At 34.2% G+C, this 115,343-nt stretch carries 110 protein-coding genes and 3 pseudogenes (1 of these 113 running past the window's edge); 92 read left to right on the top strand and 21 right to left on the bottom strand.

The features are described 5' to 3' along the window. The 6 genes from ACTDJC_RS16535 to ACTDJC_RS16510 all read left to right on the top strand — a co-directional run. Positions 1–256: the end of a class I SAM-dependent methyltransferase gene (locus ACTDJC_RS16535; protein ID WP_440604091.1), read on the top strand. Its footprint begins 530 nt before the window's first position; 256 of the gene's 786 nt are visible here — the last part of the coding sequence; the start codon falls outside the window, past its left edge; its stop codon occupies positions 254–256. A 72-nt stretch (positions 257–328) separates the two neighbouring features. Then, positions 329–514 (top strand): DUF3970 family protein, encoded by a 186-nt coding sequence (locus ACTDJC_RS16530; RefSeq protein ID WP_098308589.1) that lies wholly within the window; start codon positions 329–331, stop codon positions 512–514. A 523-nt stretch (positions 515–1,037) separates the two neighbouring features. Continuing rightward, on the top strand, positions 1,038–2,204 hold the full coding sequence (locus ACTDJC_RS16525) for a DUF418 domain-containing protein (RefSeq protein WP_440604090.1): 1,167 nt from the start codon (positions 1,038–1,040) through the stop codon (positions 2,202–2,204). Between the two features lie 429 nt (positions 2,205–2,633). Continuing rightward, positions 2,634–3,989 carry an FAD-binding oxidoreductase gene (locus ACTDJC_RS16520; protein WP_440604089.1) on the top strand — a complete coding sequence of 452 codons (1,356 nt, stop codon included), beginning with the start codon at positions 2,634–2,636 and terminating at the stop codon, positions 3,987–3,989. A 189-nt stretch (positions 3,990–4,178) separates the two neighbouring features. Next, the gene (locus tag ACTDJC_RS16515) at positions 4,179–4,427 is read left to right on the top strand and encodes a GlsB/YeaQ/YmgE family stress response membrane protein (protein ID WP_098311375.1); all 249 of its coding nucleotides are present in this window, start codon (positions 4,179–4,181) and stop codon (positions 4,425–4,427) included. 102 nt (positions 4,428–4,529) lie between these two features. Then, positions 4,530–4,925: a cytosolic protein gene (locus tag ACTDJC_RS16510; RefSeq protein WP_098311374.1), complete on the top strand. Its 396-nt coding sequence runs from the start codon at positions 4,530–4,532 to the stop codon at positions 4,923–4,925. 21 nt (positions 4,926–4,946) lie between these two features. Here the strand turns inward: ACTDJC_RS16510 and ACTDJC_RS16505 are convergent, their stop codons facing one another. Beyond that, positions 4,947–6,158, bottom strand: a complete 1,212-nt coding sequence (locus ACTDJC_RS16505; RefSeq protein WP_440604088.1) for an MDR family MFS transporter — start codon at positions 6,156–6,158, stop codon at positions 4,947–4,949. 100 nt (positions 6,159–6,258) lie between these two features. Here ACTDJC_RS16505 and ACTDJC_RS16500 point away from each other — a divergent pair, with 100 nt between their 5' ends. The 4 genes from ACTDJC_RS16500 (at position 6,259) to ACTDJC_RS16485 (ending at position 10,314) form a co-directional block, all read left to right on the top strand. After that, positions 6,259–8,034: an ABC transporter substrate-binding protein gene (locus ACTDJC_RS16500; protein WP_440604087.1), complete on the top strand. Its 1,776-nt coding sequence runs from the start codon at positions 6,259–6,261 to the stop codon at positions 8,032–8,034. A gap of 198 nt (positions 8,035–8,232) precedes the next feature. Beyond that, a complete protein-coding gene (locus ACTDJC_RS16495; protein ID WP_440604086.1) occupies positions 8,233–8,856 on the top strand; it encodes a YhbD family protein in 624 nt (207 codons plus the stop codon). A gap of 13 nt (positions 8,857–8,869) precedes the next feature. Further along, complete coding sequence (locus ACTDJC_RS16490) at positions 8,870–9,580, top strand: polymer-forming cytoskeletal protein (RefSeq protein WP_098311370.1); 711 nt, start codon at positions 8,870–8,872, stop codon at positions 9,578–9,580. 26 nt (positions 9,581–9,606) lie between these two features. Then, positions 9,607–10,314 carry a cytoplasmic protein gene (locus tag ACTDJC_RS16485; protein WP_440604085.1) on the top strand — a complete coding sequence of 236 codons (708 nt, stop codon included), beginning with the start codon at positions 9,607–9,609 and terminating at the stop codon, positions 10,312–10,314. 148 nt (positions 10,315–10,462) lie between these two features. Here ACTDJC_RS16485 and ACTDJC_RS16480 read toward each other — a convergent pair whose 3' ends face one another. Continuing rightward, positions 10,463–10,783 (bottom strand): hypothetical protein, encoded by a 321-nt coding sequence (locus ACTDJC_RS16480; RefSeq protein WP_440604084.1) that lies wholly within the window; start codon positions 10,781–10,783, stop codon positions 10,463–10,465. 274 nt (positions 10,784–11,057) lie between these two features. On the opposite strand from ACTDJC_RS16480, the gene ACTDJC_RS16475 reads away from it, so the two are divergent. After that, complete coding sequence (locus ACTDJC_RS16475) at positions 11,058–11,915, top strand: DegV family protein (RefSeq protein ID WP_098311367.1); 858 nt, start codon at positions 11,058–11,060, stop codon at positions 11,913–11,915. A 538-nt stretch (positions 11,916–12,453) separates the two neighbouring features. Then, a complete protein-coding gene (locus ACTDJC_RS16470; RefSeq protein ID WP_098311366.1) occupies positions 12,454–12,684 on the top strand; it encodes a hypothetical protein in 231 nt (76 codons plus the stop codon). A gap of 62 nt (positions 12,685–12,746) precedes the next feature. Here ACTDJC_RS16470 and ACTDJC_RS16465 read toward each other — a convergent pair whose 3' ends face one another. Then, complete coding sequence (locus ACTDJC_RS16465; RefSeq protein ID WP_440604083.1) at positions 12,747–13,907, bottom strand: tyrosine-type recombinase/integrase; 1,161 nt, start codon at positions 13,905–13,907, stop codon at positions 12,747–12,749. Positions 13,908–14,258: 351 nt separating this feature from the next. Here ACTDJC_RS16465 and ACTDJC_RS16460 point away from each other — a divergent pair, with 351 nt between their 5' ends. After that, positions 14,259–15,242: a DNA-binding protein gene (locus ACTDJC_RS16460; RefSeq protein ID WP_098310342.1), complete on the top strand. Its 984-nt coding sequence runs from the start codon at positions 14,259–14,261 to the stop codon at positions 15,240–15,242. A gap of 221 nt (positions 15,243–15,463) precedes the next feature. On the opposite strand, the gene ACTDJC_RS16455 is transcribed toward ACTDJC_RS16460, so the two are convergent. Further along, a complete protein-coding gene (locus ACTDJC_RS16455; RefSeq protein ID WP_440604082.1) occupies positions 15,464–16,027 on the bottom strand; it encodes a hypothetical protein in 564 nt (187 codons plus the stop codon). Positions 16,028–16,255: 228 nt separating this feature from the next. Here ACTDJC_RS16455 and ACTDJC_RS16450 point away from each other — a divergent pair, with 228 nt between their 5' ends. From ACTDJC_RS16450 to ACTDJC_RS16440, 3 genes are all read left to right on the top strand, one after another. Continuing rightward, entirely contained in the window at positions 16,256–16,858 is a 603-nt protein-coding gene (locus ACTDJC_RS16450) for a DJ-1/PfpI family protein (protein ID WP_440604081.1), read from the top strand. A gap of 143 nt (positions 16,859–17,001) precedes the next feature. Beyond that, the gene (locus ACTDJC_RS16445; RefSeq protein ID WP_440604080.1) at positions 17,002–18,438 is read left to right on the top strand and encodes an FAD-binding oxidoreductase; all 1,437 of its coding nucleotides are present in this window, start codon (positions 17,002–17,004) and stop codon (positions 18,436–18,438) included. After that, a complete protein-coding gene (locus tag ACTDJC_RS16440; protein ID WP_253629654.1) occupies positions 18,435–18,986 on the top strand; it encodes an MFS transporter in 552 nt (183 codons plus the stop codon). The genes ACTDJC_RS16445 and ACTDJC_RS16440 overlap by 4 nt, the downstream gene beginning before the upstream one ends. Positions 18,987–19,021: 35 nt before the next feature. Here ACTDJC_RS16440 and ACTDJC_RS16435 read toward each other — a convergent pair whose 3' ends face one another. Further along, the gene (locus tag ACTDJC_RS16435) at positions 19,022–19,783 is read right to left on the bottom strand and encodes a DUF1836 domain-containing protein (protein ID WP_440604079.1); all 762 of its coding nucleotides are present in this window, start codon (positions 19,781–19,783) and stop codon (positions 19,022–19,024) included. A gap of 264 nt (positions 19,784–20,047) precedes the next feature. On the opposite strand from ACTDJC_RS16435, the gene ACTDJC_RS16430 reads away from it, so the two are divergent. From ACTDJC_RS16430 to ACTDJC_RS16420, 3 genes are all read left to right on the top strand, one after another. Continuing rightward, positions 20,048–20,500, top strand: coding sequence for a hypothetical protein (locus tag ACTDJC_RS16430; protein ID WP_440604078.1), 453 nt, complete (start codon positions 20,048–20,050; stop codon positions 20,498–20,500). After that, complete coding sequence (locus tag ACTDJC_RS16425; protein ID WP_429710700.1) at positions 20,488–20,796, top strand: YxcD family protein; 309 nt, start codon at positions 20,488–20,490, stop codon at positions 20,794–20,796. The genes ACTDJC_RS16430 and ACTDJC_RS16425 overlap by 13 nt, the downstream gene beginning before the upstream one ends. A gap of 156 nt (positions 20,797–20,952) precedes the next feature. Beyond that, positions 20,953–21,318 carry a carboxymuconolactone decarboxylase family protein gene (locus ACTDJC_RS16420; protein WP_440604077.1) on the top strand — a complete coding sequence of 122 codons (366 nt, stop codon included), beginning with the start codon at positions 20,953–20,955 and terminating at the stop codon, positions 21,316–21,318. Positions 21,319–21,390: 72 nt separating this feature from the next. Here ACTDJC_RS16420 and ACTDJC_RS16415 read toward each other — a convergent pair whose 3' ends face one another. Further along, positions 21,391–22,212: an alpha/beta fold hydrolase gene (locus ACTDJC_RS16415; protein WP_440604076.1), complete on the bottom strand. Its 822-nt coding sequence runs from the start codon at positions 22,210–22,212 to the stop codon at positions 21,391–21,393. Between the two features lie 257 nt (positions 22,213–22,469). Between ACTDJC_RS16415 and ppaC the strand changes: the two genes are divergently transcribed. Beyond that, the gene (ppaC, locus tag ACTDJC_RS16410) at positions 22,470–23,402 is read left to right on the top strand and encodes a manganese-dependent inorganic pyrophosphatase (protein WP_440604075.1); all 933 of its coding nucleotides are present in this window, start codon (positions 22,470–22,472) and stop codon (positions 23,400–23,402) included. A 273-nt stretch (positions 23,403–23,675) separates the two neighbouring features. Next, complete coding sequence (locus tag ACTDJC_RS16405; protein WP_098310331.1) at positions 23,676–24,128, top strand: DUF6884 domain-containing protein; 453 nt, start codon at positions 23,676–23,678, stop codon at positions 24,126–24,128. 114 nt (positions 24,129–24,242) lie between these two features. On the opposite strand, the gene ACTDJC_RS16400 is transcribed toward ACTDJC_RS16405, so the two are convergent. Continuing rightward, entirely contained in the window at positions 24,243–24,602 is a 360-nt protein-coding gene (locus tag ACTDJC_RS16400) for a cytoplasmic protein (protein WP_440604074.1), read from the bottom strand. Between the two features lie 415 nt (positions 24,603–25,017). Between ACTDJC_RS16400 and recQ the strand changes: the two genes are divergently transcribed. The 5 genes from recQ (at position 25,018) to ACTDJC_RS16375 (ending at position 30,954) form a co-directional block, all read left to right on the top strand. Continuing rightward, complete coding sequence (gene recQ / locus ACTDJC_RS16395; protein WP_440604073.1) at positions 25,018–27,135, top strand: DNA helicase RecQ; 2,118 nt, start codon at positions 25,018–25,020, stop codon at positions 27,133–27,135. Between the two features lie 25 nt (positions 27,136–27,160). Further along, positions 27,161–27,556 carry a gamma-glutamylcyclotransferase family protein gene (locus ACTDJC_RS16390; protein ID WP_440604072.1) on the top strand — a complete coding sequence of 132 codons (396 nt, stop codon included), beginning with the start codon at positions 27,161–27,163 and terminating at the stop codon, positions 27,554–27,556. Positions 27,557–27,872: 316 nt separating this feature from the next. Further along, positions 27,873–28,343, top strand: coding sequence for a DinB family protein (locus ACTDJC_RS16385; RefSeq protein ID WP_253629647.1), 471 nt, complete (start codon positions 27,873–27,875; stop codon positions 28,341–28,343). Between the two features lie 182 nt (positions 28,344–28,525). After that, a complete protein-coding gene (locus ACTDJC_RS16380; RefSeq protein WP_440604071.1) occupies positions 28,526–28,741 on the top strand; it encodes a hypothetical protein in 216 nt (71 codons plus the stop codon). A gap of 104 nt (positions 28,742–28,845) precedes the next feature. Further along, complete coding sequence (locus ACTDJC_RS16375; RefSeq protein WP_440604070.1) at positions 28,846–30,954, top strand: HelD family protein; 2,109 nt, start codon at positions 28,846–28,848, stop codon at positions 30,952–30,954. Between the two features lie 71 nt (positions 30,955–31,025). Here ACTDJC_RS16375 and rpiA read toward each other — a convergent pair whose 3' ends face one another. Together rpiA and ACTDJC_RS16365 are read right to left on the bottom strand one after the other, a co-directional pair. Continuing rightward, the gene (gene rpiA, locus ACTDJC_RS16370; RefSeq protein ID WP_440604195.1) at positions 31,026–31,706 is read right to left on the bottom strand and encodes a ribose 5-phosphate isomerase A; all 681 of its coding nucleotides are present in this window, start codon (positions 31,704–31,706) and stop codon (positions 31,026–31,028) included. 24 nt (positions 31,707–31,730) lie between these two features. Continuing rightward, entirely contained in the window at positions 31,731–32,051 is a 321-nt protein-coding gene (locus ACTDJC_RS16365) for a 2Fe-2S iron-sulfur cluster-binding protein (protein ID WP_440604069.1), read from the bottom strand. A gap of 182 nt (positions 32,052–32,233) precedes the next feature. Between ACTDJC_RS16365 and ACTDJC_RS16360 the strand changes: the two genes are divergently transcribed. The 6 genes from ACTDJC_RS16360 (at position 32,234) to ACTDJC_RS16335 (ending at position 37,334) form a co-directional block, all read left to right on the top strand. Beyond that, entirely contained in the window at positions 32,234–32,929 is a 696-nt protein-coding gene (locus tag ACTDJC_RS16360) for an RNA polymerase subunit sigma-70 (protein ID WP_440604068.1), read from the top strand. Between the two features lie 9 nt (positions 32,930–32,938). Continuing rightward, a complete protein-coding gene (gene clpP / locus ACTDJC_RS16355) occupies positions 32,939–33,529 on the top strand; it encodes an ATP-dependent Clp endopeptidase proteolytic subunit ClpP (RefSeq protein WP_098310351.1) in 591 nt (196 codons plus the stop codon). A 140-nt stretch (positions 33,530–33,669) separates the two neighbouring features. Next, on the top strand, positions 33,670–34,719 hold the full coding sequence (locus tag ACTDJC_RS16350) for a P1 family peptidase (protein WP_440604067.1): 1,050 nt from the start codon (positions 33,670–33,672) through the stop codon (positions 34,717–34,719). A 119-nt stretch (positions 34,720–34,838) separates the two neighbouring features. Further along, entirely contained in the window at positions 34,839–35,405 is a 567-nt protein-coding gene (locus ACTDJC_RS16345; protein ID WP_440604066.1) for a GNAT family N-acetyltransferase, read from the top strand. 368 nt (positions 35,406–35,773) lie between these two features. Beyond that, positions 35,774–36,964: a DUF2515 domain-containing protein gene (locus tag ACTDJC_RS16340; RefSeq protein ID WP_440604065.1), complete on the top strand. Its 1,191-nt coding sequence runs from the start codon at positions 35,774–35,776 to the stop codon at positions 36,962–36,964. Continuing rightward, positions 36,861–37,334: a CBO0543 family protein gene (locus ACTDJC_RS16335; protein ID WP_440604064.1), complete on the top strand. Its 474-nt coding sequence runs from the start codon at positions 36,861–36,863 to the stop codon at positions 37,332–37,334. Before ACTDJC_RS16340 ends, ACTDJC_RS16335 begins: the two co-directional genes overlap by 104 nt. Before the next feature lie 243 nt (positions 37,335–37,577). Here ACTDJC_RS16335 and ACTDJC_RS16330 read toward each other — a convergent pair whose 3' ends face one another. Next, a complete protein-coding gene (locus tag ACTDJC_RS16330; RefSeq protein WP_098310320.1) occupies positions 37,578–38,057 on the bottom strand; it encodes a YmaF family protein in 480 nt (159 codons plus the stop codon). A gap of 263 nt (positions 38,058–38,320) precedes the next feature. Here ACTDJC_RS16330 and ACTDJC_RS16325 point away from each other — a divergent pair, with 263 nt between their 5' ends. Then, positions 38,321–38,953, top strand: coding sequence for a LysE family translocator (locus ACTDJC_RS16325; RefSeq protein WP_440604063.1), 633 nt, complete (start codon positions 38,321–38,323; stop codon positions 38,951–38,953). 165 nt (positions 38,954–39,118) lie between these two features. On the opposite strand, the gene ACTDJC_RS16320 is transcribed toward ACTDJC_RS16325, so the two are convergent. Further along, entirely contained in the window at positions 39,119–39,844 is a 726-nt protein-coding gene (locus ACTDJC_RS16320; RefSeq protein ID WP_440604062.1) for an MBL fold metallo-hydrolase, read from the bottom strand. Positions 39,845–40,074: 230 nt separating this feature from the next. Here ACTDJC_RS16320 and ACTDJC_RS16315 point away from each other — a divergent pair, with 230 nt between their 5' ends. The 5 genes from ACTDJC_RS16315 (at position 40,075) to ACTDJC_RS16295 (ending at position 44,391) form a co-directional block, all read left to right on the top strand. Beyond that, the gene (locus ACTDJC_RS16315; RefSeq protein ID WP_098310317.1) at positions 40,075–40,881 is read left to right on the top strand and encodes an HAD family hydrolase; all 807 of its coding nucleotides are present in this window, start codon (positions 40,075–40,077) and stop codon (positions 40,879–40,881) included. Between the two features lie 234 nt (positions 40,882–41,115). Beyond that, positions 41,116–41,787, top strand: coding sequence for a TetR/AcrR family transcriptional regulator (locus ACTDJC_RS16310; protein WP_440604061.1), 672 nt, complete (start codon positions 41,116–41,118; stop codon positions 41,785–41,787). Positions 41,788–41,859: 72 nt separating this feature from the next. Then, a complete protein-coding gene (locus ACTDJC_RS16305; RefSeq protein WP_429710722.1) occupies positions 41,860–42,744 on the top strand; it encodes an ABC transporter ATP-binding protein in 885 nt (294 codons plus the stop codon). A 6-nt stretch (positions 42,745–42,750) separates the two neighbouring features. Next, a complete protein-coding gene (locus tag ACTDJC_RS16300) occupies positions 42,751–43,548 on the top strand; it encodes an ABC transporter permease subunit (RefSeq protein ID WP_440604060.1) in 798 nt (265 codons plus the stop codon). Between the two features lie 45 nt (positions 43,549–43,593). Then, positions 43,594–44,391 (top strand): ABC transporter permease subunit, encoded by a 798-nt coding sequence (locus ACTDJC_RS16295; protein ID WP_440604059.1) that lies wholly within the window; start codon positions 43,594–43,596, stop codon positions 44,389–44,391. 118 nt (positions 44,392–44,509) lie between these two features. Here the strand turns inward: ACTDJC_RS16295 and ACTDJC_RS16290 are convergent, their stop codons facing one another. Then, entirely contained in the window at positions 44,510–45,349 is an 840-nt protein-coding gene (locus tag ACTDJC_RS16290) for an oxidoreductase (protein WP_440604058.1), read from the bottom strand. A 232-nt stretch (positions 45,350–45,581) separates the two neighbouring features. Further along, on the bottom strand, positions 45,582–46,193 hold the full coding sequence (locus tag ACTDJC_RS16285) for a TetR/AcrR family transcriptional regulator (protein ID WP_440604057.1): 612 nt from the start codon (positions 46,191–46,193) through the stop codon (positions 45,582–45,584). 161 nt (positions 46,194–46,354) lie between these two features. On the opposite strand from ACTDJC_RS16285, the gene kynU reads away from it, so the two are divergent. From kynU to ACTDJC_RS16260, 5 genes are all read left to right on the top strand, one after another. Beyond that, entirely contained in the window at positions 46,355–47,641 is a 1,287-nt protein-coding gene (gene kynU, locus ACTDJC_RS16280) for a kynureninase (protein WP_440604056.1), read from the top strand. 2 nt (positions 47,642–47,643) lie between these two features. After that, positions 47,644–48,273, top strand: a complete 630-nt coding sequence (kynB, locus tag ACTDJC_RS16275) for an arylformamidase (RefSeq protein ID WP_429710730.1) — start codon at positions 47,644–47,646, stop codon at positions 48,271–48,273. Positions 48,274–48,308: 35 nt separating this feature from the next. Beyond that, positions 48,309–49,148, top strand: coding sequence for a tryptophan 2,3-dioxygenase (kynA, locus tag ACTDJC_RS16270; RefSeq protein WP_429719403.1), 840 nt, complete (start codon positions 48,309–48,311; stop codon positions 49,146–49,148). Between the two features lie 104 nt (positions 49,149–49,252). Continuing rightward, a complete protein-coding gene (locus tag ACTDJC_RS16265; RefSeq protein ID WP_253629629.1) occupies positions 49,253–50,161 on the top strand; it encodes a serine hydrolase domain-containing protein in 909 nt (302 codons plus the stop codon). A 51-nt stretch (positions 50,162–50,212) separates the two neighbouring features. After that, positions 50,213–50,764, top strand: a complete 552-nt coding sequence (locus ACTDJC_RS16260; RefSeq protein ID WP_440604055.1) for a GNAT family N-acetyltransferase — start codon at positions 50,213–50,215, stop codon at positions 50,762–50,764. A 450-nt stretch (positions 50,765–51,214) separates the two neighbouring features. Here ACTDJC_RS16260 and ACTDJC_RS16255 read toward each other — a convergent pair whose 3' ends face one another. Then, positions 51,215–51,550, bottom strand: a complete 336-nt coding sequence (locus ACTDJC_RS16255; protein WP_098310307.1) for a DUF3889 domain-containing protein — start codon at positions 51,548–51,550, stop codon at positions 51,215–51,217. A gap of 296 nt (positions 51,551–51,846) precedes the next feature. Between ACTDJC_RS16255 and sleB the strand changes: the two genes are divergently transcribed. The 20 genes from sleB to ACTDJC_RS16155 all read left to right on the top strand — a co-directional run bounded on the left by sleB (position 51,847) and on the right by ACTDJC_RS16155 (position 72,325). Then, complete coding sequence (gene sleB, locus ACTDJC_RS16250; protein WP_440604054.1) at positions 51,847–52,596, top strand: spore cortex-lytic enzyme; 750 nt, start codon at positions 51,847–51,849, stop codon at positions 52,594–52,596. A gap of 14 nt (positions 52,597–52,610) precedes the next feature. After that, positions 52,611–53,951 (top strand): germination protein YpeB, encoded by a 1,341-nt coding sequence (ypeB, locus tag ACTDJC_RS16245; protein WP_098310305.1) that lies wholly within the window; start codon positions 52,611–52,613, stop codon positions 53,949–53,951. 18 nt (positions 53,952–53,969) lie between these two features. Further along, entirely contained in the window at positions 53,970–54,581 is a 612-nt protein-coding gene (locus ACTDJC_RS16240; protein ID WP_429710736.1) for a YhcN/YlaJ family sporulation lipoprotein, read from the top strand. Positions 54,582–54,713: 132 nt separating this feature from the next. Beyond that, complete coding sequence (locus tag ACTDJC_RS16235) at positions 54,714–55,226, top strand: GNAT family N-acetyltransferase (RefSeq protein WP_440604053.1); 513 nt, start codon at positions 54,714–54,716, stop codon at positions 55,224–55,226. Between the two features lie 121 nt (positions 55,227–55,347). Next, complete coding sequence (locus ACTDJC_RS16230) at positions 55,348–56,370, top strand: homoserine dehydrogenase (RefSeq protein WP_440604194.1); 1,023 nt, start codon at positions 55,348–55,350, stop codon at positions 56,368–56,370. Positions 56,371–56,609: 239 nt separating this feature from the next. Further along, positions 56,610–57,374, top strand: coding sequence for a DUF3959 family protein (locus ACTDJC_RS16225; RefSeq protein WP_440604052.1), 765 nt, complete (start codon positions 56,610–56,612; stop codon positions 57,372–57,374). Between the two features lie 208 nt (positions 57,375–57,582). Next, positions 57,583–58,614, top strand: coding sequence for a DUF1835 domain-containing protein (locus ACTDJC_RS16220; RefSeq protein ID WP_440604051.1), 1,032 nt, complete (start codon positions 57,583–57,585; stop codon positions 58,612–58,614). A gap of 507 nt (positions 58,615–59,121) precedes the next feature. Further along, positions 59,122–59,916 (top strand): DUF817 domain-containing protein, encoded by a 795-nt coding sequence (locus ACTDJC_RS16215; RefSeq protein ID WP_440604050.1) that lies wholly within the window; start codon positions 59,122–59,124, stop codon positions 59,914–59,916. Between the two features lie 38 nt (positions 59,917–59,954). Beyond that, entirely contained in the window at positions 59,955–60,308 is a 354-nt protein-coding gene (locus ACTDJC_RS16210) for a hypothetical protein (RefSeq protein ID WP_098310298.1), read from the top strand. Between the two features lie 173 nt (positions 60,309–60,481). Beyond that, positions 60,482–61,705 (top strand): cytochrome P450 family protein, encoded by a 1,224-nt coding sequence (locus tag ACTDJC_RS16205; RefSeq protein WP_098310297.1) that lies wholly within the window; start codon positions 60,482–60,484, stop codon positions 61,703–61,705. A 70-nt stretch (positions 61,706–61,775) separates the two neighbouring features. Then, positions 61,776–61,931: a DUF1540 domain-containing protein gene (locus tag ACTDJC_RS16200; RefSeq protein ID WP_154712237.1), complete on the top strand. Its 156-nt coding sequence runs from the start codon at positions 61,776–61,778 to the stop codon at positions 61,929–61,931. A 454-nt stretch (positions 61,932–62,385) separates the two neighbouring features. After that, a complete protein-coding gene (locus ACTDJC_RS16195) occupies positions 62,386–63,252 on the top strand; it encodes a Cof-type HAD-IIB family hydrolase (protein ID WP_098310295.1) in 867 nt (288 codons plus the stop codon). Positions 63,253–63,488: 236 nt separating this feature from the next. Then, positions 63,489–65,213: an ATP-binding protein gene (locus ACTDJC_RS16190; RefSeq protein ID WP_440604049.1), complete on the top strand. Its 1,725-nt coding sequence runs from the start codon at positions 63,489–63,491 to the stop codon at positions 65,211–65,213. 492 nt (positions 65,214–65,705) lie between these two features. Beyond that, entirely contained in the window at positions 65,706–67,025 is a 1,320-nt protein-coding gene (locus ACTDJC_RS16185) for a glycosyltransferase family 2 protein (protein WP_440604048.1), read from the top strand. 77 nt (positions 67,026–67,102) lie between these two features. Next, complete coding sequence (locus tag ACTDJC_RS16180) at positions 67,103–67,798, top strand: glycosyltransferase (RefSeq protein ID WP_440604047.1); 696 nt, start codon at positions 67,103–67,105, stop codon at positions 67,796–67,798. A gap of 500 nt (positions 67,799–68,298) precedes the next feature. Continuing rightward, positions 68,299–68,829 (top strand): hypothetical protein, encoded by a 531-nt coding sequence (locus ACTDJC_RS16175; protein ID WP_440604046.1) that lies wholly within the window; start codon positions 68,299–68,301, stop codon positions 68,827–68,829. Positions 68,830–68,840: 11 nt separating this feature from the next. After that, positions 68,841–69,515 (top strand): response regulator transcription factor, encoded by a 675-nt coding sequence (locus ACTDJC_RS16170; protein ID WP_098310290.1) that lies wholly within the window; start codon positions 68,841–68,843, stop codon positions 69,513–69,515. After that, positions 69,512–70,930 (top strand): HAMP domain-containing histidine kinase, encoded by a 1,419-nt coding sequence (locus tag ACTDJC_RS16165; RefSeq protein WP_098310289.1) that lies wholly within the window; start codon positions 69,512–69,514, stop codon positions 70,928–70,930. Before ACTDJC_RS16170 ends, ACTDJC_RS16165 begins: the two co-directional genes overlap by 4 nt. A 187-nt stretch (positions 70,931–71,117) precedes the next feature. After that, positions 71,118–71,717 (top strand): undecaprenyl-diphosphatase, encoded by a 600-nt coding sequence (locus tag ACTDJC_RS16160; protein WP_253629610.1) that lies wholly within the window; start codon positions 71,118–71,120, stop codon positions 71,715–71,717. Positions 71,718–71,818: 101 nt separating this feature from the next. Further along, on the top strand, positions 71,819–72,325 hold the full coding sequence (locus tag ACTDJC_RS16155) for a DUF3189 family protein (protein WP_098310287.1): 507 nt from the start codon (positions 71,819–71,821) through the stop codon (positions 72,323–72,325). Between the two features lie 46 nt (positions 72,326–72,371). On the opposite strand, the gene ACTDJC_RS16150 is transcribed toward ACTDJC_RS16155, so the two are convergent. Continuing rightward, positions 72,372–73,076 carry a hypothetical protein gene (locus ACTDJC_RS16150; protein WP_440604045.1) on the bottom strand — a complete coding sequence of 235 codons (705 nt, stop codon included), beginning with the start codon at positions 73,074–73,076 and terminating at the stop codon, positions 72,372–72,374. 724 nt (positions 73,077–73,800) lie between these two features. Here ACTDJC_RS16150 and ACTDJC_RS16145 point away from each other — a divergent pair. The 9 genes from ACTDJC_RS16145 to ACTDJC_RS16105 all read left to right on the top strand — a co-directional run bounded on the left by ACTDJC_RS16145 (position 73,801) and on the right by ACTDJC_RS16105 (position 88,845). Beyond that, positions 73,801–75,024, top strand: a complete 1,224-nt coding sequence (locus ACTDJC_RS16145; RefSeq protein WP_440604044.1) for an MFS transporter — start codon at positions 73,801–73,803, stop codon at positions 75,022–75,024. A 174-nt stretch (positions 75,025–75,198) separates the two neighbouring features. Further along, positions 75,199–75,630, top strand: coding sequence for a GNAT family N-acetyltransferase (locus ACTDJC_RS16140; protein WP_440604043.1), 432 nt, complete (start codon positions 75,199–75,201; stop codon positions 75,628–75,630). A 346-nt stretch (positions 75,631–75,976) separates the two neighbouring features. After that, positions 75,977–76,288 (top strand): heterocycloanthracin/sonorensin family bacteriocin, encoded by a 312-nt coding sequence (locus tag ACTDJC_RS16135; RefSeq protein WP_440604042.1) that lies wholly within the window; start codon positions 75,977–75,979, stop codon positions 76,286–76,288. 523 nt (positions 76,289–76,811) lie between these two features. Next, the gene (locus ACTDJC_RS16130; RefSeq protein WP_440604041.1) at positions 76,812–77,147 is read left to right on the top strand and encodes a heterocycloanthracin/sonorensin family bacteriocin; all 336 of its coding nucleotides are present in this window, start codon (positions 76,812–76,814) and stop codon (positions 77,145–77,147) included. A gap of 537 nt (positions 77,148–77,684) precedes the next feature. After that, a complete protein-coding gene (locus ACTDJC_RS16125) occupies positions 77,685–77,945 on the top strand; it encodes a heterocycloanthracin/sonorensin family bacteriocin (protein ID WP_440604040.1) in 261 nt (86 codons plus the stop codon). A 187-nt stretch (positions 77,946–78,132) separates the two neighbouring features. Next, positions 78,133–80,091, top strand: a complete 1,959-nt coding sequence (locus tag ACTDJC_RS16120; RefSeq protein ID WP_440604039.1) for a putative thiazole-containing bacteriocin maturation protein — start codon at positions 78,133–78,135, stop codon at positions 80,089–80,091. Further along, positions 80,088–82,031 carry a TOMM precursor leader peptide-binding protein gene (locus ACTDJC_RS16115; protein ID WP_440604038.1) on the top strand — a complete coding sequence of 648 codons (1,944 nt, stop codon included), beginning with the start codon at positions 80,088–80,090 and terminating at the stop codon, positions 82,029–82,031. The genes ACTDJC_RS16120 and ACTDJC_RS16115 overlap by 4 nt, the downstream gene beginning before the upstream one ends. A gap of 22 nt (positions 82,032–82,053) precedes the next feature. After that, complete coding sequence (locus ACTDJC_RS16110; RefSeq protein WP_440604037.1) at positions 82,054–83,625, top strand: SagB family peptide dehydrogenase; 1,572 nt, start codon at positions 82,054–82,056, stop codon at positions 83,623–83,625. 738 nt (positions 83,626–84,363) lie between these two features. Next, on the top strand, positions 84,364–88,845 hold the full coding sequence (locus tag ACTDJC_RS16105; protein WP_440604036.1) for a phosphodiester glycosidase family protein: 4,482 nt from the start codon (positions 84,364–84,366) through the stop codon (positions 88,843–88,845). Positions 88,846–89,070: 225 nt separating this feature from the next. Here the strand turns inward: ACTDJC_RS16105 and ACTDJC_RS16100 are convergent, their stop codons facing one another. Further along, complete coding sequence (locus ACTDJC_RS16100; protein WP_440604035.1) at positions 89,071–92,193, bottom strand: efflux RND transporter permease subunit; 3,123 nt, start codon at positions 92,191–92,193, stop codon at positions 89,071–89,073. Positions 92,194–92,312: 119 nt separating this feature from the next. Next, positions 92,313–92,915, bottom strand: a complete 603-nt coding sequence (locus ACTDJC_RS16095; RefSeq protein WP_440604034.1) for an undecaprenyl-diphosphatase — start codon at positions 92,913–92,915, stop codon at positions 92,313–92,315. 222 nt (positions 92,916–93,137) lie between these two features. Between ACTDJC_RS16095 and ACTDJC_RS16090 the strand changes: the two genes are divergently transcribed. The 6 genes from ACTDJC_RS16090 (at position 93,138) to ACTDJC_RS16065 (ending at position 98,890) form a co-directional block, all read left to right on the top strand. Continuing rightward, positions 93,138–94,427, top strand: a complete 1,290-nt coding sequence (locus ACTDJC_RS16090; protein ID WP_098310275.1) for a VTT domain-containing protein — start codon at positions 93,138–93,140, stop codon at positions 94,425–94,427. Between the two features lie 55 nt (positions 94,428–94,482). Beyond that, entirely contained in the window at positions 94,483–95,184 is a 702-nt protein-coding gene (locus ACTDJC_RS16085) for a response regulator transcription factor (RefSeq protein ID WP_440604033.1), read from the top strand. A gap of 1 nt (position 95,185) precedes the next feature. After that, the gene (locus tag ACTDJC_RS16080; protein ID WP_440604032.1) at positions 95,186–96,544 is read left to right on the top strand and encodes a HAMP domain-containing sensor histidine kinase; all 1,359 of its coding nucleotides are present in this window, start codon (positions 95,186–95,188) and stop codon (positions 96,542–96,544) included. A 215-nt stretch (positions 96,545–96,759) separates the two neighbouring features. Continuing rightward, positions 96,760–97,413, top strand: coding sequence for a phosphatase PAP2 family protein (locus ACTDJC_RS16075; RefSeq protein WP_098310272.1), 654 nt, complete (start codon positions 96,760–96,762; stop codon positions 97,411–97,413). Between the two features lie 223 nt (positions 97,414–97,636). Next, a complete protein-coding gene (locus ACTDJC_RS16070) occupies positions 97,637–97,780 on the top strand; it encodes a hypothetical protein (RefSeq protein ID WP_098310271.1) in 144 nt (47 codons plus the stop codon). 294 nt (positions 97,781–98,074) lie between these two features. Then, positions 98,075–98,890, top strand: coding sequence for an MBL fold metallo-hydrolase (locus ACTDJC_RS16065; protein WP_440604031.1), 816 nt, complete (start codon positions 98,075–98,077; stop codon positions 98,888–98,890). Between the two features lie 284 nt (positions 98,891–99,174). Here the strand turns inward: ACTDJC_RS16065 and ACTDJC_RS16060 are convergent, their stop codons facing one another. Continuing rightward, entirely contained in the window at positions 99,175–99,402 is a 228-nt protein-coding gene (locus tag ACTDJC_RS16060; protein WP_098310269.1) for a hypothetical protein, read from the bottom strand. 473 nt (positions 99,403–99,875) lie between these two features. Here ACTDJC_RS16060 and ACTDJC_RS16055 point away from each other — a divergent pair, with 473 nt between their 5' ends. After that, positions 99,876–101,345: a S8 family serine peptidase gene (locus tag ACTDJC_RS16055; protein ID WP_440604030.1), complete on the top strand. Its 1,470-nt coding sequence runs from the start codon at positions 99,876–99,878 to the stop codon at positions 101,343–101,345. A gap of 163 nt (positions 101,346–101,508) precedes the next feature. Here ACTDJC_RS16055 and ACTDJC_RS16050 read toward each other — a convergent pair whose 3' ends face one another. Then, a complete protein-coding gene (locus ACTDJC_RS16050; RefSeq protein ID WP_429710838.1) occupies positions 101,509–101,832 on the bottom strand; it encodes a hypothetical protein in 324 nt (107 codons plus the stop codon). Positions 101,833–101,837: 5 nt separating this feature from the next. Further along, positions 101,838–101,990, bottom strand: coding sequence for a hypothetical protein (locus ACTDJC_RS16045; protein ID WP_176524671.1), 153 nt, complete (start codon positions 101,988–101,990; stop codon positions 101,838–101,840). A gap of 200 nt (positions 101,991–102,190) precedes the next feature. Between ACTDJC_RS16045 and ACTDJC_RS16040 the strand changes: the two genes are divergently transcribed. The 13 genes and pseudogenes from ACTDJC_RS16040 to ACTDJC_RS15980 form a co-directional block, all read left to right on the top strand. Next, on the top strand, positions 102,191–102,316 hold the full coding sequence (locus ACTDJC_RS16040; RefSeq protein ID WP_255258154.1) for a hypothetical protein: 126 nt from the start codon (positions 102,191–102,193) through the stop codon (positions 102,314–102,316). A 228-nt stretch (positions 102,317–102,544) separates the two neighbouring features. Next, positions 102,545–103,381 (top strand): adenosylmethionine decarboxylase, encoded by an 837-nt coding sequence (gene speD, locus ACTDJC_RS16035; RefSeq protein ID WP_440604029.1) that lies wholly within the window; start codon positions 102,545–102,547, stop codon positions 103,379–103,381. A 174-nt stretch (positions 103,382–103,555) separates the two neighbouring features. Then, positions 103,556–104,560 (top strand): serine hydrolase domain-containing protein, encoded by a 1,005-nt coding sequence (locus ACTDJC_RS16030; protein ID WP_440604028.1) that lies wholly within the window; start codon positions 103,556–103,558, stop codon positions 104,558–104,560. 282 nt (positions 104,561–104,842) lie between these two features. Then, the gene (locus ACTDJC_RS16025) at positions 104,843–106,045 is read left to right on the top strand and encodes an L-lactate MFS transporter (RefSeq protein ID WP_440604027.1); all 1,203 of its coding nucleotides are present in this window, start codon (positions 104,843–104,845) and stop codon (positions 106,043–106,045) included. 611 nt (positions 106,046–106,656) lie between these two features. After that, positions 106,657–106,758: pseudogene (locus ACTDJC_RS16020) on the top strand (MarR family transcriptional regulator); the annotation flags it as partial. Between the two features lie 183 nt (positions 106,759–106,941). After that, positions 106,942–107,880, top strand: a complete 939-nt coding sequence (locus ACTDJC_RS16015) for a ring-cleaving dioxygenase (RefSeq protein ID WP_440604026.1) — start codon at positions 106,942–106,944, stop codon at positions 107,878–107,880. Positions 107,881–107,885: 5 nt separating this feature from the next. Further along, positions 107,886–108,101 (top strand): annotated as a pseudogene (locus tag ACTDJC_RS16010) (flavin reductase family protein); the annotation flags it as partial. Positions 108,102–108,138: 37 nt separating this feature from the next. Further along, positions 108,139–109,086 carry a ring-cleaving dioxygenase gene (locus ACTDJC_RS16005; protein ID WP_440604025.1) on the top strand — a complete coding sequence of 316 codons (948 nt, stop codon included), beginning with the start codon at positions 108,139–108,141 and terminating at the stop codon, positions 109,084–109,086. After that, positions 109,083–109,697: an alpha/beta hydrolase gene (locus ACTDJC_RS16000; RefSeq protein WP_440604193.1), complete on the top strand. Its 615-nt coding sequence runs from the start codon at positions 109,083–109,085 to the stop codon at positions 109,695–109,697. Before ACTDJC_RS16005 ends, ACTDJC_RS16000 begins: the two co-directional genes overlap by 4 nt. 110 nt (positions 109,698–109,807) lie before the next feature. Further along, positions 109,808–110,419 carry an NAD(P)H:quinone oxidoreductase gene (wrbA, locus tag ACTDJC_RS15995; RefSeq protein WP_440604024.1) on the top strand — a complete coding sequence of 204 codons (612 nt, stop codon included), beginning with the start codon at positions 109,808–109,810 and terminating at the stop codon, positions 110,417–110,419. Between the two features lie 584 nt (positions 110,420–111,003). Continuing rightward, positions 111,004–111,828 (top strand): DUF2785 domain-containing protein, encoded by an 825-nt coding sequence (locus ACTDJC_RS15990; protein ID WP_098310264.1) that lies wholly within the window; start codon positions 111,004–111,006, stop codon positions 111,826–111,828. 224 nt (positions 111,829–112,052) lie between these two features. Continuing rightward, positions 112,053–112,877, top strand: a complete 825-nt coding sequence (locus ACTDJC_RS15985; RefSeq protein WP_440604023.1) for a hypothetical protein — start codon at positions 112,053–112,055, stop codon at positions 112,875–112,877. 432 nt (positions 112,878–113,309) lie between these two features. Then, a pseudogene (locus ACTDJC_RS15980) lies at positions 113,310–113,702 on the top strand (IS4 family transposase); the annotation flags it as partial. A gap of 398 nt (positions 113,703–114,100) precedes the next feature. Here ACTDJC_RS15980 and ACTDJC_RS15975 read toward each other — a convergent pair. Continuing rightward, complete coding sequence (locus tag ACTDJC_RS15975) at positions 114,101–115,237, bottom strand: YheC/YheD family endospore coat-associated protein (protein ID WP_440604022.1); 1,137 nt, start codon at positions 115,235–115,237, stop codon at positions 114,101–114,103. Positions 115,238–115,343 lie beyond the last annotated feature (106 nt).

Here is a 115,343-nt window from a genome sequence, read left to right as displayed (position 1 = left end):
GATATCGTTATTAGAAAGAAATGGTTTACAAGTACAATCATATACCACTTTTGATAAAGAATTTAAGTTTGAATGGTGGTGTGATATGATGAATGTTCCTAAAAATGAAAGAGATGAATTAACACACTATATGATAAAAGCTCCTAAAGAAATACAAGAATGGTTTCATATCACGATAGAAAAAAATGAAATACAGTCTTTTTATACAGAAATGACTTTGTTCGTTGCTAGAAAATCATCTACCTTAAAAAGATAATTCATACTTGCGGGATTTGTAGTAGTCGATATACTTGGTAGAGTAAAACATATATAGTAAGGAGCAACAATGATGATTCGTGTACGTATTGAAGGAACAGAAGCTGAAGTTATGCAATTTTTAAAAGATATGCCTGAGGTACCTGGATATGAAAAAACACATTCTCGTGAACCACGGAAAGGAAATAATCCGAAGTATACAAATAGCAAGAGTGTTTTAGCGTATTTAACATATAAGCAAAAAGAACAAATAAAATAATAGATTACAAAATAACCAAGCCAATTTAGGATTGGTTATTTTATTTTGCATGAGAAAGAGAAAAACTACACTTATAGCTTATTAACTTGATGAATAGCCCATGAGAGCATGAATGCAACATGTTCATGTGTAAATACTGACCTGTTATAAAAATGTTTTAGACTGAGCATCGTTGGTCTAATTAGATTTCCCTATTTTTTTATTAAAATAAAGTACTAGACTAAATAGTAGATATACGATTTTTATACGGGGAAAAAGGACGATTGAACTTACAAAGAACCACCTATAAGCTTGATTATGTGAACAAGAACCCCCCTCCAGACCGCTTAGCTGGAGGGCATTTTTATAAGCTTCTAGTTACATTGACTGCCGATAACTCATGTTATGCCAACTTCACATGTAGACGTTATACAAATAAAATCTTTAATTGCTTCTTATGCAATTATGGTATATATGGTATTTTTTCCAAATAAAGTAAATGTGTGATTAATAATGAAAAAATTAAGAAAGCGGAGAGTGAAACATGAAAAGCAGTAAACGAATTCGAAGTCTAGATATTTTACGAGGATTAGCAATTTTAGGGACCTTAGGAACAAATATTTGGATTTTTGCACATTTAGGGGATTTGAATTATATATTTACCTTTACTCATAACAAGTGGTGGTTATCGGGCGACGCCTTTTTACGAACTTTATTTTTAGCTTTAATTAATGGCAAATTACTTGGCTTATTAACCATCATGTTTGGCGTTGGATTGGAATTAAAATACCAGCAATCGCAACGGTTGAGCCGTCCTTGGCCAGGAATATACATATGGATCTCCTTAATTCTACTTCTCGAAGGGTTTCTGCACTTTACCTTGGTGCTGGAGTACGACATTTTGATGTCTTATGCAATGACCGCGATTATTGTCTCTCTTATCGTCAAAGTAGGAGAAAAAACGATGCGAATAACGATGATCAGTACTGCAGTGATTCATGCCTTCTTTATATTAATTGTTTGCTTAGGTGTACTGGGACATCAAGTAAATAGTGAGTCATTTGCAGCACCTCAAGAAGTCACTAAGCTTTATCAAAGTGGATCTTGGTTGGAACAGGTTCAATATCGACTTAGCCATTTTTGGAATTTGCGGACAGAAGCAATCTTTGTTATTCCCTTTAATATTTTTCTATTTTTAACAGGTGTTCTGCTGATGAGGAAAGGAGCTTTTGCGAACGATGATAATGGACGGAACATTCGCAAAAAGATGATGAAGATCGGACTGTCTCTTGGTTTACCTCTAAACTTATTGCTGTTTATTCCCGGAGGTTATTTTGATTTTCCAGTAAGGTATGTATTTGCTCCGATTCTGTCGATTGGATACATGGGGGCAATCAGCTTGTTGGTTGAAAAATTCCATTCCTTTTCATTATGGAGCTTTCTAGAAAGAGCAGGTAAGATGTCCTTGAGCTGCTATGTATTACAAAATATTTTGTGTTCAGTTCTGTTTTATGGTTGGGGCTTGGGGTTTGGTGGAAACCCCAACTCGTTTACGGTCATTTCTGTTTGGATATTAATCTGTTTGCTGCAGTTACTCTTTGCTACTTTATGGTTAGGTTACTTTACCATGGGACCGATGGAAACAGCACGCAAGCATCTAGTTAACTTACTAATAAGGGAAAAAACATCGAAAAAAGATTTGCAGGCATAAGTGTTCTTTTTAAAAAATGTTTTAGACTAAATATCGTTGGTCTAATTAGATTTCTCGATTCTTGTTTTTCTAATTTAATAAAATAAAGATATAGACTAATTGCTAAATGAGCCACTTGTATTTTTGCCATGTGTAATTTCCTAGCGAGAAGTCACTACAAATAACGCTGATTATGTGAATGGAAAGTTCCTTCATTACTTCTGAAGGGACTTTTAAAGGTTTTACGATACTTTATACTAGCAAAAAGTGCTTTCATGTACAGACAACACCTTTTCAGTCTACAACTATTTTTTAGCAGCCTAATACTTTTTCTATAGTTTAAAACATTTTTTTAATGAAACAAATACAACGAACACAGAATGCATAAAAGACATATATTATTTTGAAAAGAAAACAACTTCTGTTTGGAATAGGTAAAGGATGTTTATCATGCTTGAAATGAGTTACCAAGGGTTAACAGGTGAAGTAATTACAAGATATGATCGAGAATATGAAGAAGCTAGACAAGAATGGAATCAAGCAATTCAAAAATTCCCTTTAGTTATTGTGTATTGTTATACAAAATGGGATGTGAGTAATGCGATTATTTGGGCAAGAAAAAATTGCATAGAAATCCGGATTCGATCAGGTGGACATCATTATGAAGGATATTCTATTGGAAATCGTGTTCTTGTTATTGATATAAGTAGAATGCATCGCATGCAATTGAATGAGAATAAGCATACGTTAAAAGTGCAAGGCGGAGTAAAGAATAAGCAAGTCTATGATTTTATTTCTGCGAAAGGGTATCCATTTCCTGGGGGGACTTGTCCGACTGTAGGGATAAGTGGGTACACATTAGGAGGCGGATGGGGATATTTGAGCAGATACCTTGGACTTGGATGTGATAGTTTACTAGAACTGGAATTAATAGATTATACAGGGAGATTGATTATTGCAAACGAAAAGTCTCATAAAGATTTATTTTGGGCAGGCTGCGGAGCTGGTGGTGGGAACTTTGGTGTTGTTGTATCCATGACATTTAAACTCCCAGCAAAAATAGATAAGGTGACTTTAGTTGAAATATATTGGCCAGATGCTTTATTAGAAACACACAGAGAATTTCTGTATAAATGGCAAGAGTGGATAATTAATCTAGATAACAGAATTACGCTTGGTGCCAGTATATATAATTCAGAAACTGAGGAAATGGCGATTTATGGACGAGGAATATTTTATGGTAAGCCAGAAGAAGCAGAAGAAATTTTACAAATGTTAATCAACATAGACGGCATAAGAATGAATTTAGAATATATAACATTTTTTGAAGCTATTACAAAGTTACAATCATCTTATCCGGAATCAGAGATGTTTAAATCTACAGGAAGATTTGTGTATCAGGATTATGATGAACAGGAGATTAATGCCATTGTTGACCTCATTCAAGAGAGAGCAGCAGGAAGTATTTTTGCAGCAGTAAGTCTATATGCACTTGGTGGAAAAGTAAAAGAGGTGCCTAAAGAAGCAACAGCATTTTATTATCGAGATGCCAAGTATATAATGGGGATTCAAACTATATGGGAGGATGCAAAATTTGCAAAAGACAATATCAAATGGATGGAACAGAGTTTTAAATATATAGAATCAATAACAGAAGGATCATTTGTGAACTTCCCTTATAGCGGTTTGAAAAATTATGAAGAAGCTTACTATGGCAGCAATGCTAAGAAATTACGGAAAGTGAAAGAGAAATATGATCCATTAAATGTATTCTCGTTTCCACAGGGAGTAACGGAATGTCATTAATAATGATTTAAAACAGAGTTTTCGTTCCAAAAAGTATGTTCAAAAGTCAATATACTAACTATGTAATTTCGTAAAGAAATAGCGACTTCAGTGCATAGTTCTATAAGAATGTAGCATAACTAATGATAAATAATTCCGCATTTGTATCATGTATAACTATATTTACTGTTATAAGGAGGAAATAACTTCATGTCATTCATATGGTCATTAATTGTTGGTGGCATTTTAGGATGGTTTGGTGGCTTACTGATTGGAAAGGATATCCCTGGTGGTATTATTGGTAATATAATTGCCGGCATCATCGGCTCTTGGATTGGTACAGCTTTATTTGGAAAATTTGGTCCAGTTATTGGTGGTTTTTACATTGTACCAGCTTTAATTGGTGCCCTTATACTGATCTTTATCGCTAGCTTTATACTTCGCATGATAAAAAAATAAAACAATAGGATTGTTTACTTTCGTAAACAGTCCTTTTTCGTTAATTTTGTGTAATGTTAATAAATCTGTTATGCTAGGGATATACCATTTGGAGGTGTCAACATGAAAAAATTTACAGTTAATTTTCATCAAGAAGATAATGCACAAGCAACAACTGTTTATAAGTTAAATGAAGATGACTTTAACAAAGCAACAGAAGGCGGAACTCGTCATCTGTTTGATTTAGATACAAATGTTGGCTTTTTTGTATTCTTTGATGCAGAAGATGCAGAAGGTAATGAGCAATATTTAACGCTCCAATATGAAGGTGATCAAGAAGAACCAATCGCTTGCTACGGTTTCGATTTAAAGCTATTTTATGAATTTGTAGCACTGTATTTAAATGATCTTGAATTCCAAGGTGAAACAGATGAAGAAGAGGAAGAATACGGTCCAATTCATCATTTAGCGCACTTGCTGTATCATATTGTAGAAGATGGAAAAGAGATTGAAGCTTAATTACATAACAAAGGCTGTTCCTTATGCGGACAGCCTTTTTGTTTTGTCTTGTTTAAGAATATAATTTATAAAGAAATATTGGCCGATGCCACCAATAATAAGAAATACGGCACAAATATTAAATAAGAAACTCCCGCTAAAATGTTGTAATAATAATGCTCCAGCTACGGGACCAAGCATTCGTGAAATATCCCAATGCGTACCGTAAATAGAGAAATAAATCCCTCGCATATGTTCCGGTGCTAATTCTGAAACAAAACGTAGTAAGTGATTTAATGCGATACTCTCTCCGATTGTTAAAATTAATAGTGTGAAAAACAGTAGCCATAATGTATTGGAATAGCCGTAACCAATCGCGGCAATCGTATAGCAAATATAAGAAATAACAATAATTTTTTGCATAGAAAATTTCTCTGCCCATTTTACGATTCCCACTTGCAAAACAATCTCCATAATTCCTTTACATGTAGCCATAAATGTAAATACAAACATAAAATTTGTGAATAATTCCTTTTCAGCATAAAGTCGATAATTCGTTTCCATTTGTGCGTAGAAAAAACTAATCGGCAGCATAAAAATCATAAGTCCAAATACGCTATAATGTTCTAAGAGAAAATGCTTCCATTTCGTAGGCGTAGTTTTTTGTTCATCATGTTGTTGAAGTGGAGCAGTCTCTGGGAGCTGCGTCCATACAAGAACAGAATAGAGAAATAGAGCAGCAGCTTCTAAGATAAAAAGAATGGTCGGATCATCTTTGTAGAAGAGATATCCAGTCGCTGGACCAATGATGGTTCCAACGGCTCCAGCTGTTTGAATGAGAGCGAATACTTCAGCTTGCTTTTCTTTCTCTGTTACATCAGCAATTTGCGCTCGTTGTGCAGGGATATAAAGAGAACGTCCCAGACCATTCATAATGTAGAAGAGAGCGAATGGTATAACGGATTCCGCGAAAATGAAACCAGTCATAGCACTTGCCTGTAAGAGTAATCCAATTAAAATAATTGATTTTCTGCCAAAGCGATCAGTAATACTGCCCCCAAAAAGTGTAAAGACAATTTCGCTAAGCGGTTGTAATCCGAAAAGTAACATGGTAAACAAGGCGTTTCCGTTTAATGCTTTGTTTACATATATGATAAAAATAAGTGCGAGCATTGCTCCAGTTGTACTCGTTAGCAGTTCTCCAAATAACCGAATCCATATAGGCTTGCTATAACGTTTTCCAAATATCATCATTTCATTCTCTCCTTTCTATATGGAAATTCTATGATGGAAAGGAAAGAGGAAAAAGAGTAGAATGAAGCAAAGAAATTTTTCATCTTTTAGGGGGACATGTATGATAATTTTGGATCATTACATACGGCTTTGGCTGCAGCATGCCAAAGGAAAAGAACTTGGTGAAAGCATAGAAATATCGCTGCAAGACATTTCAAAATCATTATATTGTACAGATCGAAATAGTAAATTCACAATAAAAAAACTAGAAGAAATGCAATGGATTAGTTGGTCTCCAGGACGCGGAAGGGGAAATCGGTCTAAGCTTGCTTTTCTACAAGAACCTGCCGCACTTATTTACGAAAGAGGAAAAAAGCTTGTAAAACAAGGAGAAGTTAAAAATGGAAAAGCCTTCATTCAAACATATGCAGAGTATTTTCCGTACATATTAGAACAATTTCAAGCATGGATTGACACACTTTTTGGATACCATATTGAACAGTCACCTAAAGGAAGAATAGATGTTTTACGATTAAACATGCGTATAAACCCAATTACATGTCTAGATCCTATGTATGTTACGCTTCGCTCTGAATGTCATATTGTTAAGCACGTCTGTGATACGCTCGTTCATTACAATGAAATGACAAATGAAATAGAACCTCGTCTCGCTTTTTATTGGGAATACAATCATATACATAAAATATGGACATTTTATCTTCGTAAAGGAGTGCATTTTCATAATCAAAAACCGTTTACTGCACACGATGTCAAGTATACGTTCAAACGTTTTTTTAGTACAAAAGACAACCCTCATCTCTGGATGTTGCAAGATATTGAAAAAATACATATTGTTGATGAATATACAATTGAAATTCATTTACAAACAGAAAATGAATTATTTTTACATATTTTAGGTGGAGAACATTGTTCTATTATTCCTGAATTACAGGAGAAGGAGAATGATCAATACATATTAAACGGAACAGGTCCATTCAAGCTTCTTAAAAATGATGATGCATTACTTATTTTAGAAGTAAATCATTTGTATTTTCGCGAGCGCCCATTTCTTGATCGTATTGAACTTTGGTATTTCCAAGATATAAGTAGTCATAGTGGTTATGAAGTATTGTTAGGTTCTTTACACCATGATAGAAAGAGCGTTAAAAAAGAAACGTCTCAATTAGAAGCGAACGTAACATACATTACACTCAATACAAAAAAGCAAGGTCCAATGCAACATATAGCCTTTCGGCAAGCTTTAAAACAAATCATCAACGGCATGCAAATATTAAATAATTTAAAAGGTGAACGTGGAGAAGTAGCAATGAATCTGTTATTAGGAAAAACAATCGAAATAAATAAAGAAAGTTCAACTAAAGAGTTACTAGGAATTAGTGGGTACAAAGGAGAAACATTATATTTATATACCTTTCAGGATCAAGATCATGTTGAGGATTCACATTGGATTCAAAGGGAATGTGCCAAGTATGGAATTAAGATAGAACTATCTTTTTTAGATGCACATGAACTTCTTACACTTCGAACAATACAAGAAGCTGATTTGATTCATGATAGTGCTACGATGAGCGAACACGCTGAATTAAGTTATCTATATTTACTGCTAACGACAAATAGTTTTCTTCATCAGCATAGTTCTTTCAATTTAAATGAGAAATTGAAACGTGTATTTAAGGAACAAAATCGGAGTGTGCGTATGCAATTGTTAGAGGAAACAGAACAGGAGCTGTTAGAGAATATTCATATCATTCCTTTGTATCGAAATTATATGACGATACATACGCATGAAACCATACAAAATGTAGCAATTAATTCCCAGGGCTGGATTAATTTTTATCATATATGGTTTAAGCATACACATAACGTAACAAAGTAGTAAAACAACGTGCACATACCCATCATTTCTTCGACCTTCATGCGATGAAATGATGGGTTTATTCTTTAGATAGAAAACGGATAAAGCTATATGGAGCATAGTGATAATCTTAGTCTATTTTTATAAAAATGGGAAAATGTATATTTACAGCGTAACAATGTTATGTTACATTGAATAAAAAGAAGGGAGAGCAAAATTTTGAGTCAGGACTTAATTTCGAAAAAAGACTTGTTAGAACTTACTGGAATCTCCTATGGTCAGCTATATAGGTGGAAAAGAAAAAACTTAATACCAGAAGATTGGTTTGTGCGAAAATCAACGTTTACAGGGCAGGAGACGTTTTTTCCTAAGGAAAAGATTTTAGATAGAATCGAAAAAATTCAGACGATGAAAGAAAATTTGTCTCTTGATGATTTGGCGGACATGTTCTCACCAAATGTGAATGAGATTTGTTTAACAAAGGAAGACATTGTACAACGTGGGATTGCTTCAGAATCCGTTGTACGTTTTTTTATAGAGCAAAATCAAGAAATGACTAAATTTCGTTTTGCAAAAATCCTTTTTATTTATATTTTGGAAAAGGTACTTCAGTCTGGAGAGATAAGTCTTGAAGAAGGAAAATTGATGTTACATGTTTTAAATGAGCACTATGAAACGATGAAGAACAAACATGGTGAACTTATTTTTATTCGAAAGTTAGGTATTTCAACATGTTTCTTACTTTCGAGTGTAGAGGATTTATATTTTGATCAGGGTACTAAAATTGTTATACGTTTACCTTTAGTGATTTGTGCAGAAGAATTAAAAACAAAGTTGTTGTGATGGAGGGAAAGTAGTGAAAACTGATGACTTATTAATTAATGGACATGGAATGTCGAACGGAGGGCAGTTTCGCAATGTACAATTAAACGGAAGAGGGACTGTAAATGGGGATTTAGAATGTGTGGATTTCGAATGTAACGGTTCTGGTCATGTAAATGGAGATATAAAAGCTGAGACAGTAAAAATAAGTGGTTCCGGAAAGATAAATGGAAAAGTAGATGCTCTACAAATGAGCATTGAAGGCAGCGGCAGTATACAACAGGCAGCGGTTGTAAAGAAAATAAAAATTTCCGGTAAAGGAACAGTCGGAGGAAATGTATTTGGTGAGGACATGAATATTCACGGTAAAGCAATCATTGATGGGAATTGTGAAGTAGATACATTCAAATCAGAAGGACAATTTATCGTGGGTGGCTTATTGAGTGCAGATGATATTTTTATTGATATGCACGGTGAATGTAAAGCAAAAGAAATAGGCGGTCAAACGATTAACATAAAATATAGGAAATCCGCTTTAAGTTGGCTCTTCGAAACAATGTTTACTACTCGAATGGAAACAGAGTTAATAGAAGGGGACAATATTATAGTTGAGTATACAAACACGAACACAATTCGAGGTAACAATGTTACGGTTGGACCAAATTGTAAAATTAATCTTATTGAATATACAGGGGTTTGTCAAATCGATAAAAACGCTAACGTAAAAGAAAGTCGAAAAATTTAAATTTTTAACAGAAAGGGAAAGATAGCATGAAAGAACAGTATAACCTTAGTTTAAATGGTTCTGGTAATTCATCAGGTGGTATCTACAAAAATGTCAAAATTCGCGGAGAAGGAACGATTTTGGATGATATTGATTGCGATGTGTTTAAGACGTATGGAACGAGTGAAGTGCAAGGAAATGTAAAAGCACACATGATTACTGTGTTTGGAGAAACGAAAATTCGTGGAGATTTGGATTCAGAAAATGTGAAAGTTAACGGTAATCTTGAAGTTGGTGGCCCGACAGAAGTGAAACGTACAAAAGTACGAGGGATGTTTGACATTGGTGAAAATTTTACTGGTGAAGAGGTCGATGTAACGGGTGGAATAAATGTGAAAGGTAACTTAGAAACAGAGAATTTCATATTAAATGGAGGTTTTACAATTACAGGTATGCTGAATGCTGGAAATATTGATATCACTATAAGATATGAGCACAGCAATGTAAAAGAAATAGGAGGCGAGAAAATTACAGTTCGAAAAAAATCATCGTTCTTTCCTTTCTCGAAACACGGAGGATATCTTCATGCCAATATAATCGAGGGAGATGAAATTTATCTTGAATATACAAAAGCTGATGTTGTTCGAGGTAACAATGTTACGATTGGTCCAAAGTGTGAAATCAGTGTGGTAGAATATCACGAAAGTTACAAAAATGCAGATCGATCAATTGTGAAAGAATATAAACAAATATAGTGGTACATTGAAAAACTTGATTTAAGAGCTATTTTTTTTCGCGTCTTACCTCAAGATTTAAAGGGAATTTTAATGAAATTGATGAAAAGCACTCCCTTCATATGAAGAGAGTGCTTTTATTTTAATGATTCAGTAACCTAAACTGAAATTATTCTTCAATAATCTCGTATTCTTCATCTGCTAATAATAAAATTTGTAACTTCTTACCTTTATTATGTACTTCGATTACATCATATGTTCCTAAATTTTTCACTTTATTTGCTGAAGCATTTACCATTCCTTCAACAGAGTCGATTAAAATATCTTCTTCAATGTAGGTTTCAGGTAAAGACATATCTTCAGTTTCTAATACACATGCATATAAATTTTGTAAATCAGTAGCTGTTGGGTTTAATTCCTCAACATCAATTATAGTTTTTACTGCATCTACATGCTCTTCTCTTGGTTGATATACTTTAATTTTTGCCATGTTTTATTCTCCTTTATTTCTTAATCTAAGAGGCTATATATTATTATAACGTTTTTTATGAAAAACATGAAATAGTAATATGGCCATAAATGAAAAAACGTTTTTTTTATTTATATTAGAAAAAATTCATTGCTGTTTTTCTTCATGAATACAATATAACAGAAATGTTTTATATAAGATTTTTCGCTTTCTTAATCCATGTATTGCATATATAATTTAAGAGGGACTAATCGAATTTATGTATATTTATAAAAGAATTGAGGTTTAACGAACAATGACAATAAAAATCATTACAGATAGTGCGGCAGATTTACCAAAAGAGTTGCTTCATACTTATGATATAGAGGTAATTCCGCTTCGTGTATATGATGAACAAGAGAATGAATTTTTAGATGGAGTAACACTAGATCCAATAGACTTGCTTCGAAATATGAAAGAAGGGAAAGTATATAGAACATCCTTACCTTCTTTAGAAACAATTCAAGAAGTATTCACTACATACGCAAAACAAGATGTAACATGCATTTATTTAGCTTTTACTTCTGAACTTTCTGGTACGTATCAATCTTCTGTTCTTGTAGGAGAAGAAGTAAAAGAAGCCTATCCTAATTTTTCTTTAGACATTATTGATACAAAATGTGCGTCAACTGGCCAAGGACTTGTAGTATTAGAAGCAGCAAAAATGGCACAAAACGGAGCAACAAAAGAGGAAATTTTAAACCGTATCGATTTCATGACGGAACATATGGAACACATATTTACTGTTGCAGACTTACAATATTTAGTTCGTGGTGGACGATTAAGCAAAGTAGCAGGATTTATAGGTGGCTTGTTAAATATTAAACCTATTTTAAATGTAGAAGATGGAAAACTCATTCCACTTGAAAAAATACGTGGCCGGAAGAAAGTGTTTCAGCGTATAGTAGATATTATGGAAACAAGAGGGAAAGATCTTAAAAATCAAACAATTGGAATTTCACACGGTGATGATTTAGAAAGTGTAAACATACTAACAGAAATGATTACTCAAAAATTTGGATGTAAAGTATTTGTAGTAAATTCAATTGGTGCAGCTGTTGGAGCTCATGCTGGTCCGGGAACATTAGCTATATTTTTCTTAAATGAAGTGTAAAAAAGAAAATGTCTCTTAAAATAAGAGGCATTTTCTTTTTTATTATGAAAAATTACTAATTTCCAAACTCTTATATGCTAATTATATTTTATGTGAGGATGGGAAAATCTTGAAAATTTTTTCATGGTATGTGCCGTGATGTTTTTACTTATTTCCAATTTGCTGCAAACAATCGAGCTAATAATGAAGGTTGATACTACTTATTCGTTGAGAACGAATAGTTCTATTCTTTTTCTTTAAAAAGGAAATCAACTTATTAAAGAAATGAACACATTCTGTTTACAGCAAGAAAAAGGGAACATAAGTAGAATTAATAATCGTGGATTTGATGTATTGCACCCAAAGAGCACAAAATCAGTAGAATGCACATATAAAAATACAAAATAAAATATTATAATTATTCCATTAAAAAATAATTATAACCAAATCATCTACTAAACAATAATTATCACGACAAAACATTGAATTTATTATATAATTTTAACATAATAAATATTAATATAATAACGTTTAAATTTTATTTTAAGGGTGTATGTTCATGAAAAATATTGATTTTATTCTTGAAAGCGATGAGGCATTAAAACCATCAGAACGACTTATTTTATTACTATTAGAAAAACATAGAATATTATATACGAATGATTTACTTGTTTTGTCGAATTTATCATATAAAACATTAGTAGACTCTTTAACAACACTTGTTAGGAAATCTTATATAATCAAAGAGAGTGGAAAAGGGCGTAAACAAAATAGATATAGTTTAATATAAAAAGATTATTGTAAACTAAAAAACAGGAAGTGCTCACAAAATATGCTCTTCCTGTTTTATAGTTAAAACTCATCCTCATGAATTAAATTCCCTGCATCATGGTCTTTCATTAATCTCTGCTTCAAATAATTTTCTTTTGTTGTACGATCATCTTTATGACCAACAGCTGCTGCAATGATATGTGGTGGTACTTGTTTATAATCATATAAATATTGAACATAAAAATGTCGAAAGAAATGAGGAGTTATTTTTTCATTTTTTGTAAATGATAAATTAGTTTCTTTTATGATTTTGGTGATATATTGAGACAAATAATTTTCTTTATATGCTGTATGATTTTTTGTTTGAAAAATGGTACCACCATGCTTAATACCTAACTCAGTTGGCAAACGGCGACGGATTCGAAAAGCGATTATCCGTTCAAATACAACTTTGTTAATTGGTACAATTCGTTCAGAATCACCTTTCGTATTTACATATAAATAATAACGATTACGCAATGTATCATACTCTAAATCTTCCCACTTCGCATGTGCAACTTCCGCAATACGTAGTCCAGTTGTTGCTAATATTGAAAGCAGAGCATAATTGATAGGATTATTTTTATAATATGACAGCAATTGTTTTACTTCTTCATAAGATAATTCTCTTCTTGGTTTATGTTTTTTCGTTATCGTTGTACTTAGTATGTCAATATATAGAGGCTCTTTAATGTATTCAATTTCATATAACCATTTTAAGAAGGACCGAGTAATTCGTAGTTTTCGACTTATCGTTGCTGGTTTATATGCTTCGTTAGATTGATAGGAGATTGCATCTTCAGCAAGCCACTTTTGATAATTACGAATATGTCGTTTTCTTAAATTTATCCATACTTTACCCACATTGAAATTCTCCACATCCATTTGTAAAAATTCTATATGTTCTCGAATAAAAAAATAAAACTGTGATAAATCTCTAGAATAGAGAAGACGAGATGTGTCTTTTACTCGTTTATTTTTATCAAAATGTGTTTGTCGATTCAAATAATAATATAAAATTTCTTCATCAGAAAAACCCGCATATGAATATGTATGTTCACGTTCATTCTGCTCTTTTCGATCCTCAGCTTGTTTTAAAAAATCTTCATTCCATATTGCAATCGTATTTCCGAATTTTTCTTTACTATTTTTATTGTGTAATAACGAATTATAATTATAAATTGGTAATAAATTAAATTTCATGTCATATCAAATCCTTATGTATTTCTTATGTAGTTTTAATGAAACAAATTAAAGTGTACCTATAATTTATTTTAAAGTGCATTTATATAAAACACAATATTAATTGTAAACTATAGAAAATCACACATTTTCTATGATTTAAAATTGATTTATAAATTTTATTTTTCGTGAGTTGAATTAAAACAATACACATCTTATTTTTAAAATTAAAAGAAATTATATTTGTTTATAATATAATTATAATTTTTTATTTAGCTATGTTATAATGAAATTACATTTTATTTCGTTATTATTTTAAATTATATTTTTATATAAAATATAATTAGATTTAAATAGAAAGGATTTATTTGCATGTACGAGCATACATATGAACAATATATGGATACAAATGAGGTAAAAGAGTATTTACGTATTACAAATTTCACATTTAAAAAATTAATGAAAGAAAATAAATTAACTCCAATTAATAAAGATACTTGGCGATTAGATGGGAGTTTTTTGTTTCAAAGAGAAGAGGTTACTGTATTACAATCACATTTACATACAGAAGGAATCACATTAAACCAAGCAAGTAAACAGTTTCATGTTAGTATGTATCAATTATGTAAATGGATCGAAGAAGGGGAGTTATCCTATACAATTCAAATACATCGAAATAAAGAAACAAAATTTGTACAAGAGGAAGAGGTAAAACAATTAGCTGAAAGATTAGATGACGCCAATGCTCTTTATACATATTCTCGAAAATATAATGTTGTTTTATTTCAAAAATTTATACAAGGAAATACAATTGCTCGTATAACGTCTATTCCTAAAAGAGGAAATATTATAGTAACAGATGAATTTGGAAATGATATGACACTGCAAGAGGCGAAAGAAAGTGGCTTTTTTCCAGCATATCAATTATCAGATAAACCGAGGAGTCATCATCAAAAATTTGTAAAGTTTCGTTTTCTAAAAACACATCATTTACGAAGTGATATTTTTCAGCGAATGGATTACTTATTGCAATATGTATCTCCACGAAATCTTCGAATTTCCGAAGAACACAATTTTTGGATCGTTGAAATTCGCCAATCACTCATTCAAGTTCCTATGCAGTTTCAACAAGAGTGGATTGACTCTCTTATGCCATATATAATAGAAGGAAAATTAGCAAAACGTCTAAATAATAGTATTTACTTAGACAGCAATAGTGTTACGAAAAGCATAGTATTATCTTCATCTGAGTATCAGTCTATCTCAAATATTGTAAATGAAGAAAAGATTTCAATAGAAGAGTTTATTACTTCAGCAATTCGAGAAAAATTGGATCGGCATATAATGAAATATTAAAAGACTTATCATGTAGATAAGTCTTTTAATATACAAAAATTTTTAAGGTATCTAAAAAACGGCCTTTCAGATTCCTTTTTTAGAGGGTTTTATATAAGTGGTAATGATATTATACCTATAATATATGAAATTCTATACAGAGGCTCAAAGAATCCTTAGATTCATTTGGATATATTTAGGTCCTATTTTCCCACATATAGTTTACATAATAATTTTATGTGTTAGAATTTTGAGTGAAAAAGAAAAGGATGTCTTTCTGTAATTTCGTGATATTGTTTAATTTCATTTGTGATTCTTTGTCTTCCTTTTTCACTTGTGTGCCAAGTATCGCGATTAATTTGTCGTTGATCTTGCAGTGGAAGAACATCTAAGATTTTATCTTCCGCAGCATATAGTGAGGCAAGTAATAAAAATCTTCGACAGAAAAAACTTTTTCCAGCAAGTAATACATTCCTTATTTCTTGATTATTGATTATGTTAAACGCACTTTTTATTACACTTTCTACATTAGAAAAATCTCCTGTAATCGGTTGGATTTTCTCATGAGGAACTCCTAGTTGAATTAATAATTCTCTATGATACTCAAATTCATTTGCTTGTAGAAATATATTAAAAATAGAAGGAATGAAAATATGTTTTACAATTTCTTGAGAGCAATGCTTTGCAACAAGTTCATTTAATTCTAGGAAATGACCGGGATGATACAGCATAATGTCTGTTTCTGTAAACAAGTGCTTGCGATCTATAAAAACTAAATCACTAATTATAGAAAAATAGTTCATCATGATAGATTCCTCCTAACAAAAATAAAGCCCTTTAGAAATTCAATATTGATTGACTAAAATCCTGTATGAAGGTCCGACAAAAATAGTTAATCGCTGTTGTTACAAATCTTTGCGGTAAAAGAGTAAATAACATTTTTTTATAAACATTGATAAAGAAAACATTATGTTATTATTCTGTTAACTCATTTAATATATATTGTGCAGATGCTTACAGTTAGGGGGCAAACGATGAATATTCAAATTGTATTATTTGATGGTTTTGATGAACTAGATGCCATAGGACCATATGAGGTATTAAAACGTGCTAATGAGTTCGGAGCAAATTTCGATGTGAAAATGGTTACATTAAATTTGAATTCGGTGACTGGGTTTTATGGCCTAACAGTCGAAGTGAATGATTTTCTTAGTGAAGACAATTGTCCAGATATTTTAATTGTACCTGGTGGTGGGTGGAATCATCGAGGAGAAAAGGGAGCAAAAATAGAAGCGGATAAAGGTATATTACCTGAATTCATCGCTAAATTTTATCAGCAAGGGGCTGTTATCGCTGGTGTCTGTACGGGCGGAATGTTGATGGCTGTTTCAGGAATTACAGCAGGACGGAAAACTACTATGCATCATCTTGCTAAAAACGAAATGGCATCATACGGATGTGAAGTGCTAAGTGCCAGAATTGTTGATGATCATGATATTATTACAGCAAGAGGAGTAACTTCAGGTGTCGATTTAGCTATATGGCTCATTGAACGCTTTGTAAATTCTGAAGCAGCTTATTCAGTCGAAAGAAGACTAGAGTATGAAAAAAGAGGGACAGTATGGAAAAGGATTTAAATCCTTGAATAAAGAATTGAATTTTTAGGAAAAATCAGCACTTTATAATAAAGCACTGATTTTTTTATTTATAATCTTGAAATCAAATGGTATAATCTCAATTAAAGTGTAATATTACACTTTAATTGAAGGGAGAGGATAAATTGAAAAGAGGTAAAATAATAATTTCTTTAGCCATATACACTACCTTACTAACTGTATCAGTACATACGTATAAGCAACAACTTACTCAGCCTGTTATAACAGATTCAGGACGATTACTTCCGACAAAGGTTAAACGAATAGAGAGTGTTGACGATGAAAAAAAGCTGCAACAATTGGTTCGAGATGCAAATACTTCAAATGAAAAACTCTCTATTGCTGGGATGCAGCATAGTCAAGGTGGTCATACATATTATCCAAATGGCACTGTTTTAGATATGAAAAGTTATAATAAAATATTGGAGTTCAATCCGAAGCAAAAAAGAATAAGAGTGCAGAGCGGCGCAACGTGGAATGACATTCAAAAAATTATTAATCCATACGGCCTTGCCATTCAAGTTATGCAATCACAAAATATCTTCACCATCGGTGGTTCTTTAAGTGCAAATGTACACGGAAGGGATATTCGGCATGATGCACTTATAGATACAGTTGATTCATTTCGTTTATTAATGGCAGACGGCGTAATTAAAAATGTAAGTAGAAATGAAAATGCAGAACTATTCTCTTTAGTAATAGGTGGATACGGTCTATTTGGAGTCATTCTAGATGTAACACTAAAGTTAGCAGAAGATGAACTGTACCAAATACGAACTAAAACGTTAGATTATCACCAATATACTTCTTATTTCAAGGAGCATGTTGAGGGTGATGAACAAGTGAGGATGCATTTAGCTCGTATTTCTGTCGCGCCAGATTCATTTTTACGTGAGATGTATGTGACAAATTACGTTCTCGCTACGAATCAAGAGAATCGAGAACAATATATTACTTTAAAAGAAGAAACAAATGTTGCACTTCCAAAGTTTTTTCTTGGATTATCTAGGTACAGCGACTGGGGAAAAACGATGTTTTGGAATATCCAAAAAAAATATTTTGAACGTACGGATGGATCTTATGAAACTCGTAATAATGTAATGCGATCAGATAGTGTATTCATGGAATATGAAAATCCGAATCATACAGAAATTTTACAAGAGTACTTTATTCCTGTTAATCACTTTTCTTCGTATATAGATGACCTCAGAAAAGTATTAGAACAAGAAGAATTAAATCTTCTTAATGTTACTATTCGATATGTGACAAAAAATGATAGTGCAGTTTTGTCATACGCGAAAGAGGATATGTTTGCTCTTGTACTTCTTATCAATCAGGGACGATCTGAAGAAGAAATAGAAAAAACAAAAAAAGTGATACAGAAAATGGTGAATGTTACTTTGCAACATGATGGAAGCTACTATTTGCCATATTATCCTTATACAGAAAAACAACAATTGCAAAAAGCTTACTCACTTACAAACGAATTTTTTCAAAAAAAGAGGGAATACGACCCACAAGAACGGTTTGTTAATCTATTTTACAAGGAGTATGGTCAATGACATATACAAGATTTGTAGTTTCACAAAGTCTCATTATGATGGCAGGAAGTATGGTGTTTCCTTTTTATGTATTACTACTAAGAAACGTTGGCAACAGTTTTTCACAATTTGGCTGGGCATACGGTTTATTTGCGTTAACATCAGCTCTTGTGTACCCTCTGATTGGTAGAATCTCCGATCGATTCGGTGATAGAAAGCTCTTAATCATATATTCTTGGTCAATGGCTGTTTTGATGCTATGTTTTCCAATTGCTACAGATGTTTGGCATGTATATATTTTGCAAATTATGATGGGGTGTTTAGGAGCTGTGCAGAAAAATACAGAAAAAACATCGCTTGTACGAAAGGTAGAACGTCAAGATGCTGGTTATGAAATTGGAAAATATCACATATGGACATCCTTAGGAGCAGCAATAGCTATTATTTTAACAGGATACTTAGTTGATTTTTTAACCATTGGAACTATTTTTTATGTCGCTTCAATTCTATATATGATAAGCGGTATCGTAATTTGGCGGACAAATAATCAAACCACATATAACCGATAACATATGTTATCGGTTATATGTGGTTACATAAAAGTTTAATTTACATTTAAATGCTGTAAAAACAAAGTAGCTGATACGTAGCGCTTCGCTAATCTTTGTACATAAGCAGTATGGACAGATAATGTTGCAATTATAATTGCATTTCGAATTGCTTCGCGTTGTTCTTTGTTTATATGTTCAATTTTAGCTGCTAACTGATCAGCTTTTTCTTTAATCGTTTGTTCAATAGTACGAATCGTATTCGTTGTATTGAATTGAACGTAACCTTTTTGATTCAGCTCTTCAAATAAAGAAGAGTAAAAAACATATAATTGAATAGGGTTAATTAAATCATCAGTGCGATCTGCAGGATCATTCACGATAAGCTTTAACAATTTTCGAATGGACTCAAAATCGAGTGCTGTTTTTAAATCTTCTACAATAAATAATAAGGCCGCTTGTTCAATTGAATATTTTTTTCCTTTTTGCGGAGAGCCAATCATCTCTTTTATATCGCGTTTCACCCAGTTTTGCAGTGCCGTAATAGAAAAATTAGTATTTTCAATTTGATTTCCAAGTGCAACGATTTCATTCAAAGAGAATCCAATATCAATTTCTTCTATTTTAATAAGCTTTTCAAAAATAGGTGCTAGTGCAGTTGTAAGAAAGGCCGTAACACTTTGACCACTCTCAATATCTTCTTTATGCGACTTTCTCCAAGCTTCTTGTAAAATTGCAAGAGGCTTTTTTGTATTCCATCCTCTAAGAGAAAGGAGGAGCATTGCCATTTCGTTTCGTGTGAGATGAAATGTTTCCATCTTTTCACCTCCGATAATATAAAAGTTCTTATGAACTTATATTATGTATTGTTTTATATAAAGTCAATTGTATTCTTATGATTTTTTCTGTAGTCAAATAAGTTAATAATCATAAGAAATAACTCTTGATTATTTTTATAAAAGTTCATATAATAAGTTCATAAGAACTTTTCTATTAACTTTAAAATTTATCTATCTTTTTCATAGTTTAAGAGAAGGATAGATAATTATATATACTTATAGTAGAAGGAGAATGAATATTATATGTTAAAGAAAATCGTTACACTATTGACTGCATTTATGTTTGTCTTCGCCGCTAGTAGTTTCATTTCAGTAGATAGTGCTTATGCAAAAACTTACAAATCTGGTAAAAAATCTTATACTCCAAGTTCAGGCCAAACACAAAAATCAACAGTGGATTTAAAGAAAAAAGATTCTAATGTAAATGCAAATAAAACGACAGATTCCAAAACAAAAGCAACAAATACAGCACCAAAAAGTAATAAAGGAAGCTTTATGAAAGGTCTTTTAGTTGGTGGTATTGGTGGTTTATTAATGGGTAGCTTATTTGCTAACATGGGAGCTCTTGGTTCTGTATTAGCATTTATGATTAATATGTTCGTAATGGCTGGTATTGTAATGTTAGCGGTTCGCGCATTCAAATATTTTAAAAATCAACGTAAGAAACAGGTGGAAGAAGCAGCATGGAAACGATAAAAATTTCCGAACAAGAGTTGATCAATGCACTCTGTGTATATATTGCACAAAAACGTCAAGTTGTTCCGGAACAAGTACTTGTGGAACTGATGTACGATGACGATTACGGCTTCTCAGCTGAAGTAGAAGTAAATGGGCGTCAACAAATTTTAATTCAGGCAAATTTAATCGAGGCACTTCGCCTATGGCTTGATATGGAATATCATATTAATCCGTTTGCAGCAAGATTACAGCTTGAATTACATGATGAAGAAGGCATTATCGCTTTGGCGAATTTAAATCATTCATATGAGTAATATAAAAATAGCTGTTGAGATGTAACTATTCTCAGCAGCTATTTTTTATGCTTGCAAGAGAAAATATACATTATAAATTGCTGTTAATTTAGGATACTACCGTTTTTCTCGTACATACTAAATCATAGTACATATTGAAAAAATGGAGGGAATAAAATGGATTTTCAGCAACAAGGTTCAACATATCAATCATTACAACATTATAAAGAAGGATTAGGAAAGTTTACGCAGCAAATCCCAGAAATCGCTGAAACTTACAACGCTTTTACACAAGCTTGCTTCCAAGAAGGAACCTTAACAAAACGAGAAAAGCAGTTAATTGCATTAGGCATCAGTTTAGCTATGCAAGATGAATATTGTACAATTTATCATACAAAAGGTTGTATGGATCAAGAATGCTCTGATAAGGAAGTGCTAGAAGCGTGCGGCGTTGCAGCGGCATTTGCTGGCGGGGCTGCAATGAGTCAAGCTGTTACACTTGTGCAGGAATGTATGGAAGAATTACACCGACAGAAGCATTGAAAGATAAAAAACTCCTTCATCATAAAGGAGTTTTTTATTCATTCATTAAAATGAATTATAGGAACATGTTAATTATGGTGCATTATTGTCATCTAACGACTGAATGAAATCATCTACTACTTTATTAAAACCGTCTGCTTCTTCTAAAAAAGGGCAATGACAGCTATCTTCAAAAATTATAAGCTGAGAGTTTTGAATATACTCGTGTAAATGTTCGCCTGCTGCAACAGGAATAAGTTTTTCTTCTCTTCCGAAACAAAGTAAAGTAGGAATAGTAATTTGATCTAAGTAGTCTCGATAGTCCACAACAGATTGGTCAAATAAAACAGCGCTTGCTATAGACTCCGGGATAGTTGTCACTTCTTTTAACATCCACTCAAAATCTTCTTCAGAAAGAGGATTTTTGAACATTAATGGTATAAATCCTTTCAGAAAGTCAATTCGATTGATTTGAATTTCTCGCATTATATGAATAAGAGCAGAGAAATCGAATGCTCCAATTGAAAAATCAGGCCATTTAAAATCTGAAGCTAGTTCATCTACGATAACAGAAGCTTTCACATTACTTTCTCCAAATTGTTTCAAATATTCCCAAACAACAAATGCTCCCATAGACCAGCCGACTAATACAACGTTCTCAAGAGATAACTTTTCTATAAAAGCATGTAAATCACGAGCATAGTTTGCAACGGTATGCCCAGATTGAACGTGAGAAGAACGGCCATGACTTCGCAAGTCCAGTGAAATCGCCCGGTAGTTTTCACTAAAGTAAGGAAGTTGTTTATGGAAAAAGCGACTACTCATCCAAACCCCATGTACGAATATAATCGGCGTTCCTTGACCTTGATCTTCATAATATATATTCACATCATTATCAAGTTTTATATAGGGCATGTACATAAACCTCCTTTTCACAGAAAAAATAAGTTTATATATTCAAAAATATGCTTTATTTCAGTTATGTATTCAAATCTTCTTATGATAATTCAATATCATCTTTGGTATTTGAACAGAATAATTTTACACATTGGCACAGAAATCTTGAATTTACATGTAAATTCAAAAGAAAGCTTGATTATTTATAAAAAAATTCGCCTAAAATATTGTCATATTCTGTCCTTTAAGATATCCTTTTGTAGAGAGGTGAAATCATGGAAAAAGTACTTATTTTCGGGCATAAAAACCCAGATACAGATGCAATTTGTTCTGCAATTGCATATGCAGAACTAAAAAAAGAATTAGGAATGAATGTTGAGCCTGTTCGTTTAGGCGAAATTAGCGGTGAAACACAATTTGCTTTAGATCATTTTAAAGTAGAAGGACCACGTTTTGTTGAGACAGTAGCAAACGAAGTGGACAACGTTATTTTAGTTGACCATAACGAGCGTCAACAAAGTGCTAATGATATCGAATCTGTTCGTGTATTAGAAGTAATCGACCATCATCGTATTGCTAACTTTGAAACAAGCGATCCTTTATACTACCGTTGCGAGCCAGTTGGTTGTACAGCTACAATTTTAAATAAAATGTACAAAGAAAACGGCGTTGCAATTCGTAAGGAAGTTGCAGGATTAATGTTATCTGCAATCATTTCAGATTCTTTATTATTTAAATCTCCAACTTGCACAGATCAAGACGTAGCAGCAGCTCGTGAACTAGCAGAAATCGCTGGTGTAGATGCAGAAAGCTATGGCTTAGAAATGTTAAAAGCGGGTGCAGATTTAAGCGGTAAAACAATGGAGCAATTAATTTCCCTTGATGCAAAAGAATTCCAAATGGGAGATGCAAAAGTTGAAATTGCACAAGTAAACGCTGTTGATACAAACGATGTTCTTGTACACCAAGCAGAATTAGAAAAAGTAATCTCTGCAGTAGTAGAAGAAAAAGGTTTAGACCTATTCTTATTCGTTGTTACTGACATCTTAACAAATGATTCTGTTGGCCTTGCAATTGGTAAAGCAGCACAAGTTGTTGAGAAAGCATATAACGTAACATTAGAAAACAACACAGCTACTTTAAAAGGTGTTGTTTCACGTAAAAAACAAATCGTTCCTGTTTTAACAGAAACATTCCAAACTCTATAAGAGAAGCTTTGGACGAAAAGGAAAGAACAAGCTGATATACAGTCTGCTTGTTCTTTTTTTGTTTTTAGGAAGCATAAAATTTCGGATATTAAGGTCTGTTACTTTAACTTTTCATATAGGAAAGATGAAAATTGGGTAGGAAGAAAAGAAAAACCTGATGTTTTTATCTGCGAATGAAAAATGTTATGATTTTATTACAAATTACTATTTCATATTTTAAAAAATGAAGCAGGTTATATAGGATTGAAAGAGAAAAGAGGTAAGAAGGTAACAATGAAAAGATTATGCATAATTCCATGTGGGAAAAAGAAGATTTGGGATAAGTACCCTGATGAGGGGCCGACAGAAGCAAGAGAAGTGTACATTAGTCCATTCGGAAAAGCGTGCCAAGCGTATGCTTCTCAATTTTTTACACACTGGGTTATTTTATCCGCAAAGCATGGATTTTTACTGCCAACCGATATAGTAAAAGAAAACTATGATCTTGCTTTTAATTCGAAAAGTAGTGAGATTATTAATATAGAACAACTAAAAAAACAGATGATGGATAAAGACTTGCTAGACTTTGATGAAATTGTTCTGCTTGCAGGCAAGAAGCATAAAAAAGTAGTGACAAAGCTATATCCAGAAGAGATTATTTCTTATCCATTAGAAGGCTGTAAGGGGATTGGATATATGTTGCAGAGGCTCAAGAAGGCGGTTGAAAATCATAACGAGATTCAGTAACAGTTAAAAGAATTTGATTTATGAGGGAGATTAATAATTAGTTATTGAAAAATAAAGGGGCATTAGGGATCCCCTTTATTTTAAAGATAATTTTCATTAAGATCATACTAAATGTTAGTTATAGTTTATTGCTTGCTTCATAAGATTTCTTATCTCTTTAACCGGTGGTTTTTTATCGTATATATCAATACGTGAAAAATAATAATTTAAATTTCTAACAAGACCTTTTCCGATTTTTTCCTTTAGGAAAGGAAATACTTGTCCAGTGTAGTCTTCGAGAGATTTACAATAGTATTTTTCATCCAAATAAATGCTATATTTACATGTTAGCTCTACTAGTGGATTACCTTCAGAATCATATACATCTTTAGATTCAATAATGTCTATTAGTGCAAATCTATCATTAAGATAAACTTTTTTCTTCTTTTTAGGCTTATTAGAAAGAATAAAAGCGATACCTATTGCGTTAATCAAGATGTTGCCTCCTATAAATATAAAGTGAAACTTTAATCAGCCCTCATTACGGGCAGCACATCTCCCAACTAATTTCTTTGCCTTTGCTGAATTTTGAGGTGGGGGTCTTACTGCCTATTAATACGGTATAAAAAAAGATACTAATAAAATATATCGATATGTGTTAAATGTAAAGGGATAAGGTGGATTTAGATAACAATGGAAATAATCATATCAAATAGCGAATGATAATTTTGATATTAGTCATTTTTTTATTAATATTATTGCTAAAAATGGTTTTCTCTAGCTTTACATGAGTTGTTAATAATTATTCGTAAGCATGCGAAGTGTTGGAGAGAAGTAGAGAGTACAATGACTTTTGACTAATGGTATAATACTAATAAATGAAAGACTAAGAAAAGCAGGTGAATTTTTTTTGTTTACAAAAGCACAAGAACTTTTAGCTTCCTATTTTGGCTACTCGTCATTCCGTAGAGGGCAGGATGAAACAATTAAAAATATATTGGATGGAAAAGATACCGTTTGTATTATGCCAACAGGCGGTGGTAAATCTATATGTTACCAAATTCCAGCACTCGTATTAGAGGGCACAACATTAGTTATTTCTCCGCTTATTTCACTGATGAAAGATCAGGTTGATACTTTAACGCAAAATGGAATTCCCGCTACATATATTAATAGCTCTATTTCAATCACTGAAGCCAATCAACGCATTCAACTAGCAAAACAAGGGCATTATAAATTGTTATATATTGCGCCGGAGCGTCTTGATTCTATTGATTTTGTTGATCAACTAATTGATATGAAAATCCCGTTACTGGCAATTGATGAGGCACACTGTATTTCACAGTGGGGGCATGATTTTCGCCCAAGTTATTTACATATTCAGCGTGTACTTGATTATCTTCCAACGCAGCCAATCGTACTCGCATTGACGGCAACGGCAACGCCGCAAGTACGACAAGATATTTGCAGTACTTTAGGAATAGCAGAACATAATACGATTATGACGACTTTTGAACGAGAAAATTTATCGTTTTCCGTTGTAAAAGGACAAGACCGTGATGACTTTTTGTCAGGATATATTCGTCAAAATAAAAAAGAAGCGGGTATTATTTATGCAGCGACACGTAAAGTTGTCGATCAACTTTATGAAAAACTAAATAAAGAAGACGTTTCTGTAGCACGTTATCATGCTGGTATGAATGATAACGATCGTAATGAACAGCAAGAACGTTTTTTACGAGATGAAGTAAATGTAATGATTGCAACATCTGCATTTGGAATGGGAATTGATAAATCTAATATTCGATACGTGATTCATTATCAACTTCCGAAAAACATGGAAAGTTACTATCAAGAAGCTGGACGTGCTGGACGTGATGGCTTAGATAGTGAATGTATCCTACTTTATTCTCCGCAAGATGTGCAAGTACAGCGATATTTAATTGACCAGTCAACAGGAGCTTCTCGATTTTCTAATGAACTAGAGAAACTGCAACATATGACAGATTACTGCCATACAGAAAATTGTTTGCAATCATTTATTTTACAATATTTTGGCGAAGAGCCAAAACAAGATTGCGGTCGCTGCGGCAATTGTACAGACGATCGAAATAGTATCGATGTTACAAAAGAAGCACAAATGGTACTATCATGCATGATTCGAACAAATCAACGTTTCGGTAAGCAAATGATTGCGCAAGTATTAACAGGGTCAAAAAATAAAAAGGTAATTGAATTTAATTTTCATACGTTACCGACGTATGGATTGCTATCAAATCAAAGCGTGAAAGAAGTTAGTGAGTTCATTGAGTTTTTAATCTCTGAGGAGCTCATTGCAGTTGAGCATGGGACGTATCCGACATTAAAAGTAACAGCAAAAGGGAAAGAGGTTCTAGTTGGTAACCAGTCTATTTTCCAAAAAGAAAGAGTAGAAACAAAGAAAATTGTAAAAGATCATCCACTATTTGAAGAATTGCGTCATGTGCGTAAAGAAATTGCACAAGGAGAAGGAGTGCCACCGTTTGTTATTTTCTCTGATCAAACATTGCAAGATATGTGTGCAAAATTACCAAAAACTACTGGGGAAATGCTGCAAGTAAAAGGAATAGGTGAACATAAGTTGGAGAAATACGGTAATATATTTTTACAAATTATCGTAAACTTTCTTGAACAGCATCCTGATATAGATGCGATGATTACGAAAGAAGTTATAACAGAACGAAAGCAATCGAAAAAGGCAGTGAAAAATTCTCATCATGTTACATATGAAATGTATAAACAGGGAGATAAACTTTCTCATATCGCTGAAGTACGCGAGCTGTCCATGCAAACTGTAGAAAATCATTTAATTCGTTGTTTTGAAGAAGGAATGGAAGTGGATTGGTCAAGCTTTGTTCCGAAAAAATATGAATCTATGATTGCATCCGCAATAGAGCAAGCTGAAGGTGGATTGAAAGCTATTAAAGAACATCTTCCTGATTATATTAGTTATTTTATGATTCGTGCTTATATACAAATGGATAAATAACAGAGTGACAGCGAGGGATGAGAATATGCATTATGTTTTTGTATATGGAACGCTGCGAAAAAATGAAGCAAACGCTCATTTTTTACAAGATTCCATATGTATTGCAAAAGAAGCTTGGACATATGGTTCATTATTTGATACGAATGAAGGGTATCCAGCGATGACTCATTCAAAGGATAAGAAAGTATATGGGGAAGTATATAGAGTAACAGATGCTGTATTAAGCGATTTGGATAAGTTAGAAGAATATGCAGGGGACTCTGAACAAGATCTATACAACCGAATTACACAAGCTATCTATATAAACGAAAAGATACTAGAAGCTTATGTATATATAGCACAAAAGCAAGATATGCTGCAGCATCAGATTGTAGAAGGTGATTGGGTATCCTATCGCAAATTATTATTTAAGGATAGATAATAGAAGGAGAGGGAGAACCCTCTCCTTTTTTCATAAATATATACAGAAAGACAGAGAAACCATGCCGATGATTCAATCAGAACAGCTTAAAAAAACAAATGCCTTCACCAGAATGGATTAAACAGTTAGTGTAGTTATTTTATGATTCGTGCTTAACTTGTATGAAGTCATTCCGCTTTACATGATATGAATGATTCGTATAGAATATAATCGATCTTTATTTCATGTCACTTCTAATTTATCCAGATTTTTAATACGCTAATGAATGAGAGGGATTTGAAAGGGATTTGAAAGGGATTTGAAAGGGGCGTAAGGTATGAATAAACTAATATTTAAACAATTTGCGATGACAAGAAGTTATTTTATTAAAAACGTAGAATCACTTTCGAAGGAAATAGTAAATGTGCAGCCAGACGGTTTTAACAATACGATCCAATGGCATATTGGCCATGTATTAACGGTTACTGAACAGTTTATGCTCGGCTTTCCACATAAAACGACGCATCTTCCTGCAAATTATATCGAATTATTTGGAAACGGTACAAAGCCAGCTGATTGGAAGGGAGATGTACCTACCGTAGATAAACTCATTGTTGAGTTGAAAGATCAATTAGTTCGTCTTCAACAAATTCCTGCTGAACAGTTAAATGAAACGCTGGAAAAACCATTTATGGGACTTGGAACCTTTGGAGAATTAGCCGGCCTTACATTAATGCATGAAGCAAATCATTTGGGGCAAATTCAAGCGATGAAGCGCATTATTGAACACGCGGGAATAAAGAACTAACAAAAATCCAAAAAATAATTTAATGAGTTTCAAAAGGAGTTATTCTCAGATGAGATAGCTCCTTTTGATTTTGCAAAAACACTTATACGATTCTTTTTGATTTAATGTTCAAAAAAATCAACAAATAAAATTGACATAGGGAAAATGACAAGATTTTATTTCAAGAAAATAAAAATATATGGATGGATTATAAGCAATTTGTTCAGGAAGACGCACTCGGACGTAAGTTTGTAGCTCCAGAATGGCAGCTGCTATTTAAAGCAAAAGAGGGCAGAATAAAAGATGAACAAGATGTTAAGGCATATATACCATATATGAATGAACAACAAAAGTTATGGTTAACGAGTGCGCTAAAAGAACAATTTCCTTCGTCAGCATGGATTAAAGAATTAATATAGATTTTTCTTAGAAAGTTCCCTCTAAACACTTGACTTACAGGCTTCATTTTTAATAGAATTAATCTTCGATTGAAAATTCCAACGAATAGGAGGGAATTACAAACATGAAGGAAATATTTGAACTAGAGTTAGAGAAATTAAATAACACGCTTTCGCAAATTAATCAGCAATTGCATAAACTAGAGAGTATTCCAGTTTATCATGGAGAAAACTTTACAGAACAAGTGCTTGAAACTATGCGAGAATCTAGCCGGCAAAGACTTCGAATCGCCAGTCAGGAACCTTATTTTGGACGCTTAGATTTTCAAGAAGAAGGAGAGCTGCAGCAAAAACCCGTCTATATTGGTAAAGCTGGTGCTTCTGATGAAGAAACACAGCAGCCAATTGTCGTTGATTGGCGAGCGCCTGTTGCAAGTATGTTTTATTCATTTACTGGAGGAGAGGATGTAGCTTTTTATGATTCTCCAGAAGGAATCGTTGAAGGGCTTGTTCATTTAAAACGAAACATTGCTATTCGGAAGCAAACATTAGAGCGAGTTGTAGATACATATGTAAGAGGAAGTGATGATCTATCACTTGCGGATGATTTTCTTCTCTATCGTTTAGGAGAAAATAAAGATAACAAGTTAAAAGATATTGTTTCAACGATTCAATCTGAACAAAACGAAATTATTCGTGCGGAAAAAAATGTTCCCCTCATTATTCAAGGTGTTGCAGGTAGCGGAAAAACAACAATTGCCTTGCATCGTCTTGCTTTTTTAATTTATCAATATCGTGAACAGCTTCGCGCTGAGAAAATGATCGTTTTTGCACCTAACAGTATATTTCTTGATTATATATCCAGCGTATTACCAGAGCTTGGTGTTGGTGATATTCATCAAACTACATTTCAAGATTGGGCATTACATACGTTAGAAAATAGTGTTTCTGTACAGAGTACTGATAAACAATTACAACAAGCATTCTCTATTCATAAGGACAAAGATGAGATAGCGGCTGGGAAATTAAAAGGATCCATGGAGTTTCAAGCGTTTATCAATCAGAGTCTGTCCGATTACGAAAAAAGTATCGTGCTAACGAGAAATTTTGAGCCTTGGGACTATTCAGTATTACAAGGAGAGGTAATTCAGCAGTGGTTTGAAACAGAATATAAACACTATCCGTTAGGAAAGCGAAGAGAACGGATTGTTGCTCGTATGAAACGTTGGATTGAGATGGAACTCAAGATGATCTCAGACACAAATAAAAGGAAGCAACTAAAAAAACAAGCAACGCAAAGACTTAATAGCTATTTAAAATTTTGGCCGAAGATGAATGCGCTATCCTTTTACAGTATGTTAATGAAACAAGAAGGTATTTTAAGTGTGTTGCCAGCTGAACTTGTACAAGAAACAGCAAAAAATTGCCGAAAAAAAGAGGTTACTCTAGAAGATTTAGCACCGCTCATCTATATTCATCACTATTTAGAGGGAATAAAACCTGGGCAAAAATTTCATCATGTTGTTATTGATGAAGCGCAAGATTTTTCACCGTTTCAACTTTCCATCTTAAAAGAAATAACACTTGGAAATTCCTTTACTATTTTAGGTGATTTATCACAAGCCATTCACGAATATCAAGGTATTCACGATTGGCAACAGTTTCAAGATGTATTTTATCAAAATGCCCAGTACTACGAATTAACGAGAAGTTACCGCTCAACAAAGGAAATTATTCACTTTGCAAATGAAGTTATTCAAAATGCCAATATTCCAGTAGGCCTTGCCAATCCTGTCTTTCGCAGTGGCGAAAGTGTAAAAATAATCTCGACGAATGATCAATTTCAATCTGTTTTATCTACTGTGAAGACTATGCAAGAACAACATGTAAAAACGATTGCTATTGTTGGACGAACTGAGGAAGAGTGCCGTGAGATATACGGAAAACTCATAGAAGCTGGTATTTCTACAAATATAATAGAAGCCAATCAAAGTAAATATGAAGGCGGTATTTCAGTCGTTCCTGTTTATTTGGCAAAAGGGTTGGAATTCGACGCAGTACTACTTATCGATGTAGATGAGGCTCACTATAAACAAACAAAACAAGATGCTAAATTGCTATATGTGGGATGTACCCGCTCTCTACATGACTTACGGATTTTTTATTCAGGGACATGTTCACCTTTAATTCAACAAATTCCAAGAGAATTGTATGAAGAAAGGATAGATGTTTAATCAAACTAGAACAGAAATTAAAAAGATGTAGCGCAAAAAAGTACTTTATACTAATACCTTTATGGCTACATCTATTTGTTCTGAGATTTTAATTTTTTCACACCATTACTTTGACCAATAACAACTATTTGAGCCATGTTAATGAATAAACCTGTCTCAACTACACCTGTTAATGTTTTCAAAAATTGATGTGTTTCACTTGGATTTGTTATGAAATCAGGAAAAGCACAATCTACAATAAAATTTCCATTGTCTGTTATGTATGGTTGATTATTTTGAAGACGTAAAGTAGTTGTACAGCCTAATAATGTGCGGATTCTCTGTGCTGTATGCTCTGTTGCAAAAGGAACAACTTCAACAGGCAATGGAAATCCACCTAAACGGGACACTAATTTAGATTCATCTGCTACAATAATAAGCTGTTTTGATGCAGTTGCAACTAACTTTTCACGAAGAAGTGCACCGCCACCACCTTTTGTTAATTGTAAATCATCACTTATTTCATCTGCTCCATCAATAGTTAAATCAAGTTCATCTACTTCAGATAATGACACTAAAGGAATTTGTAGCTCTTTCGCAAGTTGTTCTGTTTGTCTAGAAGTAGGTACACCACGAATCGCTAGACCTTCTCTTACAAGTTCTCCTAATTTTTGTATTGTCCAATATACAGTTGAACCAGTACCAAGTCCAATTGTCATACCTTCTCTTATGAAATCAACAGCATATTCACCAGCTAAGCGCTTTGCATGCAACATATTACCTCCTCATCGTACAATTTATTCAGCTGGCCTTGGTCCCGCATCCATTCCGGAAGTCTCCACTGTTAAGACAGGACGTACTGTCATATCTGCATTTACATACACTTGACACGATAAACGTAAGTAATCTTCTACACCTTTTTCCGCAAATACATGCTTTTCAACCTTGTTAAGTTCACAAAAATCACCATCTAATATTTCTACTCGGCAAGTTGTACATTTTGCTTTTCCACCGCAGCGGTGAAGAATATTTACACCGTTATCTTCTAGCGCTAATACTAATTTTGTTCCGCTTTCCACTTCAAAAGTTCCTATTCCTGGAACGGTTATTTTTGGCATATTATCTCCTCCTTGTATAAAATGTTAATAACATAATTATCACCTTGCCATGTATAAGGTAAACATAAGACTATATAACGTTTCATTAGTGAAAAAATTACATTTAAAAATTCGTAGATGCCGTAACTTTTTTCTTTGTTAAATCGTTTATTAAGTAAGCGCGCTTAAAAGGAGTGATCACTTTGAATACAAAGAGAAAGATGATTTCACAATCCGATTCGGATATTCAACAATCAAATAAATCTGTTATTGTTAAACATTATGCGGAACTAAAGCGTTATTGTACATTTTTAACGAAAAGTACATGGGACGGAGAAGATCTAGCACAAGAAACAATATGTAAAGTATTGAAGAAATATACGAATGCGGAATGGAACCAAAGTATTTGTTTAACGTTGTTATACAAAGTAGCTCGTAATCAATGGCTGGATCAAATGCGAACAAAAACATACGAAAGAGAAAATGGTCAAGAAGCTTCTTATGAACCGCATGCAAACGTTGCTGAATTGTATGCTTTAATTGAAACAATGCTATCTTGTTTAAACGAAATGCAAACTGTCATTTTCTTATTAAAGGATGTGTTTGAATACAGCTTAGCTGATATCGCAAAAATTTCTTCGATGTCAGAAGGAGCAGTAAAAGCTTCATTATTTCGAACACGGAACAAATTGAAAGCGATAAAAGAAGAGGAACGTTTTGGACCTTCAAAAGATATGGAAGAAGAAATTGAAGTACTTATAAAAGCAATTCGGCAACAAACGCCAGAGCTGTTGGTAAACCTTATACCAACACTGAAATTTTCAAGAATCTCGCTACAACAACCATTACTTTTATTACATCAAAAATCTTCTTACAACTGTTTCTCATGTGCTGCTTAAACTAAAATACTGGAGGGATTTTTTATGAATACAATTCCTTATGTTATAGAGCAAACGAAACTTGGAGAACGTTCGTATGATATTTATTCCAGATTATTAAAGGATAGAATCATTATGATTGGTCAAGAAATTAATGAACAAGTCGCCAGCAGTGTTGTTGCGCAGTTGTTATTTCTCGCAGCAGAAGATGCAGAGAAAGACATATCTATTTATATAAACAGTCCTGGCGGTTCTACTTCTGCTGGTTTTGCGATTTTAGATACGATGAATTATATTAAACCGGATGTACAAACCATTTGTATCGGTTTAGCCGCTTCATTCGGAGCGTTATTGCTACTGGCAGGAGCAGAAGGGAAACGCTTCGCTTTACCAAATAGCGAAATTATGATTCATCAGCCACTTGGCGGAACGCAAGGGCAAGCAACGGAAATTGAAATTTCCGCAAGACGGATTTTGAAGTTAAAAGAACATATTAATCAAATTATTGCTGATAAAACAGGGCAGCCAGTTGAGAAAGTAGCAAGGGATACAGAACGAGATTATTTTATGAGCGCAGAAGAGGCAAAAACTTACGGTATTGTAGACGGAATTATTGGTTAATACTGAAAAGGGGTTGTTTGAACATTATCGTTCAATAACCTCTTTTTAAATTGAATTTTCTCAATTAATGGAATAAAATGAAAATATTATATATTCTTCAGTATTAATATATAAAATACATATTATTTAAGGAGCTTGTAATGCAAAGGAAAAGATTAAGAGATTTAGATATTAATATCGGAAAATTGAAACCAGGAACATTTAATGCAATTACCGATGTAGAAGGCGTAATCGTCGGTCACAAAACAATTTTACACACAGATGTTTGTTCAGGACTTACTGTTATTCTACCTAACAACGGAAATCTAGCTGGGTCGCATTTTCCAGCAGGATTCTTTTCTTTTAATGGAACTGGAGAATTTACTGGAAGCCATTGGATTGATGAAACAGGTACTTTAGTAACTCCTATTGTTTTTACCGGCAGTCATTTACTCGGTTTAGCGCATCATTTTCTTTCGCGTGCTACAAGAAGAGTCGAAAATTTAGAACCTTTTTCAAATGGAATAGTGGCAGAGACGTGGGATGGTTGGTTAAGTGATTTAGAAAAAACCTCCATGACATATGAAGATTTAGAAGAAGCGATTATACATGCCAAATCTGGTGTAGTTGAAGAAGGAAATGTTGGTGGCGGTACAGGAATGATCTGTTTTGAATTTAAAGGCGGAATCGGTACCGCTTCCCGAATTGTTGAGTGTGAATCAGGTACTTATACAGTTGGAGCTCTTGTACAAACTAATTTTGGTAGAAGAGAAGATCTTATTATTAATCATAAACCTGTTGGAAGCATATTAAATGAAATGGAAGTACCATTACCATGGGGGACTCCAGAAAATGCAGGCTCACTTCTCGTTACATTAGCAACGGATGCTCCATTATTGCCTTCACAATGTGAAAGAATATCAAAAAGAGCATCGCTAGCAATGGCTAGGTTAGGAGCCATTGGAGAAGAAGGTAGTGGAGATTTTTTCCTGACTTTTTCAACTGGGAATTGCTATTCTTATGATAATGAAAAAGCTTATCCTGTCGATATGTTTCCATCAGAACAGCTAGATTTTATTTTTGAAGCGGCAATTGAATCTGTTCAAGAAGCAATTATTAATTCTATGTGTATGGCAGAAACCATAACAGGACAAAAACAAAGACAAGTGCACGCATTGCCGTTAGATAAGTTAGTAAAAATTTTAAAATAACGAATTCTATGTATGTTTCCTCATAATCAAAACAGTTTTATTTGTAAGAAACACTACCTGGTGCATATACACCAGGTAGTGTAATTTGGTAGAAAGAGCACGTTAAGAAGGGGATTAACATGAAAATAGAAATAGTTTTTGAAGAATTTCCAGTTTTAGAATCTCAGAATTTAGTATTAAAGAAAATTGAAGATGTTCATTTACAAGACGTATATGCAATCTACAATAACGATAAAGTGTTTGAATACTGCGGAATTATACCGAAACATAATATGAAGACGGTAAGTAAGATGATTCAACACTTTGAGAGGGACTATATTAAACAGAGTAGAATTAAATGGGGGATTTTTCGAAAGAATGAAAGTGATACATTAGTTGGAATCATTGAAGCAATGGATTTTAATCGAAAGGTCAATATAGTTACAATCGGATACTTTTTAGCAGAAAAGTATTGGGGAAAAGGTATTGCACCTGAAGCGGTTCATGCAATCGTAAAATTTTTATTTGAAGACGTTCATATAAATAGAATTCAAGCTGAAGTTATGCCGGCAAATGAGATATCAAAGAAAGTGCTTCTAAAGAATGGATTTATAAAAGAAGGTTTATTAAGACAGGCTACTTTATGGTCCGGAAAGGGAGTCGTCGATTTAGAAATATATAGTATTCTTCAAGAAGATTATAAATGATATAGACAAAATTACATTTACTTAGTTTATGCTTTTCTTAGAGAAGTAACAACCTTCATTTAAGTTTTTTACGATAATAAAGTGAAACTTCCATCAGTGGGGGTCATACTGCCCGTTAATACGGGATAAACCTCTATCAATCATTATTCGCCTATCATTGCATTGCTAGCAAATTAGAGAAACGGAAAACCTCCAAAACGAAAAAAAAATTAATTCTCATAATTAAATTTTTTGTTTTGAGGTATCTCTTTTTTTGCTAGCTTTATTTTGCTGGCGGCTACCTCTTGTATGAAAAAACAATCATCATTTATTCCTAACGTTCGTAATAAAATAGTAGAAGGACATTCATGGTAATGGGAGGAAAAGGAATGCACCATAACGACCGGAAAAGGAAATGGAACAACTTTTCCAAGACAATTCCGTACTCTCTTTTAGATGTAAAAAATGAATTAAAGAAAAAAAGTGAAAAAAAGCAACTTTTCGTTAAAACATGGAAATTAACAGAAGAAGAGACAATGTTAATTCACCAAATTAAAGAGCAAACAAGAAAACACAACAAAAATAATGTGACGCGAACACATGCTTATTATCGTTTTTACCTCCAATACCCAGAAATACACTGGGCGTTGCTTGGACATATGGTATCGCGTAATGGTGGTTGGAATATGACAGATTTAAAAGGGGAGTTATATACAAGGCTATTGTCAGAAAAGGATCAAGGCACCTTCTTTTCTTTTTTAGAACGAGGCAACTGGTTAATCTTCCAGGATGTATATCCGCAATTTTTATTGTACGAACAAAGTGTGAAAAAATCCGAAAGACTGTTTCATCTTCTGCCTTATTTCCATGTATCAACGTTTATGGAAACGATATGGAATCATTTTTGGAGCACAGGTGACCGCTATACGTTAGCTATTGCCACCGTTATTAATGAACAAAGCTATTTAGAAAAAAGGGTTATTCAAAATGAACGTTTTAAAAAGACTGTACTGAATAATATTGGATTCAAACTGTATGATTTTTTCCGCTTTAATCATATCCTTTTTCCATTCTATAAAGATGAGACTAAACAAAAAATATTGCTTTTCGGCGATACAATGAAACATTTCACCTCCCTGCATGAGCGGATTTTACTCGGAAAACGATTATACTCACTACTGTTTCGACATGAGAACGTTTTGCAAAGAGTAGTAAATTGGGCTCATGATCATCCGCATACTGGTTCACGAAAAGACTACTGGCCGCATTTATTTTATGATGTAAATGAATCATTCTCTCGTGCATTTTATGAACGTCGAATAAAGAACTGCCAATTAAGAAAAGGTGCAAATCGTTTATATAGCCCGCGACTAATATACGCATGGAAAGATCTTCATCATGAAGAAGCGGAAAGTGAAGACTGGTTTGAAGACTGGCGCATCATGGACTATTTAATCGATAAGGGAGAAATGGCAGATGGAAAGATTTATAATGAATACTGCAAAACGCTTGAAAAAATTGAATTTGCCATTCTGGTCAAAAAAAATGTCTTGCTCCGAGAAGAAGAAGGGGAGGAATAACTCTCAGGCTTTTGTAGCCACTATCATTTTCTCTAGTTTGATCGGAACATATTTAGACCTACTGTTTGTCAGTAAACAAATGTATGCCTTTCCAACAAGACCATTCCCACATATATTTACAATCAATGTCGCGTTTACATTATTGATATTACCAGTCTTTACTATGTTCTTTTTACGGATTGCAAGAATGTTACCTTCATTTTTAAAAATCCTATTTATCACTTTGATTGGACTTTGTATGAGTATTTCCGAACGGTTTGCGGAGCAGTTAGGATGGTTCACTCATAGCGAAGCATGGCATCATTCTTATTCTTTTTTCGGATACACAATATTCATGATTCTTATATGGAAGTTTTATCGTTGGTTTTAATAACAGGAAATTGTGTTAAAGAGATCTAAAAAATAAACAAAAAGATTGTTCGAAATCCTGTATTGAAATTTAAATAGGGTTTATTAAAAAATTATCCGTTCAATGAAGGGAATGGATGATGTTATTAAGTTAACGAGTGCTAATTGAGCAACCATATTTATTTCCAATAACACGCGTTATGTTGATATTACATGTATAATGGATACATAAAAAAACGCTGACTTTTTATCATCAGCGTTTTTTTTATATAAGAGGTTTTTGAATTAAAGTAGCAAATTCTATTTCATGGACATGTCCGTCGTCTAATGTAGTAGTTCCTTTAACATAGTGTACATGTTTTCCGTCGCCAACTGGGATGGCAGGACCTGTTTCTATTGCAACTTTATGATGATGATCAAAAAAGTCAGTATTAACCATTATTATATGTACATGACTATCTCCTTTTGGAATTACTTCACTTGTAAATCCAGCAAAACGATGATTATGCCTTTCGTTTCCTTCTTCTGCCAGTTTAGTACTAGCAACAAATTCATGTACATGTGTCTGAACCGTATCTGGTGCTTTTCCTGCAGATACTATAGCTGGTTCTGTTACGTTTTCATTATTCGTTTTTGTGCTAGATATATTTTCCGTTCTAGGTATATTCTCCGTTCTAGGTATATTCTCCGTCCTAGATGTATTTTCCGTTCTCTGTTTCCCCCTACCTGAAAATTCTCTATTCATAAAGATAATGCCTCCCTTTATATAAGGTTATGGTACATTTTATTATAATTAGTAAGAATATATGTTAAGAAAATCCCTTCAAATTTTATTCTGAAGGGATTTTCTTAACATGTTAGATAAATTGACTACCGATGACATTCGTGTAACGGTATTATGAATCATAGTGGAAGAAAAGGAATAAAATACAGTGTAAAAATCTGTTGTTTTTATAAAATTTGTTTTAGTATAAATAAGGGCACCAAAAAATAGAAAGAGGTGTCAAAATGTATGGAATAATAAATTATGAGGTATTTTTAATTACAGGAATTCTTTTAAATCTAATTCCTGGTGCAGATACAATGTATATAGTGGGAAGAAGTATTTCGCAAGGTAGAAAAGCAGGTGTTTATTCTGTTTTTGGTATTATTACCGGCTCGTTAGTTCACACTTTATTAGTTGCTTTTGGATTATCCATCATACTTACAAAATCTATTATCTTGTTTAATGCTATTAAAATCATTGGTGTTATCTACTTAGTATATTTAGGAGTTAGAATGATTATTGATAAAACGAATGTAAATTTTCATTCTACTGCAACTAGTAAACTGAACGTTAGAAAGATATATGTACAGGGATTTTTGACAAGTCTTACGAATCCCAAAGTTGCTTTATTTTTCATTGCATTTCTCCCGCAATTTATAGATACAAAAGCTTCTAGTCCTATACCTTTTATTATTTTAGGACTTACTTTTACAATCACTGGATTATTGTGGTGTCTATTTATTGCTCATTTTTCTTCCTATGTTACAAAAAAACTAAGAGGAAACGAAAAGGTAGGAACTGTTCTGAACAAAATAACAGGAATCATTTTTATCGGTATGGGGCTAAAGTTACTTCAAGCAAAAGCTCCTCAATAAGCAAACAAAAGCCCCCTTTTAGAAAAGTTATATGAAAGTTTAATTGGATATAAAAAGCCTCTTTAGAAAAATCTTAAAGAGGCTTTTCTTTTGAAGGTATTGTATCTAAAAATCTACTTTATTACGTTCTGTAAGTATTATAAATCGCACATCTAATCTAATATTTTATATCCCAACTGGATCTATAAGATTTTGAATTTGTTCTTTTGGAGTATTTGTACATATACCTCCGTGATAACAAATTACTGATTCAATATCTAAATCTAAATATTTCTCCAGAGAAGAAAGAGCCTTATTCATATCTAATGTTGTTTTCTCGACAGGCCCTTGTAAAGAACCATTTACACATATCATAGCATCACCGGCAACAAGAGTTTTGCTTTTCTTTAAATAAAGGCTAATATGCCCAGGGGTATGTCCAGGTGTATAAATTATTTGAATCCCTCCACAATAGGGAAGTTCTTGTCCATCTTTTAAAGTCTGATCTACTTTCGATTTAGGAGGATTCATATACAAGAATTGCATTTCCTTAGGAAGAGATGCCCACGCTTCTTTGCTCATACGTTCAGGATCTGTTTTCATAAGTGGGAATATTCCTTCGATATATGGCTTATCAAGTTCATGCGCATACACATCGATTTGATGAGTAGCTGCATGTAATATTTCAGGAAGGCTTCCAATGTGATCTAAATCTTGGTGTGTTACAATGACCGCTTTTAATTTTTCAAAAGGAACCCCCACATCATTCATAGCAGTACGGATTTGATCTAACTGTCCAGGCATACCAGTATCGATCAAAACAGCTGTTTCTTCGTCCCACATAAGTGTAGGATGCAAAACGAAACCTTGTATTTTTAATTCAAGCATTGATACTCCATTTGAAATCTTCATGGATTAAATCCCCCTTAATAGGTGTGTTTGGATTATTATTAACTCCTACATATATTATTTATCACACCCAAAAAACCTAAGTCAATAAATAAATATTTAATCATAACATAAATAAATATTTTTGTCAATACTCCGAATTGATCTTATTATTAGATTCAATCAAATAGAGAGGAGGAGTTCAAAATTGTATAAAGAATATAAAAAGATATTTTAAATAAGGAGTTGTTCCTGTGGATCTTACATCAAATGTTACAGCGATTGTTTTAGATTTAGATGGTACTTTATTGAATTCGCAAAAAGAAGTATCCAAAAGAAATTTACAAGCTATACTCGAATGTTATAGAAAAGGAATAACTGTTATTTTTGCAACAGCAAGACCCCCGCGTTCGGTGAAAGCTTTTCTTCCTCAGGAACTTCAAGAGATAGCAGCCATCGTGTATTACAACGGTGCTTTAATTATTGATAACACATCAGAGTACAGACAACATTATCCGATTGAATCAGCTATTACAAATGAAATTATTGAATATGTGATTACTCATCATTCGGATGCGTGTCTGTCTATTGAATCAGAAGATACGTGGTACAGTAATAGGTCATTAGATTATAGTAAATCTATGAATACAATTGTAAACCCAATCGTAGTTTCTTTACATGAATTTAAAAGAATCAATGCTTCAAAATTATTAATCTCAGAATATCCGTATTACGAGAATTTACACAAGCAATTTGAACATAAAGTAAACACGGTGTGTACCGATTCAGGAACTTTAATTCAAATTATGGCCAAAGGCGTTTCTAAGAAACAGGCTATAATGGATCTTTGTGTTCAAAATCATATTCCGATGAACAGCATAATGGCATTCGGTGATGATTGGAATGATTTAGAGCTTTTTCATGCGTGTGGTTTTCCGATCGCTATGGAAAATGCAATACGTGAACTAAAAGCAATTGCATATTTTGTTACTAAGTCTAATGATGAAGACGGTGTAGCTCAAGTATTAGAAAAGTTAATTTGTACCGTCAATAATAGTTAAAAATGATCAAACTTTTTTATAAAAGATGGATTGAATTAAAAATATTCAGAGCGTGTTTTAATCAATTTTTTTAAAACACGCTCTTTCTTTTTGTTTGATTATCAAGGTTATTAGTATGAATTTGATCAAATACTATTTCAAAGCTACAAATTCAAAAAATTCATTTTTTTGTAAAAAATATAGCTTGAACACCATTGACCAGGGAGGTCAACGGGAGTACAATGTGATTGACTGATGTGGTCAACTGCGATTTTTAGAATGAAAGAAAAGAGGGCTGCCCCTATGTATTCAAAATTTTTGAACCTGGATAAGGAAAAACAAGACCGCATAATAAATGCTGCGATAAATGAATTTGCCCAGAAGGGATATGATAAGGCATCGACTAATGAAATCGTCAAGGAAGCGGGGATATCAAAGGGGTTATTATTCCATTATTTCCAAAATAAAAAGCAATTGTATTTATTCTTGTATGAACATATGATCGATATTCTAATGGAAAAAATTACAAAAAAAATAAATTGGGATGAAAAAGACATTTTTGTCCGCTATCGGCAAATCGCATTGCTGAAAATTGAAATATATCAAATTTATCCCGAAATGTTAAATTTCGCTAAGTCGATCTATAAAGACTCCTCCCCCGCAGTGAAAATTGATATAAACCGCAGGGTGAAGGAATTGTTCGAAAATTCCTTTAATAAATTATTTTCCGATATTGATCTTTCTAAATTTAAAAAAGGGATTGATATCAAAAAGGCGATCAACATTATTAATTGGACATTGGAAGGGTTCGCCTATCAAATGCAAGAAAAAGCATTGTCCCTATCCTGGGAGCAAATCGATAGCGAGGAGACAATAGCAGAAATGGAAGAATACTTGAAAATACTAAGAAATTCTTTATACGAATAAGGAGGTGATCAATTATATACAAAAGTGGTCATTTCGCATAACTGATTGAGGAGAAAAAGGGAGGTTTTATAAATGAACGTAATAGAAATTAAAAATCTAACCAAAACTTATGGCAAGGCGAGAGGAATATCCGATATTAGTTTTAATGTTGAACAGGGTGAAATTTTCGGGTTTATTGGACCTAATGGTGCTGGGAAGTCGACAACGATTCGCACATTATTATCGCTCATTTATCCAACGAGTGGCAGCGCCACGATTTTTGGGAAAGACTGTATTCAATTTGCTCCAGAAATAAAAAAGGAAATTGGCTATTTACCATCAGAAATTTTTTACTATGACAATATGAAAGTAAAGGACCTATTAAAATACTCAGCCAGCTTTTATAAAAAGGATTGCAGTAAGAGAATCAAAGAGTTAGCAGAAATTATGGACTTGGATCTCAATAAAAAAATTGATGACCTTTCTTTAGGAAACAAAAAGAAGGTTGGGATTGTTCAAGGGCTTCTCCATGAGCCTAAACTCATTATTTTGGATGAACCGACGAGCGGGCTTGACCCATTAATGCAGCAAAAATTCTTTGAACTATTAGAGGAAGAGAATAAAAAAGGTGCTACGATTTTATTTTCGTCGCACATCCTCAATGAGGTTCAAAGATTATGTAATCGTGTTGCCATCATTAAAGAAGGGAAAATCGTAACGGTAGAAAAGATTAGTACGTTACAAGAGAATAACTATAAAAAATTTAAAATTGAGACGAAAACAGCCCTAGACAAGAATTACTTCCAAATCGACGGGGTCAATAAATTAGAGGTTCACAATAACGTAACTAGCTTTTTATTTAAAGGTAATATCAATACGGTGATGAAAAAAATTGCTGAAATTGAAATCGCGAATTTGTGGATTGAAGAGCCGGACCTTGAGGAGATCTTTATACATTATTACGAAAAGGAGGCCTAAGAAACTATGAATATCTTTATGCATGAATTGAAGGCTTATCGAAAGTCTACAATCATATGGTCGCTATCGTTAATTGTAATCATTATTATTTTTATGTCGATGTATTCTTCATTTGCTGAGGATGCAAAGGGTTTTATGAAAATATTAGAAAATTATCCAGAGGCGATAAGAAATGCAATCGGGTTTAATCAAGAAAATTTCTTTACCATTTTAGGATTCTATAGCTTCCCTTTATCGTTTATTACTCTTTGCGCAGCAATCCAGGCGATGAATCTCGGCACTTCCATTGTCAATAAGGAAGTCCGTGAAAAAACAGCGGACTTTTTGCTAACGAAGCCTGTTACCCGTACAAAAATTTTGACAGCCAAGTTATTGGCAGCGCTGGTTTCGATTATCATGACGAATATCTTTTATTTCGCTGCAGCCAGCTTTGTGGCATTACAAGTTAAAACTGATGATTTTAGCTTGAAAATTTTCTTTTTACTTTCACTTACAATTTTCTTCATTCAGCTGATATTCCTATCCTTAGGAATTATCATTTCCGTTATTGTCCAAAAGATCAAATCCGTGCTGACCGTCTCGCTCGCTACCGTCTTTGCATTCTACTTTGTGGGAATGTTCAGTGATACGACAGGTGATGAAGTGAAACGTTATTTTTCGCCGTTTAAATATTTCGACACCGCCTATATCATTAAACATTCCAGCTATGAAACAACATTTTTGATTGTTGGTGCAATTATTATTATTCTTGCTATTGCAGCTAGTTATGTTGTCTATATCAAGAAGGATATCCATGCTGTTTAAGAATGCTAGCTTTGCTTGTGGAAAGCTAAATGGAGGGGTTCGGTCATGAATATATTTTTAAAAGAATTGAAGTCTCATCGAAAATCGCTCATATTTTGGAGCATCGGTGTCTTCCTTATGGTGGCATCAGGAATGACTAAATACGAAGCGTATTCGTCGTCGGGCCAATCGATAAATGATTTGATGGCAGATATTCCAAAATCGCTGCGGGCTGTATTAGGTTTCAGTGATTTGGATTTAACGAAGGCCAGCGGCTATTATGGTATGCTTTTTCTCTATTTATTATTAATGGCAACCATTCATGCAGTAATGCTCGGAGCAACCATTATTGCCAAAGAAGAACGGGATAAAACATCTGAATTTTTATTCGTAAAACCAGTATCTAGAAGTAAAGTTATTACAGCAAAGCTATTGGCAGCATTCACAAATATCGTAATCTTTAATCTCGTAACATTCGTTTCGTCCATTATTCTTTTAGGGAAATACAGCGATGGTGAAGCGGTTAATGGTGAAATCGCAATCTTAATGGCGGCAATGTTCATTTTGCAGGTCTTATTTATGGTTATCGGCAGTGCACTCGCTGCTGTAAAAAAGAAACCAAAAACAGCTGCATCAGTAGCTACTGGAATCCTATTACTTACGTATATGTTATCAATCATTATTGATTTGAATGAGAATATGGAAGGTTTAAGATATTTTACACCATTTAAATATTTTGAAGCGAAAAATGTAATGTATGGCGGTGGTTTAGATGTAATCTTTGTAGTAATTTCACTAATATTGATTCTATCACTTTTAGTCGTAACCTATGTTTATTATAAAAAAAGAGATTTGAATGTTTAGTAAAAAGACCGTAATTTGCGGTCTTTTTTTCATGGTTATAAAAATCAACAATGGAATTTAACAGAACCTATAAAGAGTAGCGTGAAAAAAGACAGCCTATGAGCTATCTTTTTTCACACTATTTAAATCGTCTTAAAACGAGAAACTCCCACCATTTCCACGGCAGTAGATTTTTTAATAGAATCATTAACTTTACTCCTTTTCCAATTGGATAACGTAAAGTTGGATGCTGCGATTCAGCAATAGCTACTATTTTCTCAGCGACATCTTTCGGATTTCCTAAAGTTTCACTCCCATTATGAATATGTTGTTCAATTTTCTTCATGTATTCTTTGTAGGGGGACTCAGATTCGGAAGTAGCTTCCGCGAGTTTTTGTCCGATTTCCCAAATATTTGTGTTATATGATCCCGGCTCAATTAATGAAACGTCGATCCCAAACGGTTTTACTTCTAAACGAAGGGACTCACTCCAACCTTCAAGTGCATATTTTGAAGTAACGTAAGGGGAGAGGCCAGGGAAACCCATTTTTCCACTGATGCTACTAACATTAATAATTTTCCCTCGTTTTTGTCTTCTCATAATTGGAAGAATAGCCTGTGTTACTGCGATAGCTCCGAACACGTTTGTCTCAAATTGTTTACGGTATTCTTCAATTGGAATTTCCTCCGCAAAACCACCGCTTGCGTAGCCCGCATTGTTAATAAGAATATCTATCCGTTCAAGATTGTTTATAAAAATTGTAAATTTCCCAATTGATTCTTCGGAAGTTACATCTAACGGATGAATTTTTATATTTTGTTCTATATGCAACGATGTAGCTTTTTCAATCAACTCTGTTTGTTTTTCAACATTTCGCATCGTAGCAATTACAAGATAGCCATTTTTAGCAAATTCTAATGAAGTGAGGAGTCCAAATCCACTTGATGAACCTGTAATAATCACGATTTTTTCTGTCATTTGTTTCTCTCTTTCTATTAAAATTAAGTTTAATTTCATCATATCGAAAGGATAAGGAGAAATTCAATAGCTTATTAAATAGAAACATATACACGTTTATATTTGTACTGTAAAAAAGTAGATTTCTAGGGAATTTACTTTTTTTCATGTCGGAATATGCGCTTACCAGGGAAATAATACGAAAGTGTTTTTATTCCCTAAAATAATCTAAACAGTATAGACAAACTAGTTTTTATGAATAAAGCCCACCCATATACATTTCCGTTAATGTATGTACAATATCTTCAAGAGAGAAATCTCGTTCATTTCGAACAATTTCCCACAAAAACATTTCATTCGCAAAGAACCAACTTCTCGCTACTAAAAAACAGTTCAAATCTTTACGTGCTAAACCGCTGTTTTGTGAATACGTAATATCTTGAACAATCCGCTCAATAAACCGTTCTCGAATAGCGCTCCATCTGTACCGAACTTCGTCAGAAGCACCGATTGCTTCTTCAACCACTTGTAATAGTTGTCTTTCCATTTCCGCCATTTGTAAAAATGCACGCACTTGTTGCTGAATCATACTACGAGCTTCTTGCTTCGTTACTGGCTGAAAGACACGTTCTGCGATTGTATAAAATTGATTCATCACATCATCCATTAATACAATAAGTAAATCATCTTTATTTTTAAAGTATACGTATGCTGTCCCGTATCCTGTTTCTGCCTTTTTGATAATCTGGGAAATTGTTGTTTTTTGAAATCCATGTTCAATAAAGACTTCACGGCCAGCAAATAATAGTTTCTTTTTTGTTTCAAGTGAACGTTGTTTTCTAGCTGAGAAAACATCTTTACTCATATGTACCACACCTTTGTGTTGAAATATCAGAAAATTTAACTTTATTCTAGGTGAAACATTTATTAAATGTCAACTGACATTATGTCATTGACGCTATGTCAGTTTTGATGATATATTTTAACTAATTAGAATTGAAAGAAAATTAAATAGAAGGTGATAGAATGTATTCAAAACCATTTGAACCATCTTACGAGCATGCTCGTCAATGTGACATTTATGATGAGCTTGCATCGTTTCAACATGAGTTTTATAAAAAAGAAGGAACAATTTATTTAGATGGAAACTCACTTGGGCTTTTATCAAAACGAGCTGAACAATCTTTATTAACATTGCTAGATTCATGGAAACAATTTGGCATTGATGGTTGGACAGAAGGACAGCATCCATGGTATTTCTTATCCGAGCAATTAGGAGAATTAAGCGCTCCACTTATCGGTGCTTCACCTGAAGAAGTAATTGTAACCGGCTCCACGACAACAAATTTACATCAAGTTGTCGCTACGTTTTATGAACCAAAGGAAGGAAAAACAAAAATCCTTGCTGATGAATTAACATTCCCATCCGATATTTACGCATTGCAAAGCCAAATTCGTTTAAAAGGGCTAGATCCTGCTGAACACCTCGTTCAAGTGAAAAGCAGAGATGGAAGAATGTTAAATGAAGAAGATATCATTGCAGCAATGACAGAAGATATTGCGCTCATTGTACTACCGGCCGTGTTATATCGAAGCGGGCAAATTTTAGATATGAAGCTTCTTACGAAAGAAGCACATAAACGCGGTATTCATATTGGCTTTGATCTTTGTCATTCCATCGGTTCTATTCCGCATCACTTTCAAGAATGGGATGTCGATTTTGCAGTTTGGTGTAATTATAAATATTTAAATGCCGGTCCAGGTGGAGTTGGTGGCCTGTACGTTAATAAAAAGCATTTTAATCGTTTACCAGGATTAGCAGGCTGGTTTAGTTCCCGAAAAGATAAACAGTTTGATATGGAACACGAACTTACGCCAGCCGGGCATGCCGGTGCATATCAAATTGGAACACCACACGTGTTAAGTGTTGCTCCGCTTATCGGTTCTTTAGAAATTTTTAAAGAAGCGGGCATAGAGCGATTACGACAGAAATCTCTTCATATTACACGCTATATGATAAACCTAATACATCATGAATTAACAGATATGGGCTTTACACTTGGTAATCCGTTAGAAGATGAAAAAAGAGGCGGACATATTTATTTAGAACATAAAGAAGCAGCACGTATTTGTAAGGCACTAAAAGCGAATGGAATTATTCCTGATTTTCGCGCACCAAATGGTATTCGTTTAGCTCCTGTCGCTTTATACAACACGTATGAAGAAGTATGGAAAGCCGTACAAATTTTGAAGAAGATTATGGTGGAAGAGCAGTATAAACAATTTGAAAATAAGCGAGAGGTTGTGGCATAAGGATGAAAGAAAACAAGTGGATTGATATTTCTCAACCTCTAAACAATGATATTGCCACTTGGCCGGGCGATACGCCTTTTTCCTATGAAGTGTCATGGACAAAAGAACAAAGTGGATCTGTTAATGTTGGTAAAATTTCAATGAGTATTCACACTGGAACACATATTGATGCGCCGTTTCATTTTGATAATGATGGTAAAAAAGTAAGTGATCTTGATATTAACGTCTACATTGGTCCTGCTCGAATTATTGATGTGACAGGTTATAAAAGCATCGGAGCAAAAGAGTTAAAAACGCATGATTTAGAAGGAGTAAGTAGATTATTATTACGGACCTCATCAAAAACAAATCAGCACGTATTTCCTGAAACAATTCCGTATTTACGTGCTGATCTTGCACCTTATCTGCATGAAAAGGGAGTGCGCTTAATCGGTGTAGATGTCCCATCTGTTGATCCGCTTGATGATAAAGAGCTAGCAGCACATCATGAGTTATTTAAACACGGTATTCATATTTTAGAAAATGTTGTTCTAGAAAATGTACAAGACGGAGACTACGAACTTATTGCCCTGCCGCTTTCGCTAACAGATGCAGACGGTAGCCCGGTTCGTGCTGTAATAAAACCATTATAAAAATAGCCTATACTGCATAGAGAGGATGTACACATATGAAAGAAAATGAAAAAGTAATTATGGAGAAGGGGATTCATACAGATTTTCGTAATAACATGACATACGGGGAATATTTACAATTAGATAGTTTACTATCTAGCCAAAAACGACTCTCTGATCATCATGACGAAATGTTATTCATCGTGATTCACCAAGCAAGTGAGCTTTGGATGAAATTAATTTTACATGAATTAGAAGCAGCTATCGAATCAATCAAAAACGAAAAACTTGCACCTGCTTTTAAGATGCTTGCACGTGTTTCAAAAATTCAATCGCAAATTATTCAATCATGGGATATTCTTGCCACGCTCACACCAGCTGAGTATATTGAATTCCGCGATTCACTCGGTCAAGCATCCGGATTTCAATCTTATCAATATCGAATGATTGAATTTGCGCTTGGCTATAAAACACCACATGTTCTTAAAATCTATGAAAAAGATGCAGAATTGCACGCTCGTCTACATAAGGCGCTTCATACACCGAGTTTATATGACGTTGCGATTCAAACCCTTGCAAAAGAAGGATTTCCAATTAACCCAAATGTGCTTCAGCGTGATATTACGCAACCATATGAAGCAGATGCAACAGTAGAAGCAGCGTGGTTAGAAGTCTACTCAGATGTAAAGAAATATTGGGACTTATATCAATTAGCTGAAAAGCTAATCGATATCGAAGATTGGCTGCAGCAGTGGCGTTTCCGTCATATGAAAACTGTAGAACGTATTATCGGACATAAAATGGGAACTGGCGGTTCTTCAGGCGTTTCTTATTTAAAACGTGTGTTGGATCAATCCTTCTTCCCAGAGCTTTGGAATATCCGGACAAAATTGTAAAAGAAAAGTCGGTAGCTATTATCAGTTACCGACTTTTCTTTTTAATAATTATTTCATGGTATAGTAAAGACTAGTAAAAAAGTCTTTATTCGGAGGAACGTATATTGGATTTTTACGCATTAGAAAATATGCTCAAAAAAAAGAAAGTACATTCATTTTTAATTCACCAACGTGGTGAATTCACTACAAAGTACTATAAAACAGAACAATGCGCACATAACTTATACAAAATCAATTCTATTACAAAAAGTATCGTATCTACTCTCATTGGAATCGCCATTGATAAAGGTTTTATAAATGGTATACATAGTCCCATAATAGAATGGATTCAAAATATACCAAAAGAAAAGCAAGACCTGACTATATATCATTTATTAACGATGACAACAGGTGAGGAGTGGCAGGAATTTGGAAACGGTGTTGTTTTCCCAAATGATTTTGTCGAGTCTGATCATTGGATAGATTATATTTTAAAGAAACCAATGATAAATCGACCTGGAACAAAAATGAATTATAATTCAGGTTCTTCGCATCTATTAAGTTATATTGTACAAAAGGCAACTAACATGACGACGGAACAATTTGCAAAGGTACATCTATTCGATCCTTTACATATTACCGACTATGAATGGCAGCAAGATCCACAGGGAATTTTTGTTGGCGGCTTTGGCATGAAAATGAAAGCAGAAGACATGCTGAAAATTGGCTTATTATGTCTACAAAATGGATATTGGAACGGACAGCAACTTGTATCTTCAAGCTGGATTGAGCAATCCCATCAAGAAAGATTTACAACATATGAACATATTGGGGCATACGGTTATCATTGGTGGGTATTAGATCAAAACAATTTCGACATGCCCTACCATACATATTTTGCGATGGGATATGGCGGACAATATATTATCATTGTTCCTCAATTAGAGTTAGTTACAGTCATTAGTAGTCAAATGCCAAAGCGGGGCTTAGTACCGCTTAAACTGTTTATAAAACATTTACAAGAAACGTACTAAATTAACTTAGTACAGAATGAATGTTTGCAAAGGATAAGTTGGGGGATGGATATGAACAATTTATTTACAATAGACTGTGGTGAAATATTACTAAGAGAGTTTAGAATTGAAGATGTTGATGCTATTTATGAACTTACTTCACAACCTGAAGTTTATGAATTTTTGCCAGATTGGCGTTCAACAAGAGAACAACGATTAAACTGGGTTACAAATTATGAGGTACCATCCAATAAAGAGTTTTTGTCAGCTGTACCTAATATCGGTGGTCAAAATTATTTGAAGTTAGGAATTGTATTAAAGGAAACTGACAAATTTATTGGTTTCTGCAATACAGGTATCAAAGAAGAGCTGAGTGAACCAAACCGAGAAATCGCTTTTGCTATTTCAAAACATTACAGAAATCGGGGATACACAACAAAAGCAGTAAAAGGATTGGTAAAATATTTGTTTGAGAATACAGATGTTGAACTACTAAATACCATTGTTCTTCCTCAAAATGTAAGCTCGAATAAAGTAATTCAAAAATGTGGTTTTTGTTTTAATGGAAATATAGAGATTGAAGACCAACAATATTATCATTACATTCTTCACAAAGAGGAATGAAAAAGTACTAAATAATATAAAACCTTTTACTACAAACATTTCATATTCAACAAACGGGTGCTTTAGTTTAAAAAAGAGTACACAATAAAAATAGCCTGTATCTTTGATTACTAAGTAATCGTAGATACAGGCTTTATTTTTCGGTAATTAACTGCCCTTATATATATTTAAAGAAATTCTAACCTTTTTATACAAATTGCATTGTAAAACGACAAATCTACTTACAGAACTTGTACAATGCTTACACACGATTGTAAGTCCATGTTTTTTGATACATTTGATTGCATGAGTAATGTTTTTGTTAGTGTATTCTGCCAACGTTCCGCAATGCTAAGAATACACACTTCTGTAATTATTCATTCTAAACATGAATTTTTAAAACAACATCAGTTCATTTGTAGACTCACTCTACATAATGCTTGTTCTTCTGTTACGGTATTTTGTTTTTTCTTATCTCGGCGTTTCTTTAAAAAGAATGTTTAAAAATGTCTCTGTTTTTGTTTCAAATTCTACATCAACAAATACTCCAAATTCTTTTCCGTTCTTCTCTCGCAACCACAACTTAAATTTTTCAACTGATACATTTGCCGTTTTTGGTTTTCTTCCTATGTGAAGATAATCGATAATATCAGCTTGTGGGTATTTTTCTTTCGTTTTTTGCACTGCAAGCTTTCCCCATTTTGCGTATGGAGGTTGAGCATGAATGATTGAAAACGGTCTGTATATAAATAAAGCTACTGTAACAAGTCCGATACATATAATTAAACGTGTATATAAAGGTTTCATATTAAGCTCCTTTATCCCGCTACCTTTGGGCAGTAAGACCTCCACCTCAAGATGCAGAGAAAGGGAAGAAAATAGGTGGAGGAATACTGCCCGTAAGAGCACGATTGGTTCAACTAACCATCAGTAGGGTATAAAGCCCCCCCCACTGATGGAAGTTTCATTTTATAGCATTTTCTATAGTGTTTACACTTAAGCGAATTCATATGAATTTGCCTTTTTTTGTCTTCCTTACATAAAACCGCATCATTTACAAAAAATAACCTTGAAATCATCGTCATATTCAAGGAGGTTGAACTATGCATCGTAAAGCTTTCTTCAAAGTACCGCTTTTACTCGTTACATTTGCGGCCGCTTTGTTAGTAAGTAGTGTTCATGAGAAGGAAGTAGGGGCTTTTTCTAATCAAGTCATTCAAAAAGGAGCCTCTGGAGAAGATGTAATCGAACTACAATCAAGGCTCAAGTATATTGGATTTTACAATGGAAAAGTAGATGGTGTCTTTGGATGGGGTACATATTGGGCACTTCGGAATTTTCAAGAAAAGTTTGGGTTACCGGTTGACGGACTTGCAGGTACAGCTACAAAACAAAAACTCGTTAAAGCTACAAAATATGAAAAACAACCAAATAACACAGCAAATAAACAAAATAACAAACCGGCGCCAAATAAAGGTACAAATGTTCCAAATGGATATTCACAAAATGACATTAAAATATTAGCAAATGCTGTATACGGAGAATCTCGCGGTGAACCTTATATCGGACAAGTTGCCGTAGCAGCTGTTATTTTAAATCGCGTCAGCAGCCCGTCTTTTCCAAATACAGTGGCAGGTGTGATTTATGAGCCGCGTGCCTTTACTGCTGTTGCGGATGGACAAATTAATTTAACACCAAATGAAACAGCAAAAAAAGCTGTACTTGATGCGATTAACGGATGGGATCCATCTGATGGCGCGATTTATTACTTTAATCCAGATACAGCAACAAGCGAATGGATTTGGAGTCGTCCGCAAATCAAAAAAATTGGAAGACACATTTTTTGTCGTTAGGAGGTGGATGAGATATGTTTAGAGGTTTCATTATCGTTTTATTAACAATTGGAGTTGTAGGTACAGGATATTGGGGGTATAAAGAGCATCAAGAAAAAAATGCTGTTTTAATTCACGCTGAAAACAACTACCAGCGGGCTTTTCATGATTTAGCGTATCAAGTTGATTTATTACACGATAAAATTGGGACAACATTAGCAATGAATTCACGAACATCATTATCACCTGCATTAGCTGACGTGTGGCGTATCACATCTCAGGCGCATTCTGATATTGGCCAATTACCACTTACATTGCTCCCGTTTAATAAAACAGAAGAATTTCTAGCAAATATCGGAGATTTTAGTTATCGTACAGCTATACGCGATTTAGATAAAGAACCATTAAATGACCAAGAATATAATACACTCCAGCAGCTATACAATAATGCTGCAAATATTCAAGATGAACTGCGCAAAGTACAGCATCTGGCCTTAAAAAATAACTTACGTTGGATGGATGTTGAACTAGCCCTTGCTTCTAATAATAACCCAGCTGATAACACGATTATCGATGGATTTAAAACAGTGGAAAAAAACAGTCAATCTTACTCACAAAGCCATTTTGGACCAACGTTTACAAGTTTAGAAAAAGAAAAAAAAGGCGAAACGCACATATCTGGTCCAAAAATTTCAGAAGACCAAGCAATAAATATTGCAAAATCTTTTCTGAGCTTAAAGGGAGATGAAAAGATTTCTGTTGAAAAAAGCAGCAAGGGAGCAAAACAAAAATTTTATAGCATTACTGTGAAAGATCCAAAGACAAATAGTGAAACGAATATGGACATTACTGAACAAGGTGGATATCCAATTTGGGTCATGAGCAATCGGGAAATTAAAGAACAAAAAATGAGCTTAAATGAAGCAGGAGAAAAGGGACTTTCCTTTTTAAAACAAAATAAATTCAAAAATATGGAGTTATATGAAAGTTCACAATACGACTCTGTCGGCGTTTTCACATTCGTAACTAATCGGGACAACGTACGTATATATCCAGAGTCCATTCAAATGAAAATCGCACTCGATGACGGTTCGATTGTTGGCTTTTCGGCAAAAGACTATTTAGCTTCTCGTAAAGATATAAAAATTCCAAAACCAACACTATCGGCTTCGGATGCACGAAAGAAAATCAATCCGAATTTGAAAGTTATGGAAGAGCGTGAAGCAGTTATTGTAAATGACTTGCATAAAGAAGTACTATGTTATGAATTTTTAGGAACACTTGGCAAAGACACATATCAAATCTTTATTAATGCCAATAATGGCACGGAAGAAAAGGTGAAAAAACTACAAAGTGTAGAACAAGTTTATGATTAATGAATAGGAGTGACACCTTTGAGAAAAATCTTTTACTTTTGTATCTGTTTGCTTCTATTAGCGAGCTGTAATACAAAAAAGAACAATAATGCAGCGAGTCCAAGTCCAAGTCCAACTTCGAATGCTAAATTGATTTCAACAAAAAACGAAACAAATCAAGATGTTACATATAAATCAGATGAAAAAGTGGCGGATCACTTAGCAAAATTAGCATCGAGCGTACCGGGTGTAAACGATGCAACAGCAGTTGTACTTGGAAGATATGCAGTTGTTGGAATTGATGTTGACGCAAAACTAGATCGCTCTCGAGTAGAGACAATCAAATATTCAGTAGCAGAGAGTTTAAAACATGATCCACTCGGAGCAAATGCAGTTGTTGTAGCAGATATCGATACGTATCAGCGCTTAAAAGAAATGGGCAAACAAATAAAGGAAGGAAACGCAGGAAAAGGAATTCTCGATGAACTCGCAGCAATTGTCGGGCGTGTAATGCCGCAAGTACCAAATGATGTATTTGAAAAGAAACAGATCAATCCAACTAAAGAAAACGATCAACAATTACAAAAAGGCGAACAAAGTGAACTAAAACAAGAACAGGTTGATCAATCCAATCAAAATTTAAAACGATAAAAATAATCCCCGTGTTATATAGCACGGGGATTATTTTTGGGGAAAAATCGAATATTTTATTTATTCATAAAAATATTATATGATTTTGTATAAAAGAAAACATACGTTTTTGTAAATGGAGGAATATATGTCATGCAAATAAATGGATCTATTCAACTCGTTCCATATACGGAAAAATTTAAAGAATCTTTGCAAACATTTACTTTACCTGAAGAACAAGTGCAATTTACAGCCCATCCAATGGAATTACTCAAAAAAGTAGAACAAAATCCAACTCGAAATCCTATTGTTATTTTAGCTGATAACAAGCCAGTCGGTATTTTTGCGTTGCAATCGGGAAGTCGTGTACAAGAATATACAAATAAAGAAAATTCTTTACTGCTTGTTTCATTTTCAATCGATTACACAGAACAAGGGAAAGGATATGCAAAACAAGCGTTATATCAGTTACCACATTATATAGATTCATATTTTCCGAACATAGAAGAAATTGTGTTGGCAGTCAATGAAAGAAATATTCCCGCTCAAAAATTATATGTAAAAGTTGGATTTGAAGATAGAGGCCATCGTAGAATGGGACCAATTGGACCGCAATTTGTTTTATACTTATCATTGGAAAAGAAAACTTCAAAAGACACAAGATAAATTAACTATACTATAATAATGAGAGGATTATGCGTATGATGTAAGAGTGTATATCCTCCTTATTTATAAAGAAATTTTAATAACAAAGCAAAAACTATTGAAGTTGTTTACGGAGGATACTATACAGATAAAACTAATACTTGCCGGTTACGGCACTGTTGGAAAAGAATTTGTAAAACTCATTCATGAAAAAGCACCCTTTATTCGAAAAGAATTCGGTTTAGAGTTAATCCTTGTTGGTATTATTGGACGTGATTTAAAATTATATCATCCAGAGGGACTTTGTATCGATACTTTGCTTACACTAGGCGGGGGATCAGTAGCCTTACACAAATACATAGAACAACATTCGGTTCATAATGAAAAAATGAATGGTCATGTTTTAGTTGAATCTACACCAACCAATCTCGAAAATGGCGAACCAGGAAAACAAAATATGTTACAAGCTATTGAAAGCAGCATGGATATTGTTTCTATTTCCAAAGGAGCACTTGTCACGTCTTGGAAAGAAATAAACGAATCGGCTAGATTAGCAAATGTACGCATCCGCTATAGCGGAGCGACAGCCGCAGCACTTCCTACATTAGATATAGGTCAATTCAGCTTAGCGGGATGCAAGATTGAACGCATCGAAGGAGTTTTAAACGGGACAACAAATTATATTTTAACGAAAATGCATGAAGATAACACTTCGTACGAAAAAGCGTTGCAACAAGCGCGGCAAAAAGGAATCGCTGAAACAAATCCTTCATTAGATGTAAGCGGCATGGATAGCGCTTGTAAGTTATTGCTACTCGCGAATAGTTTGCTGCGTACAGAATATTCACTTGAAGATATTACTGTTAAAGGAATAGAAAATCTATCAAAACAGGATATACAAAAAGTAAAAGAACAAGGAAAACAAATGAAACTAATAGCGAGAGCATATACAGATGATGATGGAGAAGTGCGGCTTGAAGTACAACCATATGCAGTAGACCCGAACCACTCACTAGCAAGTGTTATAGGAACTGAAAAAGGAATTACCTTTTACACGGATACGATGGGGACAGTTTCTTCCATCGGCGGAGCTTCCAATCCACGAGGAGCTGCAGCAGCAGCTTTAAAAGATGTAATCAATCTATATCGAAAAGATATTATGTAACTTTACATACGATTATGTACAAATCCCGCTTATTTGGAAAGAGTGGGATTTGTCATTTCTTAATATAAAAATAGTAATCTATTGTCAATTATCATTGAGTTTTTTGTTTACTTTTTGGCATGAATAGGATTAAGATGTTTTGTAAGCATGTTATTGTTTAGCTGATTGTACATATACAAAACAGAAAAATACCAGTATTATATAGAAGCTAGAAAGAAAGCTGAAAGGGATTGAGAATTGTGAAGAAACTTGATGTACTGTTAATGGTGCTCAGCGTCCTGTTCCCAGTTGCAGGTATAATGAAACAAATTCCTCTACAATTATCATTATTTATGGGAGGATTATTGTTTTTAACTAGTTTTGGAAGTTATCATGCAAAACGAATGCATTCACGAATATTTAGTTGGGTAGCTTATACAGCATTTATCACACTCTTGCTGACTATTTGGAATCAATTCGTAACAACCAGCTCCTTAGTAGCAAACGCAAAAATTGCTGCATGTATTGCTGTGATCCCGTTTTTATTCCGATTCCGTACATATGCCATTACACTAGGATTACTCGCATTATGGGGCGCAATGTTGTGGGATATAAAACAAGTACATTCATTAGCGGTTCTAGGACGGATGATGAACCTACTCACAACAGAACGATTGTATTTACTTATTCTAGTAGCAGGATTTTTAATTGGCGGATTACTTGCAAATGCACTATATCGTGATAACAGTCGTAACGGACAAGACAAAACAAGCGCATTTAAACAAAAAAAGAAGCGAATGAGACCTACATTTAAAATTCGTATTCCGAGTTTACCAAGAATTAAATTTAAAATGTTCAAGTTCGGTAAAAAATCTTCCAAACAAAGAGAAACTCGTCCGTATGAACGAAACTATGAAGAGAGAACACCAACTTACCATACAACGCAAACAGAACAACATAACAATACTGGAACAGGACATGGACAAACGAGAATGGAACGAAGAAAAAATCGTTATAATGCATAGAGAATATGTTTGTACAAATATAAAAACCCGCAATTTCCCTTCATACAATTGATGGGGCATTGCGGGTTTTTACTATATAATAATTAATATATCAAATATATTACTCATAAAATCCCTTGATTTGAAGAGGTACTTGGATAAAGTAAAGTTTCCGCTAATTACATACTTAGAGAAATGGTAATGAAAATACACTCATAAAGGAGAAACTATGCTCAAACACTTACAAAAAACAATCGAACATTTAACTGAAGAAGAAGCAAAAGAGGTGCTCTTTAATTTACTCACACAACTTCACTCACTAGAAACACATTTTAATAAAGAAACATTAACTTCACTTACAAATATACCAAAAGAACTAATTCAACAGTACATACAAAAGACTGATATTACGAAAAGTAAGCATGTTCATATCGCTTTTGGTGATTCAGCAGCAGGTTCTTTAAAACACGCTCTAAAAGAAGCTAACATTCAAGAAGAGTATGTTTTGTTATTTTCCGATGCTTTTTCTGTTGGTCCTCTTTTTCACTTAGATCAAGAGGCAGGGCAAGTGGCGCGTCAGCAATGGCTTCAGGAGAAATTACCGATAGAAGGCTACTTGTATGAAGAATATTTGCAAGAAATGAAAGTAACTTTAGAGAAATTATATGCGATTCCGTCTCATATTCCGATTACAATTTGGACAGGGAACAATGCATATGAACATGTAGGACTTATTTTTGTTTTATTTTTACTAAAAGAGGCTACTCATGATATATATGTCGTGAATACAGCTGATGGTTTTGATAAGTTATTCCGCACACCAAATTTGGATTATACAGTACGCCATACCGCAGAACTTGCTCCTAACAGGTTAATGGCAATACGCGAAGCATATAAAGAGCAATCTCCTTTAATAAAAGAAGAGCGACAAGTACTTGAAAATGAATGGAAAGCATTACGCGAAGATTACGATGTTTTACGTATTTGGGAGAATAATCGTGTTGTTTCTGTTTCAGAAGATTATATCGATCATTTCATCGTACAATGTGCAAAAAGTTTAGAAACTGATGGTTTTACAGATCAATTTTATAAAGCTTCTCGATTAGTCGGAGAAGTTTTAGGACATTTCGAGCAATGCGTAGGTGATGCTTTTATTGAATATCGCCTGAAATCATTAATACAAAAAGGGATTTTTCATATGACAGGGTCTTTACATTCCATGAGGTCTTATAGTGTACGATTAGCACAGCCAGAAAAATGATAACAAATGAACGGAGATGTATATGTCAATAAGTAGTTCCGATAACGTAGAGAATATCTTAAATAATATAAAAAACATAAAAAACATAAAAAACAACATACTTATTAGCATTAAAATTAGCAAATAAATTAATAAGAAAACCGCAAAGGATATTTTTCCTTTGTGGTTTTTATTTATCGAAGATATTTAACAGGTTTAATTTCACTACAATTAGCCGCCTAGATCGTGGTCAATCTGTTAATTGGTACGCTATTAATTAATATCTTATAATGTTTCTCCACAAAAACGGAACTACTTAATATGTGAACATCTCCTTTTATTATCTTCATATAAAAAGTAATATATGATTGCAATTTTCTAAACTTTTATAAAATTAAATGCGTTATAATGATGATTAAATGGTAAGTTTACCAGATATTTCTGAAGATGAAGATTGTAGAGAAATCTTTAAAAATGAAATATATTGTAGTTTTCAAACAGCTACTACACGATTCAAGGAGAGTAAGAATGGTATATTTACGACAATTATTTTATTTTGGTTATCAACAAGCTCTTTCATGCGTTTTTCCTGTACTGATCTTTTTGACACTTGCTCTTTCAAAACTGATCCATATTCCTGGTCTATACCGTTATGATTTTATCTTACTCATCTGCCTTCTCATTCAATATGGAATGTATAAAACCGGGTTAGAAACAAAAGACGAGCTCAAAGTGATTACCGTTTTCCACTTCATTGGGTTAGCATTAGAAATATATAAAGTACATCATGGTTCTTGGTCCTATCCAGAACAAGCATGGACAAAGGTAATGGGAGTGCCACTTTATAGTGGTTTTATGTATGCGAGTGTTGCTAGTTATATATGTCAAGCATGGCGCAGGCTACACTTGCAAGTAGAAGGATGGCCAAAAGCGATATGGACGATACCACTGGGAGCAATGATTTATTTCAACTTTTTCACACACCACTTTATGTATGATTTCCGCTGGATTCTAACGGCCTTATTATTTGTGGTCTTTTTTCACACTTATGTGCATTTCTCTGTGCAGGAAATTACATATAAAATGCCGCTTGTTCTTTCGTTTTTATTGATTGGTTTTTTCATTTGGATTGCAGAAAATATCGCAACTTTTTTTGGAGCGTGGCAATATCCAAATCAACATGGAACATGGAAACTCGTTCACATTGGGAAAATTAGTTCATGGTTTTTACTCGTTGTCATTAGCATTATGATTGTGGCACAACTAAAACAAATCAAAATCCAAAAAAGTAATAGTTCTTCTTACCATAACTATGATAGCTAAAAGTATGTATGAATACTAAACAAAAGAGGCGATCTGTTTTGAAGAAAAGAAGAGTAATAGCCTTTTTTACATGTATTGTAATAATTGCTTTTGGAATAGTGATTGCTGTATTTAATAAAATGAATAATGAAAACGACTTAGATTGTAGAGCTAATGCTGTTCAAATCAAAGCTGTTGCGGTAGATGATAAGAATAAACCTGTATCTAACGTGAAAGTTTATGAAAATTCAATCACTAATCAGGAACGAACTGTTACAAATTCACAAGGAGAGTTTCAATTTTACTCCAGTGTTTGTGGCAAAATTACTTTACTATTTGTTACTCCAGATGGAAATACATACACAAAAAAATATGATAGGGAAGATGTACCTAACATAGTAAAGTTAGAGTAGTGAATTATATAAATTAAAAAGCAAGGGGTGTGCATATGAACATCTCTTTTTTTATTTCCACATAAAAAGAAATATTCAGTCGCAATTTTCTCAACTTTTATAAAATTCAATGCGTTATAATGGTCATTAGGTGCTATGGTCACCAAATATTTCTAAAGATGGAGGTTGGAAGTATGTCTTCAAACAATGAAATGAATCGCAACACATTGCCTGAGATACAATTAACTTCATCAAAATTTAAGCATGAAGCATATGACATTTACAAAGAGTTACGTGCATCTCATCCTGTCTATTCGGTATATCCTCAAAATTGGCTTATTACAAGATATGAAGATGCAGTGAGTCTTTTGAAAGATGCACGATTACTGAAAAATGCTGAAAGTGTGTTTAGTAAAGAAGAATTTGAAGCCTCTTTTACACTAAAAAATGGAGAATTTTTGAGAAAACAGATGCTGAACTCTGATCCACCTGACCATAGTCGCTTAAGGTCCCTTGTTCAAAAAGCTTTTACTCCGCAGATGATTTTACAGCTGAAAGATAGTATCCAATCCATTGCTGATGCTTTACTAGATAAAGTAGAACACCAGCACACTATAAACCTCGTAAACGATTATGCTTTCCCGCTGCCAATTATTGTGATTAGCGAGATGCTTGGTATCCCACAAGAAGATCGAGATAAATTTAGAGTATGGTCACATGCGGTTATCGATTCTCCAGAGACGCCAGAAGCTATTCTTGAAGTCGATAAAAAACTAGGTGAATTTCTTCACTATTTACAATATTTAATAGATAAAAAACGAGAAAATCCTTCAGATGATTTAGTAAGTGCATTAATACAAGTAGAAAGCGGAGGAACAAAATTAAGTGCTCCAGAATTAAGTTCGATGATTATGCTGCTTATCGTTGCTGGACACGAAACAACTGTCAATTTAATTACAAACATGATGTTAGCGTTGCTTGAGCATCCTGATCAGTTGCAGCTTCTGCGACAAAATCCTGATTTAATTGATTCAGCAATTGAAGAATCATTACGTTTTTACAGCCCTGTTGAATTAACGACTATGCGCTGGGCAACGGAACCATTTACATTACATGGTCAAAACATTCAGCCAAAAGATGCGATTATCATTTCATTAGCTTCTGCCAATCGCGATGAAAAGATATTTCCAAACGCTGATGTTTTTGATATTACAAGAAAAAATAACCGTCATCTTTCTTTTGGACATGGCATTCATTTCTGCCTTGGTGCGCCGCTCGCTCGTTTAGAAGCGAAAATTGCAATTCCTACCTTATTACACCGAATGCCTAATCTTAAAATAAAAGGAACAAGAGAGGACATAAAGTGGAGTGGTAATTATTTAATGAGATCATTAGAGGAATTACCATTATCTTTCTAGGCAAATATACACGAAACAGTATGACACTTCCCAAGGCTGTTAATACTAAACAAAAAGGAGGTGTCATACTATGGCTCAAGATGTTCTTTGTGAAGTAAATAACTGCACGTACTGGGGAAATGGAAATAAGTGCAATGCAGAATCTATTTATGTAGTAAGTCATACAGGTAAACAAGCATCTGATAGTAAAGAAACAGATTGCAAAACATTTGTACCAGAAGTTTAATTTTCTAGGGGTAACCACAATGTAGGTTACCCTTGTATTATTTATATTATTGATAATAAATATCATTTCCATTCATGTTTTTATACATTTTTTATTTAGAGAAAATTAAAGAGGTCAACTAAAAGGACTAGTTTCTCATTTAAATTGTTCCATTCGATTTTATAAAATAGATGAATAAGAGAATTCATATGTCTAAATGAATCTCATTTTTACAAAACAGGCATGGATTATTTTTTGATAATCAAGAGAAATATCCTTTATAACGTCACTCAAATCATGACGTTATTTGTGTTTAGCGCATATTGATAATTTTATTATAAGAAAAAAACATTTAATCCTTGACCTGAAATGCGTTTCATAAATTATAACTAAGATATTGTTGAATACGAACAAAAATATACTCATATATGAAAACGATATCACTCGTTATACAGAAACGAAAGCAGGGGATCGAATGAAACTTATTGCAATTGATTTAGATGGAACTCTTCTTACATCAAAGAAAGTAATTAGTGAAGAAAATGTTACCGCAATTAAGGAATGTCAGGAAAAAGGACATGTTGTAACTATTTGTACAGGGCGCTCTATAATAGATGTCCAAAAACTTTTGCAAGAAGCAAATCTAAAATGTCCAATCATTGCCGAAAACGGTGCAATTTTGTATTCAAGTAACAAAATGTTGCAAAGATATCCAATCGTAACTGAACATGCGAAAGAAATTGTTGATTATCTAGAAGAAAGAAATATATTTTATCAATTGTATACAGATCAAGGTGTATACGTTCCAGAATATGGTGAAGAAAGCGTTCAATTTGAGATGGATTTTATAATAGAATCTGATTCACATGCTGATAAAGAAGAACTGAAACATATAGCAGCTTTATATTTACAGCATACTGAAATTAAAAAAATTGCAAGTTGCAAACCACTATTTTCAAAGCAAATTCATATTCATAAAATACTACCATTCTCGTATCAGAAGGACAATTTAAAGTTATTAAAAGATCAATTCATCAATAATAAGGAATTATCAATTACTGCATCTTACTGGCACAATCTTGAAATCAATCATATCCATGCTCAAAAAGGAAATGGATTATATACGCTAGCTAACCATCTTGGTATATTAAGAGAACATACTGTTGCAATTGGTGATGGTTTAAACGATATGTCTATGATGGAGAAAGCTAGCATATCTATCGCAATGGGCAATGCAGTAGAAGAAATCCAGGCAATTTGTCGTTACAAAACACTTTCAAATGATGACCACGGTGTTGCTTATGCCCTTCGACGCTATGTCTTAAATAATATAAATAGTTAATGACGAAAAAGAGAGCAAATTTTGTTGGAATTTGTTCTCTTTTTTTTGTTTTTATCCACTTTCCTCCTCAATTCTATTAAAAAACAAAAAATTTCTAAATAACTCTTCTTTTTCTATGTACCTTGATGAATATAATTCGTATAATAAAAAAGCTAAATAAATTAAAAATTAGACATAATTAAAAAATTAATATAAATACATTTAAATTATATATATAGAGGTAGAGGTGGGAGTATATGTACCGGCTTAGGGAACTTATTAATATTAAGGAAATACAAACAATAGCAGAACAATTTTATCTTTTAACACATATTTCACATCAGCTTCTTGATTGTAATGGAGAGGCATTCTTTCATTACGGCATACAATCCATCGATTTAAATTTACATATAGAAATTCATGTCCCAATTATAATAAATGAACACACCATTGGAGATTTCATCATTTTTGCTCCTAAAAATAAAGTTGAGCCTTGCACAACATATTTCAAATCCCTTGCAGCGTTTATGACCGATATCGGAATGAATAAATTGCAGCAACTCGAGGAAAATCAGTCGATACCTGCTAAAAATATATATACCATTTTACAAAACATGCCTGTTATGGTGGACGCATTTGATGAAGAAGGAACTTTTGTTGTATGGAACAGAGAATGCGAACTAGTAACGGGTTATAGTGCAGCTGAAATTATTAAAAATCCTCACGCATTAGAGTTACTTTATCCGGATGAAGTATATCGAAAACAAATGCAACATGAATTTTCCATACGGGGTAAAAATTTTCGAGATTGGGAAATGACACTTACTTGTAAAAATGGTGATAAGAAAACGATTATGTGGTCAAATATATCGGAGGAATTTCCTGTCCCTGGATATAGCTATTGGGCAGTTGGTGTTGATATTACACATCGAAAACAGATTGAGGAGGAGCTCATACAAAAATCCTCAGAATTAGAATTAATTTTCAAAGCACTTCCAGATTTATGTTTTTTAACAAATTTTGATGGAACAATCGTTGACTATAAAGCAGGCTGCCCATCAAAGTTTTATGTACCTGTCGAACAATTTATGGGAAAAAAATTTCAAGATGTTTTACCTTCAGATGTCGCCGAGCAGCTGAACGAAGCAATTGCAAAAATACAACAGAAACATTCTATGGAAATTATAGAGTATTCCTTACCAATGCATGATAGTACTTATTTTTTTGAAGCGAGATGTTTGCCACTTTTAACAGATAAAGTTATGGTTATGGTTCGTGATATTACAGAGAAGAAAAAGACAGCAGAATTATTAAATAAATCAGATACATTAGCTGCGGTTGGTCAACTTGCTGCAGGAGTTGCGCATGAAGTACGAAACCCTCTAACTGTCATTAAAGGATTTATACAATTATTACAAACTCGAGAAAGACATGATACAGAATTTTTTCGACTCATGATTTCTGAAATTGAGCGAATCGAATCTATCATTCATGAATTTTTATCAATCGCTAAACCTGAGATTACTTCTTTCGAAAGGAAGAACCTTTGTTTTATATTAGAAAATGTTGTGTCATTAATTAACACAAAGGCAATTATGACAAATATTCACATTGCATGCCAATCAAATCCTGACTTCTTATATATTGATTGCTGCGAAAATCAATTAAAGCAAGTATTTATCAATATTTTACAAAACTCTATTGAAGCAATGCCAAATGGAGGGGAAATCATAATTACTGCTAAAAAAATAAACGACAATGAGGTAGTTATTTGTATTTCAGATGAGGGACTAGGGATTCCGGAAGAAAGGATTATAAAACTCGGAGAACCTTTTTATAGTACGAAAGAAAAAGGGACAGGTCTTGGTCTAATGATTAGTTATAAAATTATTGAAAGTCATCAAGGAAGAATTCATATAGCAAGTAAAGTTGGAGTAGGGACATCGGTTGAAATTTATTTACCAATTTCTCAACCTGTTTAATATAAGATATATTTTTGTTGGTTCAATTTGCAGACATATTAAACGGATAACGCAACAAAGTGAAAATATTTCAATTCATTTATTTAAAATAAATCTGCAAAATAAGAGTAAAAGAATCTTCTATTTGGTAAATTCTTTTACTCTTATTTTGTATGTAAATAGAACTTCGAGTGATTATGCTATCATTTTGTGGTATGGTGTTCCTTTTAGATGTCATGCCAATATATTGTTTTTTCGATTATTACAATGAAAAATTATACAAGGTTTTAGAAATCCAAATATTAATTAATAGACAAGAAGAGGATATATAAAGAAGAAGTATTTATTATGTAAGTGTACTCAAAAATGACGTATTACTTCGAGGGTTCTTATTACTACAATCGAAAAGTCTTTGGCTAAAAAGCTCTTTTACCTAGTGATGTTGTCCAATCTTTTTCCCCTTTTTTTGCATTAACTAGTAGTAGCTTGGAAAGGAGAGAGGAGAGAATAAAGATGGAGAACAGAGAATTTAGGCCTAAATTATATAAGCCTACGGATGAAAAAAATCTGAATATCCCTAGTCGAAATAAAAACGAACGGAATAAAGATTATGATATAGAAGTAAGCATTATTATTCCTTCCTATAATAAATACCCGCTAAATTTATTAACTTTATATTCTTTAAATAACCAAACATTTGACCTTTCGAAAATGGAAGTCCTCTTTATCGATGATGCTTCAACTGATCAAACCTTACAAATGGTACGAAAGCATCATTTTTCTTATCATTTTAAGTATATTAAATGCCAACGAAATCTTGGCAGAGCGAAAGTTCGAAACGTTGGAATGAAATATTCAAGAGGGAAAGTTCTTATATTTTTAGATGCAGAAATGATTGCAGAGCCTGAATTTGTTGAAAATCATTTTAATTATCATCAATCAATGGATAACTTGGTTTTATCAGGAGCTATGTATTATAACGCGGTATATTCTTGTATATTTTCGGAATTTAGTCAAGAACAAATAAAAGAAATATCCACTATGGCAAAAAACGACCGAGTGCTCTACGACCGAATTGAAAACTATAAGCATTCCAACATTTCTACTCCTTATCCGCTATTAGAAAGAAAAGATATTGATACTAAGCTTTATAGAGAATTAAAGGTTAAGACTCCTTCATCACAGTGGTATAATACAATACAAGAAAATTTTGATGCACAATTAAATGGATTTCAGTTCCCGTGGATGGCCTTTTTAACCGGAAATGTTTCCGTACGTAAAAAATTAATTGAACAAGTGGGGCCATTCGACAAAGAGTTTATAAATTATGGTTATGAGGACTGGGAGTTAGGATATCGCTTGTATAAGGCTGGAGCTAGATATTTAGTTAGTAATACTGTTACGGCTTATCATCAAGAGCATCCTGTCGGAGAAAGCAGATGGAAAGAAGCGACGGGAAATTACCACTTATTCACGCTAAAACATCCTGACGTGGATGTTCTTATCCTAGGTCTAGAGCTTGCCCGAATTACAGATTTATTAATGATGAACAAAGTATTAGGCGAGTATAAGTTACTCGTTCAAAATCACCCAAATGATTCACTATCTTTTCAAAAAAAGTTCACTGAAATTCTAGAGACTATTGCACTTTTGTTAAAGATTGATATTCGACATATAAATATATTAGAAGCAGCCGGTTTTGACTTAGAGCAGAAAAATGAGCTTCTATCGGATATCAATAAAATAAAAAAACTAAGAAAGTATAGCAATTTGGTTTATGTCGTAGAGAAAATTTTTGGAAAAAATTACAATAGAGTGGGTTTCCTAAAATAAATCGCAAAGTTTTAATCGTTATTTTATACACTTTCTTTGTCTAAGTTATCTATATTATGTTAGGAGTGGGAACGTAAATGGTTTCAATTATTACTTGTACAATAAGAGAGGAGTATATAGAGAACGTTTTCAGAAACTATGAACAGCAAGTATGGAGAGATAAAGAATTAATTATTATTTTAAATAAGGATACTATGGATCTAAATAAATGGAAAAAAAAGGCTGTTAGTTATCATAATATCCGTGTGTATCAACTACATGAACAGGCAACTTTAGGCGATTGTTTAAATTTTGGAGTAGAAAAATCTAAATATAATCATATAGCCAAATTTGATGATGATGATTACTATGGTCCATATTACTTAGCTCATGCGATGCACGAATTTAAAAATACAGAAATTTCTGTTTTAGGAAAAAGCTCTTATTATGTTTATTTTAAGAATAAAAAAGCTTTGATGTTAGTATCAAATACAGAAAAAGCATTTACTGATTCTGTAGCAGGAGCTACTCTAATCTTTAAAAAAGAAGTATTCAAAAAAGTTCAATTTGAAAAAGTAAATAGAGCTGAAGATTATTTTTTTATAGACAGCTGTAAAAAGAATGGTTTTAAAATCTATTCTACTGATAAACATAATTTTGCTGTCGTACGCCATGATACGGAGAAACACACATGGAAATTATCTGACGAAGATTTTATGCAGTGGGGGGAAATGATCGCTAATACAGATGATTTCCGATCATTTGTTGAACGTTCTAAATTTCCATATAAATAGTCTTTAGGGAGAATGGTATGATTCCTATTATAAATCTAATAATAAAAACATAGAGATTTCTTCATCTCTATGTTTTTACTTTTGACTCTGTTAAACGATAGATAATGTTAATAATTTAGCAAAAACGAGAGATTTAAACCTTCCTTGCTAAGCTAACTTGTCAGTTAATTTAACAAGAAATGCAACAACACTATTTAACAGAGCATTATTTTAAAACAACTTACTTATAAATTTTCAACAACTACAAAGTAACTAACATATATGGTCTCAAGTTTATAAATGTGCTTTATCTAGACATCAAGTTAAATGAAATTCCAATAAAGTGAAACGTCTATTTGGAAAAGACAAACAGAAATTTTCTTATTTCTATATCTACTTTAAAAATCGATTATCCACTTTCTCATTTAATTTTAATCTTTCTTTCATGGTCTTTTCTTTTTTTGTGGTTAAAATATAAATCAACAATTACTTTACATAATCACAGGGAGAAGGGAATGAAAATGTCAAGAAGTCTATTCAATCAAATTTTTCATTTATCTATAAAAATTATAGGGTCTTGTATTATTGCATTTAGTGTTACAATGTTAGTGTTGGATTTCATGGTAGGAGATCGAATAGTATTAAAAGGACTGAATAAAAATCTTGGTTCTTTTGCAGAATATGGAGCGATTGCAGCAGGTTCTTTATGGTTATTTCGTAATATTTGGTTATATTTTCATAAAAGAAAAATAACGGTTGCAAAATACACAAAAGAACTTTACATGTTATTAAAGCAATATCATACGTTTATCGGATATGCAGTTTTTTCAGTTGCTACTTGTCATGGTATATATTTTTTAATGGTAGGCAGCAGTCATATGATTCGGATTTATAGTGGAATTTTCACCTTGATAGGATTAGTTCTTGTTGCGATAGCAGGGATTCTATTACACAAACTAAAAAATAAGAAAAAATATATAACGTATCGAAAAGCTCATCAAATTGTTTCCATTTTATTTGGAATTGGATTACTCATTCACCTTGCCGTATAGGAGTGATAGTATTGCAACGTATTTTAATTATCGAAGATGAAGAAAGTTTAGCAGAATTTTTAGAGTTAGAACTAAAATATGAAGGATATGCAGTAGATGTTGTGTATGATGGACGAAAAGGATTAGAAACCGCTCTTAATCATAATTATGACATCATTCTTCTTGATTTAATGCTTCCTAATCTGAACGGGATAGAAGTATGCCGTCGATTGCGTGCAACAAAAGAAACACCTATTATTATGCTAACAGCTCGTGATAGCATCATGGATCGTGTAACCGGATTAGATAGCGGTGCAGATGATTATTTACCAAAACCTTTTGCCATCGAAGAATTATTAGCAAGAATGCGTGTAATTTTGAGACGAAATCAAAAAGAAGAACATAAAAATAAACTCCTTTTAAGATTTAAAGATTTAGAGCTCGATGTAGAATCTCGAACTTTGCACAAAATAGAAGAGATCATTGAATTAACAAATAAAGAATTCGAGTTGCTTATGATGTTTATGAAAAATATTAATCGTGTATTGACGAGAGATATGCTTTTGGAGCAAGTCTGGGGATACAATGCAGTGGTAGAGACAAATATAGTAGACGTATATGTTCGTTATTTACGTAATAAATTGAGTAGCCAAGACAAGGAAGATTACATTCAAACTGTCAGAGGCGTAGGGTATGTGATGCGATGATGAAGCAATTAAAAAAACACATCCGAAATCTTCCTATAAAATGGAAATTAACACTATGGTCAAGTGCATTATTATTTATCTTGTTCTTTTTATATAATATTTTACAGTTTGTTATCATTGACCATTGGACGCTAAATTATGAAAAAAAACAAATTGATAGGCAAGTAAAAGAAATAGAAGCCTATTTCAATAACGAGAATACAAATCACACAGCAAATACGATTGAAAATAGCAAAGAGTTTCTTGCAAGTATAAATGATAAAAATCAAATGATTCGAATTTTGGATGCAAAAGGAAAAGCGCTTGTCACTGTTTCACGCGACTTTAATCCGAACTGGGTTGTTCCAAAGAATGTCGATCAATCAGAAACTTCTATGACAAGGCATCTTGAAGATAAGGTACTTGTGCAGCGTATGCCTATTACAACACGTACATTCACTGGCACAATTGAAGTTGGGCAAAATTTCGAAGCTTTCGATCATTTAATGAAGCTGATTTTTCTTGTTATGGTAGCTGCTGGTATCGGCGGATTATTACTTAGCTTTTTAGGCGGTACAATTCTTGCAAAGCAACTTTTATTAAGTGTTCAAGCTATTACAGATACGATGAACAAAATTAAGACAAATGGTTTAAAAGAAAGAGTGCCGATTCACGAAAATAACGATGAATTTGCCAAGCTTGGATTACTTTTTAATGAGCTGATGGACAATTTAGAAACTTCCTTCATGCAACAAAAACAATTTGTTGAAGATGCATCCCATGAATTACGCACACCACTTGCGATTATACAAGGACATCTCTCTATGTTAAATCGTTGGGGAAAAGACGATCCTGATGTCTTGCAAAAATCTCTGAATTCGAGTTTAAAAGAAGTGGATCGTCTCAATAAGCTTGTATCAGAGTTATTAGAATTATCCCGAGCAGAATCAGAACAAATATATCCTGCTGCAGCCGAGCCTGTACATGTAAATTCAGTAATAGAACAAGTCACACAAAATTTTGAATTGTTGCATGCTGACTTTCAATTCGCTAGACAGCTACATGCGAATCAGGCATATGTCTCTATTCCTTCTTCTTATCTCGAACAAATTTTAGTCATCATACTAGATAATGCTATAAAATATACAAAAGAACATGAAAAATACATTTGTTTGCAAAGTAAGGTAGAAGAAGATAAAATTAAAATCACCATTGCAGATCATGGAGTCGGAATACCTGAATCTGACCTACCATATGTACTCAATCGTTTTTATCGAGTCGATAAAGCAAGAAGCCGGAAACAAGGTGGCAATGGATTAGGACTTTCCATTGCCAAGCGTCTTACAGAAAAATACAATGGACGCATCATGATAGACAGCAAAGAACAAGAAGGAACAAAGGTTACTTTATCGTTTTATTGTGTAAAAAATATATAACAAAAGCGGAAGATATCGTATATATCTTCCGCTTTTGTTATTAGGAACTAGCATAGGAATTTTTAAGATACAAAAGAAAAATGAGAAAAAGATGAGAAAAATTTAAAGAGTATTTCATATAGCTCGTGTATACTGTGTAAATCAACAATAATTGATAACATGTTTAATTAATTAAGGAGAGACTGATATGAATTACACAATATTTCACTGGATCAATAGTTGGGCAGGATCGTCTGCTTTTCTAGATAAAGGGATGATATTCATTACAAAGAGCGCACCCTATATTGCAATTATTTTCATGCTTTCTTTATGGTTTAGCAACAAACAAAAAGAAGCCGCTATTCGTAAGCAATATACAGCTTTGTATACGGTTCTTTCTCTTGGTATAGCATTACTTTTAAATGCTGTGATTCACTTAGTATATTATCATCCACGACCATTTATCACATACCATGTACACCAATTAGTACCACACGCTAATGATTCTTCGTTTGTAAGTGATCATGCTGTACTTGTATTTTCTATCGCATTTACAATGCTTTTACGTGGAGAAGCTTGGAGAAATATCGCTTTACTTTGGGCTATATTGGTCGGGATTTCACGTATATATGTTGGTGTCCATTACCCAGCAGATATTATAGGAGGAGCCGTTTTATCTTTCGTAACAAGCGCTTTAGTCATCAAATATACAAGTAAAATAGAACCTTTGGCACATCTATTGTTTCAAATTTACGCTAAAATAACAAAACGAATTCCGTTGTTATCTAAGTATAATCACACAACTTGAAGTGTTCACCGCCTATCAATATAATATGTCCTATTTGTAGATTAGAATACAGATAAATGGTGATAATAGTAATACTGTACATCAATTTAAAGGATGATATTATGATTTATATCTATACGGACTATGGGGGAACACATACAACTTCACTAGCAGCAGCGTACCATCTGAAAAAGTTACCGACTGATCGAAAACTTACAAAAGATGAAATATTAAACGTTGATTATTTTAATAAATTAAAAACCTCTGATATGGGGAAAATCATTTTTCATGGACGCGATGAAAATGGAGATCCTGTTTATACGGTTGGCCACGGTGCATCTAAGGTTGTCGTTCCAGCTTTAAAAAATTTAAGTGTACTATTACAAGATAAATATCAAAACCATGAAAAAATTGTGTTCTCTAATACATCACCAACTGTTCCAATCGCTATGACATTTGGTGGTTTATTTTCAAGAAGATTAAAAATCGATTTTATTGGTGTACCATTATTAGTTTTCGGCGCAAAACAAGCCTGTAATAATATTATCAGGCTTGTAGAATATACGAAACAAGCCGGAAGACTAACAAATGAAGATGTTGTGATATTAGAAAATGAAAACTTTAAATAGTTTATAACAAAAAGGATGGCTAACAACATATTAGCCACCCTTTTTACTATAATATCTCAACTTTTTTTCGAATCACAATCTTGTCAATGTCCTCTTCTTCATCACCAACATATAAACCACGTTCTTTCAAATACATCTCAAAATACAAATCAGCTTCAGCACGCTCATCGTAGGGCTTCACTGATAAAACAAATCCCATTTTATGTTGTTCTTCCAATTCAACCGTAGAAATATAGGCGGGGATTTTATTACGTAAAAATAACTCTTTAACTGGAATAATCATGTCTTTCATTAACTTTGATAAAAGATTCATTTCAAATTCAAAATTAAAGCGATCAATGCTAGATAAATCTGCAAAAACAACCCCAATAAAACCAGTATTAAAAATTTCTTGGTAATCTTCCTCTTCTATCTTTCCATTGTAAAAATTCTTTTCAATTAAGTAATTTTTAAAATAAGCAACGCCTTCAGACTCTTTAAAAGGTTTCGTAGAAAGAACGAAACCGATTTTCTTTTGTTTATGTAAATACACGCATGATAAGTAAGCAGCAACATTATGTTCAGCAAAAAGAGAACTTGTTGCTTGTACAAGACCATCTAATACATGATGTGCAATATGTAGTCGTCTACGGGAAAAATAATATGATTTTTTTTGTAATTCCAATGTATCGATAAACACAGAGCCAATAAAGCCTGTATTTGAAATGGTAGGAGTATGCTTTTTTCTTCCTCTGCGTTTATTTTGAGCCAATGTAATCCATCCTTCCTAATACCTATCCGATAGGGGAGAGGGAGTATAAAACGAACATTTGTTCTTATATTAATATTGTACTATTTACTGGTTAAAAAGTAAATGTTTAATCTTTAAAAATAAAGTGAAACTTCCATCAGTGGGGGTTTTTTCCCACTGATGGTTAGTTGAACCAATCGGGCTTTTACGAGCAGTTATCCCCACCTATCTTGAATCTTGAGATGGGGGTCTTACTGCCCGTTAATGCGGGATAAATAAAAAGATGCCTCAAAAAGGCATCTAAATTAAGAAAAGGGGCGAGTAATCACCCCTTATGAATAATGTATATTTATATTAAGAAATAGAGACAATTTCTTCTGCATCTTCGACGTCTAAATGACAATCCATTGTACGTACATCTTGATCTTCATGGCTTCCAAAATAAATAGTAATTTTCATATGTATCGCTCCTTTATTTTAGGAATACCTAAAATAATCATTTATTGATTTCTATTATATACCACTTTACATATTCGTACAATCTTACCAATATTAAAAAAGAGTTTATTTAATATTAAGAATATTGATATAATAAAGTTACCTATATTGAAGGAGGAATTAACATGCAAAAAACACTAAAACCATTTTCAAATGAAGGAAGAGGAGTGAATATCAACTAACGCAAGATAACACTCCTACTTCCAAAATCATCATAAAAAACGAATGGTAGAAAGTAGGAGAACAATTGAAGAAACAAACTATCGCGTCACATAACATTGGAATTTTATTTTGGGTACAGTTTTTTGGAACGATAAGTTTTTTGCAGCCGGTAATGACACTTTTTTATATGGAAAGAGGATTAACGGCAGCAAATATATTTGTTGTACTCATGTGTTGGAGTGGGGCCGTACTTGTTGGAGAATTACCAACAGGTATTTTTGCTGATAGGCTCGGTGCAAAGTTGTCATTTTTAACAGGATCTATCATAAAAACGATTAGTATTTCTATCTTATTATTTGCAGATAATCTATGGCTATTTTGTCTATATAGTTTATTGAACGGTTTTTCGGTTACATTTTTCTCTGGCGCAGACGAAGCATTAATTTATGAGTCATTAAAGGAAACAAATGAACATCATTTAATGGATAAAGCCATGGGGAAGATCCAATCAGCAGGCTTTATTTCAATGTTAATCGCTGTAATCTTCGGTTCGTATTTCGCTAAAGATTTACGCGAAGAACAATTTACACTTTTAATTGTACTCGGAATATTATTTCATCTGATAGAACTTGTTTTATTACTTTTTATTAAAAGCCCAAAGAAACTGTCATCTTACCGAGAAGAGTCTTTTTCACAAGTAATCGAAGGAATAAAGGTTATTCGTGAAGCACCACAATTACTCGTTATGTTTTTAAATGTCTCTCTTGTATTCATTCCGGCAAGTGCAGTTTATGATACGTTTAACCAACCATTGTTCACGAATGCAGGCCTTCCTGTATTTGCAATTGGTATTATGTATGCTTTAGCTGCCATCCTTGGATACTTTTCTTCAATATCAATCGGATGGCTTACTAGCAAATTCTCACGTATAGTTTTAATGAATGCAACAGGTGGTTTAGCTGTTTTAGGGCTGCTTTTATCAACGTTTTATGGAAATACACTGTGGGTCGTATTAGGAGCGTTCTTTATTTTACGGTTTGTACGTGCCATTCGATATCCGATTTATTCGCAGCTTAGTAATGACATTATTCCATCCCATGTACGAGCAACAACGATTTCGTTACTATCTATTCTAGATTCGATATTAGATCTTGCTATTTTCGGAACACTATCATTTTTAGCCGTTAATGCATTACCATTTGTCTTTGCTGGCTGCGCATGTATTGCATGTATCGGAACGTTTTTACCGATTAATGGTGTTAAAGCAGGCGTTGAAATACATCATTCAACGAATCGAAATGTAGAGTAAAAAATACCCCACAAGTTTTCAATAAACTTGTGGGGCTGTAAAAAATAAGGAAAAACAATTATTTTATCCCATTTTCGGGGGAAGTAAGATCCCATAAAATCTCGATTTGGCGAGCTTTCCATTAGTGGGAAACCACTGATGGAAGTTTTATTTTATATCAAGGAGGGAAAGAAAATGTTAAATATACAAAAAGCTAACCTAGATGATATGCAATGGGTTAATTTTCAATATAAAAAGGCTAACTTTGTACCGTCACATTTAGACAATGAAGAGATTGGAATTGCATATTTAAATGGCCAAAAAGCCGGCTTAGGAAGGCTAGTAAAAATTGATAAAAATAACTTTGAAATAGGTGGAATATATACGTTAGAAGACTATAGAGGAAAGAAAATTGCTGATAGTATCGTTGCATTTCTTATTAAAGAAGCTCGGAAACTTCAAATTCAAAATGTATATTGCATTCCATATGAACATTTACAACCTTTTTATAGTAAACATGGATTTAAAGAAGTAGTAGATTTAGCTGCGGTTCCTAAACAAATTATAGATAAATATAATTGGTGCTTAAAGCAATATGATATAAAAACATTGTTAATGAAATTATAGACTTGAGAACACACATAAGCTGTGTTTTTTTGTTTTTCGAAAAAGTACGGACAAGGAAAACATATTTATTCCTTCATAATCTCTCTCTAATATTCCAAACGATTTGCTGTATACTCGTTTCTCAATATTGATATATTTATATCCCTTATTTTATTTCGGAAAATTTTTATATTCACACTCTTAGAATTATTTTTACATAACCCCAAATTAGGCATTTGAACAAGTTACAATACCTAATTGTAGGTCATATTTTGTTGAAGAGTGCATTCACAATAATCTATCGTCTTACTTATTGCGGGACGTATTTTCATTATGGCTCGCTAAAAAAATACATGGGGGTTATGAAATGAATAATTTTCAACATGAATTACAAGCGTTAAATCTGAATGATTATCAAACTGGAAATGTCGTGTACTGGGATAGCCAAATTCCTTCTCCATACTATATTGATGAGGACTATACTCGTCGTTGCGGCGGTTGTGGTCGTTGCGGAGGGTTCGGTCGTTGCGGAGGGTTTGGCCGTTGCGGATTCCGTTGCTTTGGATGCTTCGGATGCATTGGATTTGGATTTGGATGTGGCGGTTGCGGCGGATGTGGCGGATGTGGCGGTTGTGGCGGTTGTGGCGGCGGATTCTGCGTGGACGGAGTATGCTTTTAATTGAAACTTCAAATTCAAAATGTATATTGCATTCCATATGAACATTTAAAACCTTTTTATAGTAAACATGGATTTAAAGAAGTAGTAGATTTAGCTGCGGTCCCTAAACAGATTATAGATAAATATAATTGGTGCTTAAAGCAATATGATATAAAAACATTGTTAATGAAATTATAGACTTGAGAACACACATAAGCTGTGTTTTCTTGTTTTTCGAAAAAGTACGGACAAGGAAAACATATTTATTCTTTCATAATCTCTCTCTAATATTCCAAACGATTTGCTGTATACTTGTTTCTCGATATTGATATATTTATATTCTTTATTTTATCTCAGGAATTTTTTATATTCACACTCTTAGAATTATTTTTACATAACCCCAAATTAGGCATTTGAACAAGTTACAATACTTAATTATAGGTCATACTTTGTTGAAGAGTGCATTCAAAAAAAACTATCGTCCTACCTATTACAGGACGTATTTTCATTATGGCTTGCTAATTATATACATGGGGGTTATGAAATGAATAATTTTCAACAAGAACTACAAACGTTAAATCTGAATGATTATCAAACTGGAAATGTCGTATACTGGGATAGCCAAATTCCTTCTCCATACTATATTGATGAGGACTATACTCGTCGTTGCGGCGGATGTGGGCGTTGCGGAGGGTTCGGTCGTTGCGGAGGGTTCGGTCGTTGCGGAGGGTTCGGTCGTTGCGGATTCCGTTGCTTTGGATGCTTTGGATGCATTGGATTTGGATTTGGATGCGGCGGCTGCGGTGGTTGTGGCGGATGTGGCGGATGCGGTGGCGGTTTTGGTGGTGGATTCTGCGTGGACGGAGTATGCTTTATTTAATTCCTATTTTTTAATTGAAACTTCAAATTCAAAATGTATATTGCATTCCATATGAACATTTAAAACCTTTTTATAGTAAACATGGATTTAAAGAAGTAGTAGATTTAGCTGCGGTCCCTAAACAGATTATAGATAAATATAATTGGTGCTTAAAGCAATATGATATAAAAACATTATTAATGAAATTATAGACTTGAGAACACACATAAGCTGTGTTTTTTTGTCTTTCGAAAAAGTACGGACAAGGAAAACATATTTATTCCTTCATAATCTCTCTCTAATATTCCAAACGATTTGCTGTATACTTGTTTCTCGATATTGATATATTTATATTCCTTATTTTGTCTCAGGAATTTTTTATATTCACACTCTTAGAATTATTTTTACATAACCCCAAATTAGGCATTTGAACAAGTTACAATACCTAATTATAGGTCATACTTTGTTGAAGAGTGCATTCACAATAATCTATCGTCTTACTTATTGCGGGACGTATCTTTATTATGGCTTGCTAATTATTTACACGGGGGTTATGAAATGAATAATTTTCAACATGAATTACAAGCGTTAAATCTCAATGATTATCAAACTGGAAATGTCGTATACTGGGATAGCCAAATTCCTTCTCCATACTATATTGATGAGGACTATACTCGTCGTTGCGGAGGATGTGGCCGTTGCGGAGGATGTGGTCGTTGCGGAGGATTCGGTCGTTGCGGAGGATTTGGATGCTTTGGATGCGGAGGATGCGGTGGTTGCGGTGGTTGCTTCGGATGCTCGTTGTTCTGGTTTATTTAATACTGATTTGTTAACGGAAATTTTACTTCAAGAAAAGTGTTGCCACATGATTTTTGTTGTAGAAACACTTTTCTTGAACCGTTCTTCACTTTTCCATTTGACATAAGAAAAAATAGTATACATAAAATTGTTATGACGGAAGTTATCACGCTCATTCAAGAACAATGAACAGAGAAGGAGGAGTACAATGACAAAATTAAACGCCTCTACACGTTTGAAAATGAAAAGAGATACTTTTTTTCTCTCTGATCCAAAAGGAGAAGTGTATTTTAGAAATAATGCCAGTTCATTCCGAATGGAAGGGACGTCTATCAACCAATGGATTGAAAAACTGATACCAATGTTCAACGGAGAATACACATTAGGAAATTTGACAGATGGCTTACCTGAGCTGTATCAAAAGCGAGTATTTGAAATAGCAGAAATACTGTACCAAAATGAATTTGCAACAGACATAAGTCAAGATCATCCACACCAATTGCCAGAAAACATTCTCCAAAAATATGCACCTCAGATTGAATTTTTAGATAACCTCGGTGCTTCTGGTGCATATCGGTTTCAATCTTATCGCCAAACGAAAGTATTAGTTGTTGGCTCTGGTTCTTTTTTTGTTTCTCTTATTTCTGCATTACTTGAATCTGGGTTACCGAAATTTCATATGATGATTACTGATCCAGTATCAACCAATCAAAGACGAATAAAAGAATTAATAGAGCATGCCCAAAAAACAGACCCCAAGGTAAAAGTCGAAGAAATTTTTCCACAAAAAGAAAATATTTTAAAAAAGGTTTTGCAACCATTTCATACAATTTTGTATGTATCACAAGAAGAAGACATAGAGGAATTAAAAATTCTTCATTCCATTTGTAAAGAAGAAAAAAAGATATTCATCCCTGCCATATATACGCAAGGAGTCGGATTAGCCGGGCCACTCGTTCATCCAGAAAGTGATGCTTGCTGGGAATCAGCTTGGCGACGCATACACAAGTCTGCATTTTCTAAAAATTCTCAAGAGCACACTTTTTCTTCTACACCAGAAGCAATGTTAGCAAATGTAATTGTATTTGAACTGTTTAAAAAGGTTACAGATGCAACAAAATCCACGCAAACGAATCAATTTTTTCTGTTAAATTCAGAAACATTAGAAGGAAACTGGCATTCATTTCTGCCTCATCCCTTAGTAACTGAAAAAATGGAAATCGAATGGATCAAAGATTTTAATACAAGAATCAAACAGAACGCAAATAAAAATGAATTGAATGAATCTACTCTGGACTTGAATTACCTTGTATCAAAAGAAGCAGGGATTTTTCATATTTGGGAAGCAGGGGACTTAAAACAACTGCCATTGGCTCAATGTCGTATTCAAACAGTTGATCCGCTGTCGGAAGGACCTGCTGAATTATTACCCGATATGATTTGTACAGGTTTAACACATGTGGAAGCAAGATACGAAGCTGGATTAGCTGGAGTTGAGACTTATATGTCACAAATGGCTAGCTTACTTGTTTCAAAACTTCCCGAACATCAACAAATAAAGAACGGTATGATAGATTCTCAGGAATATGTAGGAATTGGAACAGGGAAAACAATCGAAGAATGTGTTTTACGAGGATTACAAAAGTGTTTAAATAAAGAATTTTATAAGAGACAGCAGCGCCAAAATATTGCCGTTTCTCGAATAGAGTTAGATGTCATAGACGATGAGCGCTGTCGCTTTTATTTGCAAGCACTTACCACTCTGCAAGGAACCCCTACAATCGCTTTTGGAGAAGCCATTTTCGATTTTCCTGTTATATGGGTCGGCACGAATAATCGTTGGTACGGAAGTGTAGGATTCGATATAATAATAGCATTACGAAATGCATTACAGCAGGCACTTACAGAAGCGCAAAATTGTGATAGTTGTCTCACATCACAAGCATTAGAGTCTTCATCAGTTTTATTACCAGATAAAACGCCATTACATTTCGTTATTTCTTCTTACGAAAACAGGACAGAATTAGAAATATTACAATCTGCTGAACAGACGTTAAAACAAAATGGAAAACGAATCTGCGTTTTTGAAATAACGCTAGAAGCAGTCTGGAAGGAGGAATTGGCAGGAATATTTGGAGTATTATTGGGAGAGGAGAGATCCCAATGAGCGCTTCCATTTTAATTATTGGAAAGGGATTATTGGCAAATCACGTATATGAAGAATTATCTGTCCAATATGAAATAAATCAACATACTGATTTTGATCTAAAAATACCCGCAACAACTGATTTAGTTCTCGTATTACACGATACTTGGAATCCTTCTTCTCATAAAGAAGCAGAAAGTATACTTCAATCAACGAATATTCCTTGGCTGCGAGCCTTCATTTCATTCGGAGAAGGAATAATCGGTCCACTAGTTCGTCCTGGCACACCAGGATGTTCCAAATGTGCAGATATACGCCGTACTTTCGCAGGAAATGATTCTAAAGAAATGTGGAAGATATTGCAGATCCTAACAACAAAAAAGGAAATGCCTCGAGACACATGGGCATCAAGGAATGGATTATTACAGATGACGCATATTTTGCTAGAAGAAGTGCGGTGCATTTTACAAGATGATCATGCACGATCAGAAGGACACATGTTTTTCGTTAATTTACAAACATTGAAAAGCTCATATCATTTTTTTCTACCTCATCCTTTATGCTCAAATTGTAGTCAAATGCGTAATGATTCATCAAATTTAGCCGAAATTTCATTACAATCAAGCCCAAAGATTAACATAAATGATTATCGTTGTCGTTCAATCTCTGAACTGAGTAACGTATTAGCCAAGGATTATCTAGATTATGAAACTGGGTTTTTAAATGATAAAATGTATAACCTTACACCTCCATTTGCCGAGGTAACTGTAAATCTTCCGTTTCTCTTTGGAAATGAAGTAACAGCTGGCCGTACCCATTCATATGCAGCTAGTGAATTAACCGCTATTTTAGAAGGATTAGAACGATATTGCGGTCTAGAACCTCGAGGGAAACGTACAGTTATTCAGGACACATTCCGCAATTTAGCTCATCAAGCACTTAATCCCCTTGAAGTGGGTGTACATGCAAGAGAACAATATATGCAGCCTAATTTTCCATTTAAACCGTTTCATCCAGATCGTCCAATGAATTGGGTATGGGGTTATTCATTTTTGCAAGAACGTCCAATTTTAGTTCCAGAACTACTTGCTTATTATAGTTTAGGCGGTAGAGATGGTTTTGTTTATGAGACTTCCAATGGTTGTGCATTGGGTGGCAGTTTAGAGGAAGCGATTTTTTATGGCATTTTGGAAGTGATTGAGCGCGATTCATTTTTGCTAACTTGGTATGCTCAGCTTCCTCTCCCGCGTCTTGATCTTTCTTCTGTCAATGATCAAGAGTTGCAGTTGATGGTAGAACGCGTGCGTGCAGTAGGGGGATATGATATACATTTGTTTAACTCGACAATGGAGCACGGAATTCCAAGCGTCTGGGCACTGGCAAAAAACAGAAAGGAGAAGGGAATAAATATTATCTGTGCAGCTGGAGCTCATTTAGATCCGGTACGGGCAACGAAAAGTGCAATATATGAATTAGCTGGCATGATGTTAACGCTTGATAAGGAATTTGAGGCGAATCGCGAGAAATATGTACAAATGTTCCATAATCCTTCCCTCGTGAAGCAAATGCCTGACCATCCTAAGGTATGCGGTTTGCCAGAAGCGGAAGAACGGTTTCAGTTTTTGCTAGATATTAATCACCCGTTACAAACATTTACCGAGGCATTCAAACAGAAAACAAGGCATGCGGATTTGACAGATGATTTAAGAGAAATGCTTCAGATGTTGCACCAGTTAAATTTCGATGTGATTGTAGTAGATCAGACAACACCAGAAATAATGCGAAATGGATTACATTGTGTGAAAGTACTCATTCCAGGAATGTTGCCAATGACATTCGGGCACCATCTTACACGCTTAACAGGTCTAGAGAGAGTATTACAGGTACCAATGGAACTTGGGTATACGAAGCAAGCGCTAACGTTTGAACAACTCAATCCACATCCACATCCGTTTGCGTAAGCGATGATTAGGAGGGAGAAGGATGGGTTTAGAGACATTTTTGAACAATTTACATTTTAATACCGACGAATCAGCATCTTCGACTTGGGAAGTGGATTGGGAAGACGGTCCACTTTCATATAAGCTTTATCGGGACTTACCGGGAATTCCATTATCTTCAGAAGTAACACTGTCACTTGAAAATCTCGAAGTATCAACAGAACCTAATCTTCGCGAAATCGGTCACTTTCTCTGGTACGTATTTGGGATTACTCAATTCTGTCAGTCAACCTTACCAACACCAGAAATAAATTTTATGCAGTCGTATCGGAGATTTGTTCCCTCGGGCGGAGGCTTATATCCAAATGAATTGTATATATATTTAAAGACAGAAAATGTGCCTGTTGGAATTTATCACTATGATGTAGCGCACCACCGCTTAGTGTTATTAAGAGAAGGTCATTTTGATTCATATGTAGCGCGGGCTCTTGGGAATAGTTGTGACATATCTACTTGTTTTGGTGTTGTTTTTGTATCGACAATGTTTTGGAAAAATTTCTTTAAATACCATAACTTTTCTTATCGTCTGCAAGGATTAGATGCAGGCGTGTTAATAGGGCAATTGCTAGAAGTAGCAAACCGATTTCAGTTCACATCAAGCGTGCATTTTCAATTTCTAGACCGGGCCATCAATCATTTACTTGGGTTATCCGAAAAAGAGGAGAGTGCGTATGCAGTTATCCCTCTATCGGTAAATTCTATAACCCCACAGTTTAATAATGATGATGATGCTACGAATAAAGAAGTCTCTGCTACTCAATTATGCGAAGAATTACCAGTTATTCATCATAATCACTATGTCCGATCACGAAAGATTGCAGAGTATCCGATGCTGATTCAAATGAATGAAGCATCTATGCTTGAATCTACACGATCGTTTCAAAAAATCAAGAGTGAAACGAATAAAATGCGTGATGGTCAAGCGTTAGTTCTTCCCCGTATAAAGCGAATGTCGTACGACTTAGCATCAGCGTGCCAAAATCGATTTTCACCGGAAATGGATTTTACTTTTAGGAAAATGAGTCAAGAACAATTGACTAAGTTATTATATGAAGCAACTGCTTCCTTTGCCTATCAAAACGATTTGGATACAAAGCACGAAGAACTCGCATCCCGTGTTTCCCTATACGTATGTTTATTTGGTGTTGAAGGTATCCAAAGCGGCGCTTATCATTATGATAATAATGCTCATACATTACGACAAGTACATCTTGGAGATCATCGACTCTTATTGCAAAGCGGGATGACATTTCACAATGTGAATTTATTCCAAGTACCACTTTGTATACATGTAGTAGGGGATAGAACTCATCTCAAAACAGCACTTGGCTATAGAGGATATCGCATTCAACAGATGGAAGCAGGCATCCTTGTACAAAAATTATTGTTAGCAGCTTCTGCCCTGGGGCTAGGAGGACACCCGCTTCTTGGATTCGATGCCAACTTATGTGATAAAATTTACAAGCTAGGTTCAGAAGAAAAAACGAGCCTAATCCAGATCCCAATTGGTTTCCATCGTCAACGTCCTTGGTTGAAAGGGAGTTTGCATAGTTAAATAGTTATAAATTAAAAATAACCTAGTTTATAAGGAGTATCAGAAAGCTTGAATTCAATTGAATTCAAGCTTTTTAATGCTGTAAACACTTTTAAAGGGTCACACCATATAGCCTTCAAGCTAAGATTTCATGATGTTCCCCAAAACGAAAAATTGTGACTTTTATAGTAATAGGTTAATGGATGGTTCCTCTATCATGCAGTCTATTCAAAAGAGGATACCATTGACTTTTTTCTTAGTGAAACGAGAGATACCAAATTAGGCCAAGTGCTTCTTGAAAAAAGCCAAGGCTTTTTCTTATGTTTCCAAAATTTCCAAGGGGAGAAGTCTGTCCAAAATCAAATGAATCTCATTCATCAACTATTCAGTAATCCAGCATTAAAGCGGATTCCATTAGGAATATCTTCTTTATCCCACATTAACGGGCAGTAAGACCCCCACCTCAAGATTCAGAGCGAAGTGAGGAAGATAGGTGGGGGTCTTACTGCCTGTAAAAGCCCGATTGGTGAGAGCTTTCCATCAGTGGGGGATGAACAAATCCCCACTGATGGAAATTTCACTTTATATCTTCAAAAAATGTTTGCATCAGAACCGTAAAAATTCTTCTTATACATGTTGTGCACTTTTAGAATCTTACTTTACAAATCCTTAACACTAAGTTTATTTCGGCAACATAATAATTTGATAATTTTTAATAGAATTAATATTTTGTAAAAATATGCCGAAGGAGTGTGGATGATGAAGAAGGAATATTTGTCGATAAAAATACGGCAAATTAGTATTGTATGGTTGGTAGTCTTTTATGTTGTAAGTATGCTAGCATCAACTGTTTCTGTGCCTGTATATGCGGCTGAGTCTTTATTTCAAACAGTAAAAGAAGATGGTTTTACCGTTGGGCCTGGTGTTGTGCATAAGAGTCTCACTCTTAAGAATGAAACTCATATTGAAGCGGTAAATATGATAGAAGTAGACCCGAGCAATCCTCATATTAAGCTTGAAGTCACTTCTCCGAAAGGGAAGGTAGTGGCACTGGATACGGTGCGTAATCAAGCGAAGCAAATTGACCGCGAAGGAAATCGGGTAATCGCTGGCTTCAACATGGATTTTTATAATACCGATCCGAACTATGCAGGTGTACCAAACGGATTGCAAATTACACAAGGAGAAGTGATAACTGCTCCTGTAAGTACGCAATCAGCGCTTGCTGTAATGGCAGATGGAGACATTAAGATTGCTAAGAATCTTAAAATGACAGGTACTATTTTGAATCCTGCAAACGGTCAGGAGAGAACGGTTGATGGAGTGAACAGACCGCGTACAGATTCTGCTTCTAACAACCTGTACTTATATACTTCTAAGTTCAACTCTACTACAAAGTCTGCTGGCGCAGGAGTAGAGGTTGTGATTAATCCTTCAAACACGAAGCTCGAGGCAAATAAAGTGTTAACCGGAAAAGTAGAGGCTGTCTATGAAACAAATAATACAGCTATTCCTGACGGGAAGTGGGTTCTTTCTGCGACAGGCGATCAAGCAGCTTGGGTGAAGGAAAACTTTTTTGAAGGAAAAGAAGTGCAAATCAATATACAGTTCAATGAGGGTTTTAACAATGCAGTGCAAGCAGTTTCTGGCGGTGCTGTGCTTGTAGAAAACGGAAAGCCTACTGAACAAGCTTTAAATGATGATAAGGATCGTCATCCGAGAACGTTTGTTGCTTCTAAGCAGGGAAAGCTGCATGTAATTACATTTGACGGAAGGCAGCCGACATATAGTGACGGTGTAACTTTGGCGGAGGGTGCCAAATATCTTGCTGAGCTTGGTATGGAAACGGCCATTAATGTTGATGGTGGCGGCTCTACGACATATACAGCCAAAATGCCAGGGGATCAAACACTTTCTGTTTTAAACAGTCCATCTGACGGCTATGAGCGTTCTAACTCTAACTCTTTAATGATTGTATCAACAGCGCCGGTTTCAGATCTTGCATATCTTGTTCCGGTACCAAAAGGACCATTAAAGGTTCTTGTAAATGGAGGGATTGATTTTTCTGCAAAAGGGCAAGACCAATATTTTAATGGTGTGCCTGTTGATACACAAAAGTTAACCTTTGCAGTAGATGGTGCAATTGGAAATATTTCCTCAGCGGGTAAGTTTACTGCAAGTAATACAGTAGGACAAGGAAATGTAAACATAAACTTAGGAGCTATTTCTCAATCTGTACCTGTAGAGGTTGTAAATGAACTTTCCTCAATTAAGATTTCACCAAATCCGGTTATTGTCAATCCAGGGCAAAAACAAACTTTTCATGTAAAAGGGTATGACCAGAGCGGAAATGAAATCATCGTTTCACCAAATCTCCTTAAGTGGGAAGTGACGGGGAATATTGGCACCATATCTCCTAATGGGGAATTGACAGCTGCAAATGAAACGGCGACAGGATCTGTTATTGTTTCCTATGGAAGTACAAAAGCGGAAGTCGCGGTAAGCGTCGGAAAGCCTCCTGTTGTGATTGAGGATTTTGAAGACCTAAACGATTTATATGTTTCCTCGGCAAGAGCAAATAGCGTAAGTCTGGATTTAATGAGTCGTTCAAAGCCTGTAAGAGTCGGCACCCATTCTGCAAGGCTTTCCTATGATTTTACTGGAACAATTGGAACGTCTGCAGCTTATGTGAACTTTAAAGGTGCAGATGGAAATATAGGACGTGAATTAGAAGGAAGACCTTCTAAGCTTGGATTATGGGTATATGGAGATGAAAAGAACCATTGGCTCCGTGCGGTTATTCAGGATGGCAACGGTAAAAACATTCCGCTTAGTTTAACGGGTGCAGGAGAGTTGAACTGGGAGGGATGGAAGTACGTATCAGTAGATATCCCATCTGATACAGTAACTCCAATTAAGCTGCGTCAAATTTATGTTGTGGAAACGAGTAATAGTAACAAAAATAAAGGAGCCGTTTATTTTGACCATTTGCGTGCAATTTACTCTGATACTGGAGAGGATCTAATAGGGCCCGTCTTTTCTGATGTGTCTCCCGCAAAGGGAAAGCGCGTCTATACGAATACACCTGATATTTCAGCAGTCGTAAAGGATGAAGGAAAGGGTGTAGACACTGGTTCCCTTAAGATGATGATTGACGGCAACGTTGTACAGCATCAATACGATGCAACAACAGGCAAGATTTCTTACAAGCCTGCTGAGCCATTAGCAGATGGAGAGCACCACGTTGTTATTGATGGCATGGATATTGCAGGAAATCCTGCGCTGCCAAAAGCAGACTGGAAGTTTGTTGTGTATACAGGAGATGATCTGGATAAGCCGGAGGTTACTATTATTTCTCCTGCGGATGGCATCACAACACGTACAAACCAGCCGCGCATTGCTGCAAAGTTGTTTGACGAGTATAAGGGAATCGATGTAAGTAAGATACAAATGACGATTGATGATAAAGATGTTCCGTTCCAATACGATGAAGCGAGCGGAACCGTGTATTATATGCCTAGAATTGCATGGGAAAACGGAACAAATCATAAAGTAAAAGTAATCGCAGTGGATAAAAGCAATAATGAAACGGTACAAACATGGTCATTTACCATTGGTTCGCCGCTCGGACAGCCTAAAAAACAAAATCATTTTCAAATGAGCGTTATCGGTGATGGCGGTTATTATACAGCAGGACAGGGACAAACGGCAGCGGATATTTTGCTTCGAGAACAAATTAATCGGATTAACCAAGAGCCTTCAGAGCTTATAGGGTATACGGGAGACATCGTAGAAAATGATACAGCCGAAAATTTTGCGACAGGTCTTGCAAATATGAATCTCTTTAAAATGCCGTATATTGTAAGTATAGGAAACCATGAAATTTCCGGTACAAATTCGCGCTTAAACTATCAAAAAACGTTTGGTGAGCCGACATATATGTATGATTATGGAAATACGCGCATCATTGGACTGGATAGTGCAAACGGAGGTCTTACAAATTCTGATGCATCACAATGGCCTTGGCTGCAAGAAGTGCTAGCAAACAATAGTAAAAAAAATGTACTTGTGTTTATGCATGTACCGCCAGATGAAATTAGCGCCGATGGAGAAGACTATAATACAGGACACGGATTTTCCAATCGAGAAGAAGCACAGAAATTTTATGATATGATGGGTGCCTACAAACAGCAGAACCGTAATAAAAATATTGTAGTATTGAGCGGCGATCTTCACGCATTTCAGCATAAAAATGTACAAGGTGTAGACTATATTATTTCAGGCGGAGGCGGAAAGTATACGCATATCCCTCCGGAAAAAGGCGGCTTTTATCATTACCTCAACTTAAAGATAGAAGGTAATACAATAAGCTGGGATGTTATTCCTTTATTAGAATCCATCAGCTTCAGTGCAGATTCCGTAACGGTAGAAACAAATGCGAAAGTGAAACTGGAGGCAAATGGCAAGTTTATGACGAGCACGAATACCCCAATTACGCTTCCAATTGCACCGCCATTCAAGACAGAATGGAAATCGAGCAATGAAAAGGTTGCCTCTGTAGATGACACAGGAACCGTTACAGCTTTATCTCCTGGAGAAGCGGTAATTACGGTAAAAAGTGGCTGGCGAGAAGCACAAATAAAGCTTATTGTGCCAGATTCTCCTGCAAAAGCTGCAGTGATATATGCAGCGCAGTTGGCGAATGGAGATTTAACTACACAAGAAAAAATTATGGATGCCTATAAAGCTATTTCTTCTGCGGAAGACCTAGTAAAAGCATTGCCAAATAGCAAGGAAAAAAGTGACTTAATAAAAAGAATAAGCATACTTAAGGCAATCGTTAATTTAAACCAGCGTATATACGAAATTCAGTCAGCCGCATATACAAGTGTTGAATCAATAGATCAAGGAATTACCAACTATGAAAAGGTAGATGCACTCATGAAGGTAATTCCGGATGAAACAGAAAGAAAGCTTGTGAAGGAAAAGTTGATACAAGCAGAAGTGCCGATTGTACAGGGTATAAAGGCAGTGTTGGAGCAACAAGATAAAATGAACCGAATGAAAGATACGTGGCTTCGTTTTGTAGTCACACATGGAATTCATAAGTTCAATCCAGCCGATGAATCTGGTATGCAGCAAGTATATGATTATATTAAAGATATTGTAAAAGAACATGCGACAGATCAAGAAATAAAAGCTGCAATTCAAAAATATATGAAACACGATAAAAACATCTAAAATAGTTAGTTTCAGATACTATACGTAAGTTGCTTTTCGGTCTTTAGTGTTTTAAAGACTAAAGCTGTTTAAAAGAATATCCAAGAAATTCAAGAAAACAGCCGGCTGCGTATATGCAGCCGGCTGTTTTCGTTCAGACTTATTCAATACCGTACTAATAAAAACTGTAGTTTTTGAGACTTTTGTTTGCAATATTTATTTTATCGGCAGTATTTCTAACAACGATTAGGATAGGTGTTTAGCATTCTTTGTTACTTCAATTTTACTGTGAGCGTACTTCTTATGAAGCCACTCATAAATAATTGGAATGATAATAAAGCTGTTAATTGTTGATGTAATCATTCCTCCTATAACCACGATACCTAATGTTTGAGAAATAACCGTATCTGTACTATGAGAAAATGCAAGTGGTAACAAAGTAAGAATTGTTGCCGCTGCTGTCATTAAGATTGGTCTAATCCTTGAAAGACTACCATTCAATACAGCTTCTTTAATAGGCATTCCTTCTTTTCGATTTCGTTCGATTTTGTCGATTAATACAATTCCGTTCGTTACCACGATTCCCGTCAACATAAGTACGCCAATTAAGGCTGCTAAGTTCCACTCCCCGCCGAATAACATTAGTGCAATTACTACACCACTTAAGGCAAGCGGAATGCTGAGGAGTACAGCTAACGGAGCTCTCCAACCTTTAAATACTGATGAAATAATCAGTAACACTAACAAAATGGAGAACGATATAGCGATGGACATATCAAAAATCATTTGTTTGACTTGTTCTGATATACCTCCAATAGAATAACTCACACCATTCGGAAGCTTCATGTTTTGCAGTGTTTGATCCACTTGGTTTGAAACTTTGCTAATGTCATTTGAAGTAATTTGAGCTGTAACGGCAGAAAATGGTTGACCATCTCGTTCACTGATTGTAGACGGAGATGTATCTTTTGTAATCGTTGCTAGCTGGTCAAATCTTACACTATTTCCGTCTTTCGTTTGGAACGTTTCAGCTCCTAATGAAGCCATTACATCACTTGGCGAAGCAGCGATCTGAACCTTTGAATCCTGTCCAGAAGCAATTTGATCTAGATATACGTCTACTGGAAGGTTCTTGTGATCAATGGTAATCGTTGCATCCTTCGCCTGTGCCATATATCTGTTTACTACTTTTAGGATATCGGCAACATTTACACCTTGTTGTTCAATAGCTGAACGATTTAAAGTTACTTTATATTTCGGTAATCCATTCGTTAAATCTACTTGTCCATCTACGCTTAATCCAGGTATTTTTGCTAACTCCGTTCTTACCTTTTGAGCCGTTTGATCGAGTGTAACTTGGTCTGCACCAGTAAGCAATAGTTTCATTTGTGAATCATCACCGGAGATATTTTGACTAGTTACGGTATAGGCTACTTTATCGGAAAGATGCGGCAATTGAGATTGTAAATTTTGAATAACAGAATCGGCATCCTTGTCATTTTTCAATGTAACAGAGAGATTCGCGACATTTGGACTTTGAATAAATCCTCCTCCTTGGTCGAACACATCATCACTTTGAGGAGTCATAGTGGAACCAAAGCTAGACGAATACGATTTCACCTTCGGATTTTCTTTTAAAGTTTGTTCCACTTTTTGAACTTCTGCATCTACCTCTGGTAATGTACTTCCTTTTGGTAATTCTACCTTAACGGCAATTTGACCAGATTTGGCGCTTGGCAAAAAGTTAATAGGAAGGAAGGCAGCATAAATGGCTGCGAACACAAAGATAATTACAGATCCAAACACCATTGTTTTTTTATGATTTAGAGCAGATTGTAAAACTGGCTTCATCATCGGCTCTATGCTTACTGATTTTTTATTGGATGGAGCACCTTTCCAGCCCATGAATGCTAAAGCTGGGATGACGCACATCGCAACAAAGAATGAAGTAATAAGCGCAATGACTACTGACCAAGCAAATCCACTGTAAGATGCACTGATCATACCTCCTACCATGGTGATTGGTATAAATACTGCAATAGTTGTTAAAGTGGATGCGAGAATCGCAGGTAACATTTCCGTTACCGCAGATCCTAGTATTGAGAGTAAAGATTTCTCTTTTGATTCTTCTCTTTTACGGTACATGTTATCCAAAATGACAATCGAATCATCCACAATTCGTCCCATCGCTACAATCAAACCGGAAACCGTTAAAATATTTAACGTGATACCCATAGATTTTAATATCGCAGTTGTTGCCAATAAGGAAATCGGCAATGAGATTGCAATGAGCAAAGTAGATCGAACATTACGGAAAAAGAAAAATACACAGATCATAGAGAATACACAGCCGAGTAATCCTTCTCGAACTAATCCGAATAAGGAACTGTTTAACTCTTGTTCGCGATCCAATAAGGTTTGCATTGAAACGTCACCATTTTTAACGGGTGCAAGATTTTGTACTCGATCTTTTACTTGTGCTGCTACGTCTGTAATATTAGCAGAAGGTGTTTTAATGACGTTTAGCACTACGCTAGGTTGACCATTTGTTCTAGACATGGTCTTCACATCATTTAAGGAACGAGAGATATCCGCAATCGCTGATAAAGGTACAGTTTTTCCTTGTGCGTTTTTAATAGGTACATTTTTAAGTTGTTGTTCATCTAGTGTTAATCCATCAAAGCTTACTGGAATGGATAATTGATTATTTTGCATTGTTCCTTTTGGCAAACTTGGAAGAGATGTAGATAATGATTTATTTACATCATCCAGTGTTAGTCCGTTTTTTTCTAAATCCTTCGTGCGTACGTTTAATACAAATCCATCTTTTGCTCCGCCAAAGACGCTCACATCTGAAACACCTGGTACGGATTTGATTTGTTTTACAATGTCTTGTTGTACGGTAGAGCGCAGTTCTTGTTCATTAAATTTAGAGCTTGTTAAGCTATACGTTAAAACAGGAAATGAACTTGTAGTTACTCTCGTCACAGTTGGTTTCGCTGTAACAGTAGGCGGTAACTGTGCATTTGCCAACGCTTTGTTTACTTCGTCTTCTGCTTTCTTCATGTCAAAATTCATAGGGAAATACAAACTCATAAACAAACCACCGTCATATGAGGTTGTCTCTACGTTTGCTAATCCGTCTACAGTTTGTGCAGCACTCGCAAGTGGATCTGTAATCTCTTTCTTGATTTGATCTGCTTGCTCCGCAGGAACACGCATACTTACTGTAAGAGTGGTGTTGTTAATTCCTGGTAGATAGTCACGTTGCATTTGGAAAGCAGAAATGCCTCCCCAAGCCAATATAATGAGAGCACAAACAATCATTAATATGCCTCGTTGCATCGCTCCCTCAACAATCTTTTTCATTTTCTTACCTCCTCGTTTCATTCATGTAAATAGAATCAATCACAAGTGACAAAAATAGAAAATATAACATTGCTCTAGTAATCAGAGGATCTATTTCAGCCTATTTTCCTCATTTTTTCTTAGCTTAGGCCTCTATAGCTATACTTAGCTAAAAAGGGGATATGTTCTGTTAATCTCTTGTACATGTAGAACACCAATTGTACTAAAGGCTCCAATTTTTTTGAGAACTGCATAACCAATATACTTGTCCCATATGAAACAAGAGCACCGCCAATCACATCTGCAGGATAATGGACTCCGACGAATATACGGGAAATGCCAACAATGATAGCCCATACTAATACGGGATATTTCCACGAATCGTTTCGTAGCAACAGCGTACATGCTATAGAAAATACTAATACCGAATGATCACTTACAAATGAAGAGTCAGCAGGATGCGATATTAATTGATGAACATGATGTGCCACGAATGGACGTGGATGGTAGTAGACAAGGTGAAGGATTGCGTTTATGGACAATCCAAGTAAGCAAGAAAAGACAATGTATATAGCTGTATACTGTTTCTCTGCTCTTTTTTCTTTGTTTGCAGTAAACCATAGAAATAACATAAATGCGATTACGACATAAGGGACGCTATTAGTGATGAATATCATACCTCTATCTAGAAAAGAGGAGCGACCGGCCAAATCGTTAATCCATTCAAATATTTCATAGTTCATATTGTTCAGCTCCTTATTTATAGGTTTTGGGTGTCTTATGTAGAAAGATAAAAACGCAAGCTCACCAAAAACGTGTATTCTGAGTGTATCGTGGGAAACTGAACATCCTATGAAAATTACATTAAAAATGGATTAAAAATGAAAAAGCACCTAGAGTTTAGTGCTATAGTGGTTTATAAATGAAAATAAAAACAAAAAAAGAATGAGGCTCGGAGGAACGACATGGAACATTTTATATCATTATTTGAACAGCACAGTTATATTATTTTATTCACTGTTATTTTGATTGAACTGCTTGCGATTCCGATTTCGGCTGAATTCTTTATGAGTTTTGCCGGATATTTTGTGTTTCAAGGAAAAATGGATTACACTTTGGCCATTCTGACAGCTATTGCTGCTGGAGGAGTCGGAATTACAGTTACATACTGGATCGGAAGGTTAGGAGGCTATAAACTGATCGAGAAGTATGGACGGTATATTCACCTTGGACCTAAGAACTACAAAAAAGTAGCTGCCTGGATGGAACGATCAGGCAGTAAATTGTTGGTAGTTGCTTATTTCATTACTGGGGTTCGGCACTTCACAGGATACGTATCTGGTATTTCAAGAATGCCCTATCGAACCTTTTTTGTTCCAGCATATATAGGGGCAAGCTTATGGGCAATTAGCTTTATTACACTAGGTAAAATTTTAGGGCCGCGCTGGCAGGATTTTCATAAATTGGCCGGACAATATCTCATCTACATTGTCCTTGGACTCGCTATCGTTATCGGAGGGTTACTAGTTTATAAATTTTACAAAAAACAAATCAAAAACTTTTTCGTACGACTGCTTAATCGGCTTATTTCTTACTTTCGAACCATTCGAGCAACGGAAGTGTTCCTTATCAGTCTTACACTAGTCTTATTAGGAATGATAACCTTAATGTTGGGAATGGCACAGGATTATTTATATAATGAGTTTACTCAGTTTAATGAGGTTACTATATATATTGTTCATTCTATACTTCAAACAGGTTGGACAAATAGCATGAGCAGATTCCTATCGTTGCAGTCACCTATCGCATTTAGTATTCTCATTATTATTACGATTTTAGCCATTTGGAGAAAAGGAAGGAATAGATGGCTTGAAGGCCTCTTACTTATCGTTTCCATACTTGGAGCGCATATGTACCATAATGCGGTTACACACACACTGTCTTATTTTCATTTTATTGGAAAAGAAGCGGCAACTCGTTCTTCTACTTTTCCGGATGAAAAAGCAACAATTACCATTATTGTGTATGGCACCTGCTTATTTCTAATGGTACGTCATATGAAGAATAAATATATACAATTTGTTCTCCCTCTTCTGGGTATATTGCTTTTACTATGTATAGCAATTGCAAACATTGGGTATTCTCATATACTTCCAAGCGATATCGTGGGTGGATATGTATATGGCGCGGTGTGGATGTTCTTGAATTTCTTGCTATTTGAGATGTTTCGCCTTATCGTAAATAAGCAAATTTAATATTCAGTGCATACAGGAATATGACAGACAATGAATGTAGAAAGAAGAGGAGATTATGAACAAACGGATTTTAGTTGTAGAAGATGAAGTGCAAATAGCAAGGGTACTACAGTTAGAACTGGAATATGAAGGGTACGAAGTATTAGTAAAATATGATGGGAAATCAGGATTAGAAATAGCCTTACACGAAAATTTAGATCTAATCTTGCTAGATGTAATGTTGCCAGAATTGAGCGGTATAGAAGTGTTACGACGATTAAGAAAGGCTGGTATCCATGTACCAGTAATCCTTTTAACAGCTCGAAATACAACATTAGATAAAGTTATGGGCTTAGATCAAGGGGCAAATGATTATGTTACAAAACCGTTTGAAATGGAAGAACTTCTTGCGCGGGTACGTTCAAGCATTCGTTCGAACACCATGATTACAGCTGGTGTTCTGTTAAATGAACAAACACCTCTTTTATCCATTGCTGATTTGTCGGTAAATATGGATACGAGAGAAGTGACAAGGAACGGGAAATCCATTTCACTAACTCCAAAAGAGTATGATTTATTAGTATATTTACTTACAAATAAAAACAAGATTGTAACACGTGAAGGTATTCTTACTCATGTTTGGGGATATGAATACGAAGGAGAAACGAACGTAATCGACGTGTATATTCGTCATCTTAGAAAGAAGATAGACGAGGAGTTTTCTTCTCCGTTAATTCATACGATCCGGGGAATAGGGTATTCCATAAGGGAGAAATAAGATGAAGATCACAACAAAAATTAATTTGTTAACGACAGCTTGGCTATTTTGTATATTACTCATTATAAACGTTGTTGTATTTTTTGCTTTTATGAAAACGACTGTAAATATGGAAGAAGAAGTGCTGTTTGAAAAAGCGAACGATATTATACAAGAACTTCATAAACAAAATACAACGACGCTAACAGAAGACAAATTAAAATCATATTTAGTCGAGCATTCCTTCATTCGGATTATAGATCCTGATTCTCAAGTGATTAGCCAAGTCACGGATGATAAACATTTATCTAATATAGAAGCTAAATTCTCTAAAAAATCTGAGTCACAGTTATACAAAATTCGAGAGGAACAAATCTTAATCACTCGCGTTCCCATTACTTCGGATAATCATGTTGTGGGCACATTGGAGATTGGCGAGCGATTAACCGGACTTGAAACGAGAAAAGACATTTTATTATCTATTCTTATCGCTTGTTCCGCTATCGCCATTATATTATCTCTTCTCAGTGGAAGATGGTTGTCAAATATTATTATGCGACCTATTTCTAATATGATTAAAACGATGGAAGATATTGAACAAAGTGGTGTTCCAAAAACAATAGCTATTCATAAACAAACAAAGGATGAACTTGAAAAACTGGCTACAGCGTTTAATCTTATGATTAAGAGGCTACAAGAAAACTCTGAAAAACAGAAACAATTTATTTCAGATGCCTCTCATGAACTAAAGACTCCTCTTACAGTCATTAGAAGTTATGCCAATTTAGTAAGAAGACGAGGCATCCAAAACGAAGAAATGACAATAGAAGCGATTGAGGCAATCCATTCAGAAGCAACTCGAATGCAAAGAATGACGGAAGCGTTATTGGATTTAGCAGCATCAGAAAAAGAAACTGTTTTAGAAATAAAATCATCTGATTTAGTATCACTATGTCATAGCATTCTACAGCAATTTAAAGATGTTTATAGAAGAGAAATTACACTCCATTACAATCAAGCACCTATCATGGTTAAAATGGATGAGCTGAAGATAAAACAAGTCATCATCATATTGCTCGATAACGCTATTAAGTATAGTTCTGACAAAATTGAAATTTTCTTGGACAAGAATGAAAATCATGCTGTGATACGAGTAAGCGATTATGGTATCGGTATACCGAAAGAAGAAATAGAGCATATTTTTGAACGATTTTACCGGGTAGATAAAGCAAGGAGTCGAGAGACAGGAGGAACGGGATTAGGACTAGCTATCGCAAAAAATATTATGAAACAGCATAAGGGAGAAATCAAGATACGAAGCGAGGAAGGAAAAGGAACAGATGTGGAATTACTTTTACCTGTTTCCTCTATGAATGAATAAAGTAGTGAGACTAAAAAATAATAGTGAGGATAGATTTTAGAAATCTAAATCATCGTTTTATTTGGTTTCTTTAATTTCTACACTTTTTACGTTTGGTCATCTCTCTGATGCATCATGGTAGATATTTAGGTCTATGGTTGCCTGCATTTAACATGTTGTAATCGCTGCATTATTGATGATAGGCATGTGTATTTAAGGAGGATTTTTTTAACGAAATGAAATTGAAATTACAACTAACTCGCGCGTTTTTTATTAGTCTTTTGTGCGCTATTGCATTTGGGCTCATTGCACTGCTTATAAGTGACCAAAAAATTGTTGGATTTGACAATGCTGTCATTTCTTTTATTCAAGGACTGGAATCTCCAACACTTACAAGTATCATGAAGTTCTTTACTTTTATCGGGTCGGGATTACCCGTTGTTTTTCTTACGTTAGCTATAATTCTTTTTTTATATAAGGTTTTGCACCATCGAAGAGAATTGATTTTATTCGTGTGGGTTGTTATTGGATCGGCACTTCTAAATTGGATATTAAAGATGATATTTCATCGTGCCAGACCGACTATTCATCGCATTGTTGATGCGAATGGATTCAGTTTCCCTAGTGGTCATTCGATGGCGGCATTTAGTTTGTACGGAATCGTCACTTTTTTGCTGTGGCGGCATATCAAAAGTTCATTTGGTCGTGTTATTTTAATTTTAATTAGCGCAACAATGATTCTTGCTATTGGCGTAAGTCGTATATACTTAGGAGTTCATTATCCAAGTGATGTACTGGGAGGTTATCTAGCTAGCGGATCGTGGCTTACCACTTCAATCTGGGCATATCAGTTATATGAAGAAAGACGTTATAAAGCAACACAAAATTAACATGAAAGTCGTTAATTGATGCAGGAATTCTACTGTCCGTTAGTGCGGGATAAAACAATTGAATAATAAAAATCAATGGCTAATTTCATTTACCGTATTTTTACAATTAATAAAAAACAAAAAAGAATAAACATGTGGATTAATTCCTAATCATTCAAATAGAGTAGAAAAGAGTAGTATAGGACATAATTACATTTGAAAAGACGTTAAGGAGATGATTTAAATGAAAAAACAGCCTAATTATAATAAAAAATCAAACATAAAAAAATTAAATACTGAAGAAAATGCTATTTACAGCGATCCAAAAGATGCAAGTAATATGCAGCCAGTACCACAGCCGAAAGACTATGATGAAATAGAATATTAATCAATTAGCAAAAAGAAACCGAAACGATATTGTTTCGGTTTCTTTTTCAATGTACTGTTCACTTAAAAGAGAATTTTCTTATTTTTAAGCTACTCAACAGATAGTGATAATTCAATAAGGGGTACCTTCACATCCCCGTCAAGCTAAAAGACTTCATAGCTTACAAACAAAAAGAATGATATTCTATCCGTAGAGTATTTGTAATAATTTCCTTTTATTTTTTGATTTTAAAGAGAAATGTATCTAAATCTCTTTAAAACAAACGAAAAATTTTAAAGCGGGGGACATAGGATTATGATTCAGTATAAAGATAATCACATAACCATCTTTCAAAGCGCTCTTTATCAAACAAACTCAGTTATTATAGAAACTGATAAATTAGTATTAGTAATAGATCCTACTTGGTTACCTAATGAAGTAAAGAAGATTCAGAACTATGTTTATAAAAATAAAAAACATAAAGACGTTTACTTACTTTTTACACATTCCGATTTTGATCATATTTTAGGTTATGGTGCGTTTTCTCACATCAAAGTAATTGCAAGTAAGAAATTAAATGATACCCCCGACAAGCAATCAATTATCAATAGCATTAAAGATTTTGATGATTCCTATTATTTAACAAGAGAATATGAAATAAAATTTCCAAATGTAGATATTTCAATTAGCAAAGAATATGAGGAATTAGAAATAGGAGACATAAAATTTTATTTTTATCAGGCTCCAGGTCATACTGAAGATGGCATTATTACAGTTCTCGAACCATTTGGCATCGTAATAGCTGGAGACTACTTATCTAATGTAGAGTTTCCGTATATTTATCATAGCAGTGATGACTATTTAGCAACTTTAGAAAAATTCGAATCTATAATAGAGAAATATGACATTAACATCTTAATACCGGGACATGGCGGATTTACAAATGATAAAACAGAGATGAAAAAGAGAATATCCGAATCAATTGATTATATTTCACAAGTTAAACAGTTACTACTAGAAGACAAACAAGAAGAAACATACGCCCTCATAAAAAAATATAATTATCCAAAAGCAATGAAAAAATTTCATGATTATAATCTTACCTTGTTAAAAAAAGAGTTAGCATTATAAAGTCATCTCTTCTTTTATTCCAAGCCATATAAAAAACACTCAAGAGTGATCAAAGGGATTAGTCCGTCTGTTCACTCTCCTACAGAAAAAACGATAAAAATCTCATAGGTATGGGAAAAAGACAGTCTTTGATATATTAGATGTCATTTAAATTTGTATCAAGTTTGACGATTAAGCACCTTAATTGAAAAAAGTGAAACTCGTTAAACTTTCCTTACATAATCTTAGCCTGATCGTGATGTGGCTGTCCTCCAATAATCATATTAGATGACAGCTTTTTGGTGTTATTCCTGATTATCAGGCGGAAGAGAAAGAAAGACTAATGAACCAATGAGTTCAACTGAAATGCTAAAATCGTCGTTAATTGTAATTTCTACACATGCAACTAACGGTAACGTAATGATGATTACGTTACCATCAATTGAAACCCCTGGTGTACATGTGTCGTAGTCACTTATAGAAAGCTCTATTTCTGTCTCTGGAGCAATTAAAATTTCTAAGCATATATTCATGCATTGTTCGAATGAATAAGCTATTGTAGACCTCTCCTTTCCAAATAACCCATAATTCCTATGTAGATAGACACATAAAGTAGCGTTTATAAGAACAAGAATGAATAGAAAAGTTCACGATATGTTGGCTATCTTTTTAATTACATCTTTGAAGGTAGTTCTCATACCATTCTATTTAAATGTATACCCTCTTGATTGGACATGTTATCTATTTATCAAAAATAATGTACGTAGTAAGGAAATGATTGGGGAAATAATCTAGAGTAAAAAAACACTATATAGGCTATCTCCTTAAAATGAAGAACAATAACAATGCTTCTTAGATGGTTTGCTGTTAAGAAGCTACTTAGTTCATAAGGATAAAGATCGGCGAAAAAATCATCTTAACATAGGTAATTTATTGGAGGTTTTATCATCTCTTATGTGGAATAAAATCTTATCCATACATTACTAATTTTTTAGGGGGAATTGTAATGAATTTTAAATTAGCCTCTGTAACACTAGCCACAGCTTTAACATTCAGTGCTCTCGCAGGAAACACTGTGTTAGCACAAACAAAAACAACAAACAACTCAGCTCAAACGGAAAAAAATTACTTGATTGCCTTTAAGAAAGATTTACCAAGCAATTATCAATCTATTATTTCGAATGCAGGTGGACAAGTTATCCGCGCCGTTCCTGCCATCGGTGCTTTAGAAGTAAAGTCGAGCAATGCTTCCTTTTTAGATAATTTGAAAGGGGTTTCTTCTATCCAAGCTGCGAATCAAGAGATTGTCCATGCTTTAGATAAAGAAGAAATAAGTCCAGCAGCAGCGGACGGAATGCCCGTAACCGATATCCCGCAGCCAGAAAATATAGATAGCTATTGGGACTATCAATGGGATATAAAAAATATAACGAAAGACGGCGCATCCTATAAGATTAATGGTGGAACTGGAAAAGGAGCAACAGTTGGTGTAATTGACAGCGGTATTGACGCGAATCATCCTGATTTAATAAAAAACTATACCGGCGGCCAGAACTTTGTACCAGCTGGCGAAGACGAAACTGAAACAGGCGATTCTGCTGATGTAAAGGATCGCGGGGGACACGGAACTCATGTAGCGGGATCAATTGCAGCGAACGGTAAACTAAAAGGGGTTGGACCAGATCTTAAAATTCGTTCATATCGTGTTTTCCCTGAATCGGGCAGTGCACCAACAGCTTGGATTGTAGACGCTATTGTTGCTGCTGCAAATGATAAAGTAGACGTTATTAATATGTCTATCGGTGGATTTGATAGCTTGAAATACTATTCTAAAGGACAAAGATATAACGATATTGCCGATGTTCTTCTTTGGAAACGTGCAATTGAGTACGCTGTACAAAAAAATGTAACAGTCGTAGCTGCCGGTGGAAATGAGTCATTGAATATGAATGATAAAAAGATGGTAACTGATTACTTAAATAAGGAGTACGGATCAGCTGACCTTATTTTTAAAGGTCCATCCGTTGAAACTCCTGGTCAAATTCCGGGTGTAATCACTGTATCTTCTTCTAATCAATGGTCAACTGATAAAATTGCATTCTACTCTAACTATGGAAACAGCTTTATTGATGTAGCAGCACCAGGCGGTGATAATGGTCCTACATATGCTGAGACAGGAGATTTAATGAAACGTGATTTCCATTATCGTGCATTAAGTACATGGCCAACATATTTAGAGCCATATTTTACTTCAAATCTGCATAACTATGCTTTACTTCACGGAACATCAATGGCTTCGCCAAAAGTAGCGGGAATTGCAGGAGTTATTAAAGCAGCTCATCCAACATACTCTCCTGCACAAGTCGCAAACTTAATCAAGCAAACAGCAAAAGATTACGGTAAACCAGGACAAGATGCTTTATTTGGAGCTGGTGAGGCAAATATTTATAATGCGTTATCAAATATAAAAAAATAATCTAGAAAGTTTAGGATACTGATACACTTCTCAAATGATTCTATTCCTTCAAACATTACATTTATTATAAGTCCGATATAACCTTAATACGGTTAAAATCGGACTTTTTTACGTGAAAACAAACTTATTAATGTGGTTTAATTAGCGAATTTTAAATAAAACTTTATAAATTTGTATACCTCATCCAACCACTCTCAGATCGTTCCGCATTATACTTACCGTAAGATAAAAGCTTCATCGCCGAACGATTAGCTGCATGAAAAACTAAGCTCAGTTTCCACTCCTCATCCATTTCATCAGGATAGGCTGTGGATTCGTAAACATAATAAGCCGCCATAATGCAAGGGATTACTTGCTTTGGCTCAAATTCATAAGTATTTGCATCATCAACAACCAAATCAATGACACTTCTTTTTCCAGGTTGAATTTCTTTTTGGAGCAACTTCTTTACCGTCTCTGGTACTAATTCTAATATCTCTTCCCTCATGGTAGTCATTTTTTGGGTCTTTCAGCACGAAGTATCGCATCATTTGTTGGGGTGTTAGGTACATAATTCCCATGGCTGTCGATGCTGTGTGCTTCCTTATCGTATTGTCCATTGGCATTACGTTTCTTTGTTGTGAACGGGTCTTGATTGTGTCCCATGATTGTCACCTCCAATACGAATAGTATGTGCTAACAAGTATATATTTTGCCTAAAAGAAAGTTCACAAAAAGTGGAAACAAGAGTTGTACATCTCATCAATTCATAGTGAATTTACTTAGAAAGAAAGGAACAATTTTATCTGTATCAAATTGTTCCTTTCGTACAAAATAGGTACAAACTTAAAAAAGGAGGATCATTTATGACGAACCGAAATGATAATCGAGAACGCAAAAACAAATATCCTAACAACTTAAAAAACGATACTGAATTCTCCAAAGATGTAAATATTAGAAGCGAAGTGACGAAAAAAGATTTAAATAAGTAATGGTTTGAACTATTAGATATGAAAAAAGCTTGGATTTAATCAGATCCAAGCTTTTTCATATAACAAAAATTCAGTCATACTTCTTATAAAATAGAACAAATTTCATTTACCGTATTTTGGTAAAAAATAAAAACAATTAAATACATAAAGAAAAAGAATACACAAACCATATTTCATGAAGGATGTGTAAATCATTATTGAATATAAAAGAAAGAGGGGAATTTCACCATGAAACTAACACCAGAACAGCGTATTCAATTGCATGGATTTAATAATCTTACTAAATCATTAAGCTTTAATATGTATGATATTTGCTATACAAAAACAAGAGAAGAAAGAGAAGCCTATATAGAATACATAGATGAACAATATAATGCAGATAGATTAACAAAGATTTTAAAAAACGTATCTGACATTATAGGTGCACACGTATTAAATGTAGCCAAACAAGACTATGTTCCACAAGGAGCAAGTGTAACAATTCTAGTTTCAGAAGGCCCAATTGTGGAAGTTCCAACTGAATCATTTAACGAATCACCCGGACCTCTTCCCGGATCGGTCGTCATGCAGTTAGATAAGAGCCACATCACGGTTCATACGTATCCTGAATATCATCCCAATGAGGGGATTAGTACGTTTAGGGCCGATATCGATGTGTCTACATGCGGAGAAATTTCACCACTTAAAGCATTAAATTACCTTATTCACTCATTTGATACGGATATTATGACAATTGATTACCGAGTGCGGGGATTCACAAGAGATATAACAGGTAATAAATTATTTATTGACCACGAAATAAGCTCAATCCAAAATTACATCCCAGAGAATGTAAAAAATTTATATGATATGATTGATGTTAACGTATATCAAGAGCATATTTTTCATACGAAATGCAAACTAAAAGAATTTGACCTAAACAACTATTTGTTTGGATATACACAGGAAACATTATCTATAAACGAACAAAAGGAAATTACAAAGAAATTAAAAGTGGAAATGGATGAAATATTTTATGGAAAAAATATGAATCACGGCTCAATTGAAGAGAGTTCAAATGAATGAGACATCCAAAGTGGCAGTTAAAAAGCAGGGAAACAATCCCCTGCTTTTTTGCTTTTAGTTATGAAAAAGGCTTTTCGCTCTTATGGTCAGTACTCGAAGTATTAAAGAAAGGTGTTCTTCATTTTTTGTCGAAATTGAAATTTGGTATAGATCCAATAAAGAAAGGGATAAAAAATGAAAAAATGCGAGCAATTAATTTCATGGGTAGAACATATAAAAGAACGAAACCATAGCTCCGCAGCAGCACTTTTTATTATGAAAGACAATAAAGTTGTATTGGAGCATTATAGCGGAACCCATTCTAATACAAAAAATAGCCCTCCTATTACAGCGACTTCACAGTTTAATGTTGCTTCTGCAAGAAAGAGTTATTTAGGACTTGCGATTGCCTATGCAATTTATGAGGAGAAAATTAGGAGTTTAGATGATTATGCTATAGATTACTTCGAAGAATATGATAAAACTTTACTCGGTAAGACAACTTTAAGACATTTAGTAACACATTCTCACGGTTTACATATGAGTGACAATGGAATCATTTATCGAGAGTTTCAACCAGGAGAGGAATGGGCTTATAGAGGCGTTAACATCGAAATGATGACACATCTAATCTGCAAATTATACAATAAAAGTTTTCCAAAATTGCTGAGAGAACGAGTCTTCATACCTGCAGATTTTAAGGGAACAGCTTGGCAAACAACAGATCATGAAGATTTAGTAAAAGTAGTAATAAATCCAAATGAAGAAGCTGTATGTAAGATAGGGGTATCAGATGATGGAACAGAAACAAATCTTTTTGTCTCCGCTAGGGAATTCGCTTATTGGGGAAATCTTCACTTAAATAAAGGGTATATGAATGGAAAACAAATCGTACCGAAAGAAGTCATTGAATTAGCAACACAAATACAAAGTCCTGATTATAAAAATAAAGATTTACCGCAGAACGGATTATTTTGGTTTGTTCAGAATACACCAGCATTACAAAGTGAAATCGGTGAAAGAGTTCCAAAAGGATCTTATCAAATATTAGGTGTGACAGGACCAACAATTTTAGTTATTCCTGAATATAATGTCGTTGTCGCAAAAATGTATAACAAAAGATATAACTATGGAGGAAGCAACTATCTTCAATATTTAAGAGACTTTAGCAATTTAGTGACCGATACATTTGCTCACTAAACCTTTTGTTCATACAAACTGTTACGATAAGTAAAAAGTATCCTTAACACGGCCTTACTGCAATAAAATCGTATATACCTAATCAGCAAAAAGACACTTCATTGGTAAGTGTCTTTTTGCTGCTAAAGAACAATAAAGTCATTTTTATATGAAAGGTATTACTCCGTATTAATTTTTATTTTAATTTCAATATCCGTATCTCGCGCAGCATTGTGGTTATAATAAACATCGTTAGACAATTATTGAAAAGAATTGAAGTAAGAAAAGAGAGGGAAGGATGATATGAAACATTCATCTGTTAATCCATGGCTTGTTGTCTTCGGTACAATCATTGTACAAATAGGCCTTGGAACGATTTATACATGGAGCTTATTCAATCAACCTTTAGTGAATAAATTTGGCTGGAATCTTAACGCTGTTGCTATAACCTTCTCAATCACTAGCTTTTCTTTATCATTTTCAACTTTGTTTGCGAGTAAATTACAAGAGAAATGGGGAATTCGCAAACTCATTATTATAGCCGGATTAGCCCTAGGAATTGGCTTGGTGCTTAGTTCACAGGTTTCCTCACTACTAATGCTTTATGTACTAGCTGGTGTTATTGTAGGTTACGCAGATGGTACAGCCTATATCACTTCACTATCCAATTTAATAAAGTGGTTTCCAGAGCGTAAAGGTTTAATTTCTGGTATTTCCGTCTCTTCATACGGCACAGGTAGCTTAATTTTTAAATACATTAATGGAAACCTAATTGATTCCGTTGGCGTATCACAAGCATTTTTCTATTGGGGCCTAATTGTTGCAATTTTGGTAGTTATAGGTGCATGTCTTATACATAAAGCCCCTGAACAGGATACAGTTCATGAAACAGTGAGTCATGATTACACAACAAGAGAAATGCTAGGTACAAAACAAGTTTATTTGCTATTTATCATGCTATTTACATCATGTATGAGTGGCTTATATTTAATTGGCATGGTAAAGGATATTGGTGTTCAACTCGTAGGGCTTAGCGCGGCAACAGCAGCTAATGCTGTCGCTATGGTCGCTATCTTTAATACGGTTGGTCGAATTATTCTGGGGCCGTTATCAGATAAAATCGGCCGTTTAAAAATTGTTTCGGCAACTTTTGTCGTTATAGGTATGTCTGTTTTTGTTCTCAGTTTTGTGAACTTAAATTACGGTATCTATTTCGCCTGTGTAGCAAGCGTTGCTTTTTGCTTCGGTGGAAATATCACTATTTTTCCAGCCATTGTTGGTGATTTCTTTGGTCTAAAAAATCATAGTAAAAACTACGGTATCGTGTATCAAGGTTTTGGCTTCGGAGCACTCGCAGGTTCCTTTATTGGTGTAATTCTAGGTGGATTTAAGCCAACTTTTATGGTAATTGGCGCATTGTGTATTGTGTCATTTATCATCTCTATTTTGATTCGACCACCTAATCAGCAAAAGGAACAACAAAAAATTTATCGCGAAACAGCGTGAGTATGTTTCATTTTTATTACATTCTAAAAAGAGACTCATTCAAGGTTTAAGGACAAAAGAAAAGGGATTTTCTTTTCATTAGAAAATCCCTCTTCTTCATTCATACTTATAAATATATATATGATTTTTAAATTTGATTAATGTGAATTCACATACTCTCTAGATCTTAATACTTTACCACCCTTTTTTTCTACATAAAAATCTAAGCTAGGACCTGATTCGCGTTGATATACGCAAAAATAAACTTCTTGGCTAATGTTAGATGATATAGGAATTACAAATATAACGTGTAGAAATTATATGGCGTGTCGGGGCGAGTGTTGAATAATCGGTATGGCTAAATGGTGTTTATTACATCAAAAATCGGTTGATCTTGAGTTAAACTTTTATATAAAGTAATCATAATTCTGTTTTGGAGTAAAATTTTTTATAAGGTTCAATTAAAAATGTATATATAGTAACAAAGTTATTTAATGGCCCATCCGGTAAAGGATTTGGGGATTTTTTTATGTTTAAATAATCTTAAAACTACTGAACAATTTAACAGTGATTGCCTCTTGCTTTCTCACCCCCCACTTGGTGATGATTATCAAAATTATATTTAGTATATAAAAGAGGCAATCCAACAAATATTTGGTGGATTGAATTCTGTGGAAAAAAGAATGATGATTGAACAATTAAAGAAATTAGGATACTATGCCCAAAAGCTATAAATTTTGGACCGATATCTCGAATTCGAGATAATTTAATTTGAGATAAATCCACATGATGTGAATGTAACTACATCATGTGAATAAGATTAAGTGTAGGTTAATACAAAAGGAATAAGACAATCGTTAATGTACAGTGATTAAGAAAAATAGTTTTAAATAAGAAAATAAAAAGGAGTACACAAGATGAATAAGAAAACGATGGGAATTCACCATATTACAGCAATCGTAGGTCATCCACAAGAGAATGTAGATTTTTATGCAGGGGTTTTAGGGTTACGTTTAGTCAAACAAACGGTAAACTTTGATGATCCAGGAACGTATCACCTTTACTTTGGTGATGAAGGAGGAAAACCAGGAACAATTATTACTTTCTTCCCGTGGGCAGGTGCTCGTCAGGGAATCATTGGAGATGGTCAAGTAGGAGTAACTTCTTATGTTGTTCCGAAAGGTGCTATGGAGTTTTGGGAAAAGAGATTGGAAAAGTTCAATATTCCATATACAAAAATGGAGCGTTTTGGAGAACGGTATTTAGAATTTGACGATCCTCACGGCTTGCATTTAGAGATTGTTGAAAGAGAAGAAGGAGAAGTAAATAATTGGACTTTTGGAGACGTAAAACCAGAAGTTGCGATTAAGGGATTTGGTGGAGCAACTCTTCTATCCGCTCAACCTAGCAAAACTGCAGAGTTATTAGAACATGTAATGGGGTTAGAACGAATTGGAGAAGAAGGAGATTTTGTTCGCTTCCGTTCCTCAGCTGAGATTGGAAATATCATTGATCTAAAATTAACTTCTATTGGACGTGGACAAATGGGAGTTGGTACAGTTCACCATATTGCATGGAGAGCTAGTGATGATCAAGATCAATTGAATTGGAGAGAGCATGTTTCACGCTATGGATATGATGTAACACCTGTACGAGATAGAAACTATTTTAACGCGATTTACTTTAGAGAGCATGGAGAAATCTTGTTTGAAATTGCAACTGATCCTCCAGGATTCGCACATGATGAATCAAAAGAAACTATGGGTGAGAAATTAATGTTACCTGAACAATATGAGTCAAATAGAAAACAGATTGAGCAAGTATTACTACCATTTGAAGTAAAAGAGTTAGACTAATTTCAAGAATGGAGTGTGTACTAGAGCACTCCTTAGAATTAGGAGGTTCTGATTCTCCTGGATGTGATTTGATTATAGGAAAAGTGGTTCAGTTTCATATTGATAATGAGATTTATGAAAAGGGAAGAATCGACCCGAAAGGATTGGGAGCAGTGAGCCGATTGGCAGGTCATAATTATGCGAAAATAGGTGAGATGTTTTCCATTGAAAGACCGAAATAAATTAAGTGGAGCCTATAAATGAAGTGGAGAGAGGAATATGTCAAACAAAATAGCAGGCATTCATCATATTTCTGCAATGGTAAATGATGCGCAGCGGACAATTGATTTTTATGCAGGTGTGCTAGGATTAAGGCTCGTAAAAAAGACAATCAATTTTGATCGTCCAGAAGTGTATCACCTGTATTTTGGAAATGGATCCGGTGAACCTGGAACGGTCATTACTTTCTTTCCATGGCCTAAGCAGTTAAAGGGACGCATTGGAACAGGGCAGGTTGGAGTAACCGGTTATATGATACCATATGGATCCATGCCATTTTGGGAGAGCCGTTTGCGAGAATTTAATATTGAATTTATTTCATCAGTTCGCTTTGGAGAAACGTATTTACAATTTCAAGATCCAGATGGTCTCCAAATTGAATTAGTTGAGCGAGAAGGGGGTCCACAAAATACGTGGAGCTTTGGAGGGATTGGTGTAGAAAACGCGATTAAAGGGTTTAGTGGTGCTACTTTATATTCTACACAGCCGAATAAAACAGCCCAATTGCTTGAAGAGGTATTTGGATTAGAATGCATCGGACAAGAGGATGAATTTTTGAGGTTTCAATCAGAAGCAGAGGTTGGAAATATAATTGATATTAAATTAACGGCTTCAATCCGAGGTTTAATGGGAGCGGGAACTGTTCATCATATTGCATGGCGAGCAAAGGATGAAGAAGAGCATCAAGAGTGGTGGTCTATGCTTCAAGAAAAAGGATATTACCCGACTGAAATTCTGGATCGAAATTATTTCAAGGCTCTATATTTTCATGAAGCAGGTGGCATTTTATTTGAAATAGCGACAGATCCACCAGGCTTTGCAGTGGATGAACCCATAAAAGAACTGGGCGAAAAGCTTATGTTACCATCCTGGTTAGAGCCAAAAAGAGAAGAATTAGAAGAAATCTTACCTCCTATTGAGGTTAGAGTTTTGGAAGGGGATAAATAATGAAACATATTTTTCATAAAGGGAAGGATTTATCGAAACCAATATTATTACTACTTCATGGTACAGGTGGGAATGAACTAGATTTATTACCGCTTGCGGGCAGAATTGATGATGAAGCATCTATATTAAGCGTTCGTGGAAATGTATTAGAGAATGGAATGCCTCGTTTTTTCCGAAGATTGGCAGAGGGCGTTTTTGATGAAGAGGATCTTATTTTTCGCACAAAAGAATTAAATGAATTTCTTGATGAAGCAGCAGTAACATATGGTTTTGATAGAGAAAATATAGTAGCCATTGGTTATTCAAACGGAGCAAATATAGCAGCAAGTTTATTATTCCATTATCAAAATGCATTAAAGAGTGCCATTCTTCATCATCCTATGGTACCAAGAAGAGGAATGGAGCTTCCTAATTTATCTGGTAAATCTGTGTTTATTGCAGCTGGAAGCAATGATCCAATTTGTTCATCTATGGAATCTGAGGAATTACAAACATTATTAGAAAAAGCAAATGCAAATGTAACAATACATTGGGAAAATAGAGGGCATCAACTGACTGTGAGTGAAGTAGAAGCAGCAGCTCAGTGGTATCGTACTTTTCTAAATGCGTGATAAAAAAGATTTTATGATATGGATTATAAATTGAAAAAATAGGTAGGTGTAATGAAGTGGGGATTTTATCCAAGTTGTTTGGAAATTTATCAATAAAGGAGAAGAGAACAATGGAAAATGTAAAATTAGCAGTGATTTATTACAGCATGGGTGGAACAAACTATCAACTAGCAAAATGGGCTGAGGAAGGTGCAAAAGAAGTTGGTGCAGAAGTAAAGGTATTAAAAGTACCAGAATTAGCTCCGGAATCTGTAATAGAAGGAAATTCAGCTTGGAAAGCACATATTGAAGCAACACAGGATGTACCTGAGGTAACGTTAAATGATTTAGAGTGGGCAGATGCCATTATTTTCAGTGTACCAACTCGTTTTGGAAATATGCCTGCACAAATGAAGCAATTTTTAGATACAACAGGTGGATTATGGTTCAATGGAAAACTTGTAAATAAAGTTGTGAGTGCAATGACTTCTGCACAAAACCCTCATGGAGGCCAAGAAGCAACAATCTTATCATTATATACTTCAATGTATCATTGGGGAGCGATTGTTGCTGCACCTGGATATACTGATCCTGTAACATTTGGTGCAGGTGGAAACCCATATGGCACTAGTGTTACAGTTGGTCAAGATGGAAAAATGATTGAAGATGTACAAGTAGCAGTGAAACATCAAGCGAAGCGTACAGTAACTGTTGCAGAGTGGGTAAAGAAAGCAAATCAATAAAAAGTAATTGAGAAAATGGAAGGTTAATATAATACTATTCAAGAGCATTTTCTAATTGTTGAAGTAACATACAACATATTTTTAAATGTAGTATAACTATTTAAAAAGCAAACAAATATTTTTTGATATGAGAAATCCTGTTTTGTTTCGATAAACAGGATTTTTATTTTTTTTAAGATCCCTGGTCCATCTGCATCAACTTAAGAATTTTATAAAGCTCTCAAAATAAAAAATTGTACATTTTCACCTAGAGATGTCAATTTTCTCGTTTTGGGGTATTTGCTTTTCTTAGGTTGATGGGCATGCGGCAGGACCCCAATTAAAAGAAGGAGCGAAACAGGTCCTATTATTTTTAGAGCGTTTTTAGTTCATTTTTATGAAGTATTCATTAGGCGTTTCCAGCAATTATGGATTTAGTAAACAAATAGATTAAATTTGGGTTTGGAGATACAGTTACACGCGAACAATTGGCACAGTTCTTATATAATGCTATGAAATTATAAATAGAGTATGGCATATAAAGCGAAATATAAGGTAGTATAAAAAATAAGATGTAAAAATTTTAAGAGAGGACAGAAAATATTATGATGGACCAATACGAATTGAAACAGGAGCTACAACATATCAAAAATAACAATTACTCCGTCCCGGAAGATGTAGATGCATATCCATATGCACAATGGATGCTTGATTATATCGGATCATCCGATGCTGAGCTGCGTGATGAATTGATTTACAGTACGCTCGAACGATGGATTAAAGGCGAAGTATTTAGACAAAAAGAGCTACGCGGACTGCTGCTGCAGGCACTAAGTCCTGATTATTTATTTTACAAAATCGGTGAAAAGGAAACAGATTCTGTTTTTAAGCGTGCATTTTCTATTCTAATTCCACCACTTATTTTATCTGTTCATGAAAAAGAACTGTTATTATCTGAAGAACAGCTGTATAGCGTCGCAGAACAAGTTCTTGAATATGTGTACCTTGAACAAGATGTAAGAGGATATGTAGAAGGGAAAGGATGGGCGCATTCCACAGCGCATGCTGCAGATGCCCTAGACGCTTTAGCCCGTACGATACGGAATCGCGAATTTTCGCACGCAATCCTTGCTGCTGTTCGTCATAAGATTCGTCTGCATGATTACTTGTACATAAACTTTGAGGATGAGAGATTAGTGACAGCAGTAATGTCTTTATGGAACCAAAATATCTTAGTACAAGAAGAATGGAAAAACTGGCTTTACAGCTTTACGATAATTGAAGCAGCCCCAGTTCCTCAAAATGATATATTAGTACAAAATATTAGAACGTTTTTAAGAAGCTTGTATTTTCGAAGTTTGGAACAAGAGGGAAACTCTGCGTTTACGATTGCTGTGTTGGAAACTTTGAAAGAATTGAAGAAATTTTAATATAGAAAAATGTTGGAATTCCGTTAGCAAGTGTTACTCTCATAGTGTTATATAAAACATAACTGGATTGCTGGATCGGATTATTCGAGCACAAGTGGATAGATATTGGGAATGGTCTAGTAAAATTGTGTACTTAGATCCCTAAATGTTTATTTTGAAGATACTTTATGATTAGGTACATAAAATTAGTTTTTCTCACAATTAATAAAATCGAGGTAGAAGAAATGAAAAAACTTTCAGCATTCATGTGTATTTCCCTACTCTTACTAGGGGCATGTGAACAAAAAGAAACGAATACATCTAAGAATCAAACAGAAAAGCAACAAGAATCCCATACATCGAAACAAACAGAAAAACAACAAGAGTCTCATGCATCAAAACAAAAAGATGTATTTGCAGCTACTCGAACAGCTTTATCAGCAAAGACAAAAATGAATATATTCTTACCAACAGAAATCCCTCTGTCTAATGAAAACAAGTTTTTATCTGCATACACAGAAGGTCAAGATAAAAATTACACTGTTACATTTTTTGAAAGCAATAGCCCATTACCTGTCGATTCCGCTGCACTTTCGGATTCTAATCAAGCTAAGCAAATTGCAAAACTTTTTGTCCAACAGTATGAGACAAAGGAAGAAGCGGGTAAAAGTTTATGTTCAACGTTTGCATTAAATCCTGATTACGATAAAGGTATACCAAGCAATGATGATCCTAGCGGAATAGATTTAGGATATGGAGTCAAAGGTTTTACCGATGGGGCAGCAGGAACGATGTATTTGAATGCTGTTAAGGATCATTGGGCAATTTTCGTAAAAAGTCCATCGGCAAATAAAGATGACAATATACCTGTAGCAAAATCCATAGTGAAGCAATTAGAGAAAGAGCCACTACCAACTCCAGACTCTTACGCAGTTATAGAAGTGGATACGAGACAGAAACAAAACCGTGTATATTGGCAAAATGGAAATACTTTATATGGGATAGAAACAAGCGGCGCTATCCAAGATGCATTATCTATTGCCGCTCACTTTGAGTCTACGTCTAAGTGATTAACAAATGTATTTGCTCAATTAAGTGGATAAAAGGATCTAAAAAGGTCATTGACCTCTAATCAATTTAGTAAATATATTTCTGGGATAAAAAATAACCAATTGTTTATCAAAAAAGCGTCTTAATTATTAAGACTCTTTTTTTGTGTATTTAGCATAGCAGTGTAAACAAAATAATATCCATGTAGAAAATGAAAAGATCATCAAGCAATAAACCTTCACAAAGTGTTGATGTAAATAGATATGAACTTATCGATTTTTGATGAACTAGAATTGTTTTCTAAAGAGTTACAACGATATATGTCACCTGATGCCTTAGAGCAATTAGTTAAAAATGTAGGATTTGTTAAACGAAAAAGTAAATACCGCGCACAAGATTTAGTGGCCCTATGTATTTGGTTAAGTCAAAACATAGCTCATACTTCATTGACACAATTTGAACTTATCTTTAAAACATGGAAATCATTTTTTCGTATTCATCAGTGTAATTCTGTAAAATTAGAACGACTAGAATGTCATTTATATGGACAATTAATTAGCATCCTTCTTTGTTCATCCACCATGTTTCAAATGCGTCAATTACTCCTCATCAAGAAGAAACGAAAATTAAGCGAATATAAAGCGATTTATATCATAAAAGATTATTTTCCACTTCTTTATCAGGCTCTACAAAAAGACACCCAAGAGATATCAAAGATACTACTTCGTCTGTTCAATCTTCTACAGAGAAATGGGCGAAAATCCCATAGGTATGAGAAGAAAACAGTCTTTGATATCTTAGGTGTAGTATACAAATTTTCTATTTCTCACAATCATGTAGCATAATCCAAAAAATTGAAACCCGATAAGGTTTATTTGGTATGCAAATCTTTAAAGAACTTACACTGGATCTTTAGAAAAAAGAAAAAATCTCACCTGAAATTAAACTTATATAATCTTAGCTTGATGGGCATGGGGGTCCGCCCACATTTTAACGAAAATATATGCTAAGCAAACTTCGACATAAAATGAGCCGAGTATAAACTTTTTTATAAAAAAGTTTGATCATTTCAATGAGCCTTATTCCACAAAAGAACCCTTTACTTTAAGTACAAATCTTCATTTAGTAGTAATATCATATATCCTCATTCCTGTTTATTATTCAAATATTTCTACTAAGCTGCTAAACTTTAGGGGAAAGTGATGATTGGACAGGACCGCCATAAAAAAATCGAAACGTGATTCTAGTTGTTCCCTTCTAGTTGGCTAGAAGATAGGAATTTTGCATACTCTAATGGATTAAGGAATGCCCGGTCAATCGTTTGTTCATCACAAGACCATAATGACTTCTTTCCTGGCTTAATATTACATTCAAAAAGAAATAAAGAACCTTCTTTATCAATCCCAATATCAATGCCCATTTCTCCATAGCTGCCATAGGCCAATTCAAGCTTTTCAAAAATGTTGAAAAGTAATCTCTCTAATCTAGTTTTCAAACTACATATTTCTTTATCCGAAAATCCTAATTTTTCACGAAAGAATTCCTCAAATGGGTAAATAGATGACTTTGTCTTTGTGTTCGTAACATGTGAGTTTTTTGCACTGACACGGACCGCATGGGACACACATTCTAATTCACCCTTTCCGTTTCGTTGGACATCACATCTTAAGTCTAAAGTGCTGTGTTTATATTGTAATAAGTCAATCGACTTTTGGACTATAAACTCATTACCTGCATAGAATGAATGTATGATCTGTATCAATTCTTCTAATGTACTTGCAGTCCCTTTCTTTAACCTTCCTTTTATAAAATATTTATATTCATAGCAGTTAGTTTTTTTGGTTACGCATATTATCCCGTTTCCATTATTTTGTCTGAATGATTTTAAATAAAGACTTGAAGTATCTTTTAACATATTAACTAAATCACTTTCATTTTTATACAATATTGTTTCAGGCAGATGAGGACGTATTTCTTCAAATTTATATAATTCTTGGCAGGAATACCATTTATTATAAAAATGATTAGAGTTTATTTTTGTTATACTCATTTTTTCGATCGTTTCCCTGACTTTTTGTACATCTTTATCATTTTTGGATTCTCCTCTCCGGTTGTAATATACATCAGGAAATGGGAATTCAGCAACAGTCCACTTGCTTGTTTTAATATTATAATAGACCCCTTTAATTTTTTTTTTGTTATATTCCACATCTCTTTCTGAAAAAAAATACAGGTTTGTTTTGGCTATATTATTCATTTTTTGGAGTCTGTCATTATTGCGGCCTACTTTTTGTTTTTTTAATAAGTTTATGACACTCCATGTAACATGTACGCCAATAAAGGGGGAGTTGTTATCTGACTCATATTCATTCACTTCCATATTTATCACCTTCTTATATTAATAAGTCTATGACACTCCATGTAACATGTACGCCAATAAAGGGGGAGTTGTTATCTGACTCATATTCATTCACTTCCATATTTAT

Source organism: Bacillus sp. GB_SG_008, assembly GCF_052038115.1.
Lineage (GTDB): Bacteria > Bacillota > Bacilli > Bacillales > Bacillaceae_G > Bacillus_A > Bacillus_A rhizoplanae.
The sequence above is the reverse complement of the archived record's forward strand: the minus strand, read 5'-3'. Positions and strand labels throughout refer to the sequence as shown.

What these genes read in the sequence shown, in the direction of transcription:
- ACTDJC_RS16375 (WP_440604070.1), top strand. Translation starts at nt 28,846, where the DNA reads ATGAAGGAAATATTTGAACTAGAGTTAGAGAAATTAAATAACACGCTT.
- ACTDJC_RS16530 (WP_098308589.1), top strand. Translation starts at nt 329, where the DNA reads ATGATTCGTGTACGTATTGAAGGAACAGAAGCTGAAGTTATGCAATTT.
- ACTDJC_RS16160 (WP_253629610.1), top strand. Translation starts at nt 71,118, where the DNA reads ATGAATTACACAATATTTCACTGGATCAATAGTTGGGCAGGATCGTCT.
- ACTDJC_RS16365 (WP_440604069.1), bottom strand. Translation starts at nt 32,051, where the DNA reads ATGCCAAAAATAACCGTTCCAGGAATAGGAACTTTTGAAGTGGAAAGC.
- ACTDJC_RS16295 (WP_440604059.1), top strand. Translation starts at nt 43,594, where the DNA reads ATGAATATATTTTTAAAAGAATTGAAGTCTCATCGAAAATCGCTCATA.
- sleB (WP_440604054.1), top strand. Translation starts at nt 51,847, where the DNA reads ATGCATCGTAAAGCTTTCTTCAAAGTACCGCTTTTACTCGTTACATTT.
- ACTDJC_RS16125 (WP_440604040.1), top strand. Translation starts at nt 77,685, where the DNA reads ATGAATAATTTTCAACATGAATTACAAGCGTTAAATCTCAATGATTAT.
- ACTDJC_RS16055 (WP_440604030.1), top strand. Translation starts at nt 99,876, where the DNA reads ATGAATTTTAAATTAGCCTCTGTAACACTAGCCACAGCTTTAACATTC.
- ACTDJC_RS16350 (WP_440604067.1), top strand. Translation starts at nt 33,670, where the DNA reads ATGCAAAGGAAAAGATTAAGAGATTTAGATATTAATATCGGAAAATTG.
- ypeB (WP_098310305.1), top strand. Translation starts at nt 52,611, where the DNA reads ATGTTTAGAGGTTTCATTATCGTTTTATTAACAATTGGAGTTGTAGGT.
- ACTDJC_RS16095 (WP_440604034.1), bottom strand. Translation starts at nt 92,915, where the DNA reads ATGAACTATGAAATATTTGAATGGATTAACGATTTGGCCGGTCGCTCC.
- ACTDJC_RS16235 (WP_440604053.1), top strand. Translation starts at nt 54,714, where the DNA reads ATGCAAATAAATGGATCTATTCAACTCGTTCCATATACGGAAAAATTT.
- ACTDJC_RS16215 (WP_440604050.1), top strand. Translation starts at nt 59,122, where the DNA reads ATGGTATATTTACGACAATTATTTTATTTTGGTTATCAACAAGCTCTT.
- ACTDJC_RS16070 (WP_098310271.1), top strand. Translation starts at nt 97,637, where the DNA reads ATGAAAAAACAGCCTAATTATAATAAAAAATCAAACATAAAAAAATTA.
- ACTDJC_RS16450 (WP_440604081.1), top strand. Translation starts at nt 16,256, where the DNA reads ATGAATATTCAAATTGTATTATTTGATGGTTTTGATGAACTAGATGCC.
- ACTDJC_RS16085 (WP_440604033.1), top strand. Translation starts at nt 94,483, where the DNA reads ATGAACAAACGGATTTTAGTTGTAGAAGATGAAGTGCAAATAGCAAGG.
- ACTDJC_RS16030 (WP_440604028.1), top strand. Translation starts at nt 103,556, where the DNA reads ATGAAAAAATGCGAGCAATTAATTTCATGGGTAGAACATATAAAAGAA.
- ACTDJC_RS16520 (WP_440604089.1), top strand. Translation starts at nt 2,634, where the DNA reads ATGCTTGAAATGAGTTACCAAGGGTTAACAGGTGAAGTAATTACAAGA.
- kynB (WP_429710730.1), top strand. Translation starts at nt 47,644, where the DNA reads ATGAAAGAAAACAAGTGGATTGATATTTCTCAACCTCTAAACAATGAT.
- ACTDJC_RS16050 (WP_429710838.1), bottom strand. Translation starts at nt 101,832, where the DNA reads ATGAGGGAAGAGATATTAGAATTAGTACCAGAGACGGTAAAGAAGTTG.
- ACTDJC_RS16105 (WP_440604036.1), top strand. Translation starts at nt 84,364, where the DNA reads ATGAAGAAGGAATATTTGTCGATAAAAATACGGCAAATTAGTATTGTA.
- ACTDJC_RS16310 (WP_440604061.1), top strand. Translation starts at nt 41,116, where the DNA reads ATGTGGTCAACTGCGATTTTTAGAATGAAAGAAAAGAGGGCTGCCCCT.
- ACTDJC_RS16335 (WP_440604064.1), top strand. Translation starts at nt 36,861, where the DNA reads ATGGAAAGATTTATAATGAATACTGCAAAACGCTTGAAAAAATTGAAT.
- ACTDJC_RS16465 (WP_440604083.1), bottom strand. Translation starts at nt 13,907, where the DNA reads ATGAAATTTAATTTATTACCAATTTATAATTATAATTCGTTATTACAC.
- ACTDJC_RS16205 (WP_098310297.1), top strand. Translation starts at nt 60,482, where the DNA reads ATGTCTTCAAACAATGAAATGAATCGCAACACATTGCCTGAGATACAA.
- ACTDJC_RS16320 (WP_440604062.1), bottom strand. Translation starts at nt 39,844, where the DNA reads ATGAAGATTTCAAATGGAGTATCAATGCTTGAATTAAAAATACAAGGT.
- ACTDJC_RS16185 (WP_440604048.1), top strand. Translation starts at nt 65,706, where the DNA reads ATGGAGAACAGAGAATTTAGGCCTAAATTATATAAGCCTACGGATGAA.
- ACTDJC_RS16380 (WP_440604071.1), top strand. Translation starts at nt 28,526, where the DNA reads ATGGATTATAAGCAATTTGTTCAGGAAGACGCACTCGGACGTAAGTTT.
- speD (WP_440604029.1), top strand. Translation starts at nt 102,545, where the DNA reads ATGAAACTAACACCAGAACAGCGTATTCAATTGCATGGATTTAATAAT.
- ACTDJC_RS16260 (WP_440604055.1), top strand. Translation starts at nt 50,213, where the DNA reads ATGAACAATTTATTTACAATAGACTGTGGTGAAATATTACTAAGAGAG.
- ACTDJC_RS16025 (WP_440604027.1), top strand. Translation starts at nt 104,843, where the DNA reads ATGAAACATTCATCTGTTAATCCATGGCTTGTTGTCTTCGGTACAATC.
- ACTDJC_RS16075 (WP_098310272.1), top strand. Translation starts at nt 96,760, where the DNA reads ATGAAATTGAAATTACAACTAACTCGCGCGTTTTTTATTAGTCTTTTG.
- ACTDJC_RS16515 (WP_098311375.1), top strand. Translation starts at nt 4,179, where the DNA reads ATGTCATTCATATGGTCATTAATTGTTGGTGGCATTTTAGGATGGTTT.
- ACTDJC_RS16140 (WP_440604043.1), top strand. Translation starts at nt 75,199, where the DNA reads ATGTTAAATATACAAAAAGCTAACCTAGATGATATGCAATGGGTTAAT.
- wrbA (WP_440604024.1), top strand. Translation starts at nt 109,808, where the DNA reads ATGGAAAATGTAAAATTAGCAGTGATTTATTACAGCATGGGTGGAACA.
- ACTDJC_RS16090 (WP_098310275.1), top strand. Translation starts at nt 93,138, where the DNA reads ATGGAACATTTTATATCATTATTTGAACAGCACAGTTATATTATTTTA.
- ACTDJC_RS16080 (WP_440604032.1), top strand. Translation starts at nt 95,186, where the DNA reads ATGAAGATCACAACAAAAATTAATTTGTTAACGACAGCTTGGCTATTT.
- ACTDJC_RS16135 (WP_440604042.1), top strand. Translation starts at nt 75,977, where the DNA reads ATGAATAATTTTCAACATGAATTACAAGCGTTAAATCTGAATGATTAT.
- ACTDJC_RS16130 (WP_440604041.1), top strand. Translation starts at nt 76,812, where the DNA reads ATGAATAATTTTCAACAAGAACTACAAACGTTAAATCTGAATGATTAT.
- ACTDJC_RS16045 (WP_176524671.1), bottom strand. Translation starts at nt 101,990, where the DNA reads ATGGGACACAATCAAGACCCGTTCACAACAAAGAAACGTAATGCCAAT.
- ACTDJC_RS16040 (WP_255258154.1), top strand. Translation starts at nt 102,191, where the DNA reads ATGACGAACCGAAATGATAATCGAGAACGCAAAAACAAATATCCTAAC.
- ACTDJC_RS16525 (WP_440604090.1), top strand. Translation starts at nt 1,038, where the DNA reads ATGAAAAGCAGTAAACGAATTCGAAGTCTAGATATTTTACGAGGATTA.
- ACTDJC_RS16190 (WP_440604049.1), top strand. Translation starts at nt 63,489, where the DNA reads ATGTACCGGCTTAGGGAACTTATTAATATTAAGGAAATACAAACAATA.
- ACTDJC_RS16390 (WP_440604072.1), top strand. Translation starts at nt 27,161, where the DNA reads ATGCATTATGTTTTTGTATATGGAACGCTGCGAAAAAATGAAGCAAAC.
- ACTDJC_RS16285 (WP_440604057.1), bottom strand. Translation starts at nt 46,193, where the DNA reads ATGAGTAAAGATGTTTTCTCAGCTAGAAAACAACGTTCACTTGAAACA.
- ACTDJC_RS16510 (WP_098311374.1), top strand. Translation starts at nt 4,530, where the DNA reads ATGAAAAAATTTACAGTTAATTTTCATCAAGAAGATAATGCACAAGCA.
- ACTDJC_RS16340 (WP_440604065.1), top strand. Translation starts at nt 35,774, where the DNA reads ATGCACCATAACGACCGGAAAAGGAAATGGAACAACTTTTCCAAGACA.
- ACTDJC_RS15990 (WP_098310264.1), top strand. Translation starts at nt 111,004, where the DNA reads ATGATGGACCAATACGAATTGAAACAGGAGCTACAACATATCAAAAAT.
- ACTDJC_RS16180 (WP_440604047.1), top strand. Translation starts at nt 67,103, where the DNA reads ATGGTTTCAATTATTACTTGTACAATAAGAGAGGAGTATATAGAGAAC.
- ACTDJC_RS16425 (WP_429710700.1), top strand. Translation starts at nt 20,488, where the DNA reads ATGGAAACGATAAAAATTTCCGAACAAGAGTTGATCAATGCACTCTGT.
- ACTDJC_RS15975 (WP_440604022.1), bottom strand. Translation starts at nt 115,237, where the DNA reads ATGGAAGTGAATGAATATGAGTCAGATAACAACTCCCCCTTTATTGGC.
- ACTDJC_RS16290 (WP_440604058.1), bottom strand. Translation starts at nt 45,349, where the DNA reads ATGACAGAAAAAATCGTGATTATTACAGGTTCATCAAGTGGATTTGGA.
- ACTDJC_RS15985 (WP_440604023.1), top strand. Translation starts at nt 112,053, where the DNA reads ATGAAAAAACTTTCAGCATTCATGTGTATTTCCCTACTCTTACTAGGG.
- ACTDJC_RS16430 (WP_440604078.1), top strand. Translation starts at nt 20,048, where the DNA reads ATGTTAAAGAAAATCGTTACACTATTGACTGCATTTATGTTTGTCTTC.
- ACTDJC_RS16470 (WP_098311366.1), top strand. Translation starts at nt 12,454, where the DNA reads ATGAAAAATATTGATTTTATTCTTGAAAGCGATGAGGCATTAAAACCA.
- ACTDJC_RS16115 (WP_440604038.1), top strand. Translation starts at nt 80,088, where the DNA reads ATGAGCGCTTCCATTTTAATTATTGGAAAGGGATTATTGGCAAATCAC.
- ACTDJC_RS16420 (WP_440604077.1), top strand. Translation starts at nt 20,953, where the DNA reads ATGGATTTTCAGCAACAAGGTTCAACATATCAATCATTACAACATTAT.
- ACTDJC_RS16345 (WP_440604066.1), top strand. Translation starts at nt 34,839, where the DNA reads ATGAAAATAGAAATAGTTTTTGAAGAATTTCCAGTTTTAGAATCTCAG.
- ACTDJC_RS16165 (WP_098310289.1), top strand. Translation starts at nt 69,512, where the DNA reads ATGATGAAGCAATTAAAAAAACACATCCGAAATCTTCCTATAAAATGG.
- ACTDJC_RS16435 (WP_440604079.1), bottom strand. Translation starts at nt 19,783, where the DNA reads ATGGAAACATTTCATCTCACACGAAACGAAATGGCAATGCTCCTCCTT.
- ACTDJC_RS16120 (WP_440604039.1), top strand. Translation starts at nt 78,133, where the DNA reads ATGACAAAATTAAACGCCTCTACACGTTTGAAAATGAAAAGAGATACT.
- ACTDJC_RS16485 (WP_440604085.1), top strand. Translation starts at nt 9,607, where the DNA reads ATGAAAGAACAGTATAACCTTAGTTTAAATGGTTCTGGTAATTCATCA.
- ACTDJC_RS16200 (WP_154712237.1), top strand. Translation starts at nt 61,776, where the DNA reads ATGGCTCAAGATGTTCTTTGTGAAGTAAATAACTGCACGTACTGGGGA.
- ACTDJC_RS16455 (WP_440604082.1), bottom strand. Translation starts at nt 16,027, where the DNA reads ATGATGAACTATTTTTCTATAATTAGTGATTTAGTTTTTATAGATCGC.
- ACTDJC_RS16175 (WP_440604046.1), top strand. Translation starts at nt 68,299, where the DNA reads ATGTCAAGAAGTCTATTCAATCAAATTTTTCATTTATCTATAAAAATT.
- ACTDJC_RS16500 (WP_440604087.1), top strand. Translation starts at nt 6,259, where the DNA reads ATGATAATTTTGGATCATTACATACGGCTTTGGCTGCAGCATGCCAAA.
- ACTDJC_RS16100 (WP_440604035.1), bottom strand. Translation starts at nt 92,193, where the DNA reads ATGAAAAAGATTGTTGAGGGAGCGATGCAACGAGGCATATTAATGATT.
- ACTDJC_RS16300 (WP_440604060.1), top strand. Translation starts at nt 42,751, where the DNA reads ATGAATATCTTTATGCATGAATTGAAGGCTTATCGAAAGTCTACAATC.
- ACTDJC_RS16505 (WP_440604088.1), bottom strand. Translation starts at nt 6,158, where the DNA reads ATGATGATATTTGGAAAACGTTATAGCAAGCCTATATGGATTCGGTTA.
- ACTDJC_RS16460 (WP_098310342.1), top strand. Translation starts at nt 14,259, where the DNA reads ATGTACGAGCATACATATGAACAATATATGGATACAAATGAGGTAAAA.
- ACTDJC_RS16330 (WP_098310320.1), bottom strand. Translation starts at nt 38,057, where the DNA reads ATGAATAGAGAATTTTCAGGTAGGGGGAAACAGAGAACGGAAAATACA.
- ACTDJC_RS16440 (WP_253629654.1), top strand. Translation starts at nt 18,435, where the DNA reads ATGACATATACAAGATTTGTAGTTTCACAAAGTCTCATTATGATGGCA.
- ACTDJC_RS16005 (WP_440604025.1), top strand. Translation starts at nt 108,139, where the DNA reads ATGTCAAACAAAATAGCAGGCATTCATCATATTTCTGCAATGGTAAAT.
- ACTDJC_RS16415 (WP_440604076.1), bottom strand. Translation starts at nt 22,212, where the DNA reads ATGCCCTATATAAAACTTGATAATGATGTGAATATATATTATGAAGAT.
- ACTDJC_RS16475 (WP_098311367.1), top strand. Translation starts at nt 11,058, where the DNA reads ATGACAATAAAAATCATTACAGATAGTGCGGCAGATTTACCAAAAGAG.
- kynA (WP_429719403.1), top strand. Translation starts at nt 48,309, where the DNA reads ATGAAAGAAAATGAAAAAGTAATTATGGAGAAGGGGATTCATACAGAT.
- ACTDJC_RS16405 (WP_098310331.1), top strand. Translation starts at nt 23,676, where the DNA reads ATGAAAAGATTATGCATAATTCCATGTGGGAAAAAGAAGATTTGGGAT.
- ACTDJC_RS16255 (WP_098310307.1), bottom strand. Translation starts at nt 51,550, where the DNA reads ATGAAACCTTTATATACACGTTTAATTATATGTATCGGACTTGTTACA.
- ACTDJC_RS16155 (WP_098310287.1), top strand. Translation starts at nt 71,819, where the DNA reads ATGATTTATATCTATACGGACTATGGGGGAACACATACAACTTCACTA.
- ACTDJC_RS16060 (WP_098310269.1), bottom strand. Translation starts at nt 99,402, where the DNA reads ATGAATATATGCTTAGAAATTTTAATTGCTCCAGAGACAGAAATAGAG.
- ACTDJC_RS16065 (WP_440604031.1), top strand. Translation starts at nt 98,075, where the DNA reads ATGATTCAGTATAAAGATAATCACATAACCATCTTTCAAAGCGCTCTT.
- ppaC (WP_440604075.1), top strand. Translation starts at nt 22,470, where the DNA reads ATGGAAAAAGTACTTATTTTCGGGCATAAAAACCCAGATACAGATGCA.
- ACTDJC_RS16325 (WP_440604063.1), top strand. Translation starts at nt 38,321, where the DNA reads ATGTATGGAATAATAAATTATGAGGTATTTTTAATTACAGGAATTCTT.
- ACTDJC_RS16385 (WP_253629647.1), top strand. Translation starts at nt 27,873, where the DNA reads ATGAATAAACTAATATTTAAACAATTTGCGATGACAAGAAGTTATTTT.
- ACTDJC_RS16015 (WP_440604026.1), top strand. Translation starts at nt 106,942, where the DNA reads ATGAATAAGAAAACGATGGGAATTCACCATATTACAGCAATCGTAGGT.
- ACTDJC_RS16480 (WP_440604084.1), bottom strand. Translation starts at nt 10,783, where the DNA reads ATGGCAAAAATTAAAGTATATCAACCAAGAGAAGAGCATGTAGATGCA.
- kynU (WP_440604056.1), top strand. Translation starts at nt 46,355, where the DNA reads ATGTATTCAAAACCATTTGAACCATCTTACGAGCATGCTCGTCAATGT.
- ACTDJC_RS16110 (WP_440604037.1), top strand. Translation starts at nt 82,054, where the DNA reads ATGGGTTTAGAGACATTTTTGAACAATTTACATTTTAATACCGACGAA.
- ACTDJC_RS16220 (WP_440604051.1), top strand. Translation starts at nt 57,583, where the DNA reads ATGCTCAAACACTTACAAAAAACAATCGAACATTTAACTGAAGAAGAA.
- ACTDJC_RS16195 (WP_098310295.1), top strand. Translation starts at nt 62,386, where the DNA reads ATGAAACTTATTGCAATTGATTTAGATGGAACTCTTCTTACATCAAAG.
- ACTDJC_RS16305 (WP_429710722.1), top strand. Translation starts at nt 41,860, where the DNA reads ATGAACGTAATAGAAATTAAAAATCTAACCAAAACTTATGGCAAGGCG.